101 protein-coding genes and 1 pseudogene (2 of these 102 running past the window's edge) are annotated in these 115343 nt (G+C 52.4%); 70 read left to right on the top strand and 32 right to left on the bottom strand.

Translation table 11 applies throughout. From position 1 onward, the window contains the following. Positions 1 to 231 carry the 3' end of an MFS transporter gene (locus OGX99_RS15720; RefSeq protein WP_151219943.1) on the top strand. The gene continues 948 nt to the left of window position 1, outside the view, so the window shows 231 of its 1179 coding nt (coding positions 949-1179); its start codon lies off the left edge, out of view; it ends in the stop codon at positions 229 to 231. On the opposite strand, the gene flk is transcribed toward OGX99_RS15720, so the two are convergent. Beyond that, complete coding sequence (flk, locus tag OGX99_RS15725) at positions 228 to 1229, bottom strand: flagella biosynthesis regulator Flk (RefSeq protein WP_252837894.1); 1002 nt, start codon at positions 1227 to 1229, stop codon at positions 228 to 230. The two genes, OGX99_RS15720 and flk, sit on opposite strands and share 4 nt — an antisense overlap. A 108-nt stretch (positions 1230 to 1337) precedes the next feature. Here flk and pdxB point away from each other — a divergent pair, with 108 nt between their 5' ends. The 9 genes from pdxB (at position 1338) to purF (ending at position 10488) form a co-directional block, all read left to right on the top strand. Next, positions 1338 to 2474, top strand: coding sequence for a 4-phosphoerythronate dehydrogenase PdxB (gene pdxB / locus OGX99_RS15730; RefSeq protein ID WP_286544175.1), 1137 nt, complete (start codon positions 1338 to 1340; stop codon positions 2472 to 2474). A 67-nt stretch (positions 2475 to 2541) separates the two neighbouring features. Then, positions 2542 to 3555, top strand: coding sequence for an aspartate-semialdehyde dehydrogenase (locus tag OGX99_RS15735; RefSeq protein WP_187253472.1), 1014 nt, complete (start codon positions 2542 to 2544; stop codon positions 3553 to 3555). Beyond that, positions 3555 to 4367: a tRNA pseudouridine(38-40) synthase TruA gene (truA, locus tag OGX99_RS15740; RefSeq protein WP_151219941.1), complete on the top strand. Its 813-nt coding sequence runs from the start codon at positions 3555 to 3557 to the stop codon at positions 4365 to 4367. Before OGX99_RS15735 ends, truA begins: the two co-directional genes overlap by 1 nt. 24 nt (positions 4368 to 4391) lie before the next feature. After that, on the top strand, positions 4392 to 5051 hold the full coding sequence (locus OGX99_RS15745) for a DedA family protein (protein WP_103770339.1): 660 nt from the start codon (positions 4392 to 4394) through the stop codon (positions 5049 to 5051). Between the two features lie 149 nt (positions 5052 to 5200). Further along, positions 5201 to 6115: an acetyl-CoA carboxylase, carboxyltransferase subunit beta gene (gene accD, locus OGX99_RS15750; RefSeq protein WP_210904527.1), complete on the top strand. Its 915-nt coding sequence runs from the start codon at positions 5201 to 5203 to the stop codon at positions 6113 to 6115. Positions 6116 to 6307: 192 nt separating this feature from the next. After that, positions 6308 to 7576: a bifunctional tetrahydrofolate synthase/dihydrofolate synthase gene (gene folC / locus OGX99_RS15755; protein WP_151219940.1), complete on the top strand. Its 1269-nt coding sequence runs from the start codon at positions 6308 to 6310 to the stop codon at positions 7574 to 7576. Further along, positions 7566 to 8228, top strand: a complete 663-nt coding sequence (gene dedD / locus OGX99_RS15760) for a cell division protein DedD (RefSeq protein ID WP_252837790.1) — start codon at positions 7566 to 7568, stop codon at positions 8226 to 8228. The genes folC and dedD overlap by 11 nt, the downstream gene beginning before the upstream one ends. A 220-nt stretch (positions 8229 to 8448) precedes the next feature. Then, entirely contained in the window at positions 8449 to 8937 is a 489-nt protein-coding gene (cvpA, locus tag OGX99_RS15765; RefSeq protein WP_005129678.1) for a colicin V production protein, read from the top strand. Positions 8938 to 8970: 33 nt separating this feature from the next. Then, positions 8971 to 10488, top strand: coding sequence for an amidophosphoribosyltransferase (gene purF / locus OGX99_RS15770; protein ID WP_005129677.1), 1518 nt, complete (start codon positions 8971 to 8973; stop codon positions 10486 to 10488). Between the two features lie 35 nt (positions 10489 to 10523). On the opposite strand, the gene OGX99_RS15775 is transcribed toward purF, so the two are convergent. After that, entirely contained in the window at positions 10524 to 11951 is a 1428-nt protein-coding gene (locus OGX99_RS15775; RefSeq protein ID WP_187253469.1) for a sigma-54 interaction domain-containing protein, read from the bottom strand. A 213-nt stretch (positions 11952 to 12164) separates the two neighbouring features. On the opposite strand from OGX99_RS15775, the gene dokD reads away from it, so the two are divergent. The 10 genes from dokD to hisP all read left to right on the top strand — a co-directional run bounded on the left by dokD (position 12165) and on the right by hisP (position 22746). Beyond that, positions 12165 to 13562: an ornithine/lysine decarboxylase DokD gene (gene dokD, locus OGX99_RS15780; protein ID WP_151219938.1), complete on the top strand. Its 1398-nt coding sequence runs from the start codon at positions 12165 to 12167 to the stop codon at positions 13560 to 13562. A gap of 94 nt (positions 13563 to 13656) precedes the next feature. Further along, positions 13657 to 15078: an APC family permease gene (locus tag OGX99_RS15785; RefSeq protein ID WP_151219937.1), complete on the top strand. Its 1422-nt coding sequence runs from the start codon at positions 13657 to 13659 to the stop codon at positions 15076 to 15078. A 1-nt stretch (position 15079) separates the two neighbouring features. After that, positions 15080 to 16183: an alanine/ornithine racemase family PLP-dependent enzyme gene (locus OGX99_RS15790; RefSeq protein ID WP_151224770.1), complete on the top strand. Its 1104-nt coding sequence runs from the start codon at positions 15080 to 15082 to the stop codon at positions 16181 to 16183. A 66-nt stretch (positions 16184 to 16249) separates the two neighbouring features. Then, entirely contained in the window at positions 16250 to 17716 is a 1467-nt protein-coding gene (locus OGX99_RS15795) for an amino acid permease (protein WP_210904528.1), read from the top strand. Continuing rightward, the gene (locus OGX99_RS15800) at positions 17713 to 18282 is read left to right on the top strand and encodes a UbiX family flavin prenyltransferase (protein ID WP_151219936.1); all 570 of its coding nucleotides are present in this window, start codon (positions 17713 to 17715) and stop codon (positions 18280 to 18282) included. Before OGX99_RS15795 ends, OGX99_RS15800 begins: the two co-directional genes overlap by 4 nt. Positions 18283 to 18569: 287 nt before the next feature. After that, on the top strand, positions 18570 to 19352 hold the full coding sequence (gene argT / locus OGX99_RS15805) for a lysine/arginine/ornithine ABC transporter substrate-binding protein ArgT (protein ID WP_187253466.1): 783 nt from the start codon (positions 18570 to 18572) through the stop codon (positions 19350 to 19352). Positions 19353 to 19599: 247 nt separating this feature from the next. Further along, positions 19600 to 20382: a histidine ABC transporter substrate-binding protein HisJ gene (gene hisJ, locus OGX99_RS15810; protein ID WP_003028120.1), complete on the top strand. Its 783-nt coding sequence runs from the start codon at positions 19600 to 19602 to the stop codon at positions 20380 to 20382. Positions 20383 to 20568: 186 nt separating this feature from the next. Further along, positions 20569 to 21255 carry a histidine ABC transporter permease HisQ gene (locus OGX99_RS15815; protein WP_016150709.1) on the top strand — a complete coding sequence of 229 codons (687 nt, stop codon included), beginning with the start codon at positions 20569 to 20571 and terminating at the stop codon, positions 21253 to 21255. Then, on the top strand, positions 21252 to 21959 hold the full coding sequence (hisM, locus tag OGX99_RS15820; RefSeq protein WP_003028116.1) for a histidine ABC transporter permease HisM: 708 nt from the start codon (positions 21252 to 21254) through the stop codon (positions 21957 to 21959). The genes OGX99_RS15815 and hisM overlap by 4 nt, the downstream gene beginning before the upstream one ends. 13 nt (positions 21960 to 21972) lie before the next feature. Next, positions 21973 to 22746 (top strand): histidine ABC transporter ATP-binding protein HisP, encoded by a 774-nt coding sequence (gene hisP, locus OGX99_RS15825; RefSeq protein ID WP_061068225.1) that lies wholly within the window; start codon positions 21973 to 21975, stop codon positions 22744 to 22746. 34 nt (positions 22747 to 22780) lie between these two features. Here hisP and OGX99_RS15830 read toward each other — a convergent pair whose 3' ends face one another. From OGX99_RS15830 to yfcG, 4 genes are all read right to left on the bottom strand, one after another. Continuing rightward, the gene (locus OGX99_RS15830; RefSeq protein WP_286544182.1) at positions 22781 to 23296 is read right to left on the bottom strand and encodes a GNAT family N-acetyltransferase; all 516 of its coding nucleotides are present in this window, start codon (positions 23294 to 23296) and stop codon (positions 22781 to 22783) included. A gap of 71 nt (positions 23297 to 23367) precedes the next feature. Beyond that, positions 23368 to 24261: a TIGR01777 family oxidoreductase gene (locus OGX99_RS15835; RefSeq protein ID WP_286544186.1), complete on the bottom strand. Its 894-nt coding sequence runs from the start codon at positions 24259 to 24261 to the stop codon at positions 23368 to 23370. 20 nt (positions 24262 to 24281) lie between these two features. Continuing rightward, the gene (gene folX, locus OGX99_RS15840; protein WP_151219933.1) at positions 24282 to 24644 is read right to left on the bottom strand and encodes a dihydroneopterin triphosphate 2'-epimerase; all 363 of its coding nucleotides are present in this window, start codon (positions 24642 to 24644) and stop codon (positions 24282 to 24284) included. Between the two features lie 54 nt (positions 24645 to 24698). Next, positions 24699 to 25334 (bottom strand): GSH-dependent disulfide bond oxidoreductase, encoded by a 636-nt coding sequence (gene yfcG, locus OGX99_RS15845; protein ID WP_151219932.1) that lies wholly within the window; start codon positions 25332 to 25334, stop codon positions 24699 to 24701. Positions 25335 to 25468: 134 nt separating this feature from the next. Between yfcG and yfcF the strand changes: the two genes are divergently transcribed. The 3 genes from yfcF to yfcD are packed head-to-tail and all read left to right on the top strand — an operon-like array spanning position 25469 to position 27331. Next, the gene (gene yfcF / locus OGX99_RS15850) at positions 25469 to 26113 is read left to right on the top strand and encodes a glutathione transferase (RefSeq protein ID WP_151224767.1); all 645 of its coding nucleotides are present in this window, start codon (positions 25469 to 25471) and stop codon (positions 26111 to 26113) included. Positions 26114 to 26168: 55 nt separating this feature from the next. Beyond that, positions 26169 to 26720 (top strand): phosphodiesterase, encoded by a 552-nt coding sequence (gene yfcE / locus OGX99_RS15855; RefSeq protein ID WP_151219931.1) that lies wholly within the window; start codon positions 26169 to 26171, stop codon positions 26718 to 26720. Between the two features lie 56 nt (positions 26721 to 26776). Next, the gene (gene yfcD, locus OGX99_RS15860) at positions 26777 to 27331 is read left to right on the top strand and encodes an NUDIX hydrolase YfcD (protein WP_151219930.1); all 555 of its coding nucleotides are present in this window, start codon (positions 26777 to 26779) and stop codon (positions 27329 to 27331) included. Positions 27332 to 27386: 55 nt separating this feature from the next. Here yfcD and yfcC read toward each other — a convergent pair whose 3' ends face one another. The 3 genes from yfcC to ackA form a co-directional block, all read right to left on the bottom strand. Next, entirely contained in the window at positions 27387 to 28907 is a 1521-nt protein-coding gene (gene yfcC, locus OGX99_RS15865; protein ID WP_048211065.1) for a putative basic amino acid antiporter YfcC, read from the bottom strand. Between the two features lie 199 nt (positions 28908 to 29106). After that, a complete protein-coding gene (pta, locus tag OGX99_RS15870; protein WP_187253463.1) occupies positions 29107 to 31248 on the bottom strand; it encodes a phosphate acetyltransferase in 2142 nt (713 codons plus the stop codon). A 76-nt stretch (positions 31249 to 31324) separates the two neighbouring features. Continuing rightward, entirely contained in the window at positions 31325 to 32527 is a 1203-nt protein-coding gene (ackA, locus tag OGX99_RS15875; RefSeq protein WP_003028092.1) for an acetate kinase, read from the bottom strand. Between the two features lie 339 nt (positions 32528 to 32866). Here ackA and yfbV point away from each other — a divergent pair, with 339 nt between their 5' ends. The 4 genes from yfbV (at position 32867) to OGX99_RS15895 (ending at position 36480) form a co-directional block, all read left to right on the top strand. Then, a complete protein-coding gene (gene yfbV / locus OGX99_RS15880; protein WP_003028087.1) occupies positions 32867 to 33322 on the top strand; it encodes a terminus macrodomain insulation protein YfbV in 456 nt (151 codons plus the stop codon). A gap of 83 nt (positions 33323 to 33405) precedes the next feature. Next, complete coding sequence (locus OGX99_RS15885; RefSeq protein ID WP_003028086.1) at positions 33406 to 33900, top strand: YfbU family protein; 495 nt, start codon at positions 33406 to 33408, stop codon at positions 33898 to 33900. After that, positions 33893 to 34570: a sugar phosphatase gene (locus OGX99_RS15890; RefSeq protein ID WP_151224804.1), complete on the top strand. Its 678-nt coding sequence runs from the start codon at positions 33893 to 33895 to the stop codon at positions 34568 to 34570. The genes OGX99_RS15885 and OGX99_RS15890 overlap by 8 nt, the downstream gene beginning before the upstream one ends. Positions 34571 to 34647: 77 nt before the next feature. Then, complete coding sequence (locus tag OGX99_RS15895) at positions 34648 to 36480, top strand: SLC13 family permease (RefSeq protein WP_151219929.1); 1833 nt, start codon at positions 34648 to 34650, stop codon at positions 36478 to 36480. Between the two features lie 55 nt (positions 36481 to 36535). Here the strand turns inward: OGX99_RS15895 and yfbR are convergent, their stop codons facing one another. Beyond that, positions 36536 to 37135, bottom strand: a complete 600-nt coding sequence (gene yfbR, locus OGX99_RS15900; protein WP_151219928.1) for a 5'-deoxynucleotidase — start codon at positions 37133 to 37135, stop codon at positions 36536 to 36538. Between the two features lie 84 nt (positions 37136 to 37219). Continuing rightward, positions 37220 to 38437 (bottom strand): alanine transaminase AlaA, encoded by a 1218-nt coding sequence (gene alaA / locus OGX99_RS15905; RefSeq protein WP_005129483.1) that lies wholly within the window; start codon positions 38435 to 38437, stop codon positions 37220 to 37222. Positions 38438 to 39365: 928 nt separating this feature from the next. Between alaA and lrhA the strand changes: the two genes are divergently transcribed. The 14 genes and pseudogenes from lrhA to nuoN all read left to right on the top strand — a co-directional run bounded on the left by lrhA (position 39366) and on the right by nuoN (position 55888). Beyond that, the gene (gene lrhA, locus OGX99_RS15910; protein WP_151219927.1) at positions 39366 to 40304 is read left to right on the top strand and encodes a transcriptional regulator LrhA; all 939 of its coding nucleotides are present in this window, start codon (positions 39366 to 39368) and stop codon (positions 40302 to 40304) included. A 626-nt stretch (positions 40305 to 40930) separates the two neighbouring features. After that, complete coding sequence (gene nuoA, locus OGX99_RS15915; RefSeq protein ID WP_003028077.1) at positions 40931 to 41374, top strand: NADH-quinone oxidoreductase subunit NuoA; 444 nt, start codon at positions 40931 to 40933, stop codon at positions 41372 to 41374. Positions 41375 to 41389: 15 nt separating this feature from the next. Beyond that, on the top strand, positions 41390 to 42052 hold the full coding sequence (gene nuoB / locus OGX99_RS15920; protein ID WP_003028075.1) for an NADH-quinone oxidoreductase subunit NuoB: 663 nt from the start codon (positions 41390 to 41392) through the stop codon (positions 42050 to 42052). A gap of 85 nt (positions 42053 to 42137) precedes the next feature. Then, positions 42138 to 43940: an NADH-quinone oxidoreductase subunit C/D gene (gene nuoC, locus OGX99_RS15925; RefSeq protein ID WP_151219925.1), complete on the top strand. Its 1803-nt coding sequence runs from the start codon at positions 42138 to 42140 to the stop codon at positions 43938 to 43940. Between the two features lie 2 nt (positions 43941 to 43942). Then, a complete protein-coding gene (nuoE, locus tag OGX99_RS15930; protein ID WP_003028069.1) occupies positions 43943 to 44443 on the top strand; it encodes an NADH-quinone oxidoreductase subunit NuoE in 501 nt (166 codons plus the stop codon). Further along, positions 44440 to 45777, top strand: coding sequence for an NADH-quinone oxidoreductase subunit NuoF (gene nuoF, locus OGX99_RS15935; protein ID WP_187253461.1), 1338 nt, complete (start codon positions 44440 to 44442; stop codon positions 45775 to 45777). The genes nuoE and nuoF overlap by 4 nt, the downstream gene beginning before the upstream one ends. Positions 45778 to 45858: 81 nt before the next feature. Beyond that, positions 45859 to 48584, top strand: a pseudogene (gene nuoG / locus OGX99_RS15940) (NADH-quinone oxidoreductase subunit NuoG). Next, positions 48581 to 49558 (top strand): NADH-quinone oxidoreductase subunit NuoH, encoded by a 978-nt coding sequence (gene nuoH / locus OGX99_RS15945; RefSeq protein ID WP_003028063.1) that lies wholly within the window; start codon positions 48581 to 48583, stop codon positions 49556 to 49558. The pseudogene nuoG and the gene nuoH overlap by 4 nt, the downstream one beginning before the upstream one ends. Before the next feature lie 14 nt (positions 49559 to 49572). Further along, positions 49573 to 50115, top strand: coding sequence for an NADH-quinone oxidoreductase subunit NuoI (gene nuoI, locus OGX99_RS15950; RefSeq protein ID WP_003028062.1), 543 nt, complete (start codon positions 49573 to 49575; stop codon positions 50113 to 50115). 11 nt (positions 50116 to 50126) lie between these two features. Next, positions 50127 to 50681, top strand: a complete 555-nt coding sequence (gene nuoJ, locus OGX99_RS15955) for an NADH-quinone oxidoreductase subunit J (protein WP_003028059.1) — start codon at positions 50127 to 50129, stop codon at positions 50679 to 50681. Then, entirely contained in the window at positions 50678 to 50980 is a 303-nt protein-coding gene (gene nuoK / locus OGX99_RS15960) for an NADH-quinone oxidoreductase subunit NuoK (RefSeq protein ID WP_000612644.1), read from the top strand. Before nuoJ ends, nuoK begins: the two co-directional genes overlap by 4 nt. Next, positions 50977 to 52818, top strand: coding sequence for an NADH-quinone oxidoreductase subunit L (gene nuoL, locus OGX99_RS15965; protein ID WP_151219922.1), 1842 nt, complete (start codon positions 50977 to 50979; stop codon positions 52816 to 52818). The genes nuoK and nuoL overlap by 4 nt, the downstream gene beginning before the upstream one ends. A 76-nt stretch (positions 52819 to 52894) precedes the next feature. Then, positions 52895 to 54424, top strand: a complete 1530-nt coding sequence (gene nuoM, locus OGX99_RS15970; RefSeq protein ID WP_003027692.1) for an NADH-quinone oxidoreductase subunit M — start codon at positions 52895 to 52897, stop codon at positions 54422 to 54424. Between the two features lie 6 nt (positions 54425 to 54430). Further along, entirely contained in the window at positions 54431 to 55888 is a 1458-nt protein-coding gene (nuoN, locus tag OGX99_RS15975; RefSeq protein ID WP_048211072.1) for an NADH-quinone oxidoreductase subunit NuoN, read from the top strand. A gap of 59 nt (positions 55889 to 55947) precedes the next feature. Here nuoN and OGX99_RS15980 read toward each other — a convergent pair whose 3' ends face one another. Continuing rightward, positions 55948 to 56952, bottom strand: a complete 1005-nt coding sequence (locus OGX99_RS15980; RefSeq protein ID WP_151219921.1) for a chemotaxis protein — start codon at positions 56950 to 56952, stop codon at positions 55948 to 55950. A gap of 64 nt (positions 56953 to 57016) precedes the next feature. Next, positions 57017 to 57934 carry a ribonuclease BN gene (gene rbn, locus OGX99_RS15985; RefSeq protein ID WP_286544191.1) on the bottom strand — a complete coding sequence of 306 codons (918 nt, stop codon included), beginning with the start codon at positions 57932 to 57934 and terminating at the stop codon, positions 57017 to 57019. Between the two features lie 67 nt (positions 57935 to 58001). Between rbn and OGX99_RS15990 the strand changes: the two genes are divergently transcribed. From OGX99_RS15990 to pmrD, 9 genes are all read left to right on the top strand, one after another. Next, complete coding sequence (locus OGX99_RS15990) at positions 58002 to 58463, top strand: GNAT family N-acetyltransferase (protein WP_187253459.1); 462 nt, start codon at positions 58002 to 58004, stop codon at positions 58461 to 58463. Between the two features lie 63 nt (positions 58464 to 58526). Further along, complete coding sequence (gene elaB / locus OGX99_RS15995; RefSeq protein WP_003027683.1) at positions 58527 to 58832, top strand: stress response protein ElaB; 306 nt, start codon at positions 58527 to 58529, stop codon at positions 58830 to 58832. 104 nt (positions 58833 to 58936) lie between these two features. Continuing rightward, entirely contained in the window at positions 58937 to 60235 is a 1299-nt protein-coding gene (menF, locus tag OGX99_RS16000; RefSeq protein ID WP_151224759.1) for an isochorismate synthase MenF, read from the top strand. Positions 60236 to 60319: 84 nt separating this feature from the next. Further along, entirely contained in the window at positions 60320 to 61990 is a 1671-nt protein-coding gene (gene menD, locus OGX99_RS16005) for a 2-succinyl-5-enolpyruvyl-6-hydroxy-3-cyclohexene-1-carboxylic-acid synthase (protein ID WP_286544194.1), read from the top strand. After that, positions 61987 to 62745, top strand: coding sequence for a 2-succinyl-6-hydroxy-2,4-cyclohexadiene-1-carboxylate synthase (menH, locus tag OGX99_RS16010; protein WP_286544196.1), 759 nt, complete (start codon positions 61987 to 61989; stop codon positions 62743 to 62745). The genes menD and menH overlap by 4 nt, the downstream gene beginning before the upstream one ends. Positions 62746 to 62759: 14 nt before the next feature. After that, positions 62760 to 63617 (top strand): 1,4-dihydroxy-2-naphthoyl-CoA synthase, encoded by an 858-nt coding sequence (gene menB / locus OGX99_RS16015; protein ID WP_003027671.1) that lies wholly within the window; start codon positions 62760 to 62762, stop codon positions 63615 to 63617. Continuing rightward, the gene (gene menC / locus OGX99_RS16020; RefSeq protein WP_151224758.1) at positions 63617 to 64579 is read left to right on the top strand and encodes an o-succinylbenzoate synthase; all 963 of its coding nucleotides are present in this window, start codon (positions 63617 to 63619) and stop codon (positions 64577 to 64579) included. Before menB ends, menC begins: the two co-directional genes overlap by 1 nt. Then, positions 64576 to 66000 (top strand): o-succinylbenzoate--CoA ligase, encoded by a 1425-nt coding sequence (gene menE, locus OGX99_RS16025; RefSeq protein ID WP_187258670.1) that lies wholly within the window; start codon positions 64576 to 64578, stop codon positions 65998 to 66000. Before menC ends, menE begins: the two co-directional genes overlap by 4 nt. 95 nt (positions 66001 to 66095) lie before the next feature. Then, on the top strand, positions 66096 to 66359 hold the full coding sequence (gene pmrD, locus OGX99_RS16030; RefSeq protein ID WP_151219915.1) for a signal transduction protein PmrD: 264 nt from the start codon (positions 66096 to 66098) through the stop codon (positions 66357 to 66359). Here pmrD and arnF read toward each other — a convergent pair whose 3' ends face one another. The 8 genes from arnF to nudI all read right to left on the bottom strand — a co-directional run bounded on the left by arnF (position 66360) and on the right by nudI (position 74446). Continuing rightward, entirely contained in the window at positions 66360 to 66746 is a 387-nt protein-coding gene (gene arnF, locus OGX99_RS16035) for a 4-amino-4-deoxy-L-arabinose-phosphoundecaprenol flippase subunit ArnF (RefSeq protein ID WP_151219914.1), read from the bottom strand. Further along, on the bottom strand, positions 66746 to 67081 hold the full coding sequence (gene arnE / locus OGX99_RS16040; protein WP_151219913.1) for a 4-amino-4-deoxy-L-arabinose-phosphoundecaprenol flippase subunit ArnE: 336 nt from the start codon (positions 67079 to 67081) through the stop codon (positions 66746 to 66748). The genes arnF and arnE overlap by 1 nt, the downstream gene beginning before the upstream one ends. Beyond that, positions 67078 to 68736, bottom strand: coding sequence for a lipid IV(A) 4-amino-4-deoxy-L-arabinosyltransferase (gene arnT / locus OGX99_RS16045; protein ID WP_187253455.1), 1659 nt, complete (start codon positions 68734 to 68736; stop codon positions 67078 to 67080). The genes arnE and arnT overlap by 4 nt, the downstream gene beginning before the upstream one ends. Next, entirely contained in the window at positions 68733 to 69635 is a 903-nt protein-coding gene (gene arnD / locus OGX99_RS16050; RefSeq protein ID WP_151224757.1) for a 4-deoxy-4-formamido-L-arabinose-phosphoundecaprenol deformylase, read from the bottom strand. The genes arnT and arnD overlap by 4 nt, the downstream gene beginning before the upstream one ends. Next, complete coding sequence (arnA, locus tag OGX99_RS16055; protein WP_286544204.1) at positions 69632 to 71614, bottom strand: bifunctional UDP-4-amino-4-deoxy-L-arabinose formyltransferase/UDP-glucuronic acid oxidase ArnA; 1983 nt, start codon at positions 71612 to 71614, stop codon at positions 69632 to 69634. Before arnA ends, arnD begins: the two co-directional genes overlap by 4 nt. Further along, positions 71611 to 72594 carry an undecaprenyl-phosphate 4-deoxy-4-formamido-L-arabinose transferase gene (arnC, locus tag OGX99_RS16060; RefSeq protein WP_187253452.1) on the bottom strand — a complete coding sequence of 328 codons (984 nt, stop codon included), beginning with the start codon at positions 72592 to 72594 and terminating at the stop codon, positions 71611 to 71613. The genes arnA and arnC overlap by 4 nt, the downstream gene beginning before the upstream one ends. A 2-nt stretch (positions 72595 to 72596) precedes the next feature. Then, on the bottom strand, positions 72597 to 73736 hold the full coding sequence (arnB, locus tag OGX99_RS16065; RefSeq protein WP_151219967.1) for a UDP-4-amino-4-deoxy-L-arabinose aminotransferase: 1140 nt from the start codon (positions 73734 to 73736) through the stop codon (positions 72597 to 72599). Between the two features lie 284 nt (positions 73737 to 74020). Beyond that, positions 74021 to 74446: a nucleoside triphosphatase NudI gene (nudI, locus tag OGX99_RS16070; protein ID WP_151219909.1), complete on the bottom strand. Its 426-nt coding sequence runs from the start codon at positions 74444 to 74446 to the stop codon at positions 74021 to 74023. 313 nt (positions 74447 to 74759) lie between these two features. On the opposite strand from nudI, the gene OGX99_RS16075 reads away from it, so the two are divergent. From OGX99_RS16075 to yfaU, 6 genes are all read left to right on the top strand, one after another. After that, positions 74760 to 75302 carry a YfaZ family outer membrane protein gene (locus OGX99_RS16075; protein WP_151219908.1) on the top strand — a complete coding sequence of 181 codons (543 nt, stop codon included), beginning with the start codon at positions 74760 to 74762 and terminating at the stop codon, positions 75300 to 75302. A gap of 79 nt (positions 75303 to 75381) precedes the next feature. Then, a complete protein-coding gene (locus OGX99_RS16080) occupies positions 75382 to 76584 on the top strand; it encodes a nicotinamide mononucleotide deamidase-related protein YfaY (protein ID WP_151219907.1) in 1203 nt (400 codons plus the stop codon). 218 nt (positions 76585 to 76802) lie between these two features. After that, on the top strand, positions 76803 to 77585 hold the full coding sequence (locus OGX99_RS16085; RefSeq protein WP_151219906.1) for an IclR family transcriptional regulator: 783 nt from the start codon (positions 76803 to 76805) through the stop codon (positions 77583 to 77585). A 13-nt stretch (positions 77586 to 77598) separates the two neighbouring features. Further along, positions 77599 to 78804 (top strand): L-rhamnonate dehydratase, encoded by a 1206-nt coding sequence (gene rhmD / locus OGX99_RS16090; protein ID WP_151224754.1) that lies wholly within the window; start codon positions 77599 to 77601, stop codon positions 78802 to 78804. A 56-nt stretch (positions 78805 to 78860) separates the two neighbouring features. Beyond that, positions 78861 to 80150, top strand: a complete 1290-nt coding sequence (locus tag OGX99_RS16095; RefSeq protein ID WP_187258673.1) for an MFS transporter — start codon at positions 78861 to 78863, stop codon at positions 80148 to 80150. Between the two features lie 25 nt (positions 80151 to 80175). After that, the gene (yfaU, locus tag OGX99_RS16100; protein WP_187253447.1) at positions 80176 to 80979 is read left to right on the top strand and encodes a 2-keto-3-deoxy-L-rhamnonate aldolase; all 804 of its coding nucleotides are present in this window, start codon (positions 80176 to 80178) and stop codon (positions 80977 to 80979) included. A 43-nt stretch (positions 80980 to 81022) separates the two neighbouring features. Here the strand turns inward: yfaU and glpC are convergent, their stop codons facing one another. The 3 genes from glpC to glpA are packed head-to-tail and all read right to left on the bottom strand — an operon-like array spanning position 81023 to position 85087. Beyond that, the gene (gene glpC, locus OGX99_RS16105; protein ID WP_151219902.1) at positions 81023 to 82213 is read right to left on the bottom strand and encodes an anaerobic glycerol-3-phosphate dehydrogenase subunit GlpC; all 1191 of its coding nucleotides are present in this window, start codon (positions 82211 to 82213) and stop codon (positions 81023 to 81025) included. After that, complete coding sequence (gene glpB / locus OGX99_RS16110; protein ID WP_151219901.1) at positions 82210 to 83469, bottom strand: glycerol-3-phosphate dehydrogenase subunit GlpB; 1260 nt, start codon at positions 83467 to 83469, stop codon at positions 82210 to 82212. Before glpB ends, glpC begins: the two co-directional genes overlap by 4 nt. Continuing rightward, positions 83459 to 85087 (bottom strand): anaerobic glycerol-3-phosphate dehydrogenase subunit A, encoded by a 1629-nt coding sequence (gene glpA, locus OGX99_RS16115; protein ID WP_187258675.1) that lies wholly within the window; start codon positions 85085 to 85087, stop codon positions 83459 to 83461. The genes glpB and glpA overlap by 11 nt, the downstream gene beginning before the upstream one ends. Before the next feature lie 270 nt (positions 85088 to 85357). Here glpA and glpT point away from each other — a divergent pair, with 270 nt between their 5' ends. Then, positions 85358 to 86716 (top strand): glycerol-3-phosphate transporter, encoded by a 1359-nt coding sequence (glpT, locus tag OGX99_RS16120; RefSeq protein WP_151219899.1) that lies wholly within the window; start codon positions 85358 to 85360, stop codon positions 86714 to 86716. A gap of 3 nt (positions 86717 to 86719) precedes the next feature. After that, positions 86720 to 87787, top strand: coding sequence for a glycerophosphodiester phosphodiesterase (gene glpQ / locus OGX99_RS16125; RefSeq protein WP_151219898.1), 1068 nt, complete (start codon positions 86720 to 86722; stop codon positions 87785 to 87787). A 173-nt stretch (positions 87788 to 87960) separates the two neighbouring features. Here the strand turns inward: glpQ and yfaE are convergent, their stop codons facing one another. From yfaE to ubiG, 4 genes are all read right to left on the bottom strand, one after another. Continuing rightward, on the bottom strand, positions 87961 to 88215 hold the full coding sequence (yfaE, locus tag OGX99_RS16135; protein ID WP_016153800.1) for a ferredoxin-like diferric-tyrosyl radical cofactor maintenance protein YfaE: 255 nt from the start codon (positions 88213 to 88215) through the stop codon (positions 87961 to 87963). After that, complete coding sequence (gene nrdB / locus OGX99_RS16140) at positions 88215 to 89345, bottom strand: class Ia ribonucleoside-diphosphate reductase subunit beta (RefSeq protein ID WP_151219897.1); 1131 nt, start codon at positions 89343 to 89345, stop codon at positions 88215 to 88217. Before nrdB ends, yfaE begins: the two co-directional genes overlap by 1 nt. A 114-nt stretch (positions 89346 to 89459) precedes the next feature. Further along, a complete protein-coding gene (gene nrdA / locus OGX99_RS16145; RefSeq protein WP_151219896.1) occupies positions 89460 to 91745 on the bottom strand; it encodes a class 1a ribonucleoside-diphosphate reductase subunit alpha in 2286 nt (761 codons plus the stop codon). Between the two features lie 444 nt (positions 91746 to 92189). Next, on the bottom strand, positions 92190 to 92918 hold the full coding sequence (gene ubiG / locus OGX99_RS16150) for a bifunctional 2-polyprenyl-6-hydroxyphenol methylase/3-demethylubiquinol 3-O-methyltransferase UbiG (protein WP_151224749.1): 729 nt from the start codon (positions 92916 to 92918) through the stop codon (positions 92190 to 92192). 158 nt (positions 92919 to 93076) lie between these two features. Here ubiG and gyrA point away from each other — a divergent pair, with 158 nt between their 5' ends. From gyrA to OGX99_RS16175, 5 genes are all read left to right on the top strand, one after another. Then, positions 93077 to 95713 (top strand): DNA topoisomerase (ATP-hydrolyzing) subunit A, encoded by a 2637-nt coding sequence (gene gyrA / locus OGX99_RS16155; RefSeq protein ID WP_151224748.1) that lies wholly within the window; start codon positions 93077 to 93079, stop codon positions 95711 to 95713. A 357-nt stretch (positions 95714 to 96070) separates the two neighbouring features. Continuing rightward, positions 96071 to 96592, top strand: a complete 522-nt coding sequence (gene srlA, locus OGX99_RS16160; protein WP_006683705.1) for a PTS glucitol/sorbitol transporter subunit IIC — start codon at positions 96071 to 96073, stop codon at positions 96590 to 96592. Between the two features lie 9 nt (positions 96593 to 96601). Next, positions 96602 to 97000, top strand: a complete 399-nt coding sequence (locus OGX99_RS16165; RefSeq protein ID WP_006683706.1) for a PTS glucitol/sorbitol transporter subunit IIA — start codon at positions 96602 to 96604, stop codon at positions 96998 to 97000. Continuing rightward, positions 96981 to 97994: a PTS glucitol/sorbitol transporter subunit IIB gene (srlE, locus tag OGX99_RS16170; RefSeq protein ID WP_278237790.1), complete on the top strand. Its 1014-nt coding sequence runs from the start codon at positions 96981 to 96983 to the stop codon at positions 97992 to 97994. The genes OGX99_RS16165 and srlE overlap by 20 nt, the downstream gene beginning before the upstream one ends. Positions 97995 to 98005: 11 nt before the next feature. After that, positions 98006 to 99022: a Gfo/Idh/MocA family protein gene (locus OGX99_RS16175; RefSeq protein ID WP_278237791.1), complete on the top strand. Its 1017-nt coding sequence runs from the start codon at positions 98006 to 98008 to the stop codon at positions 99020 to 99022. 93 nt (positions 99023 to 99115) lie between these two features. On the opposite strand, the gene OGX99_RS16180 is transcribed toward OGX99_RS16175, so the two are convergent. Beyond that, positions 99116 to 99871 carry a MurR/RpiR family transcriptional regulator gene (locus OGX99_RS16180; protein ID WP_278237792.1) on the bottom strand — a complete coding sequence of 252 codons (756 nt, stop codon included), beginning with the start codon at positions 99869 to 99871 and terminating at the stop codon, positions 99116 to 99118. Between the two features lie 365 nt (positions 99872 to 100236). On the opposite strand from OGX99_RS16180, the gene rcsC reads away from it, so the two are divergent. Next, on the top strand, positions 100237 to 103083 hold the full coding sequence (gene rcsC, locus OGX99_RS16185; protein WP_151219889.1) for a two-component system sensor histidine kinase RcsC: 2847 nt from the start codon (positions 100237 to 100239) through the stop codon (positions 103081 to 103083). 49 nt (positions 103084 to 103132) lie between these two features. Here rcsC and rcsB read toward each other — a convergent pair whose 3' ends face one another. Further along, positions 103133 to 103783 (bottom strand): response regulator transcription factor RcsB, encoded by a 651-nt coding sequence (gene rcsB, locus OGX99_RS16190; RefSeq protein WP_003027592.1) that lies wholly within the window; start codon positions 103781 to 103783, stop codon positions 103133 to 103135. Between the two features lie 16 nt (positions 103784 to 103799). After that, a complete protein-coding gene (gene rcsD, locus OGX99_RS16195; RefSeq protein ID WP_151219888.1) occupies positions 103800 to 106469 on the bottom strand; it encodes a phosphotransferase RcsD in 2670 nt (889 codons plus the stop codon). Positions 106470 to 107208: 739 nt separating this feature from the next. Between rcsD and OGX99_RS16200 the strand changes: the two genes are divergently transcribed. The 6 genes from OGX99_RS16200 (at position 107209) to mgtE (ending at position 114547) form a co-directional block, all read left to right on the top strand. Further along, entirely contained in the window at positions 107209 to 108324 is a 1116-nt protein-coding gene (locus tag OGX99_RS16200; protein ID WP_151219887.1) for a porin OmpC, read from the top strand. A gap of 115 nt (positions 108325 to 108439) precedes the next feature. Then, entirely contained in the window at positions 108440 to 109492 is a 1053-nt protein-coding gene (gene apbE, locus OGX99_RS16205; protein WP_187253439.1) for an FAD:protein FMN transferase ApbE, read from the top strand. 79 nt (positions 109493 to 109571) lie between these two features. Beyond that, complete coding sequence (gene ada / locus OGX99_RS16210) at positions 109572 to 110636, top strand: bifunctional DNA-binding transcriptional regulator/O6-methylguanine-DNA methyltransferase Ada (protein ID WP_210904545.1); 1065 nt, start codon at positions 109572 to 109574, stop codon at positions 110634 to 110636. Then, a complete protein-coding gene (gene alkB, locus OGX99_RS16215; RefSeq protein ID WP_210904546.1) occupies positions 110636 to 111286 on the top strand; it encodes a DNA oxidative demethylase AlkB in 651 nt (216 codons plus the stop codon). Before ada ends, alkB begins: the two co-directional genes overlap by 1 nt. 75 nt (positions 111287 to 111361) lie before the next feature. Next, a complete protein-coding gene (locus OGX99_RS16220) occupies positions 111362 to 113005 on the top strand; it encodes a multidrug ABC transporter permease/ATP-binding protein (RefSeq protein WP_151224743.1) in 1644 nt (547 codons plus the stop codon). A gap of 105 nt (positions 113006 to 113110) precedes the next feature. Next, a complete protein-coding gene (gene mgtE, locus OGX99_RS16225) occupies positions 113111 to 114547 on the top strand; it encodes a magnesium transporter (RefSeq protein WP_286544224.1) in 1437 nt (478 codons plus the stop codon). Here mgtE and OGX99_RS16230 read toward each other — a convergent pair. Beyond that, positions 114510 to 115343, bottom strand: the 3' portion of a protein-coding gene (locus tag OGX99_RS16230) for a SulP family inorganic anion transporter (RefSeq protein WP_286544226.1). Its footprint extends 414 nt past the window's final position; 834 of the gene's 1248 nt are visible here — the last part of the coding sequence; its start codon lies off the right edge, out of view — the gene reads right to left on this strand; the stop codon is at positions 114510 to 114512. The genes mgtE and OGX99_RS16230 overlap by 38 nt on opposite strands.

Raw genomic sequence — 115343 nt, forward strand, 5'->3', positions numbered from 1 at the left:
TCGCTTATTTTCCCGGCATTGGGCGTCGAGGTGGTGAAGCGAGTGCCCGCACAGGTTCGCGGTACGGCGCTGGGCGGTTACGCCGCGTTTCAGGATATCTCCTACGGCGTAAGCGGCCCGGTCGCCGGGGTTCTGGCTACCGCGTACGGTTATCCTTCGGTATTCCTTGCCGGGGCGATATCTGCCGTGGTGGGGATTGTGGTGACGCTGCTGACGCTGCGCAAAAGTTAAGCGACCAGCCAGAAAATAGCTAATGCGATCATCAGCGCAACAAATAGCAGTCCCGGTCGCGCCGACAGTGATTTAACTGTTTCAATCATCGGCGCGAACGGGCTGTAAATGGGCTGCGGATAACGCGGATCGCTGAGCTCGCGTTCGCGTTCCACGCGGCGCAGGAAGATTTGATTGAGCAAGTCCTGCACCTGCACCGTGGTCAGAATCGATTGTGGTTGGATCTGATACGTCTGCTGCGCGTACTCTTTTATTGCTGTCAGCTCATTCGGCTCTAATGGCAGCTTCAGCGCCGCCTGGAGCGTTTGTAGCGTCGGGGCACTTTGCAGGCTGAGCGTCTGGCGCGCCTGTAACCAGGTCACCAGATGCGTAAATTGTTTGGCGGGGATCAGCTCACCGCTTTTTACGCCAGACAACTCCAGCATCGACTGCCAGATCATCTTGCCGGATTCCCCGGTAGCCGCCGCCAGTTTAGTCACCAACTGGTTCAGCGTATTGTGCTCTGCGGGTAATAGCGGTCGGTCGGTGGCCGGGCGCTGCTGCGGCTGCGGTATTGAAAGCTGCCCCTGCTGCAATAGCGTGAGCACGTTCTTTAACTGCTCTGGCGTGAGCTGGCTGAGCGCCGTTTGCCCAAACTGCTGACGGATAAAATCACTCACCGCCTGGCGGTTATTTCCCTGACCAAGTAATTCCGTGAGCTGTGACAGCGCCTGACGATTGGCATGATTTTGCTGAGCAACCTCCAGTCGCTGGTTCAGGTTTTGCTCCGCGGCAGGAAAGTGGCGTGACTGCAATGGCGTGTCACTTTTAACGCCCAGATCGTGCTTCATTCCTGCCCACACCTCGGCGTTTTGCTGCTGGGTGAGCGAAATCAAACGGGTGATTAATCGTTCCAGCACGGTACGTTGTTGCGTGGATAACGGTTGTTCACCCGCAGCGGAAGGGGCATTTTGACCTTCGCCGGGAGGACGGGCGGGCGTACCTGAAATGGGCTGCATCATCTCTGTTCCTTAAATCTGTCCTGACCAGGTCTCGCAGTATGCCTGGCGGCGAGATTATGGCACACTTGCCCGGTTAACTCTCGTTCTCAAACAGGTGCGAAAGACGTGAAAATTCTCGTTGATGAAAATATGCCCTATGCCCGCGAACTGTTCAGTCGTTTGGGGGAGGTCAAAGCGGTTCCTGGCCGTCCGATTCCCGTTGCCGAACTGGATGATGCGGATGCCTTAATGGTGCGCTCGGTGACGAAAGTAAATGAATCACTGCTTAGCGGAAAACCGATTAAATTTGTCGGCACAGCAACCGCAGGCACAGATCATGTGGATGACGCCTGGCTTGCGCAGGCTGGGATCGGTTTTTCCGCCGCGCCCGGTTGTAACGCGATAGCGGTCGTAGAATATGTTTTTTCAGCGTTGCTGATGCTGGCGGAGCGCGACGGCTTCGCGTTACGCGATCGTACCGTGGGTATTGTGGGGGTGGGCAACGTGGGCGGGCGTTTGCAGGCGCGCCTGGAAGCGCTGGGGATCCGCACGTTGCTGTGCGATCCGCCGCGAGCCGATCGCGGTGACGAGGGCGATTTCCGCTCGCTGGACGAACTGGTAGAGCAAGCCGATGTGCTGACTTTCCATACGCCGCTGTTCAAAGACGGACCCTACAAAACGCTGCATCTCGCTGATGACGCACTGATTAGCCGACTGAAGCCGGGTACCATCCTGATCAATGCCTGTCGTGGGCCGGTGATCGACAATACGGCATTGCTGAACCGATTGAATGCCGGGCAGTTGTTGAGTGTCGTGCTTGATGTTTGGGAAGGGGAGCCGGATCTCAACGTGGCATTGCTTGAAAAAGCTGATATCGGCACCGCGCACATTGCTGGATATACCCTGGAAGGAAAAGCGCGAGGCACCACGCAGGTCTTTGAGGCTTATAGCAAGTTTATTGGACACGAACAGCACATTGCGCTTAATACCCTGTTACCTGCGCCGGAGTTTGGTCGTATCACCCTGCATGGTCCGTTAGATCAGCCAACGCTGAAAAGGCTGGCGCATTTAGTGTATGATGTGCGCCGCGATGATGCGCCGCTGCGTAAAGTCGCTGGAATTCTGGGTGAATTTGATAAACTGCGCAAAAATTATCTTGAGCGCCGTGAATGGTCGTCTTTGTATGTGATGTGTGACGACGCAACCGCTGCTGCCTTGTTGTGTAAGCTGGGTTTTAACGCCGTTCATCACCCGGCACATTAATGTCTTCTTAATGCTCCCTGTCGAATAATGCGACAGGGACGCTTACGTATTTCTGGAGTAAATCACCATGTCTGAAGGCTGGAATATTGCCATTCTGGGCGCAACGGGCGCCGTAGGCGAAGCCCTGCTCGATACGCTGGCTGAACGCCAGTTCCCGGTCGGTGAAATTTATGCGCTGGCGCGTAATGAAAGCGCCGGTGAGCATCTGCGTTTTAACGGTAAATCGGTCATTGTTCAGGATGTTGCCGACTTTGACTGGACGCAGGCGCAACTGGCATTTTTTGTTGCAGGCGTTGAAGCCACTGCCGCATGGGTGGAAGAAGCAACCAATGCAGGTTGTCTGGTTATCGACAGCAGTGGCCTGTTTGCGCTCGAGCCGGACGTTCCGCTGGTGGTTCCGGACGTTAATCCGTTCGTGCTGGCGGATTATCGCAACCGGAATGTGATTGCGGTCCCTGACAGCCTGACCAGCCAGTTGCTGTCTGCGCTGAAGCCGCTGATTGATGACGGCGGGCTGTCACGGATTACGGTGACCAACATTATTTCGGCTTCCGCTCACGGTAAAAAAGCCGTAGACGCGCTGGCCGGACAAAGCGCGAAACTGCTTAATGGCATTCCGATTGACGAAGATGATTTCTTTGGTCGTCAGCTGGCGTTCAATATGCTGCCGCTGCTGCCCGATCGCGAAGGCAGCGTGCGGGAAGAGCGTCGTATCGTTGATGAAGTGCGCAAAATTATGCAAGACGACGGTCTGCTGATCTCCGCCAGCATCGTGCAGTCCCCGGTGTTTTATGGCCATGCGCAGATGGTGAATTTTGAAGCCCTGCGTCCATTGGCGGCGGAAGAAGCTCGTGATGCGTTTTCACGCGGCGAAGATGTGGTGTTGTCGGAAGAGACCGATTTCCCGACCCAGGTTGGCGACGCGTCAGGTACTCCGCACCTTTCCATTGGTTGCGTGCATAACGATTACGGCATGCCGGAGCAGGTTCAGTTTTGGTCTGTGGCAGACAACGTACGCTTTGGCGGTGCGTTGATGGCGGTGAAAATTGCGGAAAAACTGGTGCAGGAGTACCTGTACTAATGTCTGACCTGCAACAGCCGTCAACCCATAAAATTGCGCTGGGCATTGAGTACGACGGCAGCAAATATTATGGCTGGCAGCGCCAGAACGAAGTGCGTAGTGTTCAGGAAAAACTGGAAAAAGCGCTCTCTCAGGTGGCGAATGAACGTATTAATGTTTTTTGTGCAGGTCGCACGGATGCGGGCGTTCATGGCACTGGGCAGGTCGTGCATTTTGAAACCACTGCTCAGCGTAAAGATGCGGCCTGGACACTGGGGGTAAATGCGAATTTACCTGGTGACATCGCCGTGCGCTGGGTGAAAGCTGTACCTGATGATTTTCATGCCAGATTTAGCGCTACGGCTCGCCGTTATCGCTACATCATCTACAATCATCGGTTGCGCCCTGCGGTTTTGGGTAAAGGGGTAACCCATTATTATGAACCGCTGGACGCTGAGCGTATGCATCGTGCAGCCCAGTGTCTGATTGGCGAAAATGATTTTACCTCGTTCCGTGCGGTACAGTGCCAGTCGCGCACACCGTGGCGTAACGTGATGCACATTAACGTCGAACGTTTCGGTGCATATGTGGTGGTGGATATTAAAGCGAATGCCTTTGTACATCATATGGTCAGGAATATTGTCGGCAGCCTGATGGAAGTAGGTGCCCACAACCAGCCGGAGAGCTGGATAGCAGAACTGTTAGCGGCGAAGGACAGAACGCTGGCAGCGGCAACGGCGAAAGCGGAAGGACTGTATCTGGTTGCAGTAGATTACCCGGAACGGTTCGACCTGCCAAAACCGCCTATGGGCCCGCTATTTCTGGCGGACTAATTTGAGTCGTATAAAGGCAAAACTATGGACCTGATTTACTTTCTTATTGATTTTATCCTGCACATTGATGTGCACCTGGCGGAGCTGGTCGCGGAATACGGTATCTGGGTATACGCGATTCTGTTTCTGATCCTGTTCTGTGAAACCGGGCTGGTGGTGACGCCGTTCCTGCCGGGAGACTCGCTGCTGTTTGTTGCTGGTGCGCTTTCTGCGCTGCCAACTAACGATCTTAATGTTCATCTGATGGTGGTATTGATGATTGTGGCGGCGATCGTGGGCGATGCGGTGAACTACACGATTGGCCGGTTGTTCGGTGAAAAACTATTTAGCAACCCGAACTCCAAAATTTTCCGTCGCAGCTATTTGGATAAAACCCATGCGTTCTATGAGCGTCATGGTGGTAAAACCATTATTCTTGCGCGTTTCGTACCCATCGTACGGACATTTGCGCCGTTTGTTGCCGGTATGGGGCACATGTCCTACCGTCATTTTGCGATGTATAACGTCGCAGGCGCGCTGCTGTGGGTCTTGCTGTTTACCTATGCAGGTTATCTGTTCGGCGATCTGCCGATCGTTCAGGAAAACCTGAAATTACTGATTGTGGCGATTATTGTCCTTTCCGTATTGCCGGGCGTAATTGAAGTGATTCGCCATAAGCGTGCTGCGTCACGGGCTGCAAAATAGAAAGTAACTCAGCGGTTCGACCACTTTTTTATCCAAAGTTTCGGGCTGTTATGTTTTAATGTGCAACATTCATGGTCTGTTAGGGGCAAAAATGGCATTATGCGCCCCTTATAACAAAGCTGACTAGGGTTCAGGCAGAAAGGTCACCAATGAGCTGGATTGAACGAATTAAAAGCAACATTACTCCCACCCGCAAGGCAAGCATTCCTGAAGGGGTGTGGACCAAGTGTGATAGCTGCGGTCAGGTTTTATACCGTGCTGAGCTGGAACGTAATCTTGAGGTCTGTCCGAAGTGTGACCATCATATGCGCATGTCGGCGCGCAATCGCCTGCATAGCCTGTTAGATGAAGGTTCTCTTGTGGAACTGGGTAGCGAACTTGAGCCGAAAGATGTGCTGAAGTTTCGTGACTCCAAAAAGTACAAAGACAGACTGGCCTCTGCGCAGAAAGAAACCGGCGAGAAAGATGCGCTGGTGGTAATGAAAGGCACGCTGCATGGTATGCCGGTCGTTGCTGCGGCATTCGAGTTCGCGTTTATGGGCGGCTCCATGGGCTCTGTGGTCGGCGCGCGTTTTGTCCGTGCCGTCGAACAGGCGCTGGAAGATAACTGTCCGCTGATCTGCTTCTCCGCTTCTGGCGGGGCGCGTATGCAGGAAGCACTGATGTCTCTGATGCAGATGGCAAAAACCTCTGCCGCGCTGGCGAAAATGCAGGAACGCGGTTTACCGTATATTTCTGTACTGACCGACCCAACGATGGGCGGTGTTTCCGCAAGCTTCGCAATGCTGGGCGATCTCAATATTGCCGAACCGAAAGCACTGATTGGTTTTGCGGGTCCGCGTGTTATCGAGCAAACCGTACGTGAGAAACTGCCGCCGGGATTCCAGCGCAGCGAGTTCCTGATTGAAAAAGGCGCTATCGATATGATTGTCCGCCGTCCGGAAATGCGCCTGAAACTGGCAAGCATTCTGGCGAAGCTGATGAATCTTCCTGCGCCGAATCCGGATGAGCCGCGTGACGGCGAGGTGGTACCTCCGGTACCCGATCAGGAATCAGAGGCCTGATAACTTACTCTATGAATTTCGAGTTGCAGGAAGGCGGCAAGAGAGTGAACCCCGATGAGCTTGCGCTGGCAAGTGATTCGGGTGAGCGAGAGCAGCCAATACACCTGCAGCTTGAAGGACGACGAGTAAAAAAGGGCAGGGCCAACTGGCGCTGCCTTTTGCTTTTTTCTACGTAATAAAATTACAGGCATCATGGACAATAAACGTATTCCTCAAGCCGCGTCGCCCCTGGCGTCGTGGCTTTCTTATCTGGAAAACCTGCACAGTAAAACCATCGATCTGGGCCTTGAGCGTGTAAGCCAGGTGGCGCGCAAACTGGGTGTGTTGAAACCCGCGCCATTTGTGTTTACGGTGGCAGGAACCAACGGAAAAGGCACGACCTGTCGTACGCTGGAATCTGTGCTGACCGCAGCAGGCTATAAAGTCGGGGTCTACAGTTCGCCGCATCTGGTGCGCTACACGGAACGCGTGCGCGTGCAGGGGCGTGAACTGTCGGAATCAGCGCATACCGCATCGTTTGCTGAGATCGAAGACGCGCGTGGCGACATTTCTCTGACCTACTTTGAATACGGTACGCTATCAGCGCTCTGGTTGTTTAAACAGGCGCAATTGGATGTCGTTATTCTGGAAGTGGGGCTGGGCGGGCGTCTTGATGCCACCAATATCGTTGATGCTGATGTGGCTGTGATCACTAGTATTGCGCTTGATCATACCGACTGGCTGGGCCCGGATCGTGAAAGCATTGGTCGTGAGAAAGCGGGAATTTTCCGCGCAGAGAAACCGGCTATCGTTGGCGAACCGGAAATGCCTTACACCATCGCGGATGTCGCGCAAGAGTGCGGGGCAATTTTGCAACGCTGCAGCGTGGACTGGCGCTATGCGGTAACTGAGAACGACTGGTCGTTTACGGATAATCACGGAACGTTGGCGCATCTGCCGTTGCCACAGGTTCCCCAACCTAACGCTGCTACCGCACTGGCCGCGCTGCGCGCAAGCGGGCTAAAAGTCAGCGAGCAGGCCATTCGTGACGGCATCAAACACGCGATTTTGCCCGGACGCTTCCAGATTGTGAGCGAGTCGCCGCGAGTGATTTTCGATGTTGCCCATAACCCACATGCGGCGGAATATCTGACCGGACGTCTGAAAAAGTTAGTGAAAAGCGGGCGTGTACTTGCGGTTATCGGTATGCTACATGATAAAGACATTGCCGGTACGTTAGCCTGGTTAAAAAGCGTGGTTGACGTTTGGTACTGTGCGCCCCTGGAAGGGCCGCGTGGCGCAACGGCAGAACAATTGCTGGAGCATCTGGGCAAAGGCAACGCCTATGACAGCGTGGCGCAGGCATGGTCTGCGGCACTGGCTGAGGCGAAGCCTGAAGATACCGTGTTGGTGTGTGGATCGTTTCACACTGTCGCACATGTCATGGAAGTAATAGACGTGGGGAGAAGCGGTGGCGAGTAAGTTTCAGAATCGATTAGTCGGCACAATTGTGCTGGTCGCGCTGGGAGTGATTGTGCTCCCCGGGTTGCTTGACGGGCAGAAAAAGCATTATCAGGATGAGTTTGCGGCGATCCCTCTGGTGCCGAAACCCGGCGATCGCGATGAACCAGACATGATGCCTGCGGCAACGCAGGCGCTGCCGACCCAGCCGCCGGAAGGGGCGGCAGAAGAGGTGCGTGCGGGTGATGCTGCCGCGCCATCCTTAGATCCTTCACGTTTGACGACGGCCAACAGCGCAGAGTTGGATCCTGTCCCTGCGCCCGTAGAGCAGCCGAAGCCTAAACCGAAGCCGCAGCCTGTTGCCGTCGCTCCGACGCCTGCACCGGCCCCAGCACCTAAACCGGCCGCTGAAGAACCGTCAGCGCCAACTGGCAAGGCGTACGTCGTACAGCTCGGGGCGCTGAAAAATGCGGATAAGGTCAATGAGATCGTGGGTAAACTTCGTGGCGCGGGCTTCCGGGTATATACTTCCCCGTCAACGCCGGTGCAGGGTAAAATAACCCGCATTCTCGTCGGGCCGGACGCCTCCAAAGATAAGCTGAAGAGCTCGCTGGGCGAGCTGCAGAAGCTCTCTGGTCTGAGTGGCGTCGTGATGGGGTACACCCCTAATTAAGGGATTGCGCTATTTACGGCGCAGCTCTTATTCAGGCCGGATACGGTGTTTTCACCGCTATCCGGCAGTGCCCGAAGAGGCATAAAACGGTATGGCGTTGAAGATTTTTTCAGCGCCATTTTTATTTACGCGTGGAAAGGAAATCCCTACGCAAACGTTTTCTTTTTCTGTTAGAATGCGCCCCGAACAGGACGACAGGGCGTAAAATCGTGGGACACATATGGTCTGGATTGATTACGCCATTATCGCGGTGATTGGTTTTTCCTGTCTGGTTAGCCTGATCCGTGGCTTTGTTCGTGAAGCATTATCGTTGGTGACTTGGGGTTGTGCTTTCTTTGTCGCCAGCCATTACTACACTTACCTGTCTGTCTGGTTTACGGGCTTTGAAGACGAACTGGTTCGAAATGGGATTGCTATCGCGATACTGTTCATCGCGACACTTATCGTCGGCGCTATCGTTAACTTTGTGATAGGCCAACTGGTAGAGAAAACAGGTCTGTCGGGAACCGACAGAGTGTTGGGGATCTGCTTCGGTGCTCTGCGCGGAGCGCTGATTGTCGCCGCCATCTTGTTCTTTCTCGATACGTTTACCGGTCTGTCGAAAAGTGAAGACTGGAGTAAGTCGCAGCTGATCCCGCAGTTCAGTTTCATCATCAGATGGTTCTTTGACTATCTGCAAAGCTCGTCAAGTTTCTTGCCCAAAGTATAAACTTTGGGTTGTTGCTGAACGAGGAAAAGACGTATGTGCGGTATTGTCGGTATCGCCGGTGTTATGCCGGTAAACCAGTCGATTTATGACGCGTTAACGGTGCTCCAGCATCGTGGCCAGGATGCCGCTGGCATCATCACCATTGATGCCAACAACTGCTTCCGCTTGCGTAAAGCGAACGGAATGGTGAGCGACATTTTTGAAGCGCGCCACATGCAGCGTTTGCAGGGCAACATGGGCATCGGTCATGTGCGTTACCCAACGGCTGGCAGCTCCAGCGCCTCCGAGGCTCAACCTTTCTATGTCAACTCACCGTATGGCATCACGCTTGCCCACAATGGCAACCTGACCAACGCGCATGAGCTGCGTAAAAAGCTGTTTGAAGAAAAGCGCCGCCACATCAATACCACTTCAGATTCAGAAATTCTGCTGAATATTTTCGCCAGTGAGCTGGATAACTTCCGCCACTACCCGCTGGAAGCCGATAATATTTTTGCCGCTATTGCGGCAACCAACCGCCAGATCCGCGGTGCCTATGCCTGCGTGGCGATGATTATCGGTCACGGTATGGTTGCCTTCCGCGATCCGAACGGCATCCGTCCGCTGGTGCTGGGTAAACGTGATATTGGCGATGGTCGTACCGAGTACATGGTGGCCTCCGAGAGCGTAGCGCTGGATACGCTGGGCTTTGAATTCCTGCGTGACGTAGCTCCTGGCGAAGCGGTCTATATCACCGAAAAAGGTCAGCTGTTTACCCGGCAGTGTGCGGATAACCCAGTCAGCAATCCGTGCCTGTTCGAGTATGTTTACTTTGCACGTCCTGACTCTTTTATCGACAAGATTTCCGTCTACAGCGCCCGTGTAAACATGGGTACCAAGCTTGGCGAAAAAATTGCTCGTGAGTGGGAAGATCTGGACATCGACGTAGTGATCCCGATTCCGGAAACCTCGTGCGATATCGCGCTGGAAATTGCCCGCATTCTCGGTAAGCCGTACCGTCAGGGTTTTGTGAAAAACCGCTACGTGGGCCGTACCTTTATCATGCCGGGCCAGCAGCTGCGCCGTAAATCCGTGCGCCGTAAGCTGAACGCCAACCGTGCGGAATTCCGTGATAAAAACGTGCTGCTGGTGGATGACTCTATTGTACGCGGTACCACCTCTGAACAGATTATCGAGATGGCGCGTGAAGCCGGAGCGAAGAAGGTGTATCTGGCCTCTGCTGCCCCGGAAATTCGCTTCCCGAACGTTTATGGTATTGATATGCCTACGGCGACGGAGCTGATTGCACATGGTCGCGAAGTGGACGAGATTCGCCAGATAATTGGCGCAGATGGTCTTATCTTCCAGGATCTGAACGATCTGATTGAAGCCGTTCGCGCTGAGAACCCGGATATTCAGCAGTTTGAATGTTCAGTGTTTAACGGTGTGTACGTCACCAAAGATGTCGACCAGCAATATCTCGATTTCCTCGACTCCCTGCGTAACGACGACGCCAAAGCGATTTTGCGTCAGAACGAAGCGGAAAACCTTGAGATGCACAACGAAGGTTAATGATATCGCCAGCGGCAAAATGTCGCTGGCTTTCATCAGTCACTAACTACGCCGAAGCGAATAGCGTATTTCTGTACCTTGTATTGCAGCGTCGTTCGAGAAATATTGAGACTGCGTGCCGCAGCGGCAATATTTCCCTGACAGGTATTTAGTGCCGTTTCAATCAGACTTTTTTCGAACCTGGCTACCTGTACATCAAGGGAGCCATCTCCCTCAGACTCCGCGCGTACTGGGCGGCTGACAACGGTTGGGATATCCGTAACCCCTAAGCTTAATTCTTCCTCTTCAAAGACAATTTTTTTTAGCATTCCGTCGTTTTCTTGCATAATCATGCTGCGCACGATGGCATTTTCCAGCATCCTGACATTGCCGGGCCAGGTATGATGTAACAAGGCAATACGTGCGGCTTCGCTCAGACCATGTATATCTTGCGGCACATCATTACGGTATTTATCGATGAAATAATTAGCCAGTAGCGCAATATCTTCCGGACGTTTGCGTAAAGGCGGAAGGGTGAGCATACCCACATTCAGACGATAAAACAGATCTGCGCGTAGCTTACCTGTTTGAATCAGCCGTGCGGGCGTTTCATTCATTGCCGCAACGATACGTACATCAGAATGGATCTGCTGTTGACCGCCCAGCCGCCAGAACGTTTTATCCTGGAGAAAACGCAGGAGCTTACTTTGCATCTCAATGGGCATCGCGTTTAGTTCATCCAGAAAGAGCGTTCCTCCGTTGGCCAGTTCCAGATACCCCTGACTATTTTCTGCTCCGGTGTACGCACCGCGGACAGTACCAAAAAGTGTACTTTCGATGAGCGTCGGCGGGAGTGCGCCGCAGTTCAGGGCAATAAAAGGCTTGTCAGCGCGTTTACTACATTGATGGATGAGACGAGAAAAAAGCTCTTTACCGGTTCCTGTTTCGCCAACGATAGTCACTGGAATATTGCTGGCTGCCAGACGTTTTGCCTTCGCAATGTTGTGCAGCATTTCCGCATTCTCAGTAATGATTGCGTGGTGTTTTTCATGGCGATCGGCATAGAGCAGATGGTTTAGTTCAACAACCTGCTCCTGCAGCCGCCTGACGCCGGACATATTCCTGCCAATTTCAATCACGCCAATCATACTGCCATCGCTTGACCAGAGCGGGGCGGTGGTATGTTGATAATCTACCGCCTGGCCGCGTGCGTTATAGTAAATCTGGTAGTGTCCAATATATTCCACGCCCTTCTTCAATGATGAAAGCATGGTGCTTTGCGTCTCTTTCATGCTCGGATAGACGTCCAGCATATGTTTTCCTAATGCCTGCTCAATGCTATATCCATCCAGATCCGCGCTTTCCTGGTTGTAGTAGACATACTCGCCACGTTCATTGATCACCGCCAGGGGTTGGTGGATGAGGTCGAAGAAGCGGGAGAATATTTTAAGTGCTGCAGCCAGCTCTTTGTTGGTCGAAGCCATAGCCGGATTCCTTCTTTTCCTGTTTTTCACTGCATCATTATAGAGATGACGAATTTTCGTCGTTTTGATGAATAACATGCTAAGTGACAAAAAATATAATTCGCTATTATTTATAACATATTGATTTTTAATAAATAAAAACATGGCATGCCTGTTGCTATATATCCATCAAATGAATGTGGATTCTTGTGATGAAAATAAGCAGAGGATGTTATGACTGATTCGATTATTCAAAACTACAACCAGTTACGTGAGCAGGTGATAAAGAACGATCGCCGTTTCCAGCAAAAAGAGGGGCACTTGTGTTTTGAAGGCGTGGATCTGGATGCGTTAGCACGCAAGTATCCTACCCCGTTCTATGTGTTCTCTGAGTCAGAGATCATTCGTAATATCAACGAAATTCAGCAGGCGTTCGCTGCCCACAAAAACACTAAAACTTTTTTTGCTTCTAAAACCTGTTCAGTAATGGGCGTTCTTCAGGCCATTCGTGACGCAGGAATTTGTGCAGAGGCAAATTCGCAGTATGAAGTGCGTAAATGCCTGGAAATTGGCTTTCGTGGCGATCAGATCGTTTTTAACGGCGTAGTGAAAAAACCTGCAGATCTGGAATATGCCATTGCCAACGATCTGTACCTGATCAACGTCGACAGCCTATATGAACTGGATCATATCGACGCGATCTCCCGTAAATTGAAGAAAGTTGCCAATGTCTGCGTGCGCGTGGAACCCAACGTTCCTTCTGCGACACATGCAGAGCTGGTGACGGCTTTTCACGCTAAATCGGGGCTGGATCTGGAGCAAGCGGAAGAAACCTGTCGGCGGATTTTGGAAATGCCTTATGTCCATCTGCGCGGATTGCACATGCATGTGGGCGACCAGGTGCCGGAGTCGGAACCGTTTGCCAAAGCGACAAAAGTGCTGGTGGATGAATCCCGACGCCTGGAAGAGGTTCTGGGCATTAAATTTGATCTTATCAACGTAGGCGGCGGTATCCCTGTGCCCTACAAATATGATGAAGAGAATGGTGATCCGCTGAAAGACAACATGTATGCCGGGATAACGGCGCAGGACTTTGCTGATGCGGTTATTCGTGAAGTTCATAAATGGCGTACGGATGTGGAGATCTGCATTGAGCCTGGGCGTAAAGTGACCGGTTCGGCTGCGGTCCTGTTAACCGAAGTTGCCTGTGAAAAACGTAAAACGAACTACGACCTGAACGGCAATGTGGAATGTCATGTTGAATGGAAATTTGTTGATGCTGGATACAGCGTGCTGTCAGACAGCCAGCATTTTGACTGGTTCTTCTACGTCTACAACGTCTCCAGAATGACCGATGCTCACGATGCGTGGATCAAACTCGCCGGACCGCTGTGTGATGGCGGTGACTATTTCCATATGGGCGTGAAGGGGGAAGAGTTCCTGATGCCGCAGAACACGCAAATCGGCGATATCGTCGCGTTTCTGGATGCGGGCGCTTATACCATCGAAAGCCAAACCGTGTATAACAACCGCCCACGCTCAGCTGTTGTGATGATAGACAAAGAGGGTAAAGACCGCTTAATCCGTCGGGAAGACAGTTACGAAGATATGGTCAAGTACGACATTTATTAAATCTCATTTTGGGACTCCGGCAGCGGCTGGAGTCCGTGAGTCAGGTGATTCGAAGAGGGCAGTGATGCCCCTGAGTGCATAACAGGAGATGGCCATGAGTAACAATAGTTCTGGCTTACTTGGCATCAAAGATATTGTCTTTATGAATGTCATTGCCATTCTGAGTTTGCGGCAAATACCCAATGTCGCGCCCTACGGCGCTTCAGCAATGTTGCTGTGGGTGATCGCCGCATTCTGTCTGTTCTTTCCTCTGGCGATGGTGTGCGGTGAACTGTCGACCGGATGGCCGAAAGATGGCGGGATATTCGTCTGGATCAAAGAGGCGTTTGGGAAACGTATCGCGTGGATAGTGGTGGTGTGCTTCCTCTTTTCCTGCGTGTTGTTTTTTCCCTTGATGCTTCAGTTCGGTTTTACGGCGTTGGGGTACATGATAGGCGGGGGCCTCGCGGAGAATAAGGCCTTTATTGGTATTGGTTCGGCGGTGATTTTTTGGTTGCTGACGTTAATGAATATTCGCGGCATGGAGTGGACCAAAATTATCAATAGCGTCAGCGCCTGGTGCGGCGTGTTCATCCCATCCGCCATTTTGATTATCCTGGCTATTGTGTGGTTGGCGACCGGGCATAAGATGCAAACCGATTATGCGACGGCGGCGAACTGGGTTCCTGATCTGAGCCATTGGGATACTATCGTCTTTCTGTCGAGCATGATGTTTGCTTTCGCCGGGCTGGAAGTCGCGCCAATGATTGCCGGACGTACGCGCAATCCGCAACGTGATTTCCCGCGCGCGATGGCGGTTTCTGCAGCCGTTATTGTTGGGATTTACATGGTTGGTACCTGGGCGCTGAACACACTGTTACCCGCGGGAAAAACCGATATTGTGGCGGGTGTGATGCAGGCAATGCATGCCGCGGCGGATACGTTACATATGCCCTGGCTGATCCCGGTAATGGCAATCTGCATGTTCTTTGGTGCATTAGGCCAGATCAACTCCTGGCTGGTAGGTCCTATCTACATGCTTCAGGAAGCCTCGCGTGAGGATAATTTGTTAGGGGATAAAATTGCCCGGTTGCATCCAGTCTGGAAAACGCCAGCCTTTGCGCTGATTGTTCAGGCAATAATCGTTACGGTATTGTGTTTCTCAACCTTTATCTCCCCGAGCGTCGCCGCGGCATACTGGATGCTGACTGCATTGACGACCATCACCTATTTCATTCCTTATCTGGTGATGTTCCCGGCATTCTGGCGTTTGCGTCAGACGCAACCGGATACGCCCAGAAGCTTCAAAATCCCTGGAAAAGTCTTACCTGCCGTCCTGCCTGCACTTGGATTTATCTCTATTGCTTTTGCTGTCGCATTACTGTTTATCCCGCCTTCACAAATTGATATGGGAGGATATTTCCAGTACGCCGGCAAGATCGTGGGTGGCGCGTTGCTGGCCGTCATCGTTGCTGAATGTATCTATCACCGGGCCCAGAAACGTAACGCTCGTCTGAGCGTGGCAGGAGGAAAATAAAATGTATATGCCAATCCTGGAAATCAATTTACGCAAGCTGGAAGAAAATGCCCGAACGGAAAAAGCGCTGTTAGCCAGCAGTGGGATTGAGGTCATGGCCGTCAATAAAGTTTTTGATGGCTGTATTGAAACCGCACAGGCGGTATTTGATGGCGGCATTAAGGTGATTGCAGAATCGCGGACCTATAACCTGAAAAAAATCCGTGAAATCGGCTGTACAACCTGTCTGCTCCGCAGTCCTTGCCTGAGTGAGATTGAAGATGTTATCCGTTATGCCGATATCAGTCTGAACAGCGAACCCATCATCCTGCGGGCGCTATCTCAGGAAGCCCAACGCCAGGGGAAAACGCATCAGGTATTGCTGATGGTGGATATGGGGGATTTACGCGAAGGTATCTGGTTCACCGAGTATTCACACATTCTCAGCACCATCCGGCTCATTCAGGAATTGCCTTGCCTGGAACTGTATGGCCTGGGAACTAACTTCAACTGCTATGGCACGGTCTTGCCGACGGTGAAAAATGGTGAAGATTTTCTGGCACTGGCCGCACGAGTCGAGCAGGACAGCGGTGTGGCAGTTCGCCGACTCTCTGCCGGTAATTGCACCAGCTACCATTTACTGGATAAAGGTATTTGGCCTAAGGGGTTAAACCACCTGCGTATTGGGGGGCTACATGAGTTCGGCATTGAATATGTCGAGATGAAGTATCTGAATGAATTTCATCACTCTACAAAACCGGTGGAAAAAGCCTGTTCCGATATGTATGTCCTTGAGGCAGAGATTATTGAGCTGAACAGCAAGCCAACAATACCCGTTGGAGAACTTGGCGTAGACGCCTTCCTGCAAACAAAAACCTTTGTCGATCATGGCACGCGTTTGCGGGCGTTGTTGGCATTTGGTCGACAGGATGTCCCTTCCGATAACTGTGTGCCTTGCGATGACAATATCACCATTCTGGGACAAACCAGCGATCATACGCTGGTGGATATTGAAGCATGCGAGCAGCCGCTGAAAGTCGGGGATATCATCCGCTTTGAACTCGACTACACAGGGCTTTTGATGGCCTGTCAGACGAAGGGCGTTGCCACGCGGTTTATTCGTTAAGCCACTGCCGCCACAGTAGTGCATATGTGGCGGCGTCTCTGACCCTTTCTGAGACAGGGAGTGACCATGAGTACCCTGCAAGCGCTACCCCCCGTCGAACCTGAAAATGGATTACGACGAAACCTCAAAAAGCGTCATTTGCTGATGATGTCGCTCGGCGGGACAATCGGTACAGGTTTGTTTATCGGCATAGCCGAACCGCTGAATAGCGTTGGACCAGCTGGAACATTGTTGGCTTATCTGTTCGCTGGTGCGATTATGCTGGCAACTATGATGTGCCTTGGCGAACTGTCCTGCGCATTTCCCCACTCAGGCTCATTTCAGCATTATGCGTTGATGTTCATGCCCAATCCTATCTGGAGCTATACCATTGGCTGGTTATATTGGCTGAGTTGGGTGTTTTCCCTGGCGGCGGATCTGACTGCTGCGGGCTTCATTGCCCATCAATTTTTCCCCGTTATTCCTATCCACTTCTTCTGTCTTATCATTCTTGTCGTGTTAACGCTGATCAATCTCTGTTCGGCGAAAAGTTTCGGCGAATGTGAATACTGGTTATCTGCGATTAAAGTTTTCGCGATAGTGCTTTTTATCGCGGCGGGTGGGGTAATGATCTTCTCGCTGTCAGGAGACACGAACTGGCATCCAACGTTAAAAAGTGGAGGATTGTGGTTTCCCCACGGATGGGAGCAAATTCTGGTCTGCATGACAATCGTCATCTATTCGTTCCAGGGCGTTGAGCTGGTTGGAAACGCGGCAGGCGAAACGGAGTCGCCGCATAGTGTCTTACCCAAGGTGATTCTTGGAATCGGTCTGCGTATTATTCTGTTTTACGGTCTGGCGATTGCTGTTCTGGCGTTGGTTTATCCGCAGGGAAAGATACCCGATGGAACCAGCCCCTTCGTGTGGGTATTCTCACATGTCGGTATGCCTGGCGCAGATGTCCTGATGACGCTAGTCATATTCTCTGCTGCTGTGTCAGCGGCGAATTCCGCAATCTATGCCAGTTCACGCATGTTATGGTCAATGTCGGGCGACCGTTTCGCCCCCCGTTTTTTCGCCAGGACTAACGCCAGCGGTGTGCCTGTTTACGCTATTCTGATAACAGTAATGCTGGCTCTGGTATCGATGCTGACTCGCTATATTCCTGCACAGAAATTCTATATTTTGTTGATTGCCAGTACCGGGCAGGTGGGTTGTCTGGCGTGGATTACTATTGGCTGGTGTCAGTATCAGTTTCGCAAGGCTGTGAATGACGGGAAGTATTCCCCTGATTTACTGCGCTATCGTTCACCGTTTTTTCCCTGGATGGCCAGGTTTGTTATTGTTACAAATGTTGCCATTATGGTGGGAACCTGGTTCAGTGAAAAAGGGGGCGTGATCATGCTGGTAGAACTGGCTTTTATGGTTTGTATTCTGGTTTCATGGTATGCGCTAAAACCTGCTTTGCGGACTGAAGAGGAGAGTGATTCCAGGTTGTCTGCGGTAAAGAAATACGGCACAGTTAGCCCATCAAGTGATGGAAAAGTAAAATGAAACGACTCATTGTAGGGATTAGTGGCGCAAGCGGGGCAATTTACGGCGTGCGCTTGCTGCAGGTTTTGCGTGACGTTACCGATGTGGAAACCCATTTGGTGATGAGCGCCGCTGCCCGGCAGACGCTGGCGCTGGAAACGGACCTCTCCGTGCGCGACGTGCAGGCGCTGGCGAATGTGACTCATGATTCGCGAGATATTGCCGCCAGCATCTCCTCCGGCTCTTTTCAGACCGCTGGAATGGTTATCCTGCCGTGTTCAATTAAAACGCTTTCCGGCATCGTCCACAGCTACACCGATGGGTTGCTTACCCGTGCGGCAGATGTGGTGTTGAAAGAACGTCGTCCGCTGGTACTGTGCGTGCGTGAAACGCCTCTACATTTGGGGCATCTGCGGCTGATGACCCAGGCGGCAGAAATTGGCGCGGTGATTATGCCGCCTGTCCCGGCATTCTATCATCGCCCGCAAACGCTCGATGATGTGATTAATCAAACGGTTAACCGCGTACTTGACCAGTTTGATATCTCCCTTGCGCAGGATCTGTTCACCCGCTGGCAAGGGGCGTAATCCGTTCTATTCGCGTGCAAAGAAACATCCATTGCCCTGTTTCAGGGCAATTTTGTAACCGCGATCATATCCTCAACATTTAATTCGCTAAAACCCAACGAAACGCTGCGGTTCAACCGTTAGACCTGCTATCTTCAAAATCAGGACATTGTTGCAACGTTTTATTAACATATTTAACGTCGAATATCCTCATCGACGCCAAAATGGCATAAGACCTGCATGAAAAAGTCTGCAAACACACAACACAACGTAAAACATAATAAAATTACGCCACCTGAGGGTTATGTATGAAGAAGACGGTTCTTGCTTTGTCTTTGCTGGTAGGACTCTGTGCCACCGCGGCCAGCCACGCAGCACTTCCGCAGACGGTTCGTATTGGTACAGATACAACGTACGCACCTTTTTCCTCTAAGGATGCTAAAGGCGACTTTGTCGGCTTTGATATCGATCTGGGAAATGAGATGTGTAAGCGCATGCAGATCAAATGTACCTGGGTTGCCAGCGACTTTGATGCGCTAATTCCGTCGCTGAAAGCGAAAAAAATTGATGCCATTATCTCCTCGCTTTCTATCACCGAGAAACGTCAGCAAGAGATTGCGTTCTCCGACAAGCTTTACGCAGCAGACTCACGTCTGATCGCCGCGAAAGGTTCTCCGATTAAACCGACTCTGGATTCCCTTAAGGGTAAACACGTTGGTGTACTACAAGGCTCTACTCAGGAAGCCTATGCCAATGACAACTGGCGTAGCAAAGGCGTGGATGTGGTGGCCTATGCGAACCAGGACCTCATCTATTCTGACCTGACGGCGGGGCGTCTTGACGCAGCGCTGCAGGATGAAGTCGCGGCCAGCGAAGGCTTCCTGAAGCAGCCTGCCGGTAAGGGCTACGACTTTGCAGGTCCTTCGGTGAAAGATAAAAAATACTTTGGCGACGGAACCGGGATTGGTTTGCGCAAAGATGACACCGAGCTGAAAGCTGCTTTTGATAAAGCGCTGGGTGAACTGCGCAAAGACGGCACTTACGACAAAATGGCGAGTAAGTATTTTAACTTTAATGTCTACGGCGATTAATACGTCGCAGCGGGGAATTGACTGCACCATTGCGGGTAACTATTGCGGTGCATAATACATTCAGTGCACTGTTTTGGTGCTGTTGTCGCTGACATAATAAGCATGAGTGCATACTTAAGCGCTTTTCATGCAAATAAATACCGCCGACAGGGCAGAATGCTTTGCCTTGTCGGCCTGATTAATGGCACGATAACTGCACCTGGTCCTGTAAAGATCCCCTATAAAAGACAGTCTGTTGAGGATAGTTATGAAAAAACTGGTGTTGTCTCTTTCTCTGGTTCTGGCTTTCTCCAGTGCTACCGCAGCATTTGCCGCCATTCCGCAAAAAATTCGTATCGGTACGGATCCGACTTATGCGCCGTTCGAATCGAAAAATGCGCAGGGTGAATTAGTCGGTTTTGATATCGATCTGGCAAAAGAGCTGTGCAAACGTATCAATACACAATGTACCTTCGTGGAAAACCCGCTGGACGCGCTGATCCCTTCGCTAAAAGCGAAGAAAATCGATGCGATCATGTCCTCGCTTTCCATTACTGAAAAACGTCAGCAGGAAATCGCCTTTACCGACAAGCTTTATGCAGCCGACTCGCGTCTGGTTGTCGCTAAAGATTCTGCTATTCAGCCGACCATTGAATCGTTGAAAGGTAAACGTGTTGGCGTGCTGCAGGGCACAACTCAGGAAACGTTCGGCAACGAACACTGGGCGCCAAAAGGCATTGAAATTGTCTCCTATCAGGGACAAGACAATATCTATTCTGACCTGACAGCAGGGCGTATTGACGCCGCATTCCAGGATGAAGTCGCGGCCAGCGAAGGCTTCCTGAAACAGCCGGTCGGTAAAGATTACAAATTCGGCGGCCCGTCTGTGAAAGACGAGAAGTTATTCGGCGTGGGTACCGGTATGGGGCTGCGCAAAGACGATAACGAGCTGCGCGAAGCACTGAACAAAGCCTTTGCTGAAATGCGCGCTGACGGGACTTACGAGAAACTGGCAAAAAAATACTTCGATTTTGATGTTTACGGCGGTTAATCACCGCAGGTGCTGATAAAGCCCGTAGATTTTTGACGCGTTGAATTTACGCCTGATGGCGCTGCGATTATCCGGCCTACGGTAATTTTGTAGGCCGGATAAGGCAAAGCCGCCATCCGGCATTTAACGGTTAGTCTGAAATCAAAAGAGGCTTATTACTCCACCACACACGACAGGACAGGCAGCATGTTGTATGGCTTTTCAGGTGTTATTTTACAGGGCGCAATTGTTACGCTTGAGCTGGCACTCAGCTCGGTGGTACTGGCGGTTCTGATAGGTCTTGTCGGCGCGGGAGCTAAGCTGTCGCAAAGCCGGGCAATGGGGCTTATTTTCGAAGGGTACACAACGCTTATCCGCGGAGTGCCCGATCTTGTCTTAATGCTGCTCATCTTCTACGGGTTACAAATTGCGCTGAATACCATAACCGATGCAATCGGTATCGGCCAGATTGATATCGATCCAATGGTCGCGGGTATTATTACGCTCGGGTTTATCTACGGCGCCTATTTTACCGAAACATTTCGTGGCGCATTTATGGCCGTGCCAAAAGGCCATATCGAAGCCGCGACGGCATTCGGTTTTACCAGCTCACAAATCTTTCGCCGCATTATGTTCCCGGCGATGATGCGTTATGCCTTACCGGGGATTGGCAACAACTGGCAGGTCATTCTTAAGGCCACGGCTCTGGTGTCGTTGCTCGGACTTGAGGACGTAGTGAAAGCCACTCAGCTTGCCGGGAAAAGTACCTGGGAGCCGTTCTATTTTGCCGTGGTGTGCGGGGTCATCTATCTGGTGTTTACCACGGTATCTAATGGTGTGCTGCTGTACCTTGAGCGCCGCTATTCCGTGGGTGTGAAGAGGGCTGACCTGTGATTGAGATTATTCAGGAATACTGGAAGTCCCTGCTGTGGACTGATGGATATCGTTACACTGGCGTTGCTATCACTCTCTGGCTTCTGATTTCGTCGGTGGTGATGGGCGGGATTCTGGCGCTGTTTTTGGCGATTGGTCGCGTTTCCAGTAATAAATTTATCCAGTTTCCCATCTGGCTGTTCACCTATATTTTTCGTGGCACGCCGCTGTACGTTCAACTGCTGGTGTTTTATTCCGGGATGTATACGCTGGAGATCGTCAAAGGAACGGACTTCCTTAACGCGTTTTTCCGCAGTGGGCTGAATTGTACCGTGCTGGCATTGACGCTGAATACCTGTGCCTACACCACAGAGATTTTCGCCGGGGCTATTCGTTCTGTACCCCATGGTGAGATTGAAGCCGCGCGGGCTTACGGTTTCTCGTCGTTTAAACTGTATCGCTGCATTATTTTACCTTCCGCACTGCGTATTGCGCTGCCGGCATACAGCAATGAAGTGATTCTAATGCTGCACTCCACGGCGCTGGCATTTACCGCCACGGTGCCTGATTTGTTGAAGATTGCCCGTGATATCAACTCGGCAACGTATCAGCCGTTTACCGCCTTCGGTATTGCTGCTGTACTGTATTTGATTATTTCGTATGTCCTGATCAGTCTGTTCCGTAAAGCGGAAAAACGCTGGTTGCAGCATGTATCCTCTAAATGATTCGAGTAACACGATGTCTGAAAATAAATTAAACGTTATCGATTTACATAAGCACTACGGCGAACATGAAGTGCTGAAAGGGGTATCGCTGCAGGCCAATGCGGGTGATGTTATCAGTATTATTGGTTCGTCAGGTTCCGGTAAAAGTACCTTCCTGCGCTGCATTAACTTTCTTGAGAAGCCAAGTGCCGGGACGATTGTGGTCAGTGGTCAGAACATTGGGTTGGTGCGTGACAAAGATGGCCAGCTCAAGGTTGCGGACAAAAATCAGCTGCGCCTGCTGCGTACGCGACTGACGATGGTTTTTCAGCACTTCAATCTGTGGAGCCACATGACGGTGCTGGAAAACGTGATGGAAGCGCCGATCCAGGTGTTGGGGCTGAGCAAACAAGAAGCCCGCGAACGAGCAGTGAAGTATCTGGCTAAAGTGGGCATTGATGAGCGCGCGCAGGGCAAATATCCGGTGCACCTGTCTGGCGGTCAGCAGCAGCGCGTCTCCATTGCACGGGCGTTGGCGATGGAACCGGAAGTGTTGCTATTTGATGAACCTACGTCGGCGCTTGACCCAGAGCTTGTAGGCGAAGTGCTGCGCATTATGCAACAGCTGGCCGAAGAGGGTAAAACCATGGTGGTCGTGACCCACGAAATGGGATTCGCTCGGCATGTCTCCACGCACGTGATTTTCCTGCATCAGGGAAAAATTGAGGAGGAGGGCGACCCGGAGCAGGTATTCGGTAATCCGCAAAGTCCGCGTTTGCAGCAGTTTCTCAAGGGCTCGCTGAAATAAGTGAGCTGCCCGGAGGCGTTACGCTTTCCGGGCACTACAGCTTAAACGCATCGCGCTCCAGGCGATAAACCCAGTCGTCGTAGGCGATGCCATCAATCTCATACGCCTTTTCCAGTACCTGCGTACGCACAAAGCCTGTTTTTTCCAGTATACGAACAGAACCCTTATTTTCCGCGAGTGCGTAAGCGTTTATCGCCGTGACGGCCGTGTGATCGAAAGCGTACTGGCACACCGCCGTCACGGCTTCGCTGGCAATCCCTTTTCCCTGAGCTTCGGGCAAGATGGCGTAGCCGAGGTCGGCCTCGTGTGGGTATAAATGACTGATCTGCAGGCCAATATCGCCAAGAGGCGTTGAGTTGTTATGTTCGCGGATGACGAAAGTATGCTGTGCAGCCAGACGTCTGGCGAATAACAGACGCGTATCTTTCGCCGGGGCAATGTCGCCCATATAACGCATGACTTCCGGGCATTCACGTAATCTCTGGAAAAATGACCAGTCAGAAAATTTAAATAAGGAGAGGGTAAGTCGGGGAGTCGATATTATCGCCATAACGTCGCCATTGAGGAATTCTGGTCTATAACCTTACCACCACAACGGCGACCATGAATAGGGCTTCGGGATTATCGGATCACATCCGCCAGCGCTTCTTCTAAATCGTACCAGCGAAATGCAAAACCGGAGGCTTCCAGGCGTTTGGGTAATGCTCGCTGCCCGCCGAGGACCAGCACTGAAGACTCGCCCATCAGCAGCCGCATTACGCTGGCGGGAACGCGTAGAATGGCAGGGCGATTCAGGGCATGTCCCAGCGCGTGGGCAAACTGCTCATTGTGGACCGGGTAGGGTGAAACCATATTGAAGGGGCCGCGCAGGTCGTTATCCAGCAGCCAGATAATGCCATTGACCATATCATCAATATGGATCCAGGCCATATACTGGCGTCCATTACCTATAGGGCCGCCTAAGCCAAGACGAAATGGCGGGACCATTTTCCCCAGAATGCCGCCAGCAGAGGCCAACACCACGCCGGTACGCAGCATACACACGCGGGTTTTGTCGCTTTGTGCTGTGCTGGCAATTTGTTCCCAGCGGGCGCATAGCTTATGGGTAAATTCGTTGTGCGGCGGATCTTCTTCCGTGACCACAACCTCGCCCAAATCGCCGTAGTAACCGGTGGCGGAACCGGAGATGAGCACCTCGGGCGGCGTCTCGCTGGCATTAATTAAATCGACCAGTTTCTGCGTAATCCCCCAGCGACTCTGGCACAGACGCTCCTTTTGTTGCGCACTCCAGCGCTTGTCGGCAATCGGCTCTCCGGCAAGGTTAATGACGGCATCAATATCATTGAGATTTTGCCGCTCTTCTAACCCTTTGGACAGCCTAACCCGGGAGTCGAAAATCTGACGCGCCTTATCAGGAGAACGGGTTACTACGGTTATCTGATGCCCCAACTCCAGCAGGCGGGGGATCAGATGACGCCCAATCAGGCCAGTACCGCCGGTAATCAGAATCTGCATGTCGCCTCCCGGGTTATGTTTTAGCGCTGCCAGCTCAGCGTCATGGAAACTGAGTCGGCGTAACGCAATGCATGAAGTTTATCGATCTCCACTTCAGCATAAGTGACCCAGTGATGTTCGCGTGCGATATCGAGCACATCTTGAGTTAATTTTTCTAACAATGAGAAGCGGTTACCCTCCACGTGGGCAATGATGCTCTTGGTGATAGTGCGATAATTCAGCGCGTCGTTGATATCTTCGCTGGTACGGGCGTTGTCTGCCGGATAGTGAATGGCAACGTTGATGACAATATCCTGGCGATTCAGGATCTCCTCTTCTTTGATGCCGATAAAGGTGCGCAGACGAAGGTTTTTTATACGAATAATAGCGTCAGGTTGTGACATTGCAGGTTTCCTCCATGTATGAACCTTTGCATGATACACGAGAACCGAATTGCGTCATCGCTTCTCGATTTGTGCGTGCTGCATGGCGCGCTCAGTCGCAGGACGCGTACGAATGCGTTCATGCCAGTTATTGACCGCCGGGTAGTTGTCGAGGTCGATGCGCTGACGCTGATGGGCGTGGATCCACGGCCAGCAGGCAATGTCGGCAATACTGTAGTGATCGCCTCCTAGCCATGGGGACGTTTCCAGTCGTTTATTCATCACGTTGTACAGGCGCTGAGTTTCAATCTGAAATCTTTCAATGGCGTAGGGAATGGTTTGTGGGGCGTAATGGCTAAAATGATGATTTTGACCCAACATAGGTCCCAGGCCGCTGACCTGCCAGAACAGCCACTGCAGCGTAGTGTGACGTTCACGTAATTCACCACTCAGCAGCTTACCGCTCTTCTCCGCCAGATAGAGTAAAATTTCTCCGGACTCAAACAAGCTGATGGGCCTTCCGCCGTCCATCGGGGCACTGTCGATAATGGCCGGGATTTTATTGTTCGGCGAGATCTGCAAGAAATCAGGGCGAAACTGATTGCCTTTGCTGATATCGACATGAATCAAACGGTATTGCAGTTGTGCCTCTTCAAGAAACAGCGTGATTTTGTGACCGTTTGGCGATGGGGTGTAATAGAGATCGATCATTTTCAGCGTCCGTTTTGTCATGAACCGGGTCATAACAAGTATAGAGCTTGTTGGCGTGCGTGAGTTTTCATCAAGTGACAGCGAGAGAAAGACTCTATATTTTGAAAGCAAGCCAATACATTTCAGAGGACATTATGAGCAAATCTGCAATTACGCTGTGGTCAGATGCCAATTTTTTCTCCCCTTACGTGCTGTCTGTTTATGTTGCTCTGCAAGAGAAGGGACTGCCTTTTACGCTGAAAACGGTTGATCTCAACAACGGCGAACACTTGCAACCTTCATGGCAAGGGTATGCGTTGACGCGCCGCGTACCGGTTCTTGAAATCGACGGTTTCGAGCTGAGTGAATCATCAGCGATTACTGAATTTCTGGAAGATAGCTTTGCGCCGCCGCAGTGGGAGCGTATTTACCCGCATGATGTACAAAAACGCGCGCGGGCTCGCCAGGTTCAGGCGTGGATCCGCAGCGATCTGATGCCTATCCGTGAAGAACGCTCTACGGATGTGGTTTTTGCTGGCGTGAAGAAAGCGCCGTTGAGTGACGCGGGAAAAGCCTGCGCGGAGAAATTGTTCGCTACGGCGAGCAGTTTGCTAAGCCATGGCAAACAGAATTTATTTGGTGAATGGTGTATCGCCGACTGCGATTTAGCGCTAATGCTTAATCGTCTGGTCCTTAACGGTGATGAGGTTCCAGAAGCGCTTGCAGAATACGCCGCCTTCCAGTGGCAGCGCGCTTCAATCCAGCGTTTTATCGCGCTTTCAGCGAAGCGTTCCTGCTGAAAAACGGGTCGTAATCCAGTATCATTACAAGGTACTTTTCAACGAGGGGTGAGTGATGAAACTGATGTTCGCATCGGACATTCATGGTTCGTTGCCAGCCACGGAACGCGTACTCGAACGGTTTGCCGCGAGCGGTGCGCAATGGCTGGTGATATTGGGTGATGTTTTAAACCACGGGCCGCGCAATGCACTACCGCAAGGCTATGCGCCCGCGCAGGTTGCCGAGCGGTTGAACGAGCTGGCAGCGCAGATTATCGCGGTACGTGGCAATTGCGACAGCGAAGTGGATCAGATGCTCCTGCATTTTCCGATGACAGCGCCGTGGCAGCAAATTCTGACAGAAAACCAGCGATTATTTTTGACACACGGACATCTTTTTGGTCCGCAAAATATGCCTGCGCTAAACGTGGGAGATGTGCTGGTTTATGGACATACTCATCTGCCCGTCGCTGAGCGACAAGGAGACATTTATCACTTCAATCCTGGCTCGGTAAGCATCCCGAAAGGGGACTTTGCGGCAAGTTACGGGATTCTGGATGATAATGTTCTCAGCGTAATGGCACTCAATGATCAAAGTATTATTGCACAGGTCGAGATTAATCCGTAATTTACCCCACAAACATAAACGCGCCGTAAGAGCGCAAGAAAAAAGAAGGTTTCCTGATGGTGGAACAGCGTCGTTTGGCAAGTACGGAATGGGTGGATATTGTGAATGAAGACAACGAAGTCATCGCACAATCCAGCCGGGAACAAATGCGGGCGCAGCGCTTACGTCATCGTGCGACATATATCGTCGTGCACGATGGTATGGGCAAAATTCTGGTTCAGCGTCGTACTGAGACAAAAGATTTTTTGCCCGGTATGCTGGATGCTACCGCTGGCGGCGTTGTGCAGGCTGACGAACAGTTACTGGACTCAGCGCGCCGTGAAGCGGAAGAGGAACTGGGGATTGCGGGCGTACCGTTTGCCGAGCATGGGCAGTTTTATTTTGAAGACCAGAACTGTCGCGTATGGGGCGGGTTGTTTAGCTGTGTTTCCCATGGACCGTTTGCGCTTCAGGAAGAAGAGGTCAGTGAAGTTTGCTGGCTGACGCCGGAAGAAATCACCGCGCGCTGTGACGAATTTACGCCGGACTCACTGAAAGCCCTGGCGCTGTGGATGACCCGCAACGCCAAGAATGAAGGGGCGAAAGCTGAAAATCAGGAAGAAGCTGAATAGAATCGGCTCATCCGGCCTACAGCGTCTAGAAATCGTGTAGGCCGGGCAATCTTTTTTAATGGTAACCCATTATCTGCGCGCCTATCACCACCACGCTGGACATAATAAACAGCAGTCCTAACAGCGTGGCGCCTACTTTCAGCCAGTTACGAAAATCCACCCGACAAACGCCTAACGTTGCCATCAGTGATGCCGACGTAGGATAGATAATATGACTGAATCCGTCACCAAACTGGAATGCCAGAACGGTGACCTGACGGTTTACGCCAACCAGATCACCCAATGGTGCCAGCAGCGGCATGGTCAACGCAGCCTGCCCGGAGCCGGAAGTGACGAAGAAATTAAACACTGCCTGGAACAGCAGCATAAACCACGCCGCAATGGCGTTATCCAGACCGCTAATACCGTTGGCGATGCTGTGCAGCAGGGTATTCAGCACGCTGGCATCGCCCGCTTCACCATTGCCTACCAACAGTAATATCCCTTTGGCAAAACCGACCAGCAGGGCAGGAGCAATCATCATGCGCGCACCCTCAGTAAATGAGGATGCCATTATGTTGACCGTCATGCCGTTCAGCCGAAAGACGACGCCAATAATGCCAATCACCAGACCCATGGTGAAGAACTGGCTGGCAATCTCAGGAATAAACCATGCGTGGACGATAACACCCCAAATGACCCACACGATCACGCCCGTCAGCACCATCAGCACCAGCCAGTCGCCGAGCGTGAAGCGGCGCTCAATGACCTCATCCTGCTGTTCGCGGAAGAAACGGTCTGATTCATGAACGCGCGACAGCAGCGGATTCTTTTTGATGCGCGCCGCGTAGGCCAGCGTGAAGGTCAGACCAATCATCGTGGCAACGACCCATACCACGATACGCAAACCTGAGCCGGAAAGCACCGGGACGCCCGCAATGCCCTGCGCGACCACCACGCAGAACGGGTTCATCCAGGAACTGGCAAAACCGATTTGGGTGGCAATATAGGTTACCAGCACGGTGGTGATACTGTCGTAACCCAAGCGTACCATCAGCGGCGCGATAATTATCGCAAAGGCGACGGCCTCTTCTCCCATACCAAACACTGCGCCACCTAAAGAGAAGAGAATAAACAGCACCGGGATAAACAAGACCTCGTTCCCTCGGGTATGGCGGATGAGCGCCAGGATGCCGTTATCGATAGTTCCGGTGCGCATCACGATGCCAAACGCGCCACCGATAACCAGCATAAACATGATGATGCCAACAGCGGTGCCGAATTTAGAACCGGAGGTTAACCCTTCAAACGGGAAGTTCATCAGGCCAGGACTTTCATCACCGGTGGTAAAGAATTTAACCGGGTGATACTGCTCTTCACCGGCTTCATTGGTCAGAATGCGGAATGAATGGGGATCAACGACCTTGCGAGTCTTGGTTTGCCCATCAACCTGATACTGCACTTCCTGGCTGTCGAACATCCCGACGGGAACTACCCATGTCGCCAGACTGGTCAAAATGGCGACGAAAAAAATAATCACCAGCGTGTCGGGCATCGCCCACTTTTTAGCTGGCCGTGTTTCTGTTACTGCTGACATGAAAGACTATCCCTGTTGCAATGCAAAAGAGGGTAAGTATGCAAACAGAAGAATAGTTATTCATTGATGCAGCGCATCCTGGTAAATCATTCAGACCAGGCCAACGGGAAATCAGATATAAAAAAACCGGAAATATCAGCTATTTCCGGTTTGATAAGCAGGATGTGTACCGGATAAGGCATCCGGCACGCATGGCAGATTACTGCTGCTGGGAAGACTGGATCGCGGTCAGAGCGATGGTGTAGACAATATCGTCTACCAGCGCGCCACGAGACAGGTCGTTCACCGGTTTACGCATACCCTGCAGCATCGGCCCGATGGAGATCAGGTCGGCAGAACGCTGTACCGCTTTGTAGGTGGTGTTACCGGTGTTCAGATCCGGGAAGATGAACACGGTAGCGCGACCAGCAACCGGAGAGTTCGGCGCTTTGGATTTTGCTACGTCAGCCATAACTGCGGCATCGTACTGCAGCGGACCGTCGATCATCAGGTCAGGACGTTTTTCCTGCGCCAGACGAGTCGCTTCACGAACTTTCTCTACGTCGCTACCTGCACCAGAGGTACCGGTGGAGTAGGAGAGCATCGCAACGCGCGGTTCGATACCGAAGGCAATCGCGGATTCAGCGGACTGAATAGCGATTTCTGCCAGCTGTTCTGCGGTTGGATCCGGGTTGATCGCGCAGTCGCCGTAGACGTAAACCTGATCCGGCAGCAACATGAAGAATACGGAAGATACCAGTGAGCTACCCGGTGCAGTTTTGATCAGCTGCAGCGGCGGACGAATGGTATTCGCGGTGGTGTGAACGGCACCAGAAACCAGGCCGTCAACGTCGTCTTGTTCCAGCATCAGGGTACCGAGAACTACGTTGTCTTCCAGCTGTTCGCGGGCAACGGTTTCGGTCATGCCTTTGTTTTTACGCAATTCGACCAGGCGAGCAACGTAGCTTTCGCGAACTACATCCGGATCAACGATTTCTACGCCAGCGCCCAGTTCAATGCCCTGAGAGGCCGCTACGCGGGTGATTTCATCCGGGTTACCCAACAGTACGCAGGTTGCGATACCACGTTCAGCACAGATAGCCGCCGCTTTAACGGTACGCGGTTCGTCGCCTTCTGGTAGAACGACGCGTTTGCCCGCTTTACGCGCCAGCTCGGTCAACTGATAACGGAACGCTGGTGGTGACAGACGACGGCTGCGCTCAGACGTTGCGGTCAGAGATTCAATCCAGTCAGCGTTGATGTAGTTAGCAACGTATTCCTGAACTTTTTCGATGCGCTCGTGATCGTCAACCGGAACTTCCAGGTTGAAGCTCTGCAGGCTCAGAGAGGTCTGCCAGGTGTTGGTGTTTACCATGAATACCGGCAGGCCGGTTTCGAATGCACGTTCGCACAGTTTAGTAATACGCGCGTCCATTTCGTAGCCGCCAGTCAGCAGCAGAGCACCAATTTCTACGCCATTCATCGCTGCCAGGCATGCAGCAACCAGCACGTCCGGACGGTCAGCGGAAGTCACCAGCAGAGAACCTGCGCGGAAGTGCTCGAGCATGTGCGGAATGCTGCGTGCGCAGAAGGTCACAGACTTCACGCGACGGGTGTTGATATCGCCTTCGTTCACAATGGTGGCGTTCAGGTGACGTGCCATATCGATTGCACGAGTGGCGATCAGATCAAAGCTCCATGGCACCGCGCCCAGAACTGGCAGCGGGCTGGATTCCTGCAGTTTAGCCGGATCAACTTTGATCACTTTCGCTTTGGAAGAGTCGTCGAAAATCTCAGACAGATCCGGGCGAGTACGGCCCTGTTCATCAACCGGTGCGTTCAGTTTGTTCACGATTACGCCGGTGATGTTGGTGTTTTTCGCGCCGCCGAAGCTGCTGCGAGTCAGTTCAATACGCTCGTTCAGCTGTTCCGGAGTATCGGTACCCTGAGACATAACGAAGACGATTTCTGCATTCAGCGTTTTCGCGATTTCGTAGTTCAGAGACTGCGCGAACTGATGTTTACGGGTTGGGACCAGGCCTTCAACCAGGACAACTTCAGCGTCTTTAGTATTCGCGTGGTAGTTCGCGATGATCTCTTCCATCAGCACATCTTTCTGATTGCTGGAGAGCAGAGATTCAACGTGGCTCATCTTCAGCGGCTCAGCGGCTGGCAGAGAAGAATTAGCACGGACGATGCTGGTAGTCTGGTCTGGCGCATCGCCACCGGCACGCGGTTGAGCGATCGGCTTGAAGACGCTCAGACGAACGCCTTTGCGTTCCATTGCGCGGATCACGCCAAGACTGACGCTGGTCAGACCGACGCTGGTTCCGGTTGGGATCAGCATAATAATACGGGACACGGTTTATCCTCTTTCGTTACCGCCCGTTTCAGGCGGGTTACAAAACAGCACCGCCAGCTAGGCTGGCGGTGTGAAATCAGGCGGTCAGACGGCTCGCGTCTTGCGCGATAACCAGTTCTTCGTTGGTTGGGATAACCACCGCAGGACGGGTACCTTCTTTGTTGATGAACCCAGATTTGCCGAAACGTGCGGCCAGGTTACGTTCATGGTCAACTTCAAAGCCCAGAACGCCCAGTTTGCCCAGAGACAGTTCACGAACCATCGCGGCGTTTTCACCGATACCACCAGTGAAGACAACAGCATCCAGACGACCATCCATCAGCGCAGTGTAAGAACCGATGTATTTCGCCAGACGGTGGCAGTAAACGTCCATTGCACGTTTAGCGTCTTCTTTAGTCGCGTAGTTATCTTCAACATAACGGCAGTCGCTGGTGACTTCGGTCAGACCCAGCAGGCCGGACTCTTTGGTCAGCATTTTGTTGATCTGGTCAACGCTCATGCCCAGCGTGTCGTGCAGGTGGAAGATGATCGCCGGGTCAATGTCACCGGAACGCGTACCCATCACCAGACCTTCCAGCGGGGTCAGACCCATGGAGGTATCAACACATTTACCGTTACGGATAGCAGATACAGAACCGCCGTTGCCCAGGTGGCAAGTGATGATGTTCAGCTCATCAACTGGTTTGTTCAGCACTTTTGCCGCTTCCTGAGTGACGAAGAAGTGGCTGGTACCGTGCGCACCGTAACGACGAACGCCGTGTTCTTTGTACAGGCTGTACGGCAGGGCGTAGAGGTAAGATTCTTCCGGCATAGTCTGGTGGAACGCGGTGTCGAATACGGCCACGTTTTTGTCTTTCAGATTCGGGAAGGATTTCAGCGCTTCAGCAATACCGATCAGATGTGCAGGGTTATGCAGCGGTGCAAAAGAGGCTGCATCTTTGATACCCTGAATAACGGAATCGTCGATAACCACAGAGCCGGTGTATTTTTCGCCGCCGTGAACAACACGGTGACCAATTGCAGTCAGCTGAGCGGACAGTTCTGGTTTTTGTGCCAGAATAGTATTAACGATAAAATTCAGCGCTTCACTGTGAGCGGCGCCTGCACCTAAAGCCGCTTCTTGTTTACCGCCATCCATTTTCCATTTGATACGTGCTTCTGGGAGATGGAAACATTCGGCTAAACCAGAAAGGTATTCTTCACCGTTTACTGCATCGATGATGGCAAATTTCAGTGAGGAGCTACCGCAGTTCAGAACCAGTACTAACTTACTCGACATGGAAGTACCTATTTATGATACGTGGCTAAAAAAACGTCAGGGAGTCATAGAGCGTAGCGCATGATGACACCGACGTTTATGATTAACATCATGCGCCATAGTCTTTTTGGGCACGATGGAATAAATACCTTTGAGTCTATGTCATTTTGCGTATTTTTCAGCCAATGGCATACTATGTGTCAATTTGACGACTCAATGATTTTGGACTAATGGCCTTACAGGCCGGCACAGGATACCTGAATGTGGGTATCAAAGACAAAATGTTTTGAACGATGTCCATTGCAGTTGTTGTTTTGCACAAATTTTTTAATTTTTATATGTGAAGTTGAGGTAACCGCCATGTCGACACCGGATAATCGTTCCGTCAATTTTTTTAGCTTGTTTCGCCGGGGGCAGCACTACGCAAAGACGTGGCCAATGGAAAAGCGCCTCGCGCCCGTGTTTGTAGAGAACCGCGTGATCCGTATGACGCGTTACGCAATCCGTTTTATGCCGCCTATCGCCGTCTTCACCTTATGCTGGCAAATTGCGCTAGGGGGGCAGTTGGGACCGGCCGTTGCGACCGCGCTGTTTGCGCTTAGCCTGCCGATGCAGGGCATGTGGTGGCTGGGTAAACGTTCCGTGACGCCGCTGCCGCCTTCAATACTCAACTGGTTCTACGAAGTTCGGGGTAAATTGCAGGAAGCCGGGCAGGCGCTCTCTCCGGTCGAAGGAAAGCCTGATTATCAGGCGCTGGCTGACACGCTTAAGCGCGCCTTCAAACAACTGGATAAAACTTTCCTCGATGATTTGTAATTGACCCCTGATTACGCATATAAAAGAAGGCACAAGATGCCTTCTTTTTTTTCATCGCAGTAGTAGTGATACAGGAGTCCCAAATGGAAATGACCAACGCTCAACGTCTGATTTTGTCTAATCAGTACAAAATGATGACTATGCTCGATCCCACTAACGCCGAGCGTTATCGTCGTTTGCAGACGATTATTGAACGCGGTTACGGCTTGCAGATGCGCGAGCTGGATCGTGAGTTTGGTGAGCTGACGGAAGAAACCTGTCGTACGATTATCGATATTATGGAGATGTATCACGCATTACATGTGTCCTGGACTAATCTTAAGGATGCACAGGCCATTGATGAGCGCCGCGTGACCTTCCTCGGTTTTGACGCCGCAACGGAAGCCCGTTTTCTCGGATACGTTCGCTTTATGGTGAATGTGGAAGGTCGCTATACCCACTTTGATGCGGGGACGCATGGCTTCAACGCTCAGACCCCGATGTGGGAAAAATATCAGCGTATGTTGAACGTCTGGCACTCTTGCCCGCGCCAGTATCATTTGAGCGCGAATGAAATTAACCAAATCATTAATGCCTGAGGGGGCGAGCGTGCAGTGCAAAGGTTTTCTGTTTGATCTGGATGGAACGCTGGTCGATTCCTTACCCGCAGTAGAACGCGCATGGTGCAATTGGGCCGATCGTTTTGGCCTCGATCATGCTGAAGTGCTCGGTTTTATTCATGGCAAGCAGGCCATTACCTCTCTGCGACACTTTATGGTGGGCAAATCTGAGGCAGAGATCGCTGCGGAGTTCACCCGCCTGGAGCAGATCGAAGCGACAGAAACCGCTGGGATCACCGCGCTGCCGGGGGCGGTTGAGTTGCTCAATCACCTCAATAAAGCGGGTATTCCATGGGCGATTGTGACCTCCGGTTCTATGCCAGTCGCACGAGCGCGCCATCGTGTCGCGGGGCTTCCTGCGCCTGAAGTGTTTGTCACCGCCGAACGGGTAAAAAGAGGGAAACCAGAGCCAGACGCTTATCTGTTAGGCGCACAGCTTCTGGGGCTTGCGCCGCAGGAGTGCGCGGTAGTGGAAGATGCGCCCGCCGGGGTGCTTTCAGGACTGACGGCTGGATGTCATGTGATCGCGGTCAATGCGCCTGCGGACACGCCGCGTCTGGATGAGGTCGATTTTTCTCTGACCAGTCTGGAACATATTTCTGTGACCAAACAACCTAACGGAAATGTGGTCGTTGTAAGAAATACCTGATCATGATTTAGCCCCAGATTGTTGGGGCTTTTTTATGGCAGAATCGACTCATCCCTCTCATTTAACAAGGATATGTTGTGAACGGTGAATTGATATGGGTTCTCTCATTGCTGGCGATTGCCGTCGTTTTGTTTGCAACTGGCAGAGTGCGTATGGACGCGATCGCTTTGCTGGTCATTATTGCCTTTGTTCTGAGTGGAACATTGAGCATCACAGAAGCTTTTTCCGGATTCAGCGATCCTAACGTTATTTTGATAGCGGCTTTATTCATTATCGGCGACGGCCTGGTGCGTACCGGGGTGGCGACGGTAATGGGAGCCTGGCTGGTGAAGGTGGCCGGCAGCAGCGAAGTCAAAATGCTGGTGTTGTTGATGATTACCGTTGCCGGGCTTGGAGCATTTATGAGCTCCACCGGCGTAGTCGCCATCTTTATTCCGGTGGTGTTAAGCGTTTCCATGCGCATGGAAATTTCCCCTTCACGCCTGATGATGCCGCTGAGCTTTGCCGGATTAATAAGCGGCATGATGACGCTGGTGGCGACGCCGCCCAACCTGGTCGTAAACAGTGAACTGTTACGTGAAGGACTCAACGGTTTCAGTTTTTTTAGCGTTACCCCACTGGGGCTGGTTGTTCTGGTACTCGGCATAATTTATATGCTGCTGATGCGCTTTATGCTCAAGGGGGAAGATTCCGGGCCGTCGGGAGACGGCTGGAAGCGTCGGACGTTTCGCGATCTGATTAAAGAATATCGCCTGACCGGGCGCGCGCGTCGCCTGGCGATTCGCCCAGGTTCTCCGATGATCGGCCAGCGTCTGGACGACCTGAAGCTGCGTGAGCGCTACGGGGCAAACGTGATTGGCGTTGAACGCTGGCGGCGTTTTCGTCGTGTGATCGTTGACGTAAACGGGGTTTCTGAGTTTCGCGCCCGTGACGTATTGCTGATTGATATGTCTGCGGCCGATGTCGACTTGCGTGAATTTTGCAGTGAACAGTTTTTGGAGCCGATGGTGCTGCGCGGTGAATACTTCTCCGAGCAGGCGCTTGATGTGGGAATGGCAGAAATTTCGCTGATCCCTGAATCGGAATTGATTGGCAAAACGGTACGAGAAATTGCTTTTCGTACACGTTACGGCCTGAATGTCGTTGGGCTGAAACGTGATGGTGCTGCATTGGCCGGCGCGGTGGTGGATGAGCCGCTGCTAATGGGCGACATCATATTAGTGGTGGGCAACTGGAAACTCATTACTCTTCTGGGCCAAAAAGGGCGCGATTTTGTGGTGCTGAATATGCCCGCGGAAGTCAGTGAAGCTTCTCCGGCGCACAGCCAGGCGCCGCATGCGATTTTCTGCCTGGTGCTGATGGTCGCTCTGATGCTCACTGATGAAATTCCCAATACGGTTGCTGCGATCATTGCTTGTCTGCTGATGGGGAAATTTCGCTGTATCGATGCCGAAAGTGCCTACAAGGCGATTCACTGGCCAAGTATTATTTTGATCGTCGGGATGATGCCTTTCGCGCTGGCTTTACAAAAAACCGGCGGCGTCGATTTGGTAGTGAAAGGCCTGATGGATGTCGGCGGTGGATATGGCCCATACATGATGCTGGGCTGCCTGTTCGTGCTGTGTGCAACCATCGGGTTATTTATCTCCAATACCGCGACCGCGGTGTTGATGGCGCCGATTGCGTTAGCGGCGGCGAAGTCGATGGGGGTTTCACCATATCCTTTCGCGATGGCGATTGCGATGGCAGCTTCCGCAGCCTTTATGACGCCGGTGTCTTCGCCGGTTAACACGCTCGTGCTGGGACCGGGCAACTACAGCTTTAGCGACTTCGTGAAGATCGGCGTACCGTTTACCATCATTGTAATGGCGGTGTGTGTGGTGATGATCCCGATGCTGTTTCCGTTTTAATGCTTCCCCGGCGACGTTGCCTGTGTAGGCCAGATAAGGCAACGTCGCCGCAAACTTACAATGGTGAATCCTGGCTGATTTCATCTAATGAAAGATGAAAACTCGGGACAAATACATCCATAAAGTAGTCCATCTCCTCACTGCGTCGCGACTCCAGCGTTTTTTCCAGCCGTGTTTTGGCCAGCAGAAATTCGTTGTTACCGGCGGAGAGTTCTTCCAGACACTTCAGGTATGCGCACAGGGCGTCAGCCTGCTTGACGATCGATTTTTCATCTTCGCTGTATGCGTGTTCGTCAATTAACGGGGCAAAAATATCGCGCAGCTCATCGGGAACCATATCGACCAGCTTTTGCTGGGCAATTTTCTCTATCGCTTTATATTCCTGAGCAATTTGCGAGTTGAAATATTTCACCGGGGTAGGGAGATCGCCGGTCAGCACCTCTGATGCATCGTGATACATCGCCAGCAGGGCAATACGCTCAGCATTAACCTGACCACCAAATTTGCGGTTTTTGATCGCGGCCAGCGCATGAGCAACCATGGCAACTTGCAGGCTGTGTTCAGACACGTTTTCGGTGCGCACATTGCGCATTAGCGGCCAGCGGTTAATGAGCTTCAGACGGGAGAGGTGGGCAAAAAAATGGCTCTGCTTCATAACGACCCTTACTCAGTGACTTCAGTAAAGGTATTTTGCGCAGAGAGTGCTACCGGATGCAAATCTCGGTAGCACTCTCTGTTATTACAGCTGGTGATATCCTGACAAGAAACGCTCAAATTTACTCAGCGACATCTCAATATCGTCAATACGCGGCAGTGTGACGATACGGAAATGATCCGGCCACGGCCAGTTGAACGCCGTCCCCTGAACCAGCAGTACTTTTTCCTGCAACAGGAAGTCCAGCACCATCTTCTGGTCGTCATGAATATTGAAGCGCTTAGCGTCGATTTTCGGGAACATATACAGCGCACCGCGCGGTTTCACACAGGAGACGCCGGGAATGTCATTGAGCAGTTCCCAGGCACGGTTGCGTTGTTCATACAGACGACCGCCAGGCATAATAAATTCGCTGATGCTCTGGTATCCTCCCAGCGCGGTCTGAATGGCATGTTGCGCAGGGACGTTGGCACACAGACGCATTGAAGCCAGCATTTCAAGGCCTTCGATATAGCCTTTGGCATGTTTCTTCGGTCCGTTAAGCACCATCCAGCCCTGACGGAACCCCGCAACGCGGTAGGTTTTTGACAGACCGTTGAAGGTGATGGTCAGCAGGTCCGGAGCCATAGCGGCGATGGAGTGATGTTCTGCGTCGTCGTAGAGAATTTTGTCGTAAATCTCATCTGCAAAGATGATGAGGTTGTTCTGGCGAGCAATCTCAACAATCTCCATCAGCAGCTCTTTAGAATAAACAGCACCGGTTGGGTTGTTTGGGTTGATTATGACGATCCCACGTGTACGCGGCGTAATTTTGGCGCGGATATCATCCAGATCCGGGAACCAATCTGACGATTCGTCACACAGATAGTGTACGGCATTACCGCCGGAGAGCGATACCGCCGCCGTCCACAGCGGATAATCAGGAGCAGGAACCAGCATTTCGTCCCCACTGTTCAACAGAGCCTGCATGGCCTGCACAATCAATTCAGAAACGCCGTTACCGATATAAATATCTTCCACGGTGACATCACGCATCCCACGAGCCTGGTAATGCTGCATGATCGCTTTGCGGGCAGAATAAAGGCCTTTTGAATCGCAATACCCTTGCGCAGTTGGCAAATTGCGGATCACATCCACCAGAATTTCATCTGGCGCTTCAAACCCGAATGGTGCGGGGTTGCCGATGTTCAGTTTCAGAACTTTATTACCTTCTTCTTCCAGACGCTTTGCTTCCTTCAGAACCGGGCCGCGAATGTCATAACAGACGTTTTCTAATTTGCTGGATTTTTCAATGGGGGACATGAACGTTGACCTTTTTAGCTGTGAATGCCACTCCCTGCCGTGGAAGTCAGCCAGCACAATGTACTCCCACACCGGTAAGTTTTGAAGGGTCTCCAGGAGAAGATTTTGAAAAGCATCGGGGGTGTAATTAACTTTTAACGACTAAATAATGAAGTTATTAAGGAGTGATAATCTGTATTTTGTTGTTGTTATGGTTTTATGTTTTGCTTTGGTGGTGATGGTGTGGTCGTTTGTCTGGTCAAAAAAAGTTGATGCTGTAAAACAATAGGTAGTCGATATCTAAACTGTCTGACGTAATTCGAAAATACTGAGGTTTTGTCTCAGAATTCTGTTATCGGTGTGATCCCGACGTGATGCGGTGTGAACTCATTGTTAAGCATAATTAATGAATTGAGAGGTTCTTAATTAATTATTATTTAATATTTAAACAGTATCAAATTGAATGGGATAATAATACGAAAACCGCTGTTCTGACATGGCACCAATTTGCCCGGAATTATTCGCGATAACACTTATAAATATAGTGGTTTTAGGTTAAGATAACTCCCATCAAATGGTGTGTAGTAAGATTTTTAAGATAATTCAAATGTTTGTTGGTTGTTTCTAACATACTGAAAAATTTGTTTTTAATGTGTAAATTATTGTTCGTTAACCATTTTTTATATTTACAAAATTTACATGTTTCCCATTAGCCTGAATCATCCGGCAGCTAAAAATACGATTCTTTCTCGTTGCTATATTCCGAATGAATATCACGGGTATTAAAATAGCTCAGAAAGAGCATTGTTTCGTTTGTTTAACCAAATACATCCTTATTTTCACTTGGTTACACTAAGCGAAACCGCAAGGGAGGCACATTACAAATGGAGTTGTTTGATTCTAAATGCACAGCATTAACCCGGTATGACCCGCGAGTAAGTGAAAAACTATGATAAATGCAAATCGTCCGATCATTAACCTCGACCTCGATCTGCTGAGAACCTTTGTTGCTGTTGCCGATCTGAATACCTTCGCGGCTGCGGCAGCTGCGGTATGTCGAACTCAGTCTGCGGTGAGTCAGCAAATGCAGCGTCTTGAACAGCTCGTGGGGAAAGAGTTGTTCGCGCGCCATGGACGCAACAAATTGCTGACTGAACATGGTATCCAGCTATTGGGTTACGCCAGAAAAATACTGCGTTTTAATGATGAGGCATGCTCATCATTAATGTTTAACAATCTTCAGGGAGTGTTAACTATCGGTGCTTCTGATGAATCCGCCGATACCATACTGCCTTTTCTGCTTAACCGTATAAGTTCGGTTTATCCGAAGCTTGCGCTTGATGTGAGAGTCAAACGTAACGCTTATATGGTGGATATGCTGAAGTCGCAGGAAGTGGACCTGGTGGTGACCACCAATCGTCCAGGAGATTTTGAGTGCCTGAATCTACGCACCTCCCCGACGCACTGGTACTGCGCAGCTGAATATATCCTGCAAAAAGGTGAGCCGGTACCGTTGGTTTTGCTTGACGATCCGAGCCCGTTTCGCGATATCGTGTTGGCAACATTGAATGCTGCGCAGATCCCGTGGCGTTTGGCTTATGTTGCTTCTACGTTGCCTGCAGTTCGTGCGGCGGTAAAAGCAGGGCTCGGTGTTACTGCGCGGCCTGTTGAAATGATGAGTCCGGATCTACGTGTACTGGGTGTAGCGGACGGATTACCGCCATTGCCTGACACTGAGTATCTGTTATGCAGCGACCCGAGCGTGCAAAATGAGTTAGCAGACGTTATTTTTAAATCGATGCAAACATATCAAAATCCTTGGCAATACAATCAGTTTACCCCTGAAGGGGGAGATGACTCGATGATTGTTGAAGGCGACTTTGAGTAACGCGTCACAAAAAAACAGTTTAAAATGTAAGTGTGAAAAAGAGCCACTGATGATGAAAAAACATCCAGTGGCTCTTTTTATATGCAAATATTGCCGATTTAGGTCATTTGCTATACTAAAACTTAACAAAATCAGCGAGTAAAGAAACAGTCTGATGGGAGGGTGAAAAATAAACAACCGCGTTACTAATTGTTTCCATGTTAAAAAACTAGAGAAATTGTTGCTGTTTTTTATGGTGAATTAACAAAAGCGTGTCACAGATCAAGAAAATACTCCCATTTAGGGGGAGGCATCTGTGTGAATTCCTGTCAAAATAGACGGGTATCATTTTTTTACTTCACTACGGACACGATTCAACAACATTAAAAATGACCGATGATACGATCTAAATGGGTCTAAAGAGCACTTTATGTTAATGAAGTTGGAGTAGTGTAAAATAATGTGAGGAAACTTTTGTTAAAGTTGACAAAAGGTTATAGAAAGGAGTAAAAAACCCTATCAATTAGCTGTCTAAAATGATTTTTCACAGTGATTGTAAGGTTTTTTTTATTCCTCCCCATGAATCGATGTGGCGTTCATCTGCCGAAAAGAGCAGAGAATTTGGCGCTACTTTTGATGAGTAAGCAATGAGTATGTCAACATCCACTGAAATCATCGCTCATCACTGGGCATTCGCTATCTTTCTTATTGTTGCCATTGGCCTGTGCTGCCTGATGCTCGTCGGCGGCTGGTTTTTAGGTGGTCGCGCGCGCGCGAGATCTAAAAACGTGCCGTTTGAATCAGGTATCGACTCGGTCGGCACCGCCCGCTTGCGCCTGTCTGCCAAGTTTTATCTGGTAGCCATGTTCTTCGTTATCTTCGACGTTGAAGCGCTGTATCTGTTCGCATGGTCAACTTCTATCCGTGAAAGCGGCTGGATTGGCTTTGTGGAAGCTGCAATTTTTATTTTTGTGTTACTGGCAGGTCTGGTTTATCTGGTGCGTATTGGCGCGCTGGACTGGACGCCCGCGCGTTCACGCCGCGAGCGTATGAACCCGGAAACGAACAGTATCGCTAATCGTCAACGCTAACCGCGAGGCATTAAGATGGATTATACGCTCACCCGCATAGATCCTAACGGTGAGAACGACCGTTACCCCCTGCAAAAACAGGAGATCGTAACCGACCCCCTGGAGCAGGAAGTTAACAAAAACGTGTTCATGGGCAAGCTGCATGACATGGTTAACTGGGGCCGTAAAAACTCAATTTGGCCATATAACTTTGGCCTTTCCTGCTGCTACGTTGAGATGGTGACCTCGTTTACCGCCGTGCACGATGTGGCCCGTTTTGGTGCTGAAGTTTTGCGTGCATCGCCGCGTCAGGCTGACCTGATGGTCGTAGCCGGAACCTGCTTTACCAAAATGGCGCCAGTAATTCAGCGTCTCTATGATCAGATGCTGGAACCTAAATGGGTTATTTCCATGGGCGCCTGCGCTAACTCTGGCGGTATGTACGACATCTATTCTGTGGTGCAGGGCGTTGATAAATTCATTCCAGTCGATGTGTACATCCCGGGATGCCCGCCGCGCCCGGAAGCGTATATGCAGGCTCTGATGCTGTTGCAAGATTCCATTGGCAAAGAACGCCGCCCGCTCTCTTGGGTGGTTGGCGATCAGGGCGTTTATCGCGCCAATATGCAGTCAGAACGCGAGCGTAAACGCGGCGAACGTATTGCTGTAACGAATCTTCGTACACCAGACGAGATTTAATTTGCGCCTGTCGGCAGCAGCACTTCCTTCGCTTACCACTACATAAATAGCGCGAAGCACTGCCGACCACCACGGACCATTTGCAATGGTGAACAATATGACCGACTTAACCGCGCAAGACGCCGTATGGCAAACACGGGATCACCTTGATGACCCGGTCATTGGCGAACTGCGCAACCGTTTTGGGCCGGATGCCTTTACCGTTCAGGCGACTCGCACCGGGGTACCCGTTGTTTGGGTCAAGCGTGAACAATTACTGGAAGTTGGCGATTTCTTAAAGAGACTGCCGAAACCTTACGTCATGCTGTTTGACTTACACGGCATGGACGAACGTCTGCGTACGCACCGCGAAGGGTTACCCGCCGCGGATTTTTCTGTTTTCTATCACCTGATCTCCATTGAACGCAATCGCGATATCATGCTCAAGGTGGCTTTGTCTGAAAACGATCTGCGCGTACCGACTTTCACCAAACTATTTCCGAATGCCAACTGGTATGAGCGTGAAACCTGGGAAATGTTTGGCATCGACATCGAAGGTCACCCGCACCTGACGCGTCTGCTGATGCCACATACCTGGGAAGGTCATCCGCTGCGTAAAGACTACCCGGCGCGTGCGACCGAATTCGATCCGTTTGAGCTGACTAAAGCCAAACAGGATCTGGAAATGGAAGCGCTGACCTTCAAACCAGAAGACTGGGGCATGAAGCGTAGCACCGAAAACGAGGACTTCATGTTCCTCAACCTCGGTCCTAACCACCCGTCTTCTCACGGTGCGTTCCGTATTGTGCTGCAGCTTGATGGCGAAGAAATCGTCGACTGCGTACCTGACATCGGCTACCACCACCGTGGTGCTGAAAAGATGGGCGAGCGTCAGTCCTGGCACAGTTACATCCCGTACACCGACCGTATTGAGTACCTCGGCGGCTGCGTTAACGAAATGCCGTACGTGCTGGCGGTTGAGAAACTGGCGGGCATTACCGTACCGGATCGCGTGAACGTGATTCGCGTTATGCTTTCCGAACTGTTCCGCATAAACAGCCACCTGCTGTACATCTCCACGTTCATTCAGGACGTCGGCGCAATGACTCCGGTATTCTTCGCCTTTACCGACCGTCAGAAAATCTACGACGTAGTGGAAGCGATCACCGGTTTCCGTATGCACCCGGCCTGGTTCCGTATCGGTGGCGTAGCACACGATCTGCCGCGCGGGTGGGACAAACTGCTGCGTGACTTCCTCGACTGGATGCCAAAACGTCTGGATTCTTACGAGAAAGCCGCACTGCGCAACACCATCCTGAAAGGCCGTTCTCAGGGTGTTGCCGCATACGGTAAAAAAGAAGCGCTGGACTGGGGTTGTACCGGTGCTGCGCTGCGTGCGACTGGTATTGATTTCGACGTGCGTAAATCACGTCCGTACTCTGGTTATGAGAACTTTGACTTTGAAGTTCCGGTTGGCGGCGGCGTGTCCGACTGCTATACCCGCGTGATGCTGAAAGTTGAAGAGCTCCGCCAGAGTCTGCGCATCCTTGAGCAGTGCCTCAACAACATGCCGGAAGGCCCGTTTAAAGCGGATCATCCGCTGACCACGCCGCCGCCGAAAGAGCGCACGCTGCAACATATCGAAACCCTGATCACCCACTTCCTGCAGGTTTCGTGGGGACCGGTTATGCCGGCAAACGAGTCCTTCCAGATGGTGGAAGCGACCAAGGGTATCAACAGTTACTACCTGACCAGCGATGGCAGCACCATGAGTTATCGTACCCGTATCCGTACCCCGAGCTATGCGCACCTGCAGCAGATCCCGGTAGCGGTACGTGGCAGCCTGGTGTCCGACCTGATCGTCCATCTGGGTAGTATCGATTTTGTTATGTCAGATGTGGACCGCTAATTATGCACGAGAATCAACAACCACAAACCGAGGCTTTTGAGCTGAGTGCGGCTGAGCGTGAAGCGATTGAGCACGAGAAGCACCACTACGAAGACCCGCGTGCGGCGTCCATTGAAGCGCTGAAAATCGTTCAGAAGCAGCGTGGCTGGGTGCCGGATGGGGCGATCTATGCGATCGCTGATGTGCTGGGTATCCCGGCCAGCGACGTAGAAGGTGTTGCCACGTTCTACAGCCAGATCTTCCGCCAGCCGGTCGGTCGCCACGTGATCCGCTATTGCGACAGCGTCGTGTGCCATATCAATGGTTACCAGGGGATCCAGGCTGCGCTTGAGAAAAAACTCAACATCAAGCCGGGGCAGACGACCTTTGACGGTCGTTTTACGCTGCTGCCAACCTGTTGCCTGGGGAACTGCGACAAGGGGCCGAACATGATGATCGATGAAGATACTCATGCTCACCTGACCCCGGAAGGCATTCCCGAACTGCTGGAGCGGTATAAATGAAAAACATTATCCGTACTCCCGAAACGCATCCGCTGACCTGGCGTCTGCGTGATGACAAACAGCCGGTATGGCTGGACGAATACCGTAGCAAAAATGGCTACGAAGGTGCGCGTAAAGCCCTGACCGGGCTGTCACCGGATGAAATCGTTAATCAGGTAAAAGACGCTGGCCTGAAAGGGCGTGGCGGCGCGGGCTTTTCCACCGGTCTGAAGTGGAGCCTGATGCCGAAAGACGAATCCATGAACATCCGTTACCTGCTGTGTAACGCCGATGAAATGGAGCCGGGCACCTATAAAGACCGCCTGTTGATGGAACAGCTACCGCACTTGCTGGTGGAAGGCATGCTGATCTCCGCGTTTGCGCTGAAAGCGTACCGCGGTTACATCTTCCTGCGCGGGGAATATATCGAAGCGGCCGTGCATCTGCGCCGCGCGATTGCTGAAGCGACCGAAGCCGGTCTGCTTGGCAAAAACATTATGGGCACTGGCTTCGATTTCGAACTGTTTGTGCACACCGGGGCAGGGCGTTACATCTGTGGTGAAGAAACCGCGCTGATTAACTCCCTCGAAGGTCGTCGTGCTAACCCGCGTTCCAAGCCGCCGTTCCCGGCAAGCTCTGGTGCATGGGGTAAACCGACCTGCGTTAACAACGTCGAAACCCTGTGTAACGTACCGGCTATCCTCGCAAACGGCGTGGAGTGGTACCAGAACATTTCGAAGAGCAAAGATGCTGGCACCAAGCTGATGGGCTTCTCTGGTCGCGTGAAGAATCCGGGACTGTGGGAGCTGCCGTTCGGCACTACCGCGCGTGAGATCCTCGAAGATTACGCGGGCGGTATGCGCGATGGCCTGAAGTTCAAAGCCTGGCAGCCTGGCGGTGCGGGGACTGACTTCCTGACTGAAGCACACCTCGACCTGCCGATGGAATTCGAAAGCATCGGTAAAGCGGGTAGCCGTCTGGGTACTGCGCTGGCGATGGCCGTCGACCACGAGATTGGTATGGTTGGGCTGGTGCGTAACCTGGAAGAGTTCTTTGCCCGCGAGTCCTGTGGCTGGTGTACGCCGTGCCGTGATGGTCTGCCGTGGAGTGTGAAAATTCTGCGCGCGCTGGAGCGTGGCGAAGGCCAGCCTGGGGATATCGAGACACTTGAGCAACTGTGTCGTTTCCTCGGCCCGGGTAAAACCTTCTGTGCACACGCACCGGGGGCGGTGGAACCGCTACAGAGCGCCATTAAATATTTCCGCGAAGAATTCGAAGCTGGCATCAAGCAGACCTTCAGCAATACCCACGCTATTGGTGGTATTCAGCCGAACCTGCTGAAAGAGCGCTGGTGATTACAGGCTTACCCCTGCATCGCGATAAGTAATTCGATTAACGCTTAGTCTCTGACTAAGCCAACTGGAAGCATGCTGACTATGGCTACGATTCATGTAGACGGCAAAGAATATGAGGTCAACGGAGCGGACAACCTGCTGGAAGCTTGTCTATCTCTTGGCCTTGATATTCCGTACTTTTGCTGGCACCCGGCGCTGGGAAGCGTCGGTGCTTGCCGCCAGTGTGCGGTGAAGCAATATCAGAACGCGGAAGATACGCGTGGTCGCCTGGTGATGTCTTGTATGACACCTGCCACCGAAGGCACCTTTATTTCAATTGATGACGAAGAAGCGAAGCAGTTTCGCGAAAGCGTCGTCGAGTGGTTGATGACCAACCACCCGCACGACTGCCCGGTCTGCGAAGAGGGCGGTAATTGCCACCTTCAGGATATGACCGTCATGACTGGTCATAGCTTCCGTCGTTACCGCTTCACGAAGCGTACACACCGCAACCAGGATTTGGGGCCGTTCATCTCTCACGAAATGAACCGCTGCATCGCCTGCTATCGCTGCGTGCGTTACTACAAAGATTATGCTGATGGCACGGATCTGGGCGTGTATGGCGCACATGACAACGTCTACTTTGGTCGTCCGGAAGACGGTACGCTTGAAAGCGAATTCTCCGGTAACCTGGTAGAAATTTGCCCGACCGGCGTGTTTACCGACAAAACGCACTCCGAGCGTTATAACCGTAAATGGGATATGCAGTTTGCGCCGAGCATCTGCCAGCAGTGTTCCATTGGTTGTAACACCAGCCCGGGTGAGCGTTATGGCGAACTGCGCCGTATCGAAAACCGCTACAACGGTACCGTTAACCACTACTTCCTCTGTGACCGTGGTCGTTTCGGTTATGGTTACGTGAACCTGAAAGACCGTCCGCGTCAGCCAGTACAGCGCCGTGGCGATGACCTGATCACCCTCAACGCCGAACAGGCGATGCAGGGCGCGGCTGACATTCTGCGTCAGTCGAAGAAAGTGATCGGTATCGGCTCTCCGCGCGCCAGCGTTGAGAGTAACTTCGCGCTGCGTGAGCTGGTCGGTGCGGATAACTTCTATACCGGTATTGCTCAGGGTGAGCTGGAGCGTCTGCAACTGGCACTGAGCGTGCTGCGTGACGGCGGCATTCATACGCCGGCACTGCGCGAAATCGAGTCTTACGATGCAGTCCTGGTGCTGGGTGAAGATGTGACCCAGACTGGTGCGCGCGTTGCGCTGGCGGTGCGTCAGGCGGTGAAAGGGAAAGCTCGCGAAATGGCGGCGGCACAAAAAGTGGCTGACTGGCAGATCGCGGCCATCCTTAACATCGGCCAGCGCGCCAAGCACCCGCTGTTCGTTACCAACGTCGATAACACCCGTCTGGATGACATCGCGGCATGGACCTACCGTGCGCCGGTTGAAGATCAGGCGCGTTTAGGTTTCGCTATCGCCCACGCGCTGGATAACAACGCTCCGGCGGTTGACGGTATCGACCGTGACCTGCAGAACAAAATTGACATTATCGTTCAGGCATTGGCCGGGGCGAAGAAACCACTGATTATTTCCGGTACCAACGCAGGTAGCGCCGAAGTGATTCAGGCTGCAGCCAACGTGGCGAAGGCGCTGAAAGGCCGTGGCGCAGACGTCGGCATCACCATGATTGCTCGCTCGGTTAACAGCATGGGCCTCGGCATGATGGGGGGGGTTCTCTTGACGATGCGCTGACCGAGCTGGAAACAGGTCGCGCTGACGCCGTTGTGGTGCTGGAAAATGACCTGCATCGCCATGCTTCAGCCGCCCGCGTTGATGCCGCGCTGGCGAAAGCGCCGCTGGTACTGGTTGTTGACCATCAGCGCACCGCGATTATGGAAAACGCCCATCTGGTGCTTTCCGCCGCAAGCTTCGCCGAAAGCGATGGTACGGTGATTAACAACGAAGGCCGCGCCCAGCGCTTCTTCCAGGTTTATGACCCATCCTACTACGACAGCAACACCGTAATGCTGGAAAGCTGGCGCTGGCTGCACTCGCTGCACAGCACCGTGCAGAGCCGTGAAGTGGACTGGACGCAGCTCGACCATGTTATCGACGCGGTCGTTGAGAAGTTGCCGCAACTGGCGGGTATTAAAGATGCCGCACCGGACGCAAGCTTCCGTATCCGTGGACAGAAACTGGCGCGTGAACCGCACCGCTACAGTGGGCGTACCGCAATGCGCGCCAACATCAGCGTACACGAACCGCGTCAGCCGCAGGACAAAGACACCATGTTCGCTTTCTCTATGGAAGGGAACAACCAGCCGTCTGCGCCGCGTTCACAAATTCCGTTTGCCTGGGCTCCAGGCTGGAACTCCCCACAGGCGTGGAACAAGTTCCAGGATGAAGTGGGCGGTAAACTGCGCCATGGCGATCCGGGTGTGCGTCTGATCGAAGCTTCCGCGGGGAGTATGGATTATTTCACGACCGTTCCGGCGAGCTTCCAGGCTCAGGAAGGTCAGTGGCGTATCGCGCCTTACTATCACCTGTTTGGTAGTGACGAAATGTCCCAGCGTGCGCCGGTCTTCCAGACCCGTATGCCGCAGCCGTACATTAAACTCAACCCGGCAGATGCCGCGAAGTTAGGTGTCAATGCCGGTACGCGCGTTTCTTTCAGCTACGATGGCATTACGGTCACGCTGCCGGTTGACATCGCTGAAGGATTAACGGCAGGGCAGGTTGGTTTGCCGATGGGTATGCCGGGCATCGCACCAGTTCTGGCAGGTGCGCGTCTTGAGGATCTGCAGGAGGCACAACAATGAGTTGGATTACACCCGATCTGATTGAGATCCTGCTGAGCATTCTCAAAGCTGTGGTGATCCTGCTGGTGGTGGTCACCTGCGGGGCATTCATGAGCTTTGGCGAACGTCGTCTGCTGGGTCTGTTCCAGAACCGTTACGGACCGAACCGTGTTGGCTGGGGTGGTTCGCTCCAGCTGGTTGCGGACATGATCAAGATGTTCTTTAAAGAAGACTGGATCCCGAAATTCTCGGATCGCGTCATCTTTACCCTGGCTCCGATGATCGCCTTCACTTCGCTGCTGCTGGCCTTCGCCATTGTGCCGGTGAGTCCGAACTGGGTGGTTGCCGACCTGAACATCGGGATCCTGTTCTTCCTGATGATGGCAGGCCTCGCGGTATACGCGGTGCTGTTCGCCGGCTGGTCGAGCAACAACAAATACTCGCTGCTCGGTGCGATGCGTGCGTCTGCGCAGACGCTGAGCTACGAAGTGTTTCTCGGACTTTCCCTGATGGGCGTGGTGGCACAGGCCGGTTCATTTAACATGACCGACATTGTCAACAACCAGGCTGATATCTGGAACGTAATTCCGCAGTTCTTTGGTTTTGTCACCTTTGCCATCGCGGGTGTGGCGGTGTGTCACCGTCACCCGTTTGACCAGCCAGAAGCCGAGCAGGAACTGGCAGATGGTTACCACATTGAATATTCCGGTATGAAATTCGGTCTGTTCTTCGTGGGTGAGTACATCGGTATTGTCACCATTTCTGCGTTGATGGTTACCCTGTTCTTCGGTGGCTGGCATGGCCCGTTCTTACCGCCATTCGTCTGGTTCGCGCTGAAAACCGCGTTCTTCATGATGATGTTCATTTTGATTCGTGCGTCGTTACCGCGTCCTCGTTATGACCAGGTAATGTCCTTCGGCTGGAAAGTTTGTCTGCCGCTGACGCTCGTCAACTTGCTGGTAACGGCGGCTGTCATTCTCTGGCAGGCGCAATAAGGGACACAAAGACCATGACCTTAAAAGAATTGTTCGTAGGTTTCGGCACCCAGGTACGCAGTATCTGGATGATCGGCCTGCATGCGTTCGCGAAACGCGAAACGCAGATGTACCCGGAAGAGCCGGTCTATCTACCGCCCCGTTTCCGTGGCCGTATCGTTCTGACCCGTGACCCAGACGGTGAAGAGCGTTGCGTTGCCTGTAACCTGTGTGCGGTAGCGTGTCCGGTAGGCTGTATTTCTTTGCAAAAAGCAGAGACCAAAGATGGCCGCTGGTATCCGGAGTTTTTCCGCATTAACTTCTCACGCTGCATATTCTGCGGCCTGTGTGAAGAAGCCTGTCCGACAACGGCTATTCAGCTGACTCCAGATTTCGAGCTGGGTGAGTACAAGCGCCAGGACCTGGTTTACGAGAAAGAGGATCTGCTGATCTCCGGTCCGGGCAAATACCCGGAATATAACTTCTACCGGATGGCAGGTATGGCAATCGACGGCAAAGATAAGGGCGAAGCTGAGAACGAAGCCAAGCCTATCGACGTCAAGAGCCTGTTACCGTAAGGAGAGGGGCAATGGAGTTCGCTTTTTATATCTGTGGCCTGATAGCCATTCTCGCAACCTTGCGGGTGATCACCCACACCAATCCGGTACACGCACTGCTGTATCTGATTATTTCGCTGCTGGCGATTTCTGGGGTGTTCTTCTCGTTAGGCGCTTACTTCGCGGGTGCGTTGGAAATTATCGTCTACGCGGGCGCCATCATGGTGCTGTTCGTATTCGTGGTAATGATGCTCAACCTCGGTGGTTCTGAAATTGAACAGGAACGCCAGTGGCTGAAACCTCAAGTGTGGATTGGACCGGCGATTCTGTCGGCCATCATGCTGGTGGTCATTGTTTACGCCATTCTGGGCGTTAACGATCAGGGCATCGACGGGACGCCAATTAGCGCGAAGGCAGTCGGGATTTCCCTGTTCGGACCGTATGTACTGGCGGTCGAACTGGCTTCGATGCTGCTGCTGGCGGGTCTGGTTGTGGCCTTCCACGTGGGGCGCGAAGAGCGTTCAGGTGAAGTGCTGAGCAATCGCACCGATGACCGCGCGAAAAGAAAAACGGAGGAGCACGCATGATCCCCTTACAACATGGACTGATCCTCGCTGCGATTTTATTCGTCCTGGGTTTGACCGGTCTGGTTATCCGCCGCAATCTGCTGTTTATGCTGATCGGGTTGGAAATCATGATTAACGCCTCCGCGCTGGCCTTTGTGGTCGCCGGAAGCTACTGGGGCCAGACCGATGGTCAGGTGATGTACATTCTCGCCATCAGCCTTGCGGCTGCGGAAGCGAGCATTGGACTTGCGCTGTTGCTGCAACTTCATCGCCGTCGCCAGAACCTGAACATTGATTCAGTAAGTGAGATGCGTGGATGAACATGCTTGCCTTAACCATTATTCTGCCATTTATTGGCTTTGTATTACTGGCGTTCTCTCGCGGTCGTTGGTCAGAAAATCTCTCCGCGACTGTGGGCGTTGGGTCGATTGGCCTGGCGGCGCTGGTCACTGCGTTTGTTGGTGTTGATTTCTTTGCTAATGGCCAGCAGGCCTACAGCCAGCCGCTGTGGACGTGGATGTCGGTCGGTGATTTCAACATCGGTTTTAACCTGGTGCTGGACGGTCTGTCGCTGACCATGCTTTCGGTGGTAACCGGCGTCGGCTTCCTGATCCACATGTTCGCCTCCTGGTATATGCGCGGGGAAGAGGGGTACTCCCGTTTCTTCGCCTACACCAACCTGTTTATCGCCAGCATGGTGGTACTGGTACTGGCGGATAACCTGCTGCTGATGTACCTGGGCTGGGAAGGTGTGGGCCTGTGCTCTTACTTACTGATCGGTTTCTATTACTCCGATCCGAAGAATGGCGCAGCGGCTATGAAAGCCTTCGTGGTGACCCGTGTCGGTGACGTGTTCCTCGCCTTCGCGCTGTTCATTCTCTACAACGAGCTGGGTACGCTTAACTTCCGCGAGATGGTGGAGCTGGCACCTGCGCACTTTGCAGACGGCAACAACATGCTGATGTGGGCGACCCTGATGCTGCTGGGCGGTGCGGTCGGTAAATCTGCGCAGCTGCCGTTGCAAACATGGCTGGCCGACGCGATGGCGGGTCCAACGCCTGTCTCCGCGCTGATCCACGCCGCAACGATGGTTACCGCTGGTGTCTACCTGATTGCACGTACGCACGGCCTGTTCCTGATGACCCCGGAAATCCTGCATCTGGTGGGGATTATCGGTGCTATCACGCTGGTGCTGGCGGGTTTTGCTGCGCTGGTACAAACCGACATCAAACGCGTTCTCGCATACTCCACCATGAGCCAGATTGGCTACATGTTCTTGGCGCTTGGGGTTCAGGCATGGGATGCGGCGATTTTCCACCTGATGACGCACGCCTTCTTTAAAGCGCTGCTGTTCCTGGCATCCGGCTCGGTTATTCTGGCCTGCCACCACGAACAGAACATCTTCAAGATGGGCGGCCTGCGTAAGTCTATTCCGCTGGTGTACGCCTGCTTCCTGGTCGGTGGCGCGGCGCTTTCGGCTCTACCGCTGATTACCGCAGGCTTCTTTAGTAAGGATGAGATTCTGGCCGGTGCGATGGCGAACGGTCATATCAATCTGATGGTGGCAGGTCTGGTCGGTGCGTTCATGACCTCTCTGTATACCTTCCGTATGATTTTCATCGTGTTCCACGGAAAAGAACAAATTCACGCTCACGCCGGGAAGGGGATTACCCATCATCTGCCGCTGATTGTGCTGATGATCCTGTCCACCTTCGTTGGCGCGCTGATTGTGCCGCCGCTTCATGGTGTACTGCCTGCGACGACCGAGCTTGAGCATGGGCGCGTTATGACGCTGGAAATTACCTCCGGTATCGTCGCGATTGCGGGCATCCTGATCGCAGCATGGCTGTGGCTGGGTAAACGCACGCTGGTGACGTCGATTGCCAACAGTGCGCCGGGCCGTTTGCTGGGTACCTGGTGGTATAACGCCTGGGGCTTCGACTGGCTGTACGACAAAGTGTTCGTCAAGCCGTTCCTTGGCGTGGCATGGCTGCTGAAACGCGATCCGCTGAACTCAATGATGAACATTCCGGCGATCCTGTCTCGCTTTGCAGGTAAAGGCCTGCTGCTCAGCGAGAACGGCTATCTGCGTTGGTATGTGGCATCAATGAGCATCGGCGCCGTTGTTGTGCTGGCACTGTTGATGGTACTGCGTTGATCGTAAAGTGAATTTTATCCAAATTCGTTGAAAATCAGGCCTCTGTTAGGGGCCTTAAAAAGGAATAAAAATCGCCATGTTACTACCCTGGCTAATATTGATTCCCTTTATCGGTGGCTTCCTGTGCTGGCAGACCGAACGCTTTGGCGTGAAGGTGCCGCGCTGGATCGCGCTGATTACCATGGGACTGACGCTGGCGCTTGGCCTGCAACTGTGGTTGCAGGGCGGCTATTCACTGACGCAATCCGCTGGCATTCCGCAGTGGCAGTCTGAGTTTGTCCTGCCGTGGATCCCACGTTTTGGCATCTCTATTCATCTTGCTATCGACGGTTTGTCGTTGCTGATGGTGGTGCTAACCGGTCTGCTCGGTGTTCTGGCGGTACTTTGCTCCTGGAATGAAATCGAAAAATATCAGGGCTTCTTCCACCTGAACCTGATGTGGATCTTAGGCGGCGTAATCGGCGTATTCCTTGCCATCGACATGTTCCTGTTCTTCTTCTTCTGGGAAATGATGTTGGTGCCGATGTACTTCCTGATCGCGCTGTGGGGGCATAAAGCCTCTGACGGTAAAACGCGTATCACGGCGGCAACCAAGTTCTTCATTTATACCCAGGCGAGTGGTCTGGTGATGTTGATTGCCATCCTGGCGCTGGTGTTTGTGCACTACAAAGCGACCGGCGTGTGGACCTTCAACTATGAAGAGCTGCTGAACACCCCGATGTCCCACGGCGTGGAATATCTGTTGATGCTGGGCTTCTTCATCGCCTTCGCGGTGAAAATGCCGGTAGTTCCGTTGCACGGTTGGTTGCCGGATGCGCACTCCCAGGCACCGACCGCAGGTTCTGTTGACCTGGCGGGGATTCTGCTGAAAACCGCGGCCTACGGTCTGCTGCGCTTCTCTCTGCCGCTGTTCCCGAACGCGTCGGCGGAGTTTGCGCCTATCGCCATGTGGCTGGGCGTTATCGGCATCTTCTACGGCGCGTGGATGGCCTTTAATCAGTACGATATCAAACGTCTGATTGCCTACACTTCCGTATCGCACATGGGCTTCGTGCTGATTGCTATCTACACCGGCAGCCAGCTGGCGTACCAGGGTGCGGTTATTCAGATGATTGCGCACGGTCTGTCCGCAGCCGGCCTGTTCATCCTGTGTGGTCAGCTGTACGAACGTCTGCACACGCGTGATATGCGTATGATGGGCGGCCTGTGGGGCAAAATGAAATGGTTGCCTGCGCTGTCAATGTTCTTCGCAGTGTGTACGCTGGGTATGCCGGGTACAGGTAACTTCGTTGGCGAATTTATGATTCTTTTCGGCAGCTACCAGGTGGTTCCGGTTATTACCGTGATCTCAACCTTTGGTCTGGTGTTTGCCTCCGTTTACTCGCTGGCGATGCTGCATCGCGCTTACTTCGGTAAGGCGAAGAGCCAGATTGCCAGTGTTGAACTGCCAGGGATGTCGCTGCGTGAGCTGTTTATCATCCTGTTGCTGGTCGTGCTTCTGGTACTGCTTGGCTTCTATCCGCAGCCGATTCTGGATACCTCGCATTCTGCGATGAGCAACATCCAGCAGTGGTTTGTTAATTCCGTTACTACTACAAGGCCGTAAATCGCCATGACAATAACTCCACAACACCTGATTGCGCTGCTACCGCTGCTGATCGTCGGCTTGACGGTGGTGGTTGTGATGCTCTCCATTGCGTGGCGACGCAATCACTTCCTCAATGCCACGTTATCGGTCATTGGGCTTAACGCCGCGCTGGTTTCGCTCTGGTTTGTTGGCCAGGCGGGCGCCATGGACGTCACCCCGCTGATGCGGGTTGACGGTTTCGCCATGCTCTACACCGGGTTGGTGCTGTTGGCGAGTCTTGCCACCTGTACCTTCGCTTACCCGTGGCTGGAAGGCTACGACGACAACCGGGAAGAGTTCTACCTGCTGGTACTGATTGCGGCGCTCGGCGGTATTCTGCTGGCTAACGCTAACCATCTGGCGGCGCTGTTCCTTGGTATTGAGCTTATTTCTCTGCCGCTGTTTGGTCTGGTTGGCTATGCGTTCCGTCAGAAACGTTCGCTGGAAGCCAGTATCAAATACACCATTCTGTCTGCCGCAGCCTCTTCCTTCCTGTTGTTCGGTATGGCGCTGGTGTACGCGCAGTCTGGCAATCTGTCGTTTGTCGCGCTCGGTAAGAGCCTCGGCGATGGCATGCTGAGCGAACCGCTGCTGCTGGCGGGCTTCGGTCTGATGATTGTTGGCCTCGGTTTCAAACTTTCGCTGGTTCCGTTCCATCTGTGGACGCCAGACGTCTACCAGGGCGCTCCGGCTCCGGTTTCCACCTTCCTGGCGACGGCGAGCAAAATCGCTATCTTCGGCGTGGTAATGCGTTTGTTCCTGTACGCACCGGTCGGTGATAGCGAAGCGGTACGTATCGTTCTGGGCGTGATTGCCTTTGCTTCCATCATCTTTGGTAACCTGATGGCGCTGAGTCAGACCAATATCAAACGTCTGCTTGGTTACTCTTCTATCTCTCACCTCGGTTATCTGTTAGTGGCGCTGATTGCCCTGCAGAGCGGCGAGATGTCGATGGAAGCCGTTGGCGTTTATCTGGCCGGTTACCTGTTCAGCAGCCTCGGCGCGTTCGGTGTGGTCAGCCTGATGTCCAGCCCGTATCGTGGTCCGGATGCCGATTCTCTGTTCTCCTACCGTGGCCTGTTCTGGCATCGTCCGATCCTCGCAGCAGTGATGACGGTGATGATGCTTTCTCTGGCAGGTATCCCGATGACGCTGGGCTTTATCGGTAAGTTCTACGTACTGGCGGTCGGTGTGCAGGCTAACCTGTGGTGGCTGGTTGCTGCCGTGGTTGTCGGTTCCGCGATTGGTTTGTACTACTACCTGCGCGTTGCCGTAAGTCTGTATCTGAGCGCACCACAGCAGTTGAACCGCGATGCGCCATCCAACTGGCAGTACAGCGCGGGCGGTATTGTGGTGCTGATTTCTGCCCTGCTGGTACTGGTGCTGGGTATCTACCCGCAACCGCTGATCAGCATCGTGCAGTTAGCGGCTCCGCTGATGTAAGGCTACATGCAATAACGAAAAAACCCGCCTTGGCGGGTTTTTTTATGCGTGAAAAATATTTAATTCAAAAGCTGTCTGCTTACCAACGGTCCCTCAAGATTGTGTGCCGCGCGATCCATCACTTCCTGGATTACTGAAGAAAGCTCATTGACTTCGAATTTGGCCACGTAGCCATCGGCTTTCACTCGGCGGACGTGATCTTCATTAGCGCTACCGGAAAGCGAGGAGTGAATAACGACAGGGATCTTCTTCAGGCGTTCGTCGGTTTTTATCTTACGGGTAAGCGTAAAACCATCCATCTCCGGCATTTCCAGATCGGTGAGCACCAGAGCAATTTTCTCGCTAATTGGCTTGCCTTCTGCTTCCGCTTCTTCAGTTAGCTGCTGAATTTTTTCCCACGCATCCTGGCCCGTCACATGCATCAGGTGTGGGATCTCCATGGCGTTAAGCCCTTTCTCCAGCATCGCGCGAGCCACTTTTGAGTCATCTGCCACTATCGCCACCGCACCCGGCGTAATGTTGAACTTATTGGTTTTCAGCTCTGTTGCGCGCAGATCGTGGTTCGATGGTACGATGTCGTACAGGATTTGCTCAACATCGAGTACCAGCGCCAGGTTGTTGGTTTCTTTATTGTCGTCCAGGCAGGCGATACTGGTAATGTAGCGACCATTGACGGCTTTCTCGGCGGTATGCACCTGTTGCCAGTCCAGACGCATGATGTTTTCCACTGACTCCACCGCGAACGCCTGGACGCTACGGGCATATTCCGTGATCAACAGAATGTTGAGTCCGGTCTCTGGCTTACAGCCTGCGACGGCAGGCAGGTCAATCACCGGGATGACCTGATCGCGAATATTAACCATCCCCAAAAGTGGCGCCTTCATGCCTGCCGGACGCGTAAAGGTCGGCATCGGTACGATTTCACGCAGTTTGAATACGTTGATGCCAAACAGCTCTGATTTCTGCTCCTCAACGGATTTGCCAAGGCGAAACAGCAGCAGTTCAAAACGGTTAGACAGGGTTAGGTTTGTCCTGTCATCAATATCTTTCTGGAAATTGTTCATCCTGTCCTCAGTGTGAAAGCCAGCCTTTCCACTGTTATCGGCACTGAGGCGGAAAAATGGAGCACTAAACGGTGAAAATGGCGAAATCGTGAGCCAGTTCCGTGTCTGGAAAAATCGCTTTGCACTCTTCAAGCAAACGCTGACAGCCTTTTTCATCATAGCGTGAGCTAACGTGGGTCATGATCAGGCGTCCCACTCCGGCTTCCAAAGCCAGCTGTGCGGCTTGTCGGGTCGAGCTGTGCCCACGGCTGTTGGCTTTTTCCTCCATTGAGGCGTCCAGGGTGGTTTCATGCACCATTACATTCACACCTCGCGCCAGGGCAATGGCGGATGCGCAAGGTCCGGTATCGCCGAAAATAGCCACGGATTTTCCTCGGGTTGCCGGGGAGAGGAAATCGGTACCGTTAATTGTGCGACCATCTTCCAGTACGATGGTTTTCCCGGCTTTCAAATCCTGAAACCACGGGCCCGATTTAACGCCTGCCGCCTTCAGGGCGCTGGCATTAAGCGCACCGGGTTTGTCGTGTTCTTCAACACGAAAACCGTAACACTCCAGAGGATGCTCCAGGGGATACGCCGTGACTTTACGCAGGCCGTCATCGACAATCTCACCTGCGGTGATTTCCACAATTTCCAGCGGATAATCGGTCCAGGAGCCGCTCAGACGTAAAACGGTTTCGGTAAACTCCCGCAACCCTTTGGGTCCGTAGAGCGTTAGCGGTTGGACGTTCCCAGCCATTGAACGACTGCACAGCAGCCCCGGTAAACCAAACAAGTGATCGCCGTGCAGATGGCTGATAAAAATACGATCGAGTTTTCCCGGATTAAATGGCGTGGTGAGCATTTGATGCTGCGTACCTTCACCACAATCGAAAAGCCACAGCCCCGCCTGTGTCGGGTGTTGCAGATTCAGTAAAATTGCCGTTACATTGCGTGAGCGCGTGGGGACTCCCGCAGACGTGCCTAAAAATAGTAATTCCATTTTCGCGTTACACTTTTCGCCATCAATAAGGCAGGGTGTTCAGGTTATCACAACAAAGGGGCAGACGATGATTCACTGGCAAGATCTCCACCATGCAAAGCTGAATACACAGCAGTTGTACGCGATTCTCCAGCTTCGCTGTGCGGTGTTTGTTGTTGAGCAACAGTGTCCATACCAGGATGTGGATGGTGATGACCTGATGGGTGAGAATCGGCACATTTTGGGTTGGCATAACGATGAGCTGGTGGCGTATGCGAGGATTCTGAAAAGCGATGACGAGCTGGAGCCGGTGGTGATTGGACGGGTGATTGTAAGCGAAGCGCTGCGTGGTGAAAAACTGGGGCAACAACTGATGACTCAGACGCTGGCATCCTGTACGCAACACTGGCCGCACATGGCGCTGTATCTGGGGGCGCAGGCGCATTTGCAATCTTTCTATGCGCGCTTTGGCTTTGTTCCGGTGACGGATGTCTATGACGAAGACGGTATTCCACACATTGGTATGGCGCGGGAAGCGCATCGCGCGTAAACAGGCGCAAATACGTCTGATTGTCTATAGTTAGCGGGTACGTCAATAGAAAGGGAGAATAAAATGTCTTTTCATTCTTATGAATCACGCATCGATGACGATCTGGAATTATTGAGTGAAACGCTGGAGGAAGTGTTGCGTTCTTCGGGCGATCCAGCCGATCAAAAGTACCTGGAGTTAAAAGCGCGGGCAGAGCGGGCGTTAGAAGAAGTGAGAAATCGCGTCAGCCACGCTTCTGACAGTTACTATTACCGCGCCAAAAAAGCCGTTTGCCGGGCGGATGACTATGTGCACGAAAAGCCCTGGCGCGGAATCGGTGTTGGCGCAACGGTCGGTTTAGTGATGGGATTATTGTTAGCACGGCGATAAATTCCATTCCGTCAGCGCATTTATACGTACTCCCTAACTGGGGGTACTGCTTTTTCTGTTCAGTACCCCGTATAATGTGAGGTTTTTAACAGGGAGAGGTCCGCGTGCATTCAATCACTACTGCGCTGGAAAGTCTGATGCGTCATTTGTCGCAAGAGATACCAGCCGCACCTGGAATTCGTATTTACGACATACCTTTCCCACTGAATGATGCGTTTGACGCTTTAGGATGGTTGGCCAGTCAACCCGTCTGGCCCCAGTTTTACTGGCAGCAGCGTAACGGCGACGAAGAGGCCGCCGTACTGGGAGCCGTCGCCGCATTTTCCTCGCTGGAATCAGCTCAGCATTTTTTACACCAGCATGATAATCATCCCGACCTGCGTATTTGGGGTCTGAATGCCTTTGAGCCCCAGCGCGGCAATTTGCTGCTGCCGCGACTGGAATGGCGACGTTGTGCCGGGGTGGCGAGCTTACGCCTACATCTTTACAGCGACGTATCGCTGCGTGACGACGCCGCGCAGGCAGTGGCGTTTATCTCATCGCTCGCCAATGTTAAGCCGCTACCCGCATTGCGTCTCAGTTTGACCGGCGAGCAGAACTGGCCGGACAAAGCGGGCTGGACAAAACTGATAAAACTCGCCACGCAAACGATCAATAGGGAAGAACTCGATAAGGTCGTGCTGGCGCGAGCGACCGACTTACAGTTTTCTCAGTCGGTTAATGCCGCGGCCATGATGGCATCCAGCCGTCGCTTAAACCTGAACTGCTACCATTTCTTTATGGCATTCTCCGCCGATTCCGCTTTTCTTGGATCTTCACCTGAACGTCTGTATCGGCGGCGTGACAAGGCTCTGCGCACTGAAGCTCTGGCCGGAACCGTTGCCAACCACCCTGAGGATCATCGGGCCTGGCAGTTGGGCGAATGGTTAATGAAAGATGATAAAAATCAACGCGAGAATATGTTGGTGGTCGAAGATATTTGCCAGCGTCTGCAAGGTTGTACGCAAACTCTCGACGTGCTGCCGCCGCAGGTGCTCAGACTGCGCAAAGTGCAGCATCTGCGCCGCTGTATCTGGACGGAACTGAATCAGGCCGACGATACGCTTTGCCTGATGCAGCTCCAGCCCACGGCGGCAGTCGCAGGGATCCCGCGTGAACTGGCGCGAGACTTTATCCAACATAATGAACCCTTTGAGCGCGAGTGGTATGCCGGTTCTGCGGGTTATCTTTCACTGCGGCAAAGTGAGTTTTGCGTGTCATTACGTTCGGCAAAAATTAGCGCAAACGTGGTACGCCTGTATGCCGGGGCAGGGATCGTGCATGGCTCAGATCCTGAGCAGGAATGGCAAGAAATAGACAACAAAGCGGCGGGTTTACGTACTTTATTACAGATGGAAGCCTAATGAGTCACACATTACCGACTCATATCAAAAATCCATTTATTCGATTCTTTATACTGTGTCGCAATATTGATACCGGACAATCTCATGTCAGTAAGCGCATTTAACCGACGCTGGGCGGCGGTCATTCTTGAAGCACTCACTCGCCACGGCGTCAGGCATGTCTGTATTGCCCCTGGCTCTCGTTCTACACCGCTGACGCTGGCGGCCGCGGAAAACTCCGCTTTTATCCACCATACTCATTTTGATGAGCGTGGTCTTGGGCATCTGGCCTTAGGTCTGGCAAAAGTCAGCCGACAGCCTGTCGCCGTGATTGTGACGTCCGGTACGGCGGTAGCGAATTTGTATCCCGCGTTGATTGAAGCGGGCCTGACTGGTGAAAAACTGATTTTACTCACGGCTGACCGACCTCCTGAACTTATCGACTGTGGCGCTAACCAGGCAATCCGTCAGACCGGTATGTTTGCTTCGCATCCGTCGCAGACGCTCTCTTTACCGCGCCCGACTCAAGATATTCCGGCAAGCTGGCTGGTATCCACCATTGATAACGCTTTAGCTGCGCTGCACAGCGGGGCGGTGCATATCAATTGCCCGTTTGCGGAGCCGCTGTATGGCGACATGGACGAAACGGGGATCGCCTGGCAGCAGCGCCTTGGCGACTGGTGGCAGGATGATAAGCCCTGGCTGCGTGAAGCGCGTCGGCTGGAGAGCGACAAACAGCGTGACTGGTTTTTCTGGCGGCAAAAACGCGGCGTCGTGATTGCGGGACGCATGAGCGCGGAAGAAGGTAAGAAAGTCGCGCAATGGGCGCAGATGCTAGGCTGGCCGTTGATTGGCGATGTTCTGTCGCAAACCGGACAGCCGTTACCGTGTGCCGATTTGTGGCTCGGGAATGCGAGAGCGGTGGCAGAATTACAGCAGGCGCAGATTGTGGTGCAGCTTGGTAGCAGCCTGACCGGAAAACGACTCCTGCAATGGCAGGCCAGCTGTGATCCGCAGGAATACTGGATTATTGATAATATCGAAGGCCGTCTCGATCCGGCTCACCATCGTGGGCGCAGGCTGGTCGCGAAGGTTGGTGACTGGCTGGAACTGCATCCGGCGGAGAAACGCCAGCCCTGGTGCGTGGAGATCCCTCGCCTGGCGCAACTGGCCTGGCAGGCGGTAGAGGCCCGTCGTGACGCGTTTGGTGAAGCGCAATTGGCCCATCGTATTCGCGACTATTTGCCGGAACAGGGGCAGCTGTTCGTGGGCAACAGCCTGGTGGTGCGCCTGATTGATGCGCTGTCGCAGCTTCCGGCTGGTTACCCGGTCTATAGCAATCGTGGCGCGAGCGGCATTGACGGCCTGCTGTCAACTGCAGCCGGTGTACAGCGCGCCAGCGCGAAATCGACGCTGGCTATCGTCGGCGATTTATCTGCTTTGTATGACCTCAATGCGCTGGCGTTATTGCGTCAGGTTTCCGCGCCGTTTGTCCTGATCGTGGTCAATAATAACGGCGGACAAATTTTTTCCCTGCTGCCGACGCCAGCAAACGAACGCGAACGGTTTTATCTGATGCCGCAGAACGTGCATTTTGAGCATGCTGCCGCCATGTTTGACCTTAAATACCAGCGTCCGGAAAACTGGGAGCAACTGGAGAGTGCGTTGACTGACGCCTGGCGTACTCCGGCGGCAACGGTGATTGAGCTGGTGGTAAACGAAACTGACGGGGCGCAAACCTTGCAGCAACTGCTGGCGCAGGTAAGCCATCTATGATCCTGCACGCGCAGGCGAACGAGGGCCAGACGGGATCTCCCTGGCTGGTTTTCCTGCACGGTTTTTCGGGTGATTGTCGGGAATGGCAGACGGTTGGCGAAGCATTTGGAAATTATTCGCGGCTGTATATCGACCTGCCGGGACATGGTGGGTCCGCTGACATCAGCGTAAGCGGATTTGATGACGTCAGTGAACTGCTGCGTAATACTTTATTTAGTTACAACATACTTAACTACTGGCTGGTGGGATACTCTCTTGGTGGCAGGGTCGCGATGATGACGGCCTGTCAGGCGTTGTCCGGACTGTGTGGTCTGGTAGTTGAAGGTGGGCATCCAGGGCTGCAAAGCGAAGATGAACGCGCCCAGCGTCGTCTCTCAGATAGCCGCTGGGCTGCGCGTTTTCGCACGGAGCCGCTGTGCGAGGTGTTTAATGACTGGTATCAACAGCCGGTTTTTTCCTCGCTGAATGTCGTGCAAAGAGAGGCGCTGGTCGAACTGCGTAGCCAGAATAACGGGCAAACACTGGCGGCAATGCTGGAGGCCACCTCGCTTGCAGTACAACCTGATTTACGTGCGCAACTCACTACGCGCACATTTCCGTTTTATTATTTATGTGGTGAACGTGACGATAAATTCCGCGCTCTGGTGACGGAAATGTCAGTACCAAACCATGTGATTCGTAATGCCGGGCACAACGCCCATCGGGACAATCCCGCTGGCGTGGTGGACTGTCTGGCTCAGATTCTGCGTCGCTGACTATAGGACATTTTATGATCTATCCTGATGAAACAATGCTTTACGCACCGGTAGAATGGCACGATTGCTCTGAAGGCTACACCGACATTCTCTACGAGAAATCCACCGACGGTATCGCAAAAATCACCATTAATCGTCCACAGGTACGTAATGCCTTCCGTCCTGTCACCGTGAAAGAGATGATCCAGGCGCTGGCGGATGCCCGCTATGATGACAACATCGGCGTGATTATTCTGACCGGTGCGGGCGATAAAGCGTTCTGCGCTGGCGGCGATCAGAAAGTACGTGGCGATTATGGTGGATACCAGGATGACTCCGGGGTGCATCACCTGAACGTGCTGGACTTCCAGCGCCAGATTCGTACCTGTCCGAAACCGGTCGTGGCGATGGTTGCAGGTTTTTCCATCGGCGGCGGCCATGTGCTGCACATGATGTGCGACCTGACCATTGCCGCTGAAAACGCAATCTTTGGTCAGACCGGACCGAAAGTCGGTTCATTCGACGGCGGTTGGGGCGCTTCCTACATGGCGCGCATCGTCGGTCAGAAAAAAGCACGTGAAATCTGGTTCCTGTGCCGTCAGTACGATGCAAAACAAGCGCTGGATATGGGCCTGGTAAACACTGTCGTTCCGCTGGCGGATCTGGAAAAAGAGACTGTACGCTGGTGTCGCGAGATGCTGCAAAACAGCCCAATGGCGCTGCGCTGCCTGAAAGCTGCGCTGAACGCCGACTGCGATGGTCAGGCGGGTCTGCAGGAGTTGGCGGGTAACGCCACGATGCTGTTCTACATGACGGAAGAAGGTCAGGAAGGCCGCAATGCCTTTAACCAGAAACGTCAGCCTGATTTCAGCAAATTCAAACGGAATCCGTAATGCGTAGCGCGCAGGTATACCGCTGGCAGATCCCCATGGACGCGGGGGTGATTCTGCGCGACAGGCGGTTAAAAACGCGTGACGGGCTGTACGTTTGTCTTCGTGACGGCGAGCGCGAAGGGTGGGGAGAGATCTCCCCACTGCCGGGCTTCAGTCAGGAAAGCTGGGCAGAGGCGCAAACTGAGCTGCTGGCCTGGGTCAACGGTTGGCTACAGGGCAATGCTTCCTTGCCGCAACTGCCTTCGGTCGCCTTTGGCGCAAGCTGTGCGCTGGCCGAACTGGCAGGTACTCTGCCGGAGGCGGCGGACTACCGTGCTGCGCCGCTGTGTACGGGCGATCCTGACGATCTGGTCCTGCAACTGGCGGATATGCCGGGTGAGAAAGTGGCAAAGATCAAGGTCGGACTGTATGAAGCTGTTCGCGACGGCATGGTTGCCAACCTGCTGCTTGAGGCGATTCCGGAGCTGCATTTGCGTCTTGACGCCAACCGCGCCTGGACGCCGTTAAAAGCTCAGCAGTTTGCGAAATATGTCAATCCTGAGTATCGCGGGCGCATTGCCTTCCTCGAAGAGCCATGTAAAACCCGCGACGACTCCCGTGCTTTCGCGCGAGAAACCGGCATTGCTATCGCCTGGGATGAAAGTCTGCGTGAAGCGGATTTCACCTTCGAAGCCGAAGAGGGCGTTAAGGCTGTGGTTATCAAACCTACGCTGACGGGCAGTCTCGATAAAGTGCGCGAACAGGTTGCAGCGGCGCATGCACTTGGTCTCACCGCGGTTATTAGTTCGTCGATCGAGTCGAGTCTCGGCTTAACCCAACTGGCGAGAATTGCCGCCTGGCTGACACCGCAGACCATTCCGGGTCTGGATACCCTGAGTCTGATGCAATGCCAGCAGGTACGCACCTGGCCGGGCAGCGCGTTGCCGTGTATCAACGTTGATGCGCTGGAACGCCTGCTATGACCCAGTGGGAAATGCCCGATAGCGTAAGCATATCGGGCCTGTTACACCCCGGAAACTGGCCTTGGCGCCACTGGCGACAGATTCGTGCGCATATGCCAGCCCTACGACTCAATGATGAAGTATTAAGCTGGGACGACCTCTGTACACGTGTCGACCATCTGGCCTGCGGCTTTGCCGCTCAGGGCGTGGAAGAGGGCGATGGTGTTCTGCTTCGCGCCTGGAATCATCCGCGAGCATTGTTGACCTGGCTGGCACTGTTGCAGTGTGGGGCGCGGGTTTTACCTGTGAACCCACAGTTGCCTCAGCCGCTGCTTGATGCGCTGGTCCCCGAGTTAACGCTGCGTTTTGCGCTGGATCTGGAGTCCACTCACGCACTTCCGGGACTCAATCCGTTGCAAATGCAGGTATTGCCGGGCAAGCATGCCGCCGCGTGGTTACCCGAACGTTTGAGCACGATGACGTTAACCTCAGGTTCTACCGGATTGCCAAAAGCGGCAGTTCATACCTGTCAGGCACATCTGGCGAGCGCTCAGGGTGTGCTGTCATTAATGCCGTTTGGCGCTGAAGATGACTGGCTGCTCTCGCTGCCGCTGTTTCATGTTTCCGGCCAGGGTATTTTGTGGCGCTGGTTGTTTGCCGGGGCACGAATGACCGTGCGCGACAAGCAGCCGCTTGAGCAAATGCTGGCTGGATGTACCCACGCTTCACTGGTTCCCACACAGCTGTGGCGCTTGCTGGTCAACAACACGCCGGTATCGCTTAAAGCTGTACTATTAGGTGGCGCGGCAATTCCTGTGGAATTGACCGAACAAGCGCGCAAACAGGGGATTCGTTGCTGGTGCGGTTACGGCCTGACGGAGTTTGCTTCTACGGTCTGTGCGAAAGAAGCGGATGGCCGGGCGGATGTGGGCTCTGCTTTACCGGGGCGGGAAGTCAGGATCGTTAACGACGAAGTCTGGTTGCGAGCCGCCAGCATGGCGCAAGGTTACTGGCGTAATGGGCAGCTTATTCCATTAGTGAACGCGGAAGGCTGGTTTGCCACCCGCGATCGCGGTGTGTTAATGGACGGCAAGTTAACGATTGTCGGTCGTATGGACAATCTGTTCTTTAGCGGTGGGGAAGGCATCCAGCCGGAAGAAGTGGAACGCGTGATTGCAGGGCATCCGCATGTTCTGCAAGCTTTTATTGTGCCGATAGAAGATAAAGAGTTTGGGCATCGTCCGGTAGCAGTCGTTGAATATGACGCCAGCGCAGGTGATACCAATCTGGCTGAGTGGGTTAAAGATAAGTTGGCCCGCTTTCAACAACCGGTGTGCTGGCTGACATTACCACCCGAACTCAAAGCCGGAGGGATTAAAATCTCCCGTCGCGCACTGTCGGATTGGGTAGGTGCTTCGTCGTTAACATTAAGAAAACATTAATTACATTTCTCATTTTTGCCATTCCGTCGCTATTGTCGTTTTGTTTATCAGCTAAAGTGTAACCTGATGTGAAATTTATTAACAAAAGGTGCGTTATGGAATGGCATGTGAAGAAGTCTTGCTGTCTCAAAAAAGCAAGGAGGCTTTATATCGTACTTTGCGATAGCGGCGGTTCGCTGAAGATGCTGGCCGAGGCGCAATCTACCGAGTCGCTTAAGCCCGGAGACCTCCTTTCACCCCTGAAAGATGCCCAATATTGTATTAATCGCGATAAGGCCCGAATGATTAAAATCATTGATGCCAGACAGTATATTTGTGACGAATGGGAACGCCTGTTACGACAGTCCGAAGATAAATAATTAGGGCTGACACTTGCGTGAAGGCAGAAAAATCGTCATTAGCCCTGCCATGATGCATAGCACTCCAGCGAGCGCCTTTACTGAAAATGATCCCTGCCAGCCGGGCAGGATCATGGATGCAACCCACACTAACACATAGCTCAGGCTGAGCAGGGCATAGGCCTTGCTGAGCGCAAGCTGGTGCAGGGCTTTATGCCAGCAAATAACCGATAGTAAATAGCCTGCCAGCCCGGCATACAGGGAAAACGCGCCGATGCTAAGAGAAAATACGGCAGAGATGAATGCCAGCGGTTGCAGCATTGGCGGCAGATTATCCATCGCAAAGCCGAGGCTCAACTGGGCGACTGAAGTGATAATCACGCTACATAATCCCCAAAATAGGCCCATTACACCGCACTCCCAAGAATAAAGATGCCGGTGATGATTAGCCCAACCCCCAGCCAGTGGCGTGTAGTGACGGGTTCGCGCCAGATTTTCCATGCGGCCAGTGTCACCCATACAAAGTTAAGACTTAGCATGGGATAGGCGATACCGACAGGAATATTCTGCAGTACCGCCAGCCACAGCAGCATGGCCAGACCGAGGCTTGCCAGAGCGAGCCCTATCCATTGCGTAACATGGCGTTTCCGCACACGAACGGAGACGGGGCGGGTCGCCTGCTTCTGGCATAACTGACCGCAGACGCTGAGCAGACTGGCGAGAACTAAGGCTATCCAGATCATTTAGGCCGATACTGAATCAGAACCAAACGCCCCTGATTATCAATGTAGTCAGCGGGAGGGATGGCAAATTGATTAATATCTTCATCCTTATCAATTGTGAGCACGAGCGTAATATTTCCTTGCTGACGATGTTGCGCTAACCAGTCGGCAAAGTCTTCCCGACTGACAAAGCGCCCCTGCGCATCCGGGTAGTTGAGGCCATATTTTAACTCGCCCGTTTGGCTGTACATCATGATGTCGTCACGCTTCAGGCTCCAGGCCAGCCCTGCGGCAACACCAACGTTGTCGGCGAGAATGTAACGGCTCGACTCCAGCGACTCTTTGGTCATCTCGACAAAAAACTGCGGCTGTTTAGACTCCATCACCCGGTCAGGGACTGAGAAGCCAAACAGCAGCGCGAGTCCCAGCGGGCACAGCGCGGCAAATTTCCAGTTCTTCTCGCTGTTATTTAGCGTATACCAGCCGAACAGTGCCCAGGTGATAAAAATGCCCCACGCGCAAAACACCTTATACGTTTCGATATACGACCAGACCGGCGTCTTTAACGGACCCAATGTGGACACAATAAATGTGGCAACAATACCGATCACACCGAACAGCACGTTGATCCAACTATTCACGCGCAGCGCGGCTGAGCCTTTTTCCGCGGCCTGCAGGCCGAAACGCGCCGTTAATATCGCCAGCGGCGCGAAGCAGGAAAGAATATAGGTCGGAAGTTTTCCTTTGGCGATGCTGAAAAACAGGATTGGCATAATAATCCAGCTTAACAGGTACAGTGCGCTGCGCGGAACATCCCGCTCACGCCAGCCCGTACGCAGCGCGCCGGGGAGCAGTCCGAGCCATGGTAGTGCACCAACCACAAATACCGGAATGTAGTACCAGATGGGGGCCTTGTGTTGGGCATCATCCTGCGCGAAGCGTTGAATATGTTCAACCCAGAAGAAGTAATGCCAGAAATCCGGCTCACGCTGGGCAATCGCTATTCCCCAGGGCAGCACAATCATGACGCAGCCGACCACTGCCAGCAGACCGTAGATAATGAGGTCTTTCCAACGCTTTTGCATGAAAACCCACGGCAGTACGCTGAGCACAGGAACAGCTAGCGCCAGGAAGCCCTTGGTCATCACGCCCATGCCGCAGGTTAACCCTAGCAACAAAAAGGCGATAATTTTGCGCGTTCGGGTGGTGGCCTGCATCCCCTCCCAAAAGCAGCACATGCCAGCCATTAGCCAGAGAGCAATGATGGGATCAAGTACCGCGTAGGTGCCGATGCTGTAAACCGAGAAAAACGTTAAAAAGATTACTGAAGAGAGTACGGCGGTCCGCTTATCCTGCCATAACCGCATGGCAAGCCAGGCAACCAGTAGTGCCGTCAGCAGGGTGGCAAAAATGGCCCCCGCTCTGACGCCAAAATTATTGGTGCCAAACACCCATTGCCCGATGCTGTTTAACCAGTATCCGGCAATGGGTTTTTCGAAGTAACGGAGTCCTAAAAAGTGCGGCACGATCCAGTCGCCGGACGTCAGCATTTCCCGGCTGATTTCGGCATAGCGCGTTTCATCAGGTTGCCAGAGCAGGCGGCTGTTAATGGGGAGAATGAAATACAGCGCAATAAACGCGATAAAGGCCAGAGTGTAGCGGGCAGCAGGTTTCATTGTGTTGCACTCACCGATTGTTGGCAGCCGAGCCATCCCTCTCTGCCGGGTATTTTTCCACGTACGATCTGCCCTGTTGGCAGCGAACTGACATCGTCAGGTAACAGATCGCCGAGCGGGCAAAATGTAATCCCCATGTCGGCGGCTCGAGTCAGCAGCTCGTCAAAATTCTGATGAAAAGCGATGCCTTCAACTTCCGCATGAATGGTATACACCGGAGTTCCTCTGCTCATCTGGATGTGGGAGAGAATATAAGCGTTGAAGTCCACCGCCTGGACCTCCTGACCAACCACTTCATCCCATGTTGGTAACGTGACGGGAATTTGTGGTGTACCTGCTTTCCCTGAGGCCAGTACAGGACGAAATAACGACGTTCCCCGACAGTCGCTGTTATAGCGCAGATGGAATGTTTCTTTTGCGTCGACGACGCGGTTGTCGGCACGCCATCCGGCAACGGCAGAACAGGTAACAGGTTGTCCGATGATGGTTTCAAGAGCGGTGATGCCTCGTGAAATATCATCAATCAGCTGTTTATCATTCCAGGTTCCGCTACGCGCCTGCCAGGTATGATGATCCCAGGCATGCAAACCGGTTTCATGAATCAGGGCGGTTTGCGCGATGATTGCCGCATTGGCCTGGCCGATCTCTTTTCCCGGCCACGCGGTTCCCGCGAGCAATATATCCCAGCCGTAGAGTGATGCTGCGTTTGAGCGCAGCATCTTCCACAGAAATTTCGGCTTCACAAGACGCCAGAGATGGCGTCCCATGTTGTCCGGTCCAACGCTAAAGAAAAAACTTGCCCGAATGTTATGTCGGTTCAATGTCTCCAACAGGCGGGGCACGCCTTCGCGCGTCCCCCTGAACGTATCGACATCAATGCGCAAGCCTACTTTGGTCATGATGTGTGTTCCGTGATATCCACACTGCGTAAGAAGAAGTCCAGCGTCTCTTCTACTGTTTCCTGCATCTCAATGGTGGGCTCCCAGTTCAGGCAGCGTTTTGCATTACGAATGTTGGGCTTACGATGCTCAACGTCCTGATAACCTTTACCATAGTAGCTGCTGCTTTCGACGTTACGGAAACCGGCAAACGGCGGGAAGTGGTTGCGTAATGGATGTTTTTCAAAACAGGTAAGCAGCATTTCTGCCAATTCCTGAATACTGGCTTCGTTCTCCGGGTTACCGATGTTGATAATTTCGCCGTCACAGCGTCCGTCTTCGTTTTCAATGATGCGGTACAGAGCTTCAATACCATCGCGAATATCAGTAAAGCAGCGTTTTTGCTTGCCGCCTTCAATCAGCTTAATCGGTGAACCTTCCACCAGATTGAGAATAAGTTGGGTAATGGCGCGTGAGCTGCCGATACGTGCGGCGTTAAGGCTGTCCAGACGCGGCCCCATCCAGTTAAATGGACGGAACAGGGTGAAGCGCAGTCCCTCTTTTTCGCCGTATGCCCAGATTACGCGGTCCAGCAACTGCTTGGAAACGGAGTAGATCCAGCGTGGTTTATTCACCGGGCCGACGATCAGATTCGAGCTGTCCTCATCGAAGACTTTGTCGGTACACATGCCGTAGACTTCAGATGTTGACGGGAAAATGATGCGCTTACGGTATTTCACACAGTAGCGAATGATTTTCAGGTTCTCTTCAAAATCGAGCTCAAACACGCGCAGCGGGTTGCGGGTATATTCGATTGGTGTGGCGATTGCTACCAGCGGTAGTACGACGTCGCATTTTTTCACATGATATTCAATCCATTCGGAGTGAATGCTGATGTCACCCTCGACGAAGTGGAATCGCGGGTGCTGCAGAAAACGACTAATGGCGTCGCTGCCAATGTCGAGTCCATACACTTCGTAATTGTCTTCTTGTAACAGGCGTTCAGTCAGATGGTTACCAATGAAGCCATTGACGCCAAGGATCAGCACGCGAGTACGGCGTTTAGTGGTGGTAACTGACTGGCTGTTCAGGCGGGAACCCGGCACCAGACCCAGAACCTGCGCCAGCTGTGATCCCTGCATGGCAATACCATCGCCAGCTTGTCCGGTGATAATTTCCAGTGCGCCATCGACACAGGCGATCAGCAAAGGCGAAATGGAGATGACGGTTCCTGGTTGGGCAGCGAGGTCATTTGTGCAAACGCGTGACGACCAAACGGTGAATTTTTGCGTACCAACATAGCTAAACGCGCCCGGCCAAGGATCGCTGACGGCGCGTACCTGGTTATGCAACTCTGCAGCTGGCTTGTTCCAGTCGAGGAAGCTATCTTCTGGCGCACGGCGACCAAAACAGGTCGCTTCTTCTTCCAGTTGGGGACGTTCTGCATAATCTCCCGTTTTAATTGCGGGTAGTGTTTGTTCCAGTAACTGACGCGCAGCCTGGCATAATTTATGGTGCAGCGTTAATGCCACATCATCCGGCGAAATAGCAACCCGTTGCTGGGCGATAATGGCACCTGCATCCGCACGTTTGACCATCCGATGAAGCGTGACGCCGGTTTCGGTTTCGCCATTGACCAATACCCAGTTCAGCGGCGCGCGACCGCGATATTTCGGTAGCAGCGAGCCGTGCAGATTAAATGCACCCTTAGGGGCAAGGCTGAGGATCTCGTCACTCAGCAAATGACGATAGTAGAACGAGAAAATAACATCCGGTGCCAGTTGGCTGATGCGCTCAATCCATAAGGGATGGTTGACCTCGTCCGGGGCGTAAACCGGAATACCAGCGCTGGCGGCGAGGCGGGAAACAGATCCAAAAAACGCTTTTTCACCTGGGTTATCGGTGTGCGTAAAAATTGCAGCGATTTCATAACCTGCATCCAACAAGGCCTGGACACCCTGACATCCCATATCGTGATAGGCAAATACGACGGCTTTCATGCGTGGTTTTCCTCGGTTGACTGCGTGGTTTGTGGGCGTATAACGTGTTGAACAAAATAGCGGGGGCGGGCACGGACATCGTTATAGATGCGACCTATATATTCCCCGAGTAAACCCATGCCAATAAACTGCGCGCCGATAAAGGTAAACAGAACGGCAAACAGCATGAATACCCCTTCTGCGGCCCACTGCGGACCGAGCGTCAGGCGCAGAACAACAAGCAGAACGGATATGGTAAAGCCCGTGGCTGCAATTACGCTGCCCAACAGGCTCAACATACGAAGCGGCGTTGTGGTCAGACAGGTCACCAGGTCATACATCAGGTTGATCAGACGCATGAAGCTGTATTTGGAGTCACCAAATTCACGTTCTGCATGGTGTACCGGGATTTCCGTAGCGCGACGGGCAAAAATATTGGCCAGAATCGGGATAAAAGTGCTGCGCTCCTGGCAATGCAGCATGGCATCGACGATGTGACGGCGATAGGCGCGTAACATACAACCGTAGTCACCCATCGCTTTACCGGTGGTGCGCTGAATCAGATGGTTGATCATGCGTGAGGCGGTCTTACGAAATACGCTGTCCTGACGATTCTGACGTACCGTTCCTACCACATCGAACCCCTCATCTGCGGTGGCGACCAGCCGTGGGATCTCCTCCGGCGGGTTCTGTAAATCGGCATCCAGTGTGATGATCAAGTCGCCAGTGACATGGCTGAAACCGGCCATAATCGCCGAGTGTTGCCCGTAATTGCGATTCAGCAAAATAGAAACAATATGGCTGTTTGGTGCCTGGGAGGCGTTCATCATCAACTGAGCGGAATTGTCACTGCTGCCGTCATCGATCAGCAGGATTTCATAGTCCTTGCCCAACTTTTCGCAGGCGGCGCTGGTACGTCTGATTAGTTCAGGCAGGCTTTCCTGTTCATTAAAAACGGGAATGACCACCGAGACTTTTTTGATCGGTGCTGCTTCAAACATATTTATTGTCCTGCAATCTCGCGAAGTGCCGTTATGACCCGCTGGGTGTCAGCGGCGGTCATATCGGGGAATAACGGCAGCGAGCAGATGCGTGCGCTATTCCATTCTGTATTTGGGAGCGAAAGGGTAGTGAAGCGTTCGCGATAGTATTTTTGCGTGTGGGCTGCACGAAAATGCAGACCAGTGCCGATATCTTTAGCCTTCAGTGCTTCCATCAGAGCATCTCTGCTCAGGCCACAGCGCGCTTCGTCAACGCGAATGATGAACAGATGCCAGGCATGAACATGCGACCACTGAGGCAGGCTCAGCGGTTGAAATGGCGTATCGGCTAGCGCCTGTTGATATTCATGGGCAATTTGCGCCCGCCGCGAGTTCAGCTGTTGTAGTTTATTCAGCTGTACCAGCGCGATGGCAGCATTGATATCGGTAAGGTTGTATTTGTAGCCTGGCGCAAGCACTTCGGCCTGCGGCGCCCGGCCATAGGTTTGTCGATCGTAAGCATCAACGCCCAGACCGTGAAACTTCAGACTGCGAAGCCGCTGAGCAAGCTGACTATCGTCAGTAACAATCAGCCCACCTTCTGCGCAGGTGATATTTTTGATGGCGTGAAATGAGAAGATTGCCGTGCCGCGCGCGCCGACATGGCGGCCTTTATACTGCGTTCCTACGGCATGGGCTGCATCTTCTATGACCGGAATACCATACCGCTCGCCAATCGCATAAATCGCGTCAAGGTCGGCTGGAGCGCCAGCGTAATGTACCGGAATAATGGCCTTGGTGCGTGGCGTGATAGCGGCTTCAATTTGCTCTGGTGTGACCATCAGCGTATCGCGGTCGACATCGATCATCACGGGGGTCGCACCCAGCAGGACAATCATGTTGAGGGTAGAAACCCACGTCATTGACGGCGTAATGACCTCATCGCCTGCACCTATGTTCAGCGCCATTAGCGTGATATGCATACCTGCCGTGGCGGAACAGACAGCGACGGCGTGTTGATTTCCTGTCAACTGGCAGAAGGCTTCTTCCAGCTGTTGATTCTTCGGGCCAGTGGTTATCCATCCAGAGTCCAGCACTGCTTTCACGGCTGCAAGCTCTTCAGCACCCATTGCCGGGCGAGAGAAAGGCAAAAAGTCAGGCATCATTATTCCTTCAAGCCATTTAACGCTACCGAAGTTTTATTTTTAGGACTAAACAGGGGCGTCGTTAATTATTTAATCAGGCTACAAAGGTTAATGGCCAAAGGTTAATTTATCCTTAAGAGTTTAAGGTTTGGGATGTCAAGATAAAGACTAGAGGGAGGTGATTTATTTGTTTGAATATAAAATATTTTTATACAACGTGGCGGCATTGGCTTCTGTGCTGAATGCTGAAAACAATACCGCTATTGTGAACATTGTTTATATTACGTTTAAACTCGTTAGACTTACAGTAGTCCTTTCAAGGTTAACGTTTTTCGCGTGGCGATATTTAAGTCGTAGGTACCAAGATCTTCCGCTTTAACCCACGCGAAATCTTGAAACTCTTCGTTAATGTTCACTTCACGATTAGCTGCCACGCAATCGAAGATGAGATAAATCATATAAATCTCTTCCCGACTGCCATCGGCATAGGTTTTGGTGCGAATATCATCGCTGAAGGTCCACGGAGTAATTTCTGATAATACCAGTTGTTCACCCAGCTCCTCCCTCACTTCCCGACGCAAAGCCTCTTCGATGCGCTCACCCGGCTCAACGCCACCACCAGAAAGCGCCCACTGACCGGGAAACACGCCGCGGTCATCTGCCATTTTACACAGTAAATAGCAGCCATCGTTTTGAATTAAGGGGCAAACAATTGTTCTTTGGCGCATAGGTCAAGTCCTTCCAGGGGATTGATAATTCCATCATTCACCTATCTTACCTTTTGCTGGCTGGAGAAAAAACGCTTCATCGACGATTAAGTCCGTGTGACCGGGGAAAAATTGATAGTTGTTGAAAATGGCATTCAGGGGTACACAATGATACGTTTTATACAAAAATTTAACATTATCTCGTCTCATTAAGTAGTATTTAGTTACAATATGGCAGTGCATCGCTTTTTTAGTTCATTGATTCCTTGCCATCTGGCAGTACAATCCCTCGGTTTTGGGGCTATGTTTTGATTTTTGCTTGAAAGGATAGAAAATGAAAAAAAGTTTAATGTTGGGTTTTGCCGGCATGCTGTTTGTTTCTGCGTCGGCGAGCGCAATTAGCATTAGTGGCCAGGCTGGCGAAGATTACACCAACCTTGGGTTCGGTATGGGCACCGAGACTACGGGGCTGGCCGTCAGTGGTAACTGGATGCATAACGATGACGACGGCGATGCAGCTGGTCTGGGGTTAGGTTTGAATGTTCCACTCGGTCCGCTGTTGGCAACGGTGGGTGGGAAAGGCATTTATACTAACCCGAATGATGGTGATGAGGGTTACGCGGCGGCGGTCGGTGGTGGTTTACAGTGGCCGATTGGCGACAGCATCCGCCTGTTTGGCGAGTATTATTATTCTCCCGATTCGCTTTCCAGCGGTATCGACAGCTATGAAGAGGCTAATGCCGGTGCACGTCTGACCATTATGCGTCCGCTGAGTATTGAAGCCGGTTATCGCTACCTGAACCTTGCTGGTAAAGACGGCAACCGCGATAACGCGATTGCTGATGGCCCGTACGTTGGGGTTAACGCGAGTTTCTGATTTTTCCGGCGCGGCGTTCAGTCGCGCCTTCCCCCCTCCATGCGTTATAGTGTTTTCATCATAAAAGCAGGAGAACACGATGTTAAACGTGGAGATGCTATCCACCGGGGATGAGGTGTTGCACGGACAAATTGTCGACACCAATGCCGCCTGGCTGGCCGATTTTTTCTTTCATCAGGGTTTACCGTTAACACGTCGCAACACAGTAGGTGACAATCTTGACGATTTGGTCGCCGTTTTGCGTGAGCGTAGCGAACACGCCGACGTACTGATCGTTAACGGCGGTCTGGGGCCGACCAGCGATGATTTGAGCGCGCTGGCGGCGGCAACGGCAAAAGGCGAAGGGCTGGTGTTGCATGAAGCCTGGCTCGCCGAGATGGAACGTTATTTCCGTGAACGCGGCCGCGTGATGGCACCAAGCAACCGCAAACAGGCTGAGCTTCCCGCCAGCGCGGAGTTTATCAATAATCCAGTAGGTACTGCATGCGGGTTTGCCCTGAGGCTTAACCGCTGCCTGATGTTCTTTACGCCGGGTGTACCATCAGAATTTAAAGTCATGGTTGAGCATGAGATCCTGCCGCGTTTGCGTGAGCGCTTTTCACTGTCTCAACCCCCGCTATGCCTGCGATTAACCACCTTTGGCCGCTCTGAAAGCGAGTTGGCACAAAGCCTGGATCTGCTGACTTTGCCACCGGGCGTAACAATGGGGTATCGCTCGTCGATGCCGATTATTGAGCTGAAACTGACCGGTCCGGATTCCCAACGTGAAGCGATGCTGGCGCTGTGGCCTGAGGTGAAAAAGGTTGCCGGGCAAAACATGATTTTCGAAGGTACGGAAGGCTTGCCTGCGCAAATTGCCCGCACGTTACAGGAACGGCAATACAGCCTGACGCTGAGCGAACAATTCACCAGTGGTCTGGTGGCGCTGCAGCTTTCGCGCGCAAATGCTCCGCTGCTCGCGAGCGAAGTGGTTCCGCCCCAGGAAGAAACGCTGGCGCAAACAGCGCACTGGGTAACCGAGCGACGCGGCAACCATTATGCGGGGCTGGCACTGGCGATATCCGCGTTCGAAAACGAACATATTAACTTTGCGCTGGCAACACCTGATGGAACGCATGCCTTACGCGTCCGGCTGAATGCTAATCGCTACAGCTTGGCGATTCACCAGGAAGTGTGCGCGATGATGGCACTGAATATGCTGCGCCGTTGGCTTAACGGACAGGATATTGCCAACGAACATGGCTGGATCGACGTGGTGGAATCCCTGACGCTGCCTGCCTGATTTATTCTCTCTCTTCTTTTTGTTATGGGAAGGCGCCCTGGCCTTCCCATTATCAGTCCAACCTGTTGTACTCCCAACAAAAAAATCTGTGCGTTAGTTCACAGTTGTACTCGATTTTTCTCCAGCCTACTGGAAGAACGAGAGGATTTGATGCGCTTCACAATTTTAACCACTTTAACCTACCACACTGATTCCAGTATCTCAGACTGGAGTCCAGTATGTTGGAATCAAGTAAAGTTCCCGCGCTCACCAGGGCGATCGAAATTCTCAATCTCATTGCGCGTATCGGCCCATGCAGTGCTGCTACGATCATAGAGACGCTGGGTATACCAAAAAGTACCGCTTACCTGTTACTCAACGAACTTAAACGTCAGCGTTTTATCAGCATTGATCATCAGGAGAATTACTGCCTGTGGACCAAGTTGGTTGAGCTGTCGGGGCACGCTCTGAGTAAGATGGATTTACGTGAACTGGCACGTCCACGGTTGACACAACTGATGGATGAGACCGGGTTACTTTGCCATCTGGGGATCATTGACCACGAAAGCGCGTATTACATCCTGAAAGTGGAGTCGTCATCCACTATTAGCGTGCGCTCCCACGAGGGGAAAAGTCTTTCGCTCTATCGCTCTGGGATCGGCAAGTGTCTGCTAGCCTGGCAACCTGCCGCCGTACGTAAAGCCATTATTGAACAACTGATATGGGAACAGGCAACGCCAACCACTATCACCAGACCACAGCAGTTGAATGACGAGCTTGAGCGTATTCGTCAGCGTGGATGGAGCTTTGATAATGGCGAAGATTACCCCGATGTTCGCTGCGTCGCAGCGCCTGTTTTTAACGCTAACAATGAACTGACCGCAGCAATTTCGGTGGTCGGCACGCGTCTGCAAATTAACGAAGAGAATCGTGACTATCTGGCCGGGAAAGCAATTGCCTGCGCCAGGGATATTTCGCGCCTGCTGGGATGGAAAAGTCCCTTCGACTCACTCGCTTCATAAAAAGGAGAACATCATGACCCTACCTAAAATTAAACATGTCCGTGCCTGGTTTACCGGTGGCGCTACAGCAGATAAAGGCGCAGGCGGTGGTGATTATCACGATCAGGGCGCTAACCACTGGATTGACGATCATATCGCCACGCCAATGAGTAAATATCGTGAATACGAGCAATCACGTCAGTCTTTTGGCATCAACGTGTTAGGAACGTTGATTGTTGAAGTAGAGGCTGAGAACGGGCAGACCGGTTTTGCCGTTTCGACGGCAGGGGAGATGGGCTGCTTTATTGTGGAAAAGCATCTCAATCGTTTTATCGAAGGTAAATGCGTTAGCGATATCAAACTCATTCATGACCAGATGCTCGGTGCAACAATGTATTACTCCGGCTCTGGTGGTCTGGTCATGAACACCATCTCGTGCGTAGATCTGGCGTTGTGGGATCTGTTTGGCAAAGTGGTGGGGTTACCGGTCTATAAGTTGCTGGGTGGTGCGGTACGAGACGAAATTCAATTCTACGCGACGGGCGCGCGTCCGGATCTGGCGAAGGAGATGGGTTTTATTGGCGGTAAAATGCCAACCCACTGGGGACCGCATGACGGGGATGCCGGGATCCGCAAAGATTCGGCAATGGTTGCTGATATGCGCGAGAAATGCGGTCCTGATTTCTGGCTGATGCTCGACTGCTGGATGAGTCAGGACGTGAACTATGCCACCAAACTGGCTCATGCCTGTGCGCCACACAATCTGAAGTGGATCGAAGAGTGTCTGCCTCCGCAACAGTATGAAGGCTATCGCGAACTGAAACGCAACGCTCCGGCGGGGATGATGGTCACCAGCGGTGAACATCACGGAACGCTGCAATCCTTCCGCACGCTGTCTGAAACTGGCATCGATATTATGCAGCCGGATGTAGGCTGGTGCGGAGGGTTAACCACGTTAGTAGAAATTGCCGCTATTGCGAAATCGCGTGGCCAACTGGTGGTGCCACATGGCTCATCAGTTTACTCACACCATGCGGTGATCACGTTCACCAACACCCCGTTCAGCGAATTCCTGATGACCAGCCCGGATTGCTCAACGATGCGTCCGCAGTTTGATCCTATCCTTCTTGACGAACCCGTGCCCGTCAATGGCCGCATTCATAAGTCAGTGCTGGATAAACCGGGATTTGGCGTCGAGCTTAACCGCGACTGCAATCTGAAGCGCCCTTATAGCCACTAATGACCTGTGCGTTGCCTTTTTCACGGCAACGCCCTCATTTTTTTGAGGATTTTTCTATGAGTACCACGTTACTTGACGGTGTGGTGAAGAAAAACCGTGCCCGTTTGATTCCCTTTATGCTGGCGCTGTATGTGCTGGCGTTTCTTGACCGCTCGAACATTGGGTTTGCCAAAGAGACCTATCAGATTGATACCGGCCTGAGCAATGAAGCTTATGCATTGGGAGCAGGAATTTTCTTTGTGGTTTACGCCTTTCTGGGCGTTCCTGCCAACTTGTTGATGCGTAAATTTGGCGCCAGAACCTGGATTGGTACCACCACGTTGCTGTGGGGATTTCTCTCTGCGGCGATGGCATGGGCGGATACGGAAGCGAAGTTTCTGATTATCCGTACTCTGCTGGGTGCGGCAGAGGCGGGCTTCTTCCCCGGTATGATTTACCTGACATCGCAGTGGTTCCCCCAGCGCAATCGCGCCAGCATTATGGGCCTGTTCTACATGGGGGCGCCGCTGGCATTAACCCTGGGATCGCCGCTGTCTGGCGCGCTGCTTGAGATGCACGGTTTTATGGGACATCCGGGGTGGTTTTGGATGTTTGTTATCGAAGGTTTATTGGCGGTAGGCGCAGGGGTTTTCACCTTCTTCTGGCTTGACGACACGCCGCAGCAGGCGCGTTTCCTGAGCGCTGAGGAAAAGGCTGCGCTCATTAGCCAACTGGCGAGTGAAGAGGAGAAAAAGGTGACGTCGCGACTGTCGGATGCACTGCGTAATGGTCGTGTCTGGCAACTGGCGATTATCTATCTGACGATTCAGGTCGCAGTGTATGGCTTGATCTTCTTCTTGCCCACTCAGGTTGCGGCATTGTTAGGGACAAAAGTTGGCTTTACGGCTTCAGTCGTGACGGCGATACCGTGGGTCGCGGCGCTGTTTGGCACCTGGCTTATTCCCCGCTACTCCGATCGCACTGGCGACCGACGTAACGTTGCTGCGCTTACGCTGCTGGCGGCCGGGATTGGCATTGGCCTGTCCGGGCTGGTTTCACCAATACTGGCGATCGTGGCGCTCTGCGTCGCGGCGGTCGGTTTCATCGCCGTACAGCCGGTGTTCTGGACGATGCCAACGCAACTTCTTTCCGGCACAGCGCTGGCGGCAGGGATTGGTTTCGTCAACCTGTTTGGTGCTGTAGGCGGGTTTATTGCTCCTATTTTGCGCGTCAAAGCCGAAACGTTGTTTGCCAGCGATGCGGCAGGACTGCTGGTCCTGGCGGGCGTCGCGATTATTGGCTCGCTTATCATCTTTACGCTGAGTGTGAACCGTTCGGTTTCACAAACCGGCGCTGCGCATCATTAATCTTATCTACGTTGTAAGGATCGTTATGAACGCATTGTTATCAAACTCTTTCAAAGAAGGATTGTTGAGAGGAGAGGTCCAGGTTGGCCTGTGGCTCAGTTCGACCACCTCCTATATGGCGGAGATTGCCGCTACATCAGGCTATGACTGGTTATTGATTGATGGTGAACATGCGCCGAATACGGTGCAAGATCTCTACCACCAACTCCAGGCGATTGCGCCTTATTCCAGTCAACCGGTGGTACGTCCCGTTGAGGGCAGTAAAGCGTTGATTAAGCAGGTACTGGATATTGGTGCGCAGACGCTGCTGATCCCAATGGTCGACAGTGCAGAGCAGGCGCGTCAGGTGGTTTCCGCCACTCGTTATCCTCCGCTCGGCGAGCGTGGCGTTGGTGCCAGCGTGGCGCGAGCGGCGCGCTGGGGGCGTATCGACAAGTATATGGAACGGGCCAATGAATCACTCTGTCTGCTGGTTCAGGTCGAGAGTAAAGCAGCCCTGGATAATCTGGATGCGATTCTGGACGTTGAAGGTATTGACGGTGTCTTTATTGGCCCGGCGGATCTTTCTGCATCACTGGGCTATCCGGATAACGCCGGACACCCGGAGGTGCAGCGGATCATTGAACAGTGCATTCGCCGTATCCGCGCAGCCGGTAAAGCCGCAGGATTCCTCGCGGTTGACCCGGCAATGGCGCAAAAATGTCTGCACTGGGGCGCGAACTTTGTCGCTGTAGGCGTTGATACTATGCTTTATACTGAAGCGCTGGATCGCCGGTTGGCAATATTTAAGCCGGAGAAGACTGCACAAACGTTAAAAAGCAGTTACTAATATCAGGCCCGATGGTGTAAGGCTATCGGGCCTGATACAGCGCTTAACTTAGCGCTTTTGCTAACAGGGTAATGGGATGCTCACAACGAAGGCTTGTCGACATCTCAATCTGCCATTTACAGGTTTCGCAGTCGGTGACGACGATATCCGCGCCGCTTTCTTCAATCTGACGGAATAACGGTGCGCCAATAGACTGTGAAGTCGGGTAGTTTTCCTTTTTAAAGCCGTAAGTCCCGGCAATCCCGCAGCATTGAGAATCCAGCACCGTCAGCTCCAGCCCCGGAATTTTTCGCAGCAGTTCCAACGTGTAGAGTGTCCAGCCCATTTTCTCCATGTGGCATGGCGTGTGGTAGACCACTTTCAGCGGCAGTGTTTTCAGCGGTAGCGTTTTGCCTTCATCCAGCTTGCGCCACAGCCAGCGGGTTGCCAGCTCAATGTGTTCGCGTAGGCCTGCGTTATCGACGTCCAGCACTTCCGGATATTCATCGCGTAGCGCAAAGGTGCAGGTTGATGAAGTGGCGATCACTGGAATGCCTTTGCCGTCAATCGCTTCCCGGAGCGAGGCCACGTTGCTCACCGCCTGTTTACGTGCTTTATCGGTAAAGCCGTTGGCAATCAGCGGTACGCCGCAGCACTTCTCTTTGCTCAGCAGTTGAACGCCGGTTCCCATGGCGTTGAGCACCTTGATCAGATCTTTACCGAGCTGTGGATGGTTGTAATTTACAAAACAGCCGTGGAAAAAGGCGACCTGATCCTGATACTGCGCTTGCTGGGCGGCAACGCTGCGATACCAGCGGCGGAAGGTGCCAAAAGAGTATTTCGGTAGCGTACGGCGATGATCGATTTTTAGCGCGTAATCCAGCAGCTGGCGTACCGGTTTCAGTGACGTAGCCGTGTTCACTATCGGGGCGAAGGGTGTGGATACGCTACCCATTAAATCGGTATGGCTTAAGACAAAGTTACGTATAGACGGACGCGTCGTGTCGTATTTGGCGCGTGCGCGTTGGATGATATCGCCAATTTTCACATCTGACGGACAAGCCACTTCGCAGCGCTTACAGTTGATACAGTATTTCAGCGCATCGTCATATAACGCGCCATCTTTCAGACGCAGACGTTCTCCGTCCGGGCCAGCCTGTTTAGGGCCAGGGTAGTTTGGATTGACGCGACTAACCGGGCAGGCGGTGGTGCACACCGTACATTTGATACAACTTTCAAAACGTGTGTCGCTCATTGCTCACCTCCTGCACGTTTCGCAATATGATGTGCGGCATGTAAGGCGCTTACTGCGCACACGCCGCCTCCGCAACCCTGGGCGATGGGATCGAATCCGCCAAGAACGGAGCCGATGGCATACATATTATCTATCGTTTTTCCCGCCAGTGACGGGCGTAGGGCGGCATCGGTTGTGACGCCAAACTGTTGCCATGGCTGTGGGTCGAAGACATCACGTTGATACCATTCGGCGCGGGTGGCAGTTTGCTGCACATCCAGTCCGAGGATCGGTTCGTAGATAGCCTCTCGGGTGGCGACCAGTCCGCTGCTGAAGAAACTGCCGCTGGCGAGCACGGCAAAACGTGGTCGCAAGGGAATATCGGCATGGTTACGGGTCCAGATTTCGCTGACTACGCCATCCTGACAGGTTATTTTTTTCACTTCATCGCCTGGCATCCAGACGCCGCCCTGACGCACAAACTGGCGCTGTAATTTGTTGTGCAAACGCATGCCCAGTACCGAAGGTGGTAGGGTCGGTAACAGCGACAGCGAGCAGGGAAGGCGTTCATTCAGCCACTGCCAGAGCCGCTCATCTGCCAGACCGAAGCAGGCTGGCATGATTATCATGTCGCAGGTTTTTGCTATTGGCAGCAGTGCGTCATAGAGTAGCGACCATTTATCGTCGTTATCCAGCAGACGCGCAATGTTGACGGCGCGAAACTCGGTCGGGTTATCACGCAGGACATCCAGCTCAGGGAGATCGATTTCTGCCGTTTCGACGCTGAGATTGCGCTGGCGCAGTGAGGCTGCGGCGAGATGCGCCTGAAAATCCAGTAAACCACTAATACCCACAACGCAGATACGATCTGCGGACAGCGGCCAGACCGGAACTTCTGGTGAGCTTAACCAGGTTGAGCGCAGGGTTCCCAACGGGGTTACGCGTTGATGTGACTGAAGTACCTTGCCCTGCAAATGCGTGCCGCAATCTTCCAGCAGATTTTGCGCCTGCTGGGCCAGGTCCAGGACATTGTTCGTGCCGATGATGCTATATGGATGCGCGGGTGCCTGAGTGCGCAGCGTATTCAGACCCACTTCTATGTCGGTCACGGGTTGGCCATCGGGCAAGTTGCTGAGCAAATCCAGTGAGCCGGAGGAAAAATGCAGGGCGCTTTGGCCGCGAGTGACGATCGTGCAGCGCAAACCGCTTTTTTGCAGTTGCAGGCCGCACAGCAGGCCGGCCAGGCCGCCGCCGATAATGACGGAATCAAATTTCATCCTGGTGCTCCTTTTCCAGACCGCACAATCCCTGATAGACCCAGCGCGTGAATTCGCTTTCGCGCAGCGCATCTCCCCAGGCAATAGGTTGCACGCCTTTCCAGCGTTCGTTGAGGAAATCGGAAAGCTGGGTAATAGATTGTGCAGCGGTGGTGACATTAAAACGTTGCAGCAAACCTGCGGCGCGGCAGGCACACAATTCGCCCTGGCAGGTCCCCATTCCTACACGGGTACGGCGACGCAAATCCAGCAGGCTGTTGACGGTTAAATTTTCGACGGCGTATTGCACTTCGCCCGCGGTGACCGCTTCACATTCACAAACCAGGCTGCGGTGTTGGCGACCTTCGCTTAGCCACGCCGGAGTACGATCGCCATGACGATAGACCGCCGATCCGCGCAGTGGTGCTGGTAACGAAATGACGCGTTTAAGCGTATGCTCGGTAGATTCCTGTGAGCCAGGTAACGCGGTGGCTGCCGTTGTGCAAGGTTCGGTATTACCCAGCTTGCGGCAAACGGCATCTGTAGCCCACTCCGCCATCAGGCGGTAGGTCATTAGTTTGCCGCCGGTAATGGTGATAAACCCCTCCAGTCCGTCACGCTGTGCGTGATCGAACAGGACAATCCCACGGCTGACGTTACGACCGGTCGGATCGTCGTCACTTGCCACCAGCGGACGCACGCCGGAGTAGGCGCGTAAAATGCGCGTTTTCGCCATAATCGGCGCGAGTTTCTCGCCTTCACGCAGCAGAATGTCGACTTCTTCTGCGGTAACGCGGTTGCTGTCGATATCGTCGTAATCAATGTGCTGCGAGGTGGTACCGATCAATGAGATGGTATCGCCTGGCACCAGAATATCGGCGTCAGAGGGTTTACGACAGCGGTTGATGACATGCTGGTTAATCCGATGATCCATAATCAGCAGCGAACCTTTCGCCGGGAACATACGGATACTCAGATCGGCATATTCCGCAATGCGCTGACCCCAGATCCCGGCAGCGTTCACTACAACTGGCGCATGCAGAGACTGCATCTCACCCGTCAGATGATTGCGCACGTTAACGCCGCACACCGTCGCGCCTTCGCGAATGAGTCCTGTCACTTCATGCGCTGTCAAGATAACCGCACCATGCTCGCGCGCATCCAGCATATTGGCAGCGGTTAAGCGGAAAGGATCGACTGTGCCGTCCGGTACTTTTACTGCGCCAATCAGCTGTGGATTGACTGAAGGTTCGATAATGCGCGCCTGTTTAGGGTCGATCGCTTCGGCGCGGATACCGGCCTCTTCACAGGCGCGAATAAAGGTTGCCTGAAAGGAGAGTTCATCTTCCGGCAGGGTAATAAACAGACCGTCCGTCGGCTCAACGCAATGGCGGGCGATACGTTTCAGGATTTGGTTTTCGCTGATGCACTCACGGGCAGATTCAGCGTCGGTGACGGCATAACGCGCACCGCTGTGCAGCAGGCCGTGATTACGTCCGGTCGCACCTGTGGCGATATCGTGGCGCTCCACTAAGATGACGCGCAACCCGCGCAGCGCACAATCGCGTGCGATCCCTGCACCTGTTGCTCCTCCACCAATGATAATCACGTCACTTGTTTGCGAGTCGCGAGTTTTCATTGTTTTTCCTCACAGTTCGTTTTTTATCATTTAGCCACATAAAAAACATGGATTGTTTGATTTCGCGCATAATCGCTCATTATTCGAAAATGAAACGTGATTTCGTGCGCCTTTATGAACATTTGTCATAAATCTGTAACAATATGTGCTGCGTTTCACATTTTTGTTATGTATCTTTCCTTAACATCGCGGCCACACTGGGAGCGGTAGGGTAGTAATGACGAACTGCAGTGTTTACTTCGAATGAGAGACGGCCACGGAGGCTACACTATGTTGAGTATTTTTAAACCAGCGTCACACACGGCGCGTTTGCCTGCAGCGGAGATCGACCCGACATATCGTCGATTACGTTGGCAGATTTTTCTGGGGATTTTCTTTGGTTATGCCGCGTACTATCTGGTACGTAAGAACTTTGCCCTTGCGATGCCGTATCTGGTTGAGCAGGGGTTCTCGCGTGGCGATCTGGGTTTTGCGTTGTCCGGTATCTCCATTGCTTACGGATTTTCGAAATTCATCATGGGGTCCGTTTCGGATCGCTCGAATCCGCGCGTTTTCCTGCCAGCGGGTCTGATACTGGCTGCGGCAGTGATGTTGTTTATGGGCTTTGTGCCGTGGGCGACATCGAGCATTGCGATTATGTTTGTGCTGCTGTTCCTCTGCGGATGGTTCCAGGGGATGGGGTGGCCGCCGTGTGGTCGTACCATGGTGCACTGGTGGTCGCAGAAAGAGCGTGGGAGCATTGTTTCCGTCTGGAACTGTGCGCACAACGTGGGCGGCGGTCTGCCTCCTCTGTTGTTCCTGCTCGGTATGGCCTGGTTCAATGACTGGAAAGCGGCGCTGTACATGCCTGCTTTCGGTGCGATCGTCGTCGCGCTGTTTGCTTTTGCTATGATGCGTGATACGCCGCAGTCCTGTGGCCTGCCGCCTATCGAAGAGTACAAGAACGACTACCCGGATGATTACAACGAGAAAGCGGAAGAAGAGCTGACTGCGAAGCAGATCTTCATGCAATACGTACTGCCGAACAAACTGTTGTGGTACATCGCTATCGCTAACGTGTTTGTTTATCTGCTGCGCTACGGCATCCTGGACTGGTCACCAACCTACCTGAAAGAAGTGAAACATTTCGCACTGGATAAATCATCCTGGGCGTACTTCCTGTATGAATATGCGGGGATTCCTGGCACGCTGCTGTGTGGCTGGATGTCGGATAAAGTCTTCCGTGGAAACCGTGGTGCGACTGGCGTGTTCTTTATGACGCTGGTGACGATTGCGACCATCGTCTACTGGATGAACCCGGCAGGCAACCCGAACGTGGATATGGCTTGTATGATCATCATCGGCTTCCTGATCTATGGCCCGGTCATGTTGATTGGTCTGCACGCGCTGGAACTGGCGCCGAAAAAAGCGGCGGGGACGGCGGCTGGCTTTACCGGTCTGTTCGGTTATCTCGGCGGTTCTGTGGCCGCGAGCGCCATTGTCGGCTATACCGTTGACTTCTTCGGTTGGGACGGCGGCTTTATGGTGATGATTGGCGGTAGCGTGCTGGCGGTTATTCTGCTGGTAGTCGTCATGATTGGCGAAAAACGCCACCACGAAGAGATGCAGCTCAAGCGTAACGGGGGCTAATAGATGAAAACCGCATTGAAAAGTCTCAGCGTGGCGCTGATGCTGGCAGGTATGGTTGTGAGCAGCGCGGCAGTTGCAGCAGATAAAATTGTGATTGCGCACCGTGGTGCCAGTGGTTATCTGCCAGAGCATACGTTACCTGCGAAAGCGATGGCCTATGCTCAGGGAGCGGATTACCTGGAGCAGGATTTGGTGATGACCAAAGACGACCATCTGGTCGTCCTGCATGACCACTATCTTGACCGTGTCACCGATGTTGCCGAGCGTTTCCCGGATCGTGCGCGTAAAGATGGGCGTTACTACGCTATCGACTTTACGCTGGATGAGATTAAATCGCTGAAATTTACCGAAGGCTTTGATATCGAAAATGGCAAAAAGGTCCAGACCTACCCAGGGCGTTTCCCGATGGGTAAATCTGATTTCCGTGTGCACACTTTCGAAGAAGAGATTGAGTTCGTTCAGGGATTAAATCATTCAACCGGTAAAAATATCGGCATTTACCCGGAAATGAAAGCGCCGTGGTTCCATCATCAGGAAGGGAAGGACATTGCGGCTAAAACGCTGGAAGTACTGAAAAAGTACGGGTACACCAACAAGAACGACAAGGTTTATCTGCAGTGTTTTGATGTCGCAGAGTTAAAACGTATTAAGAATGAACTGGAACCGAAGATGGGGATGGATCTCAATCTGGTACAGTTAATTGCATATACAGACTGGAATGAAACTCAGGAGAAAAAGCCGGACGGCAGTTGGGTTAATTACAACTACGACTGGATGTTTAAACCGGGTGCCATGAAGCAGGTTGCACAGTATGCGGATGGCATTGGGCCGGACTACCATATGCTGGTTGATGAGAAGTCGAAGAAAGGCAATATCTCATTAACTGGCATGGTACAGGATGCGCATCAGAACAAGATGGTGGTGCATCCGTATACCGTTCGTGCCGATCAGTTGCCGGATTACACCACTGATGTAAACCAACTGTATGACATTCTGTATAACAAGGCGGGCGTTGACGGGCTGTTCACCGACTTTCCCGACAAAGCAGTGAAATTCCTGAATAAAGAGTAATGGCATAAGGCTTGTGATGCACCTCCGGTCACAGGCCTTATTGGACGAAACGTTATTAACTGCTAGATAAGGCCGTCTGCTGTTAACGTTTCCCTACATGCCTGCAGGAGAAATAAAGAGCTGCCGTTCATCGGCGGCTCTTTTGCCAGTAACAATTTTTACCCCGCCTTGCGTTACAGCTCTATTTCAATATCGCCTTTTGCCCGGCAACAACAGGGCAAAATTTCACCCGGTTGAATGAAGGCCAGAGGTTCGGCAATCCAGTCGACCTGTCCCGCCACCAGGCGGGTACGGCAGGAGCCGCAATAACCAGCGCGACATTGGTATTCAACTTCAACATTGTGCGATTCAAGCGCGGCAAGCAGGGAAGGATGTTCATCCTGGCACAGCAGTTGTGTGCCAGAGATGCGCAAAGTAACGCGGCCCATCAGAGCTGGAAATTACTCAGGTCGTCGGTATCGACTTCCGAATCGATCTGGCCGACCAGATAAGAGCTGACTTCTACTTCCTGCGGTGCGACCTGCACGTTATCAGACACCAGCCAGGTGTTGATCCACGGGATCGGGTTGGAGCGGGTCTGGAAAGGCAGATCGAGTCCGACAGCCTGCATACGGATGTTGGTGATGTACTCGACGTACTGGCACAGAATGTCTTTGTTCAGGCCGATCATTGAGCCGTCACGGAACAGATAATCCGCCCACTCTTTTTCCTGCAGCGCGGCCTGTACAAACAGGTCGTAGCACTCTTGTTTGCACTCTTCGGCGATTTCCGCCATTTCCGGATCGTCCACACCGCTGCGCAGCAAGTTCAGCATATGCTGGGTACCGGTCAGATGCAGGGCTTCATCGCGGGCAATCAGGCGAATGATTTTGGCGTTACCTTCCATCAGTTCACGTTCTGCAAACGCGAAAGAGCAGGCAAAGCTGACGTAAAAACGAATCGCTTCCAGCGCGTTAACGCTCATCAGGCACAGATATAGCTTTTTCTTCAGTTCACGCAGATTTACGACAACCGTTTTACCATTCACGGTATGCGTGCCTTCGCCGAGCAAGTGCCAGTAGCTGGTCATCTCGATCAACTCGTCGTAGTAGCTGGAAATACCTTCGGCGCGTTTCTGGATCTGTTCGTTAGTGACAATATCGTCAAACACTACCGCCGGATCGTTCACGATGTTACGAATGATGTGGGTGTAGGAACGCGAGTGGATCGTTTCAGAAAACGCCCACGTTTCTACCCAGGTTTCCAGCTCAGGGATCGAGATTAACGGCAGCAGCGCCACGTTCGGGCTGCGTCCCTGAATGGAGTCCAGCAGCGTCTGATACTTCAGGTTGCTGATGAAGATATGTTTTTCATGTTCCGGCAGTGCCTGGAAGTCGATGCGATCGCGAGAAACATCGACCTCTTCCGGACGCCAGAAGAAAGAGAGCTGCTTTTCGATCAACTTTTCGAAGATGTCATATTTTTGCTGATCGTAGCGGGCGACGTTCACCGGCTGGCCGAAGAACATCGGTTCCAGAAGTTGGTTATTTTTCGTCTGTGAAAAAGTGGTGTATGCCATTGATGTGTCCTGTTTGGAGTTTTATGCCGGATAGCGCCGCGCTAATCCGGCCTACAACACCGATGCTTTTGTAGGCCGGATAAGGCTTTTACACCGCCATCCGGCATCACAATATCAGATCTTACATGCGCCGCTTTCGCAACCGTCATCCTGAATAGACGGCGCCAGATCGTCCTGAGAATCTTCTGCACCATCGCGGGTGTTCTGATAATACAGCGTCTTGACACCAAATTTGTAGGCGGTGAGCAGGTCTTTCAGCAACTGCTGCATCGGGACTTTTCCGGATGGGAAGCGCGATGGATCGTAGTTGGTGTTGGCAGAAATCGACTGATCGATAAATTTCTGCATGATGCCTACCAACTGCAGATAGCCGTCATTGTTCGGCATTTCCCACAGCAGTTCATACGCGTCGTGCAGGTGTTCGTAGTCCGGTACGACCTGGCGTAGAATACCGTCTTTCGACGCTTTGATACTCACGTAGCCGCGCGGTGGTTCAATGCCGTTGGTGGCGTTGGAAATCTGCGAAGAGGTTTCCGATGGCATCAGGGCAGACAGCGTGGAGTTACGCAGGCCGTGCGTCTTGATGGATTCACGCAGTTGTTCCCAGTCCAGATGCAGCGGCTCGTTGGCGATCGCATCGAGATCTTTTTTATAGGTATCGATCGGCAGAATACCCTGTGAGTAGGTCGTTTCGTTAAACCACGGGCACGCGCCTTGCTCTTTTGCCAGCTCGTTAGACGCTTTCAGCAGGTAATACTGAATAGCTTCAAAGGTCTTGTGAGTCAGGTTATTCGCGCTGCCGTCAGAATAACGCTTACCGTTTTTCGCCAGCCAGTAGGCGTAGTTGATCACGCCAATACCCAGCGTACGACGGCCCATTGCGCCGCGTTTGGCGGCTGGAATCGGATAATCCTGGTAGTCGAGCAATGCATCCAGCGCACGTACCGCCAGTACGGCCAGCTCTTCCAGCTCGCTCAGATCTTTGATTGCACCCAGGTTGAAGGCGGATAGCGTACACAGCGCGATTTCACCGTTTTCGTCGTTAACGTCGGTCAGCGGTTTGGTCGGCAGAGCGATTTCCAGGCACAGGTTGGACTGGCGCACCGGGGCAACAACCGGATCGAAGGGGCTGTGAGTGTTGCAGTGATCCACGTTCTGAATGTAAATACGGCCGGTAGAGGCACGTTCCTGCATCATCAGTGAGAACAGCTCAACCGCTTTCACGCGCTGTTTGCGGATGCTATCGTCGTTTTCATATTGGGTATACAGACGTTCGAATTCGTCCTGATCGGCGAAGAACGCATCATACAGCCCCGGAACGTCGGACGGACTGAACAGCGTGATGTCGCCGCCTTTCAGTAGACGGGTGTACATCAGTTTGTTGATCTGTACACCGTAGTCCATGTGACGCACGCGGTTGCCTTCGACGCCGCGGTTGTTTTTCAGCACCAGCAGGCTTTCAACTTCCAGATGCCACATTGGGTAGAACAGGGTCGCAGCACCGCCGCGCACGCCGCCCTGGGAGCAGGATTTCACCGCCGTCTGGAAGTGCTTATAGAACGGGATACAGCCGGTGTGGAAGGCTTCACCGCCGCGAATCGGGCTGCCCAGCGCGCGAATACGACCGGCGTTAATGCCGATACCGGCACGCTGGGAAACGTATTTCACAATCGCGCTGGAGGTGGCGTTGATAGAATCCAGGCTGTCGCCACACTCGATCAGTACGCAGGAGCTGAACTGCCGGGTAGGGGTACGTACGCCGGACATAATCGGCGTCGGCAGCGAAATTTTAAACGTAGAAACGGCGTCGTAAAAACGCTTTACATATTGCAGACGCGTTTCGCGTGGATAGTTGGAGAACAGGCAGGCCGCGACCAGAATGTAAAGGAACTGCGCGCTTTCATAAATCTCACCGGTAACACGGTTTTGCACCAGGTATTTACCTTCCAGCTGCTTCACGGCAGCGTAGGAGAAGGTCATGTCACGGTCGTGAACGATAAACGAGTCCATCTGCTTGAACTCTTCTTCCGTATAGTCTTCCAGCAGATGATTGTCGTATTTGCCCATTTCAACCATTTTCACCACATGGTCGAACAGTTTCGGCGGCTCAAACTCGCCGTAGGCTTTTTTGCGCAGATGGAAAATCGCCAGGCGAGCAGCCAGATATTGATAATCCGGCGCTTCACTGGAGATCAGGTCGGCGGCAGCTTTGATGATTGTTTCATGGATATCGGAGGTCTTGATACCGTCATAAAACTGAATGTGGGAGCGTAGCTCGACCTGAGAAATCGATACGTTATTCAGTCCTTCTGCCGCCCAATCCAGAACTCGGTGGATTTTGTCGAGATTGATGCGCTCTGTACTACCATCACGCTTTGTCACCAGCAGACTCTGATTCATGTGGTTTTTTACCTGTCCGTGAAAGAAAAAATATCCCCCATATTATCCACAAAGTCATGTTGTGACTAAGTCTGTGGATAAATACTATATGTAGGGGTTGTTTGATAAAATAGACGCTATATGGTGAGTATTCTAGTAGGGATTCTTTTCAGCACAAGAGTTGATTTTGAGGTTAAATTGAGGTTGCAAAAGGGTAAGAATCGCTAAGTGCGCGTCTTATAAGGCCTGGCGGGGATGTCAATAATTGAGAAAAAAAATAGAAATTTTGATCGAGTGCTGATTTCTTCATCTAAGGTAAGGAAAGTTCTTATGATCTGGCGCAAAAATTGCTGTGTCGGTACTACTCAGGATTGGTAGGCCTGATAAGCGAAGCGCCATCAGGCATTGTTCCCATTAGCATGCCGGATGGCGGCGTTGAACGCCTGATCCGGCCTACTGAAGCGCTTAATCAATCCTGGCGGTGGTATGCACCATATAGTTCACATCTACGCCCGGGCCGAGTTTGAAGGTGTTGGTGATGGGGTTGTAGTGCAGGCCAGTCATATGACGCTCTTTCAGCACGGTCTGGTCAACCCACTCTAATAGTTCAGCGGGCTTAATAAATTTTTTCACATCATGCGTGCCTTTCGGCACCATCCGCAGAATATATTCCGCGCCGACCACCGCCATCAGCCAGGATTTGCCGTTGCGGTTAAGCGTGGAGAAAAACACTTCGCCGCCTGGTTTAACCAGTCTGGCGCAGGCTCTGACCACCGACTGCGGGTCCGGTACGTGCTCCAGCATTTCCATGCAGGTCACAACGTCATACTGATGCGCATGCTTATCCGCATGTTCTTCGACAGTTTCTTGTATGTACTCCACCTGGATGCCGCTTTCTAAGGCATGCAGTTTTGCTACCTGTAACGGTTCAAAGCCCATGTCCAGCCCGGTGACGGTTGCGCCTTCGCGCGCCATGCTTTCCGCCAGAATGCCGCCGCCGCAGCCGACGTCGAGTACTTTTTTACCAAACAGGCCGCCTGAGCGTTCAGTAATGTAGCCCAGGCGCAGTGGGTTTATACGGTGTAGTGGCTTAAATTCACCCTCAAGATCCCACCAGCGCGACGCGACTGCTTCAAATTTGGCAATTTCTTCATGGTCAACGTTGTGAGTAACCGGGGGTTTTTCGGCATTCATTGGGGCTTCTACTCCTAAATTTGCGATGCAAATGAGTATATCAGCCTGACAGGATGAATAAAGCCTCTGTCAGGGGGAATCCATTTACCTGAATCTTCACGTATGTGTTATAATTTGCGACCTTTGAATCCGGGATACAGTAGAGGGATAGCGGTTAGATGAGCGACCTTGCGAGAGAAATTACACCGGTCAACATTGAGGAAGAGCTGAAGAGCTCCTATCTGGATTATGCGATGTCGGTCATTGTTGGCCGTGCGCTGCCAGACGTCCGAGATGGCCTGAAGCCGGTCCACCGTCGCGTACTTTACGCCATGAACGTATTGGGCAACGACTGGAATAAAGCCTATAAAAAATCTGCCCGTGTCGTTGGTGACGTAATCGGTAAATACCACCCTCATGGTGATACCGCCGTTTACGACACCATTGTTCGTATGGCGCAGCCATTCTCCTTGCGTTACATGCTGGTAGATGGTCAGGGTAACTTTGGTTCTGTCGATGGCGACTCCGCAGCGGCGATGCGTTATACGGAAATCCGTATGTCGAAAATCGCCCATGAGCTGATGGCTGACCTGGAAAAAGAAACGGTTGATTTCGTCGATAACTACGACGGCACCGAACAAATTCCTGATGTCATGCCGACCAAAATTCCTAACCTGCTGGTGAACGGTTCGTCCGGTATCGCGGTAGGTATGGCCACCAACATTCCGCCGCACAACCTGACGGAAGTGATCAACGGCTGTCTGGCATACATTGACGATGAAGACATCAGCATTGAAGGGCTGATGGAACATATTCCGGGTCCGGACTTCCCGACCGCCGCGATCATCAACGGTCGTCGTGGTATTGAAGAAGCCTACCGTACCGGTCGTGGCAAAGTGTACATTCGCGCCCGTGCGGAAGTCGAAGTGGATGCCAAAACAGGCCGTGAAACCATCATCGTTCATGAAATTCCGTATCAGGTGAACAAAGCGCGCCTGATCGAGAAAATCGCTGAGCTGGTAAAAGACAAACGCGTTGAGGGTATCAGCGCGCTGCGTGATGAGTCTGACAAAGACGGTATGCGCATCGTGATTGAAGTCAAACGCGACGCGGTCGGGGAAGTGGTTCTGAACAACCTTTACTCCCAGACCCAACTGCAGGTTTCCTTTGGTATCAACATGGTTGCATTGCACCATGGCCAGCCGAAGATCATGAACCTGAAAGATATTATTGCTGCGTTTGTACGTCACCGCCGTGAAGTCGTAACTCGCCGTACTATCTTTGAACTGCGTAAAGCCCGCGACCGTGCCCACATCCTTGAAGCGCTGGCGATTGCGCTGGCGAACATCGATCCGATCATCGAGCTGATCCGCCGTGCGCCAACCCCGGCAGAAGCGAAAGCCGCGCTGGTCGCGCGTTCGTGGGAGCTGGGCAACGTTTCTGCCATGCTGGAACGTGCCGGTGATGACGCCGCGCGTCCTGAGTGGCTGGAGCCAGAATTTGGTGTGCGTGACGGTCAGTACTACCTGACTGAACAGCAGGCTCAGGCCATTCTGGATCTGCGTTTGCAGAAACTGACCGGCCTTGAGCACGAAAAACTGCTCGACGAATACAAAGAGCTGCTGGAGCAGATCGCTGAACTGCTGCATATTCTGGGCAGTGCCGATCGTCTGATGGAAGTCATCCGTGAAGAGATGGAGCTGATTCGTGAACAGTTCGGTGACGCGCGTCGTACCGAAATCACCGCGAACAGCGCTGACATCAACATCGAAGATCTGATTAGCCAGGAAGATGTTGTCGTGACCTTGTCTCATCAGGGCTACGTGAAATATCAGCCGTTAACCGACTACGAAGCACAGCGTCGTGGGGGTAAAGGCAAATCTGCAGCACGAATTAAAGAAGAAGACTTTATTGACCGCCTGCTGGTGGCCAACACCCATGACACAATCCTCTGCTTCTCCAGCCGCGGTCGTTTGTACTGGATGAAGGTTTATCAGTTGCCAGAAGCCAGTCGTGGCGCGCGTGGACGTCCAATCGTCAACCTGCTGCCGCTGGAAGCTAACGAGCGTATTACCGCGATTCTGCCGGTACGTGAGTACGAAGAGGGCGTAAACGTCTTCATGGCAACTGCCAGCGGTACCGTGAAGAAAACGGCGCTGACCGAGTTCAGCCGTCCGCGTTCAGCCGGTATCATTGCGGTTAACCTGAACGAAGGCGATGAACTGATTGGCGTTGATCTGACGTCTGGCTCCGACGAAGTCATGCTGTTCTCTGCTGCCGGTAAAGTGGTGCGCTTTAAAGAAGATGCCGTTCGTGCGATGGGGCGTACCGCGACCGGCGTACGCGGTATCAAACTGGCGGAAAGCGATAGCGTTGTCTCGCTGATCGTTCCGCGCGGTGAAGGCGCTATCCTGACCGTGACCCAGAACGGCTACGGCAAACGTACGGCGGCGGAAGAATATCCGACCAAGTCTCGTGCGACCCAGGGCGTTATCTCCATCAAAGTCACCGAGCGCAACGGTTCCGTTGTGGGCGCAGTGCAGGTTGAGGATACCGACCAGATCATGATGATCACCGATGCAGGTACGCTGGTGCGTACACGCGTGTCGGAAATCAGCGTGGTAGGGCGTAACACTCAGGGCGTGATCCTCATCCGTACTGCGGAAGATGAAAACGTTGTGGGTCTGCAACGCGTTGCTGAGCCGGTTGATGATGAAGAGCTCGACTCCATCGACGGCAGCGCTGCTGAAGGGGACGATGATATCGCACCTGAAGCGGAAAGCGATGACGATGCGGCGGACGACGCTGAAGAGTAATTCAGTATTTTAATACTGCACAAAAGGGAGGCTTTGCCTCCCTTTTTTACGTTCTGAATATTCTCTTTCCCATCAGCTAATTATCCTCTATCCGCTTGCTACAGGCTTCTTGTATAAAAATACAAAAATTAATGAATAATTATATTTTCGTGAGAGTGCTCACTGTTTGTTCACACTTTTACCGCTAACGTTATTCTGTCCACTAAAAGAATTTTAAGATCCGTTGTGAATAGGAGACCGACAAATTATTTAAGAAAAAACACCTGAAGTGTGAAAGAGAAATGCGTTGGCTGCCTCAGTCTGTCAGTTCACCTCTGACGGATGAATATACTTTTACCTCGGCGTTGGGAGTTAACTATGATAGTTGAAATTGCGGAAGGTTTTATCCATCTTTTTCAGAGTGCTGGCAAGATATTCTCCGGGATGATCGTCAGCACTATTCCGATGTTAATAACGTTAATTCTGACGGTTAATTTCATTATGAAGTTAATAGGTCAGCAGCGGATGGAAAAAGTCGCCACCCTGATGGGTAAATCAAAAATATTAACCTACGGAATATTGCCCAGTTTTGCCTGGTTCTTCCTGAGCAGTCCCGGCGCGCTGACCATGGGTAAATTCCTGCCAGAACGGTGTAAGCCCGCTTATCAGGATGCGCTGGGCAGTACCGTTCACCCGCTGACCTCGCTGTTTCCCCACATTGTGCCATCTGAACTATTTATCTGGCTGGGTGTGGCTGCGGGGATTACCCGGCTCGACCTTCCTGTTGCCGATCTGGCATTGCGTTATATCGCGGCAGGTATTCTGCTTGGATTTATCCGCGGTTTTCTTACCGAATATATCTTCACCAGGCTGGAGAAGCGTGAACTTAACCAGGAATAAGGAAAAACAATGAAAGTACTATTTTCGGCTGACGTCGTAAAAGCTGGAAAGAAAGTAGAAGAGGGGTTACTTAGTGGCATGCTGATAACGTTTAACGATCGCGCCCCGGAAGATTATCTCGATTATGTGCTGGTAATTAAGAATATTGTTTGTAATAGCGCGCCATTACAAAAAACAGCGAACTACGTTTTACAGATTAATAACCAGATATGGGGTATCACCTGCTGGGGAGATGCGGCGTGGCAAAACTTATGTGAGCTGGGGCATATGACAGTGGTATTTGACGGGGCAGAAAAGCCAATCGCCTATGGTGCATTACACGTAAAAAGCGATTGCCCGCCTGCCGTTAATGAATTAACGGGCCCATTGACAATAATGAGGAAAACCGATGAAAACCGTGCTGATTAAAAAAGGTCATTCAGGGATTGGCGATGATATGTATTTATCTCGCGATACCAGCAAAGTCATCTTGTCGCTCACCGGGAAAAGCATTGACCCGATTGCCAAAAAATTGGGTGAAATGCTGGAGATGCCGGTTGTTAACGGCTTTGATGCGATGCCGGATGATAAGAAAATCCTCTGCGTGGTGATCAACTGTGGCGGTTCATTGCGCTGCGGCATCTACCCACAAAAAAGAATCAAGACCATCAATATTCTCCCCACCGGCGCGATGGGGCCGCTGGCGAAATATATCACCGAGGATATCTACATTTCTGATGTCAGCAGTGAATCGCTATCGCTGATTGAAACGCTTAATCAGCCGGTCACTGCCCAAGAGGTGGATGTTGTTAAACCTCTGCCCGCAGGTGATGCTTCGGTGGCCGTCAGTCGCCAGGGGGATACCAAACCGCGCGGTTCGGCGACCAACACCGCGCTGGAGTTGATGACCCGATTTGCGACGGGGATCGGTAACTTTGTCAGCCTGCTCTATACCTCCGCGCGCGAGTCGGTTGAGCTGTGCATTAAAAACGTTATTCCGTTTATGGCTTTTATCTCCGTGCTGATTGCTCTGGTGCAGGAAACGGCAATTGGTCAGTGGGCCGGGAATGCGCTGTCACCGCTTGCCGGATCGTTAACCGGTCTGTTTGTCATCGCGATTATCTGCGGCTTACCGTTTATCTCGCCGATTCTGGCTCCGGGGGCGGCCATAGCACAGGTGGTGGGCGTGCTGGTGGGGACGCTCATCGGCAGCGGCGTAGTTTCACCCCTGATGGCGTTGCCGGCGCTGTTTGCGATAAATGTCCAGGTAGGCGCCGACTTTATCCCCGTTGGGCTTTCTATGCAGGAGGCGAAAGAGAAAACCATTCGCCTTGGCGTGCCGGCTTTCCTGCTGTCACGAATGATTACCGCCCCTCTGGCGGTGGCTATCGGCTATCTGTTCTCTTTTGGTTTGTTTAACTGAGGAATCGTGTCATGAACAAAATCAATGCCGCGGTAGTTGGCGCGGGAATTTACGGCAAACACCATATCAATGCTTATCACTATAATCCGTGGGTGAATCTGGTCGGGTTTTGCGAAATCAACCCGGAAATCCGGGCCAGCGTGGCGCAGGAGTTTCGCATTCCCGGTTTTGCATCGCTGGCAGAATTGTTTGCCGCCACGCAGGTCGATTTGGTGTCGATCGCCACCCCGGATCCGTTCCACTTTGATGCTACGATTGAGTCCATCACCGCCGGCAAACATGTGCTGATTGAAAAACCGATGGCGACAACCTCGGAGGAATGCCGGGAGATTATCCGCTGCGCCGCAGAGCATGGGGTGAAAATCGGCGTTGATTACCACAAGCGCTGGGACGGCATGGCGCAACATATTCATCATGAGCTGTTGAAGCCGGAAACCGGCCAGGTACTGCGTGGTTATATGAGCATGGATGACATCATCGACGTGCCAAAAAACTGGTTATCGTGGGCGAACGAGAGCTCTCCGGTCCATTTTCTCGGCACTCACTGTTTTGATTTAATTCGCTATTATATGAACGGCGCCAACGCGGTGAGCGTCTATGCGATAGGACAGAAGAAGAAACTGGTGGCTGAAGGCATCGATTCCTGGGATACCATTCAGTCTTTTGTTACGTTTGAAAATGGTGCGCAATGGACGGTGGAAGTAGGGTGGTGTTTACCGCCAACGTTCCCCAAAGCCAATGATGGTCGGAGTTTTGTGATCACTGAAAATAACTATTATCGGGCGGATGCGCAGTTGCGTGGTTATGAAATGTTTACCCCACAGCGTAGCGCAACGCCAAATTATAACTTCATTAATTACGTTAATAATAAGGCCAGCGGATACGGAATTCAGCCAATACATGATTTTGTGGAACACATATTATTTGATACGCCGTATCTGGCAACAGCCGAAGATGGGTTACAGGCGACGTTAATCTGTGAGGCGGTGCATCATTCGTTATCAACAGGAAATATTGTTCAGTTGTAATTAATCTGGTTTTCACGTCCCATAAACATTCTTTTTGGCTTTAATTTCTCTGATTAAAGCAGGGTATCTTATTCCCCCTGACCCTGCCAACGATCATCGTTTATGGGACGTCTTTTCATTATTCATATTCAGATAGCAATATTGCAGGGCATGAAAAAAAAGCGTATGCAGTGACATTTTCAACGCGGCGAAACTCAGAGGACTGACGCTGGATTGCGGGGTGTACAGCGTCACATCGGCCAGTGATGTACCGCTCTGATGACAGGCGACGGCCAGCGAGGCGGCTTCATGCTCGCGAATCAATGTAATCAACTGGTTATCCGGCTCATCCTTGGAGCCCGGCAGCAGGATGACGGAATCACAATCTGTCAGGCTGTTGGCTAACAGCGAATCGGCGTTTTGATACTCAACGGGAATACACACCTTACCAATATCACTATAGTCCTGAATAATATTGCTGAGCAGAGAACCGAGTTCCCGTGAGTGACAAAAATAAAGATTACGACTGGAGCTGATAATTTCAAAGAAAGTATTAATCGCCGCCGGGTTATTATTGTTAATAAATTCACTGAGAATAATATTGTTCCTGGCCGCCTGCGCCGGAAGCAGGGCGGCGGGCTCACTGCGTAGACACTTAATTAAATCATATTTAAAGGAAGTAAAACCGGTATAACCGAGAGCTTGGGCAAAACGAACAATAGACGGTTGGCTGGTATGGGTCTTTTTTGATATTGCCGTCGAGGTCAGTTTTTCTGCACCTGATAATGTAGCCAGAATGTAACGGCTAATAGTTTGTTCCGTGTGTGAGCCCGTTTTTACCAGTAACTGAAGCTGTTCGATAATGTTCATTGAGGTCCCTCGGTTTTGTTTATTATGACATATACACTTTTTCCTTCAAGTTACCTCTGTGGCGCTCGCGTACTCGTGTACGCGCAGGGGATCAGACGATGTTCTGCATGTCGTTAAGCAGGGCAAGGCGCGAAGCGTTTTTTCTTATTTTCAGATAAGACTGCTGAACGGCTGGCGATTTCTACGATATAAACAAGAGAAGTCATCGGCGCAGCAATCGTTCGGTGGTGTAAAAGTCGCGGGGTTAAGACAGCAGAGCCAGGGCCGTGTATAATGGCCGTGTAAAGAGAGGGCATTGCGACGCCGGACATTTACCGCTACCTTAACGACACTCTATTAATGCCCTGAGGCGGAGCTTCGCCCCTTTGAAATACCTTGCTTCCGTTCATTCAACGCTAAAAGTCTCTCGCTATCTGTTCAGGGCGTTGGCGCTCCTGATTTGGTGTCTAATCGCGTTTGCCTCCGTTTTCTACATCGTGAATGCGTTGCACCAGAGAGAGTCTGAGATTCACCAGGAGCTTAATCTCAGCTCCGATCAGGCGCAACGTTACATTCAGCGCACCTCTGATGTGATTAAAGAACTGAAATATATCGCGGAGAATCGCTTAACGGCGGAAAACGGCGTGATGTCGTTGCGGGCGCGGGATGATAAAACCGTCGTGCCAAACTTTGAGCCGCTGTTTGCCGACTCTGACTGCTCGGTGATGGGCAATACCTGGCGAGGTTCGCTGGAATCACTGGCGTGGTTTATGCGCTACTGGCGTGACAACTTTTCCGCGGCCTATGATTTGAACCGCGTGTTTCTGATTGGCAGCGACAACCTTTGTATGGCTAATTTCGGCTTGCGTGATACGCCGGTTGAACGTGACGGGGCGCTGAAGGCGCTGCATGAGCGCATTATTAAGTATCGCAATGCGCCGCAGGACGAAAACGGTAACAACCTGTTCTGGATTAGCCAGGGGCCGCGGCCAGGAGTCGGCTATTTCTATGCGCTGACGCCGGTATATCTTGCCAACCGACTGCAGGCGCTATTGGGTGTGGAACAGCCTATTCGCATGGAGAACTTTTTCACGCCGGGCAGTTTACCAATGGGAGTGACAATTCTTGATGAAAATGGTCATGCGCTAATTTCGCTTACCGGTCCCGAGAGTAATATTAAGGCTGAACCTCGCTGGATGCAGGAGCGTTCCTGGTTTGGCTATACGTCGGGTTTTCACGAACTGGTGCTGAAGAAAAATCTGCCGCCGTCAGCGCTGAGCATTGTGTATTCCGTGCCGGTCGACCTGGTGCTGGAGCGGATCCGCATGATGATCCTGAATGCTATCCTGCTGAATGTGCTGGTTGGCGCGGCGTTATTTATGCTCACGCGCATGTATGAGCGGCGCATTTTTATTCCTGCGGAAAGCGATGCTCAGCGGCTGGAAGAGCACGAGCAGTTTAACCGTAAAATCGTGGCTTCCGCGCCGGTTGGCATTTGTATTCTGCGCACGATGGATGGCATTAATATCCTGAGTAATGAGCTGGCGCATACCTATCTCAATATGCTGACCCATGAAGACCGGCAACGGTTAACGCAAATTATCTGCGGTCAGCAGGTCAATTTTGTTGATGTGCTGACCAGCAACAATACCAATCTGCAAATCAGCTTTGTACACTCGCGCTATCGTAATGAAAACGTGGCAATTTGCGTGCTGGTTGACGTCAGCGCGCGCGTTAAAATGGAAGAGTCATTGCAGGAGATGGCGCAAGCGGCGGAGCAGGCGAGCCAGTCCAAATCGATGTTCCTTGCGACCGTGAGCCACGAGCTACGCACGCCATTGTACGGTATTATTGGTAACCTTGATTTGTTGCAAACCAAAGAGTTACCCAACGGAGTGGATCGCCTGGTGACGGCGATGAACAACTCTTCCAGCCTGCTGTTGAAGATTATTAGCGATATTCTCGATTTCTCGAAAATTGAATCTGAACAGTTGAAAATTGAACCGCGCGAGTTTTCACCGCGTGAAGTAATGAATCATATTACGGCTAACTATCTGCCGCTGGTGGTTCGCAAACAACTGGGGTTGTACTGCTTTATCGACCCGAATGTCCCGGTTGCGCTTAATGGCGATCCGATGCGTTTACAGCAGGTGATTTCTAATCTGCTGAGTAATGCTATCAAGTTTACCGATACCGGCTGCATTGTGCTCCACGTGCAATGTAACGGCGACTATCTAAGTATTCGCGTACGTGATACCGGGGTCGGGATCCCAGCCAAGGAAGTCGTCCGGCTATTTGATCCTTTCTTCCAGGTAGGTACTGGCGTTCAGCGTAATTTCCAGGGAACCGGGCTCGGTTTGGCTATCTGTGAAAAACTGATCAGCATGATGGATGGGGATATTTCCGTCGATTCAGAACCGGGAATGGGTAGCCAGTTTATGCTGCGTATTCCGCTGTATGGCGCGCAGTATCCGCTGAACAAAGGTATCGATGGGCTTGTCGGCAAACGTTGCTGGCTGGCGGTGCGCAACGCGTCGCTGTATCAGTTTGTTGAATCCAGTCTGACACGTAACGGGATGACGGTGCTGCGTTATGAAGGGCAGCAACCGGATGCAGATGACCTGCTGATTGCCGACGATGTGCTGGACCAGGAGTGGCAGGGACGGGCTGCGGTAATTTTCTGCCGCCGTCATATCGGTATTCCGCTGGAAAGAGTGCCGGGGGAGTGGGTACACAGCGTGGCATCACCGCATGAACTGCCTGCGCTGCTGGCGCATATTTACAGCGTTGAGCTGAGCAGTGAAGAGCTTTCCACGGCGCTGCCAGTCCCGGATAAAGTGGGGGCGACCAACGATGACATGATGATCCTGGTGGTCGACGATCATCCTATTAATCGGCGTTTACTGGCCGATCAGTTGGGATCGTTGGGATATCAGTGTAAAACGGCGAATGACGGGGTGGACGCGCTTAATGTGCTGAGCAAAAACCATATCGACATTGTGTTGAGCGACGTCAACATGCCAAATATGGATGGTTATCGCCTGACGCAGCGTATCCGTCAGTTAGGGTTGACGCTGCCGGTTGTCGGGGTGACGGCAAACGCGCTGGCCGAAGAGAAGCAGCGTTGCCTGGAATCAGGTATGGATAGCTGTTTGTCTAAGCCAGTGACATTAGATGTATTAAAGCAAACGCTGACGGTTTACGCGGAAAGAGTGAGAAAGACGCGGGGATAAAAAAAGCCTGATGGCGTTATGCACATCAGGCTTTTTTGGATACAGAGAATTACTCTTTGTCTGACGGGCTCAACGTGACAGAGGAGAGGTAATTCAACAGGGCGATATCGTTTTCCACACCAAGCTTCATCATTGCCGACTTTTTCTGGCTGCTGATGGTTTTAATACTGCGGTTGAGTTTTTTCGCGATTTCGGTGACCAGGAAACCTTCGGCAAACAGACGCAGAACTTCGCTCTCTTTCGGTGACAGACGTTTGTCGCCGTAGCCGCTGGCGCTGATTTTTTCCAGCAGGCGAGAAACGCTTTCCGGGGTGAATTTCTTACCCTTTTGCAGCGCGGCAAGCGCTTTCGGCAGATCGGTTGGCGCGCCTTGCTTCAGAACAATCCCTTCAATATCGAGATCCAGTACCGCGCTCAGGATAGCCGGGTTATTATTCATGGTCAGAACGATAATCGACAGGCTCGGGAAATGGCGCTTGATATACTTAATTAACGTGATCCCATCACCGTATTTATCTCCCGGCATAGAGAGGTCGGTAATCAACACATGAGCATCTAACTTAGGCAAATTGTTGATCAGTGCAGTGGAGTCTTCAAATTCGCCGACAACGTTTACCCACTCGATTTGTTCAAGTGATTTACGAATACCGAACAGTACAATCGGATGGTCATCGGCAATAATTACGTTCATAGTGTTCATGTAGTGGGCTACCTTGCTACAGCAAGCTCTTGACGTAATTGTCAATGTCGCTGATGTATTTTTCTATACCTGGAGCATCTTTCTCTTGGATAAGATGTTCCAGCGCTTCACATAACTGCTTGCCGGGTACCAGATTAAGCATGGCAAACACGCCTTTCAGGCGATGGGCCGTTTGGGCTAACGCAGCGAAATCACTGGTTGCTGCCTCAGTATACAACCTCTTAACATCATCCGGTACTGTGTCAACAAAGAGTGCATAGTAGCCGCTGGCATGAAGTTCGACGTTTTCATCTCCGCCAGGGGGAAGATCCTGGAGTTCTTCTTGTGCCAGTTGCTCTTCTATCAGCTCGAGGACAGCTTCCTGCATAGCATTGCTCATATTAAAGTTGACGCGCAGCTGACCAGGGCCAATTTTTCGCACGCCAGACTCATCATCGCTTAAAAGAAGGCCTGAGGCAGTAAGATTAGACGGATTATCCGTTAAAAAGAGATCATATTCTTGACTATTCAACCGCTCATCGGGCGTGATGCACGTTGCCCCCCAGTTCTCCAGCTGGCGCAATACAATGCTGCGTACGTCATTAGAGGTGACATCAACCATTACGCAGACGTCATCTAACAAACGTTCTTCACTTTCAGTATGCTGATCGTGAAGGGGCATTTTAACATGGACTATATAACGTGTTCCAAGTTCTTCCCGCGCTTTAATATTCAGATGTCCACCCAACTTGCGGGCGAGCTGATCGCATAACCAGAACGTTAGCGGATTGGCTTTGCCATACCGATCGCCTTGCGTATCATTGATGAACGGGAAATGCAGGTTATCTACTTCATTCAGCGTGACGCCTTCCCCGGTATCCAGAATACGGAAGGTCAGGCGCTCAGCTTCCGACTCATCCTGGTCGACTTCCAGCGTGATTTTGCCAATTTGCGTGGTGGTTACCGCATATTGGATCAGTAACAGCAAAATACGGCGCAGAGCATCCCGGTCGCCACGGCGTTCATCCTGCGCGCTAAGGTGATTTTTAATCAATAGCTGCAGCCCTTTACGTTTAATGGCTGGCAGAAGCTCCGGAACCACGTCATCAATTAAGGCCTGTATAGAAAACAGCGTCGATTCACCCTTCCAGTCGTCGCTTTCCAGCAAGTTGGCCAACTGGATTTCGTCTATCATACGCACCAGCACGTCTGCCTGATTTGCCAGTTTCTGGCTGTCAGGGGTATCGAGCGCGGCGGCATTAGCTGCCAGTGTTTTAGCCGGATCTTTCAGCGCGCTGCCAATATTCTGCATAAAGGCCGCGCGGGCCTGCTGGTTTTTTTCATACAGTCGTTGCGCCTGCTTCAGCTTCTTATTCACCAGCACTTCGCGGTCCTGGTCACGAATGATAAAGATCTGCGTTCTCGATGAGATCTGGCTGCGGAATAGTCTGATTTCATACAGCTCATTGTTGATGGTGGCCTGAATGACTCCCTGATGCTGTTCCGCCATACTGGTAATATTTTGCAGATTTAAATGCGGCAGCAGGTGGTCGGCAATTTTATTGCTGATAACCGTGCGGTTTGCTTCCTGATCGTGTACCAGCAAGCCCAGCGGGAGCAAAGACACAATCTCTTCATTGATGGCGCGCAGAACACGCAGTTCATTATTTGCCGTAAGGTTTGGCGCCACTTCGGTGGAACGGGCGGGGAGGTGGCGAAAGGTGGTATAGCCAAACAGTGCCAGGGCCAGCAACGCAATGTTCAGTAACAGCGGTAGCAGAATACTTTGCAGCGTGTCGACCAGCAATGAGCCAAACGGTACTTGCCACACCAGCCGCATACCCGTTGAATTTAACGCCGAAGAGATCTCAATTTTACTGTTGTTGAAATTAATACTGACGCTGTCAGGCGACTCTTTTTCATTCAGGTGTTCGGTCGTGGAGGCGGCGTCAGGTTCCAGATGGAAACTGTCAAGTTGCATGCCGGGTGGGATCAAGTCATTAATCGGCAGGTCAAAAGCGACGACCGTTGCCAGATGTCCAGGCTGATTAAAGGTCGTGCGTAGCGTGAAGTAATGCCCGTTTTGCCAGGCCAGACGGCGCAGTGAAGAGAAGCTTTCACGTTCATCCAACGCATTGGCTTGCTGCAGCATTTCCGCACGTCGTGAATCGACAATATTACCGATGGTCGATTCTTTAAAACCGGAGGTGAGATCTTTTAGCGGCAACGTTGAGATAAGGATCAGGCTATTGTCCTGACCATTCAGGTAATACATTGACCACGGAACATTTTCCGCGCCCCACAGCGTATCGAGATAGGTGGAGATGCGCTGGGTCATCTCCAGTGTCGAACTGTCATGAGAACCGAAAATCAGCGCCTCGGTCTTTCTGCGGGGTTTCTCAAGATAATAGACGTCTTGTTTCAGGCGCGTTTCCTGCAGCCCTTCTGCACCGGACGAACTGGTCGCGGCGGCAATATTGTCATAGATTTGCCAGGTCACGTATCGCCAGGTATCGACTCTTTTATGAATCGCATGGGTGATATCGACAATCTGATAACTCTTATCCTTTAACCAGGTATTGACGGCGCTCTGAACCATCACGCCCATCATCACTAACAGCACAACGATCAGTAATAAGAAGAAACGGGTAATACTTCCCGGTAGCAGGGAGAATCGGGTAGAAACCGTTGTGTCAGACTGACTCATTCGTGTTTATGACCTGTTAAACGACGCGAAAGATGAAGGGGCAGTATAAAGGGTAATGTATGAATTGCCACACTTACACCATACTGCATAGCCCGTATTTTTTACGCTGCATATCGTTGCAGCCATTACGCTGCAAAGGTGTACAGTGGATAACGGTCGGTACATATATTTGTACGGAATGCATACGTTTAGCATTAAATAACAAGAAATTATTTATCAATCTTATATCTGTACACGTTGCGATGAGATAGTTAATAGTCGTTATAGTTTTGCATTGGTAGCACAGAATGGTAAGTTTTGTGTAAAGAAGGGTAAAAAAAAAACCGAACGCGAAGCATTCGGTTGAAATAGGGGTAAACAGACATTCATAAATGAATGACGGTAATAAATAAAGTTAATGATGATAGCGGGTCTATTTTAGTTGCGAGTGAAGATTTTGTTTTGTCATTCAGTGCTATAGGTTTTTATAATGTAATTGCATGTTTTATATGAATAAATTAATAATTCTTGATTATTTGTGCTTATTCTGCGCTATTTTTGAATTAAAAAAAGTTCCCGACTATTAACATCTAGAAACATGTATGTGGACAAATGAAACATCTTTAAAGTATTAGTATCATATTCGTGTTGGATTATTCTGTGTTTTTGCGGAGAATGAAGTTGCCGACTGGTTAATCACCTTAATCAGTATGCAGTGGCATAAAAAAGCAATAAAGGCATATAACAGAGGGTTAATAACATGAAAGTTAAAGTACTGTCCCTCCTGGTACCAGCACTGCTGGTAGCAGGCGCAGCGAATGCGGCTGAAATTTATAACAAAGACGGCAACAAATTAGACCTGTACGGCAAAGTCGACGGTCTGCACTATTTCTCCGATGATAAAAGCGCTGACGGTGACCAAACCTATATGCGTATCGGCTTCAAAGGCGAAACCCAGGTTAACGACCAACTGACCGGTTACGGCCAGTGGGAATACCAGATTCAGGGTAACTCCGCAGAAAATGAAAACAACGCCTGGACCCGTGTGGCGTTTGCTGGTCTGAAATTCGCAGACGTGGGTTCATTCGACTACGGTCGTAACTACGGCGTAGTTTACGACGTAACGTCCTGGACCGACGTTCTGCCGGAATTCGGCGGCGACACCTACGGTTCTGACAACTTCATGCAGCAGCGTGGTAACGGCTTCGCGACCTACCGTAACACCGACTTCTTCGGTCTGGTTGATGGCCTGAACTTTGCCATTCAGTACCAGGGTAAAAACGGTAGCGTGAGTGGCGAAGACGATACCGGCAGAACTTTCACTGGCGTAACCAACAACGGTCGTGACGCGCTGCGCCAAAACGGCGACGGCGTTGGCGGATCTATCACTTATGATATCGGCGAAGGCTTCTCTCTGGGTACTGCAGTCACCAGTTCCAAACGTACCGACGAACAGAACCGTTTGAACTTCGGTACCGGCGACCGTGCTGAAACCTATACCGGTGGTATTAAATACGACGCCAACAACTTCTACTTTGCAACTCAGTACACTCAGACCTACAACGCAACGCGTGCAGGCTCCCTGGGTTGGGCTAACAAAGCACAGAACTTCGAAGCTGTTGCTCAGTACCAGTTCGACTTCGGTCTGCGTCCGTCCGTGGCTTACCTGCAGTCCAAAGGCAAAGACCTGGGCCGTGGCTATGGCGACCAGGACATCGTGAAATATGTTGATGTTGGCGCGACTTACTACTTCAACAAAAACATGTCCACCTATGTTGATTACAAAATCAACCTGCTGGATGACAATCAGTTCACCCGTGACGCAGGTATCGGTACCGATGATATCGTAGCGCTGGGTCTGGTTTACCAGTTCTAATCTGCATTTATTGTTATCAAAGGCCCTGCGGGGCCTTTTTTAATGCCGTTTTTCCGCCGTACAAACAATGATTTTTGGTGTACTCTTGCGCCCGTTCGCATGAGGATAATTACGTATGGAAATGAAATTTTATCGCGCAGCGCTGCTGACGGTGACGATTTTTTTTGTCGGGTGCGATGAAGCCCCGAAACCTGCTCAGACCACAGTACCTGCCACCGTTCTGGAAGGTAAAACCATGGGCACTTTCTGGCGGGTCAGTGCCGTTGGCGTCGATGCAAAACGCGCTGCAGAACTACAGGTGAAGATCCAGACTCAGCTCGATGCTGACGATCAGCTTCTCTCAACCTATAAAAATGACTCTGCGTTGATGCGCTTTAACTTATCGAATAGTTTGTCACCATGGCCGGTTAATGACGCGATGGCGGATATTGTGACCTTGGCGTTACGCATTGGCGCAAAAACTGATGGGGCCATGGATATCACCGTAGGACCGTTGGTTAATCTGTGGGGGTTTGGCCCGGATCAGCAACCGTTGCATATTCCCACTCAGGCGCAAATTGACGCCGCAAAAGCACAAACCGGACTTTCACATCTGAAGGTTGTTAATGAGGCACACCGGAACTACTTGCAGAAAGATCTGCCGGAGCTGTACGTGGATCTCTCAACCGTCGGTGAAGGTTATGCCGCCGATCATCTGGCCCGTTTGATGGAGCAGGAAGGGGTCGCCCGTTATCTGGTTTCCGTTGGCGGTGCGCTCAACAGCCGCGGTATGAATGCAGAAGGGCATCCGTGGCGAGTCGCGATTCAGAAACCGACCGATCGTGAAAACGCGGTACAGGCAATTGTCGACATTAACGGGCATGGCATTAGTACCTCCGGCAGCTACCGTAACTATTATGAGCTGAATGGCAAGCGTCTTTCCCATGTTATCGATCCGCAAACCGGTCGTCCGATTGAACACAACCTGGTGTCCGTGACAGTCATTGCGCCAACCGCGCTGGAAGCTGACGGCTGGGATACCGGATTGATGGTACTCGGTCCGGAAAAGGCCCAGGAGGTAGTGCGTCGGGAAGGGCTTGCGGTCTATATGATTATGAAAGAAGGTGAGGGATTTAAAACCTGGATGTCGCCGCAGTTTAAAAGCTTCCTGGTCAGCGAAAATAATTAAAAAGCAAGATTGCAGGTTTTTGTATCCAGCTATGGGGACACACTGACGCTAAGCGCTATGCTTAACAAAGGAGTCCATAATGAAAAATCGTGTACAGATAACTGATGATGACCGCTGGCAGTCCGTCGTGAATCGCGATGTCGATGCCGACGGTCAGTTTGTTTTCGCCGTTCAGACTACCGGCATTTTTTGCCGTCCGTCCTGTCGTGCAAAACATGCACTGCGCAAAAATGTCCGTTTCTTTGCCGATGCTCGTCAGGCGCTGGCTGCGGGTTTTCGTCCCTGTAAACGCTGCCAACCGGATAAAGACAGCGCGCAGCAGCATCGCATGGAGAAAATAGCCCATGCCTGCCAGCTACTGGAGCAAGAGTTACCACTTACGCTCGAGGAACTGTCGCGGCAGGTGGCGATGAGCCCGTATCACTTACATCGCTTGTTCAAAGCCACGACGGGCATGACCCCGAAAGCGTGGCAGCAGTCCTGGCGCGCTCGCCGTCTGCGTGATGCCCTGGCGAAAGGCGTTCCGGTAACGCAGGCGATCCTCAACGCCGGATTCCCCGACAGTAGCAGCTACTACCGCAAAGCGGATGAGACTTTGGGCATGACCGCAAAGCAGTTTCGCAAAGGTGGCGACAACGTTTCTGTGCGCTATACCCTGGCAGATTGCGACCTGGGCCGTTGCCTGGTGGCGGAAAGCGAACGCGGGATCTGCGCGATCTTGCTTGGCGATGATGATGCCAGATTGGCTGCGGATCTGCATGAGCTGTTTCCCGCCGCTCAGGACGTACCTGCAGATGCCGAGTTTCAGCAGCGTGTGCGCGAAGTGATCGCCGCGATCAACTCGCGCGATACGCCGCTATCGTTACCACTGGATATCCGGGGAACTGCATTTCAGCAGCAGGTGTGGCAGGCGCTGCGGGCAATTCCGTGTGGTGAAACAGTCAGCTACCAACAACTGGCCAACGCCATCGGCAAACCGAAAGCGGTGCGTGCAGTGGCCAGTGCTTGTGGAGCCAATAAACTGGCGATAGTCATCCCGTGTCACCGCGTGATCCGTGGCGATGGCGCGCTTTCGGGCTATCGGTGGGGGATTGGGCGCAAGGCACAGTTACTACAGCGTGAAACGACGCGCGAGGAACCATAATGCTCGATCTCTTTGCGGATACGAAACCCTGGCAAGAACCGCTGGCGTCCGGTGCGGTTATTTTGCGACGTTTTGCTTTTGACCGCACACCGTCTTTACTGCAAGCAATAGCCGCTGTCGCCAGGCACTCGCCATTTCGCCAGATGGTGACGCCGGGCGGCTACACGATGTCGGTGGCAATGACCAACTGCGGCCATCTGGGCTGGACGACGGATCAACATGGCTACTTGTATTCACCCTGCGACCCGTTAACCGGCGTACACTGGCCGCCACTACCGGACGTCTTTGCTGACCTTTGCCAACAGGCGGCAACGGCGGCGGGCTATGCTGACTTTCAACCCGATGCCTGCCTTATCAACCGTTACACGCCAGGGTCAAAACTGTCATTACATCAGGATAAAGACGAGTCTGATCTGCGGGCACCGATTGTCTCGGTGTCGCTGGGGTTACCGGCTATCTTTCAATTTGGCGGCTTGCGCCGTAATGACCCCTTAAAGCGTTTGCTGCTTGAACATGGTGATGTGGTGGTATGGGGCGGCAATTCGCGGCTGTTTTATCATGGGATCCAGCCGCTTAAGGCGGGGTATCATCCGTTGACCGGAGACTGTCGCTATAACCTGACGTTTCGTCAGGCAGGTAAAAAAGAATAAAAATAAGAATTATTATTGCTGTCAGCGAAGAGATGTTTAAACTGCGGGCTGTTATTACTTGCCCGGGTTGTTCGCATGGAACTTTTACTTCTTGTCTGGCGGCAGTATCGCTGGCCATTTATCAGCGTCATGGCGCTCAGCCTCGCCAGCGCCGCGTTGGGGATTGGGCTGATTGCGTTTATCAACCAGCGTCTGATTGAAACGGTCGACACCACGCTGATGGTGCTACCGGAGTTTCTTGGCCTGCTGCTGTTACTGATGGTCGTCACCCTCGGTTCACAGTTGGCACTCACCACGCTGGGCCACCACTTTGTCTATCGTCTGCGCAGTGAATTTATCAAACGTATTCTTGATACCCACGTCGAACGCATCGAACAACTTGGCAGCGCCTCGCTGCTGGCCGGATTAACCAGCGACATCCGCAATATCACCATTGCCTTTGTCCGCCTGCCTGAACTGGTGCAGGGGATTATCCTGACCGTCGGGTCTGCGGCGTATCTGGCGATGTTGTCGACTAAAATGTTGCTGGTGACGGCTATCTGGATGGCACTCACCATCTGGGGCGGATTTGTGCTGGTGGCGCGAGTGTATAAACACATGGCGACCCTGCGTGAAACCGAAGACAAACTGTACAACGATTATCAGACGGTACTGGAAGGGCGCAAGGAGCTGACGCTCAACCGTGAGCGTGCCGAGCATATCTTTAATCAGATGTACGTCCCGGATGCCAAAGAGTACCGTCACCATATTATTCGTGCCGATACTTTCCACCTGAGCGCGGTCAACTGGTCGAACATTATGATGCTGGGCGCCATTGGCCTGGTGTTCTGGATGGCCAACAGTCTGGGCTGGGCGGATACCGCCGTGGCGGCGACCTATTCTCTGACGCTGTTATTCCTGCGCACGCCGCTGCTCTCTGCCGTTGGCGCGCTACCGACGCTGCTCACTGCGCAGGTGGCCTTCAACAAGTTGAATAAGTTCGACCTGGCACCCTTTAAGGCCGAATTCCCGCGACCAAATGCGTTTCCGAACTGGCAAACGCTGGAGTTGCGTAACGTGGTTTTCCACTATCAGGATAACGCCTTCTCCGTTGGACCAGTGAATCTGACGATTCATCGCGGTGAACTGATCTTTCTTATTGGCGGTAATGGTAGCGGGAAGTCTACGCTGGCGATGTTACTGACCGGGCTTTACCAGCCGCAGTCAGGCGAGATATTGCTTGATGGCAAAACGGTTGCCGTTGAAAAGCCGGAAGACTATCGCAAGCTGTTCTCCGCCGTATTTACCGACGTCTGGCTATTCGACAAACTGCTGGGGCCGGAAGGTAAAGAAGCCAATCCGCAGCTGGTGGCGAAGTGGCTGGAATATCTGAAAATGGGACACAAGCTGGAGCTGAGCGAGGGGCGCATCCTCAATCTGAAGCTGTCGAAGGGGCAGAAGAAACGCGTGGCGCTGCTGCTGGCTCTGGCGGAGGAGCGAGACATCATTTTGCTGGATGAATGGGCTGCCGATCAGGATCCCCATTTCCGTCGTGAGTTCTATCAGGTCCTGTTACCTTTGATGCAAGAAATGGGCAAAACTATTTTCGCCATCAGCCACGACGATCACTATTTTATTCATGCCGACAGGCTGCTGGAAATGCGTAATGGACAGCTGAATGAACTGCTGGGCGATGAGCGTGATGCCGCCTCGCGTGATGCTGTGGCTCGCACCGCATAATCTCACGTGCCGCCGGTTTTTTATCCGTCTGGCGGCGCTGTTTGTTGTTATTTACATAAATCAGCATCATGATTAATGATATTTCATATCATGGATTTATGATTAATGTCCGTTACAAACAAAAATAGCGCCAGACTGCGTGATGAAGAGCGTGCGCGTCTTATCTGGTTGCTGACCACTGATAAAGCCATTGTTTCAACACTGTTGGGCAAGCTTACCCTGGCTGAGCAATATGACGTCGGTACGTTAGCCGACGATATTGCTGAGGTAGGGGCGCTGGTTGCCCATCTGCCGCCGCCCGATTTAGCCGATACCCTCGAAGCATTACCTTCAGAAGAGCGTCACGCCCTGTGGCGACTGGTCGAAAGTGAAAAGCGTGGTAACGTCTTGCTTGAGGCGTCAGAAAACGTCTGGGACGACCTGATCGATGAGATGAGCGACCGCGAAATACTGGACGCGCTGCAATATCTCGATATCGACGAACAGATTTATCTGGTGCAGCATCTCCCGCGTAACCTCACTGGACGACTGCTGGCGACGTTACCGGCCGAAGAGCGGGCGCGTGTCCGCCAGATAATGCATTACGAGAAGAATCGCGTCGGCGCGATTATGGAGTTCGAAGTCATCACCGTGCGTCCGGACGTGACGCTGGAAGTGGTGCAACGCTACCTGCGACGGTTGGGCAAAATGCCGGAGAACACCGATAAACTCTTCGTGACCGATCGCAATAAAGTGCTGGTTGGCGAACTGACGCTAACCTGCATTCTGCTTAATGATGTGCAACGCAAAGTCAGCGAGGTGATGGAAGATGACCCGCTCACCTTTTCTCCGGACGATATCGCTGAAAACGCTGCACGTACCTTCGAACGTGACGACCTGGTCAGTGCCGCGGTCGTTGACCCTTCAGGCAAGCTGATGGGCCGCTTAACCATCGATGAGATCGTCGATGTGGTCTATGAAGAAACTGATACCGATTTGCGTCGAATGGGGGGCTTAAGCGCCGGAGAGGACGTGTTTGCGCCCGTTACCAAAGCGGTAAAAACGCGTTGGGCGTGGCTGGCCGTTAACCTCTGTACCGCCTTCATCGCCTCGCGGGTGATCGACGGTTTTGAACACACGATTTCGCAACTGGTGGCGCTGGCCTCACTGATGCCAATTGTGGCGGGAATTGGCGGTAATACCGGGAATCAAACCATCACCATGATCGTTCGTGCGCTGGCGCTACAAAATATTCAACCGGGGAACCTGACGTTTTTGATCCTGCGTGAAATGGGCGTGGCGGTGATTAATGGCCTCGTATGGGGCGGAATTATGGGCGGTATTACCTGGTGGCTGTATGATGACATGGCGCTCGGCGGCGTGATGACCCTGGCGATGATGCTTAATTTGTTGATGGCAGCATTAATGGGGGTCATCATTCCGATGACGATGGTGAAGCTCGGGCGTGACCCGGCGGTCGGCTCGAGCGTGATGATTACGGCTATCACCGATACCGGGGGATTCTTTATTTTTCTCGGTCTGGCAACGCTGTTTCTGATGTAGCCGCGCGTTTGCCTCTGACGATACGCGGCAGAATGAGCATTGCCATTACGCCGGCAACCACGCCAATCGCCAGGTTGCCGGTCGACACCGTCGCGGCGACGGTCAGTAGCATCACCAGCGTTTCAGTCACAGGGAGTTTCGCCAGTGTGGTGGGTTGAATGCTATGCCAGCTGAAGGTTTTCACCGCCACAATCACCATAATCCCCGCCAGCACCGACATGGGTATTTTCGCCATCACTTCGCTTAACGCGGTAACCAACAGCAGCAAGACCAGCCCGGCGGCAAACGTCGAGACGCGACTGCGTCCTTTGCCCATCTCGACGTTAACGATGGTTTGACCAATCATCGCGCACCCGGCAATGCCGCCATAACATCCGGCCAGAATATTGGCGATCCCAAGCCCGGCGCTCTCGCGATTCTTATTCGACGGCGTAACCGTCAGGTCATCCACCAGGCGGGCGGTTAACAGCGACTCCATCAAACCAACAAAAGCGATGCTTAGCGCACAGGGCCAGATAATCGCCAGCGTTTGCAGGTTGAGCGGTACGAGTAACTGCGTTAATCCCGGCAGTCCGCCGCTCATTGAACCTTCGTCACCGACGGTCGGCAACAGTTGCCCGCTGGTGACAGTGAACACCGTCAGCAGCACGATGGCGATAAGCGGCGCGGGAATGGCTTTAATAAACCGCGGAACCCACAGCACAATCAGCAGGGTCAGAATAAACAGCCCCCAGATTAGCGGGCTTTTGCCCCAGAAATGCGGGACCTGAGCAAAGAAAATCAAAATTCCCAGCGC

The sequence above is a fragment of the Citrobacter sp. Cu096 genome (assembly GCF_030332285.1).
Lineage (GTDB): Bacteria > Pseudomonadota > Gammaproteobacteria > Enterobacterales > Enterobacteriaceae > Citrobacter > Citrobacter meridianamericanus.

Excerpts from the sequence above, each read along its gene's own strand:
- flk (WP_252837894.1), bottom strand. The coding sequence starts at position 1,229 with ATGCAGCCCATTTCAGGTACGCCCGCCCGTCCTCCCGGCGAAGGTCAA.
- OGX99_RS15735 (WP_187253472.1), top strand. The coding sequence starts at position 2,542 with ATGTCTGAAGGCTGGAATATTGCCATTCTGGGCGCAACGGGCGCCGTA.
- truA (WP_151219941.1), top strand. The coding sequence starts at position 3,555 with ATGTCTGACCTGCAACAGCCGTCAACCCATAAAATTGCGCTGGGCATT.
- OGX99_RS15745 (WP_103770339.1), top strand. The coding sequence starts at position 4,392 with ATGGACCTGATTTACTTTCTTATTGATTTTATCCTGCACATTGATGTG.
- accD (WP_210904527.1), top strand. The coding sequence starts at position 5,201 with ATGAGCTGGATTGAACGAATTAAAAGCAACATTACTCCCACCCGCAAG.
- folC (WP_151219940.1), top strand. The coding sequence starts at position 6,308 with ATGGACAATAAACGTATTCCTCAAGCCGCGTCGCCCCTGGCGTCGTGG.
- cvpA (WP_005129678.1), top strand. The coding sequence starts at position 8,449 with ATGGTCTGGATTGATTACGCCATTATCGCGGTGATTGGTTTTTCCTGT.
- purF (WP_005129677.1), top strand. The coding sequence starts at position 8,971 with ATGTGCGGTATTGTCGGTATCGCCGGTGTTATGCCGGTAAACCAGTCG.
- OGX99_RS15775 (WP_187253469.1), bottom strand. The coding sequence starts at position 11,951 with ATGGCTTCGACCAACAAAGAGCTGGCTGCAGCACTTAAAATATTCTCC.
- dokD (WP_151219938.1), top strand. The coding sequence starts at position 12,165 with ATGACTGATTCGATTATTCAAAACTACAACCAGTTACGTGAGCAGGTG.
- OGX99_RS15785 (WP_151219937.1), top strand. The coding sequence starts at position 13,657 with ATGAGTAACAATAGTTCTGGCTTACTTGGCATCAAAGATATTGTCTTT.
- OGX99_RS15790 (WP_151224770.1), top strand. The coding sequence starts at position 15,080 with ATGTATATGCCAATCCTGGAAATCAATTTACGCAAGCTGGAAGAAAAT.
- OGX99_RS15795 (WP_210904528.1), top strand. The coding sequence starts at position 16,250 with ATGAGTACCCTGCAAGCGCTACCCCCCGTCGAACCTGAAAATGGATTA.
- OGX99_RS15800 (WP_151219936.1), top strand. The coding sequence starts at position 17,713 with ATGAAACGACTCATTGTAGGGATTAGTGGCGCAAGCGGGGCAATTTAC.
- argT (WP_187253466.1), top strand. The coding sequence starts at position 18,570 with ATGAAGAAGACGGTTCTTGCTTTGTCTTTGCTGGTAGGACTCTGTGCC.
- hisJ (WP_003028120.1), top strand. The coding sequence starts at position 19,600 with ATGAAAAAACTGGTGTTGTCTCTTTCTCTGGTTCTGGCTTTCTCCAGT.
- OGX99_RS15815 (WP_016150709.1), top strand. The coding sequence starts at position 20,569 with ATGTTGTATGGCTTTTCAGGTGTTATTTTACAGGGCGCAATTGTTACG.
- hisP (WP_061068225.1), top strand. The coding sequence starts at position 21,973 with ATGTCTGAAAATAAATTAAACGTTATCGATTTACATAAGCACTACGGC.
- OGX99_RS15830 (WP_286544182.1), bottom strand. The coding sequence starts at position 23,296 with ATGGCGATAATATCGACTCCCCGACTTACCCTCTCCTTATTTAAATTT.
- OGX99_RS15835 (WP_286544186.1), bottom strand. The coding sequence starts at position 24,261 with ATGCAGATTCTGATTACCGGCGGTACTGGCCTGATTGGGCGTCATCTG.
- folX (WP_151219933.1), bottom strand. The coding sequence starts at position 24,644 with ATGTCACAACCTGACGCTATTATTCGTATAAAAAACCTTCGTCTGCGC.
- yfcG (WP_151219932.1), bottom strand. The coding sequence starts at position 25,334 with ATGATCGATCTCTATTACACCCCATCGCCAAACGGTCACAAAATCACG.
- yfcF (WP_151224767.1), top strand. The coding sequence starts at position 25,469 with ATGAGCAAATCTGCAATTACGCTGTGGTCAGATGCCAATTTTTTCTCC.
- yfcE (WP_151219931.1), top strand. The coding sequence starts at position 26,169 with ATGAAACTGATGTTCGCATCGGACATTCATGGTTCGTTGCCAGCCACG.
- yfcD (WP_151219930.1), top strand. The coding sequence starts at position 26,777 with ATGGTGGAACAGCGTCGTTTGGCAAGTACGGAATGGGTGGATATTGTG.
- yfcC (WP_048211065.1), bottom strand. The coding sequence starts at position 28,907 with ATGTCAGCAGTAACAGAAACACGGCCAGCTAAAAAGTGGGCGATGCCC.
- ackA (WP_003028092.1), bottom strand. The coding sequence starts at position 32,527 with ATGTCGAGTAAGTTAGTACTGGTTCTGAACTGCGGTAGCTCCTCACTG.
- yfbV (WP_003028087.1), top strand. The coding sequence starts at position 32,867 with ATGTCGACACCGGATAATCGTTCCGTCAATTTTTTTAGCTTGTTTCGC.
- OGX99_RS15885 (WP_003028086.1), top strand. The coding sequence starts at position 33,406 with ATGGAAATGACCAACGCTCAACGTCTGATTTTGTCTAATCAGTACAAA.
- OGX99_RS15890 (WP_151224804.1), top strand. The coding sequence starts at position 33,893 with ATGCCTGAGGGGGCGAGCGTGCAGTGCAAAGGTTTTCTGTTTGATCTG.
- yfbR (WP_151219928.1), bottom strand. The coding sequence starts at position 37,135 with ATGAAGCAGAGCCATTTTTTTGCCCACCTCTCCCGTCTGAAGCTCATT.
- alaA (WP_005129483.1), bottom strand. The coding sequence starts at position 38,437 with ATGTCCCCCATTGAAAAATCCAGCAAATTAGAAAACGTCTGTTATGAC.
- lrhA (WP_151219927.1), top strand. The coding sequence starts at position 39,366 with ATGATAAATGCAAATCGTCCGATCATTAACCTCGACCTCGATCTGCTG.
- nuoA (WP_003028077.1), top strand. The coding sequence starts at position 40,931 with ATGAGTATGTCAACATCCACTGAAATCATCGCTCATCACTGGGCATTC.
- nuoB (WP_003028075.1), top strand. The coding sequence starts at position 41,390 with ATGGATTATACGCTCACCCGCATAGATCCTAACGGTGAGAACGACCGT.
- nuoC (WP_151219925.1), top strand. The coding sequence starts at position 42,138 with ATGGTGAACAATATGACCGACTTAACCGCGCAAGACGCCGTATGGCAA.
- nuoE (WP_003028069.1), top strand. The coding sequence starts at position 43,943 with ATGCACGAGAATCAACAACCACAAACCGAGGCTTTTGAGCTGAGTGCG.
- nuoF (WP_187253461.1), top strand. The coding sequence starts at position 44,440 with ATGAAAAACATTATCCGTACTCCCGAAACGCATCCGCTGACCTGGCGT.
- nuoH (WP_003028063.1), top strand. The coding sequence starts at position 48,581 with ATGAGTTGGATTACACCCGATCTGATTGAGATCCTGCTGAGCATTCTC.
- nuoI (WP_003028062.1), top strand. The coding sequence starts at position 49,573 with ATGACCTTAAAAGAATTGTTCGTAGGTTTCGGCACCCAGGTACGCAGT.
- nuoJ (WP_003028059.1), top strand. The coding sequence starts at position 50,127 with ATGGAGTTCGCTTTTTATATCTGTGGCCTGATAGCCATTCTCGCAACC.
- nuoK (WP_000612644.1), top strand. The coding sequence starts at position 50,678 with ATGATCCCCTTACAACATGGACTGATCCTCGCTGCGATTTTATTCGTC.
- nuoL (WP_151219922.1), top strand. The coding sequence starts at position 50,977 with ATGAACATGCTTGCCTTAACCATTATTCTGCCATTTATTGGCTTTGTA.
- nuoM (WP_003027692.1), top strand. The coding sequence starts at position 52,895 with ATGTTACTACCCTGGCTAATATTGATTCCCTTTATCGGTGGCTTCCTG.
- nuoN (WP_048211072.1), top strand. The coding sequence starts at position 54,431 with ATGACAATAACTCCACAACACCTGATTGCGCTGCTACCGCTGCTGATC.
- OGX99_RS15980 (WP_151219921.1), bottom strand. The coding sequence starts at position 56,952 with ATGAACAATTTCCAGAAAGATATTGATGACAGGACAAACCTAACCCTG.
- rbn (WP_286544191.1), bottom strand. The coding sequence starts at position 57,934 with ATGGAATTACTATTTTTAGGCACGTCTGCGGGAGTCCCCACGCGCTCA.
- OGX99_RS15990 (WP_187253459.1), top strand. The coding sequence starts at position 58,002 with ATGATTCACTGGCAAGATCTCCACCATGCAAAGCTGAATACACAGCAG.
- elaB (WP_003027683.1), top strand. The coding sequence starts at position 58,527 with ATGTCTTTTCATTCTTATGAATCACGCATCGATGACGATCTGGAATTA.
- menD (WP_286544194.1), top strand. The coding sequence starts at position 60,320 with ATGTCAGTAAGCGCATTTAACCGACGCTGGGCGGCGGTCATTCTTGAA.
- menH (WP_286544196.1), top strand. The coding sequence starts at position 61,987 with ATGATCCTGCACGCGCAGGCGAACGAGGGCCAGACGGGATCTCCCTGG.
- menB (WP_003027671.1), top strand. The coding sequence starts at position 62,760 with ATGATCTATCCTGATGAAACAATGCTTTACGCACCGGTAGAATGGCAC.
- menC (WP_151224758.1), top strand. The coding sequence starts at position 63,617 with ATGCGTAGCGCGCAGGTATACCGCTGGCAGATCCCCATGGACGCGGGG.
- menE (WP_187258670.1), top strand. The coding sequence starts at position 64,576 with ATGACCCAGTGGGAAATGCCCGATAGCGTAAGCATATCGGGCCTGTTA.
- pmrD (WP_151219915.1), top strand. The coding sequence starts at position 66,096 with ATGGAATGGCATGTGAAGAAGTCTTGCTGTCTCAAAAAAGCAAGGAGG.
- arnF (WP_151219914.1), bottom strand. The coding sequence starts at position 66,746 with ATGGGCCTATTTTGGGGATTATGTAGCGTGATTATCACTTCAGTCGCC.
- arnE (WP_151219913.1), bottom strand. The coding sequence starts at position 67,081 with ATGATCTGGATAGCCTTAGTTCTCGCCAGTCTGCTCAGCGTCTGCGGT.
- arnT (WP_187253455.1), bottom strand. The coding sequence starts at position 68,736 with ATGAAACCTGCTGCCCGCTACACTCTGGCCTTTATCGCGTTTATTGCG.
- arnD (WP_151224757.1), bottom strand. The coding sequence starts at position 69,635 with ATGACCAAAGTAGGCTTGCGCATTGATGTCGATACGTTCAGGGGGACG.
- arnA (WP_286544204.1), bottom strand. The coding sequence starts at position 71,614 with ATGAAAGCCGTCGTATTTGCCTATCACGATATGGGATGTCAGGGTGTC.
- arnC (WP_187253452.1), bottom strand. The coding sequence starts at position 72,594 with ATGTTTGAAGCAGCACCGATCAAAAAAGTCTCGGTGGTCATTCCCGTT.
- arnB (WP_151219967.1), bottom strand. The coding sequence starts at position 73,736 with ATGCCTGACTTTTTGCCTTTCTCTCGCCCGGCAATGGGTGCTGAAGAG.
- nudI (WP_151219909.1), bottom strand. The coding sequence starts at position 74,446 with ATGCGCCAAAGAACAATTGTTTGCCCCTTAATTCAAAACGATGGCTGC.
- OGX99_RS16075 (WP_151219908.1), top strand. The coding sequence starts at position 74,760 with ATGAAAAAAAGTTTAATGTTGGGTTTTGCCGGCATGCTGTTTGTTTCT.
- OGX99_RS16080 (WP_151219907.1), top strand. The coding sequence starts at position 75,382 with ATGTTAAACGTGGAGATGCTATCCACCGGGGATGAGGTGTTGCACGGA.
- OGX99_RS16085 (WP_151219906.1), top strand. The coding sequence starts at position 76,803 with ATGTTGGAATCAAGTAAAGTTCCCGCGCTCACCAGGGCGATCGAAATT.
- rhmD (WP_151224754.1), top strand. The coding sequence starts at position 77,599 with ATGACCCTACCTAAAATTAAACATGTCCGTGCCTGGTTTACCGGTGGC.
- OGX99_RS16095 (WP_187258673.1), top strand. The coding sequence starts at position 78,861 with ATGAGTACCACGTTACTTGACGGTGTGGTGAAGAAAAACCGTGCCCGT.
- yfaU (WP_187253447.1), top strand. The coding sequence starts at position 80,176 with ATGAACGCATTGTTATCAAACTCTTTCAAAGAAGGATTGTTGAGAGGA.
- glpC (WP_151219902.1), bottom strand. The coding sequence starts at position 82,213 with ATGAGCGACACACGTTTTGAAAGTTGTATCAAATGTACGGTGTGCACC.
- glpB (WP_151219901.1), bottom strand. The coding sequence starts at position 83,469 with ATGAAATTTGATTCCGTCATTATCGGCGGCGGCCTGGCCGGCCTGCTG.
- glpA (WP_187258675.1), bottom strand. The coding sequence starts at position 85,087 with ATGAAAACTCGCGACTCGCAAACAAGTGACGTGATTATCATTGGTGGA.
- glpT (WP_151219899.1), top strand. The coding sequence starts at position 85,358 with ATGTTGAGTATTTTTAAACCAGCGTCACACACGGCGCGTTTGCCTGCA.
- glpQ (WP_151219898.1), top strand. The coding sequence starts at position 86,720 with ATGAAAACCGCATTGAAAAGTCTCAGCGTGGCGCTGATGCTGGCAGGT.
- yfaE (WP_016153800.1), bottom strand. The coding sequence starts at position 88,215 with ATGGGCCGCGTTACTTTGCGCATCTCTGGCACACAACTGCTGTGCCAG.
- nrdB (WP_151219897.1), bottom strand. The coding sequence starts at position 89,345 with ATGGCATACACCACTTTTTCACAGACGAAAAATAACCAACTTCTGGAA.
- nrdA (WP_151219896.1), bottom strand. The coding sequence starts at position 91,745 with ATGAATCAGAGTCTGCTGGTGACAAAGCGTGATGGTAGTACAGAGCGC.
- ubiG (WP_151224749.1), bottom strand. The coding sequence starts at position 92,918 with ATGAATGCCGAAAAACCCCCGGTTACTCACAACGTTGACCATGAAGAA.
- gyrA (WP_151224748.1), top strand. The coding sequence starts at position 93,077 with ATGAGCGACCTTGCGAGAGAAATTACACCGGTCAACATTGAGGAAGAG.
- srlA (WP_006683705.1), top strand. The coding sequence starts at position 96,071 with ATGATAGTTGAAATTGCGGAAGGTTTTATCCATCTTTTTCAGAGTGCT.
- OGX99_RS16165 (WP_006683706.1), top strand. The coding sequence starts at position 96,602 with ATGAAAGTACTATTTTCGGCTGACGTCGTAAAAGCTGGAAAGAAAGTA.
- srlE (WP_278237790.1), top strand. The coding sequence starts at position 96,981 with ATGAAAACCGTGCTGATTAAAAAAGGTCATTCAGGGATTGGCGATGAT.
- OGX99_RS16175 (WP_278237791.1), top strand. The coding sequence starts at position 98,006 with ATGAACAAAATCAATGCCGCGGTAGTTGGCGCGGGAATTTACGGCAAA.
- OGX99_RS16180 (WP_278237792.1), bottom strand. The coding sequence starts at position 99,871 with ATGAACATTATCGAACAGCTTCAGTTACTGGTAAAAACGGGCTCACAC.
- rcsB (WP_003027592.1), bottom strand. The coding sequence starts at position 103,783 with ATGAACACTATGAACGTAATTATTGCCGATGACCATCCGATTGTACTG.
- rcsD (WP_151219888.1), bottom strand. The coding sequence starts at position 106,469 with ATGAGTCAGTCTGACACAACGGTTTCTACCCGATTCTCCCTGCTACCG.
- OGX99_RS16200 (WP_151219887.1), top strand. The coding sequence starts at position 107,209 with ATGAAAGTTAAAGTACTGTCCCTCCTGGTACCAGCACTGCTGGTAGCA.
- apbE (WP_187253439.1), top strand. The coding sequence starts at position 108,440 with ATGGAAATGAAATTTTATCGCGCAGCGCTGCTGACGGTGACGATTTTT.
- ada (WP_210904545.1), top strand. The coding sequence starts at position 109,572 with ATGAAAAATCGTGTACAGATAACTGATGATGACCGCTGGCAGTCCGTC.
- alkB (WP_210904546.1), top strand. The coding sequence starts at position 110,636 with ATGCTCGATCTCTTTGCGGATACGAAACCCTGGCAAGAACCGCTGGCG.
- OGX99_RS16220 (WP_151224743.1), top strand. The coding sequence starts at position 111,362 with ATGGAACTTTTACTTCTTGTCTGGCGGCAGTATCGCTGGCCATTTATC.
- mgtE (WP_286544224.1), top strand. The coding sequence starts at position 113,111 with ATGTCCGTTACAAACAAAAATAGCGCCAGACTGCGTGATGAAGAGCGT.